Origin of the sequence: Microbacterium gilvum (assembly GCF_039543865.1) — a bacterium.
GTDB lineage: Bacteria > Actinomycetota > Actinomycetes > Actinomycetales > Microbacteriaceae > Microbacterium > Microbacterium gilvum.
This window is the reverse complement of record NZ_BAABKO010000001.1, coordinates 329,911-443,711: the sequence shown is the minus strand read 5'-3', so window position 1 is coordinate 443,711 and position 113,801 is coordinate 329,911. Positions and strand designations below refer to the sequence as shown.

At 72.8% G+C, this 113,801-nt stretch carries 109 protein-coding genes (1 of these 109 running past the window's edge); 28 read left to right on the top strand and 81 right to left on the bottom strand.

What is annotated here, in order from left to right:
- Positions 1-36: 36 nt before the first annotated feature.
- The 37 genes from lgt to ABD998_RS02085 all read right to left on the bottom strand — a co-directional run bounded on the left by lgt (position 37) and on the right by ABD998_RS02085 (position 38,513).
- Positions 37-1,032 (bottom strand): prolipoprotein diacylglyceryl transferase, encoded by a 996-nt coding sequence (lgt, locus tag ABD998_RS02265; RefSeq protein ID WP_345435514.1) that lies wholly within the window; start codon positions 1,030-1,032, stop codon positions 37-39.
- A 31-nt stretch (positions 1,033-1,063) separates the two neighbouring features.
- Positions 1,064-1,849, bottom strand: a complete 786-nt coding sequence (trpA, locus tag ABD998_RS02260; protein WP_345435512.1) for a tryptophan synthase subunit alpha — start codon at positions 1,847-1,849, stop codon at positions 1,064-1,066.
- Positions 1,846-3,054, bottom strand: coding sequence for a tryptophan synthase subunit beta (gene trpB, locus ABD998_RS02255; RefSeq protein WP_345435510.1), 1,209 nt, complete (start codon positions 3,052-3,054; stop codon positions 1,846-1,848). Before trpB ends, trpA begins: the two co-directional genes overlap by 4 nt.
- Positions 3,051-3,857 (bottom strand): indole-3-glycerol phosphate synthase TrpC, encoded by an 807-nt coding sequence (gene trpC, locus ABD998_RS02250; RefSeq protein ID WP_345435508.1) that lies wholly within the window; start codon positions 3,855-3,857, stop codon positions 3,051-3,053. Before trpC ends, trpB begins: the two co-directional genes overlap by 4 nt.
- On the bottom strand, positions 3,857-4,087 hold the full coding sequence (locus ABD998_RS02245) for a DUF6704 family protein (RefSeq protein ID WP_345435506.1): 231 nt from the start codon (positions 4,085-4,087) through the stop codon (positions 3,857-3,859). The genes trpC and ABD998_RS02245 overlap by 1 nt, the downstream gene beginning before the upstream one ends.
- Positions 4,088-4,165: 78 nt before the next feature.
- Complete coding sequence (locus ABD998_RS02240; protein WP_345435504.1) at positions 4,166-4,771, bottom strand: Trp biosynthesis-associated membrane protein; 606 nt, start codon at positions 4,769-4,771, stop codon at positions 4,166-4,168.
- Positions 4,768-5,157 (bottom strand): phosphoribosyl-AMP cyclohydrolase, encoded by a 390-nt coding sequence (gene hisI, locus ABD998_RS02235; protein WP_345435502.1) that lies wholly within the window; start codon positions 5,155-5,157, stop codon positions 4,768-4,770. The genes ABD998_RS02240 and hisI overlap by 4 nt, the downstream gene beginning before the upstream one ends.
- Entirely contained in the window at positions 5,154-5,915 is a 762-nt protein-coding gene (gene hisF / locus ABD998_RS02230) for an imidazole glycerol phosphate synthase subunit HisF (RefSeq protein WP_345435500.1), read from the bottom strand. The genes hisI and hisF overlap by 4 nt, the downstream gene beginning before the upstream one ends.
- Positions 5,915-6,754: an ATP phosphoribosyltransferase gene (gene hisG, locus ABD998_RS02225; RefSeq protein ID WP_345435498.1), complete on the bottom strand. Its 840-nt coding sequence runs from the start codon at positions 6,752-6,754 to the stop codon at positions 5,915-5,917. Before hisG ends, hisF begins: the two co-directional genes overlap by 1 nt.
- A gap of 44 nt (positions 6,755-6,798) precedes the next feature.
- Positions 6,799-7,062 carry a phosphoribosyl-ATP diphosphatase gene (locus tag ABD998_RS02220; RefSeq protein WP_345435496.1) on the bottom strand — a complete coding sequence of 88 codons (264 nt, stop codon included), beginning with the start codon at positions 7,060-7,062 and terminating at the stop codon, positions 6,799-6,801.
- Positions 7,063-7,071: 9 nt separating this feature from the next.
- Entirely contained in the window at positions 7,072-7,755 is a 684-nt protein-coding gene (gene rpe, locus ABD998_RS02215; RefSeq protein ID WP_345435494.1) for a ribulose-phosphate 3-epimerase, read from the bottom strand.
- Between the two features lie 28 nt (positions 7,756-7,783).
- Positions 7,784-9,175 carry an RsmB/NOP family class I SAM-dependent RNA methyltransferase gene (locus tag ABD998_RS02210; protein ID WP_345435492.1) on the bottom strand — a complete coding sequence of 464 codons (1,392 nt, stop codon included), beginning with the start codon at positions 9,173-9,175 and terminating at the stop codon, positions 7,784-7,786.
- Positions 9,172-10,107 carry a methionyl-tRNA formyltransferase gene (gene fmt, locus ABD998_RS02205; RefSeq protein ID WP_345435490.1) on the bottom strand — a complete coding sequence of 312 codons (936 nt, stop codon included), beginning with the start codon at positions 10,105-10,107 and terminating at the stop codon, positions 9,172-9,174. Before fmt ends, ABD998_RS02210 begins: the two co-directional genes overlap by 4 nt.
- Before the next feature lie 78 nt (positions 10,108-10,185).
- The gene (locus tag ABD998_RS02200; protein ID WP_345435488.1) at positions 10,186-12,162 is read right to left on the bottom strand and encodes a primosomal protein N' family DNA-binding protein; all 1,977 of its coding nucleotides are present in this window, start codon (positions 12,160-12,162) and stop codon (positions 10,186-10,188) included.
- A gap of 14 nt (positions 12,163-12,176) precedes the next feature.
- Positions 12,177-13,367, bottom strand: a complete 1,191-nt coding sequence (gene metK, locus ABD998_RS02195; protein WP_345435486.1) for a methionine adenosyltransferase — start codon at positions 13,365-13,367, stop codon at positions 12,177-12,179.
- A gap of 120 nt (positions 13,368-13,487) precedes the next feature.
- A complete protein-coding gene (gene rpoZ / locus ABD998_RS02190) occupies positions 13,488-13,742 on the bottom strand; it encodes a DNA-directed RNA polymerase subunit omega (protein ID WP_345435484.1) in 255 nt (84 codons plus the stop codon).
- A 62-nt stretch (positions 13,743-13,804) separates the two neighbouring features.
- Complete coding sequence (gene gmk / locus ABD998_RS02185; protein ID WP_345436895.1) at positions 13,805-14,713, bottom strand: guanylate kinase; 909 nt, start codon at positions 14,711-14,713, stop codon at positions 13,805-13,807.
- A gap of 7 nt (positions 14,714-14,720) precedes the next feature.
- Positions 14,721-15,572, bottom strand: a complete 852-nt coding sequence (pyrF, locus tag ABD998_RS02180) for an orotidine-5'-phosphate decarboxylase (protein WP_345435482.1) — start codon at positions 15,570-15,572, stop codon at positions 14,721-14,723.
- Positions 15,569-18,850, bottom strand: coding sequence for a carbamoyl-phosphate synthase large subunit (carB, locus tag ABD998_RS02175; RefSeq protein ID WP_345435480.1), 3,282 nt, complete (start codon positions 18,848-18,850; stop codon positions 15,569-15,571). The genes pyrF and carB overlap by 4 nt, the downstream gene beginning before the upstream one ends.
- Complete coding sequence (gene carA / locus ABD998_RS02170) at positions 18,843-20,003, bottom strand: glutamine-hydrolyzing carbamoyl-phosphate synthase small subunit (RefSeq protein WP_345435478.1); 1,161 nt, start codon at positions 20,001-20,003, stop codon at positions 18,843-18,845. The genes carB and carA overlap by 8 nt, the downstream gene beginning before the upstream one ends.
- Positions 20,000-20,509, bottom strand: coding sequence for a PH-like domain-containing protein (locus ABD998_RS02165; protein WP_345435476.1), 510 nt, complete (start codon positions 20,507-20,509; stop codon positions 20,000-20,002). Before ABD998_RS02165 ends, carA begins: the two co-directional genes overlap by 4 nt.
- Positions 20,506-21,810 (bottom strand): dihydroorotase, encoded by a 1,305-nt coding sequence (locus ABD998_RS02160; protein ID WP_345435474.1) that lies wholly within the window; start codon positions 21,808-21,810, stop codon positions 20,506-20,508. The genes ABD998_RS02165 and ABD998_RS02160 overlap by 4 nt, the downstream gene beginning before the upstream one ends.
- Positions 21,807-22,766, bottom strand: coding sequence for an aspartate carbamoyltransferase catalytic subunit (locus ABD998_RS02155; RefSeq protein ID WP_345435472.1), 960 nt, complete (start codon positions 22,764-22,766; stop codon positions 21,807-21,809). The genes ABD998_RS02160 and ABD998_RS02155 overlap by 4 nt, the downstream gene beginning before the upstream one ends.
- Positions 22,766-23,302 carry a bifunctional pyr operon transcriptional regulator/uracil phosphoribosyltransferase PyrR gene (gene pyrR, locus ABD998_RS02150; RefSeq protein WP_345435470.1) on the bottom strand — a complete coding sequence of 179 codons (537 nt, stop codon included), beginning with the start codon at positions 23,300-23,302 and terminating at the stop codon, positions 22,766-22,768. The genes ABD998_RS02155 and pyrR overlap by 1 nt, the downstream gene beginning before the upstream one ends.
- Before the next feature lie 74 nt (positions 23,303-23,376).
- Positions 23,377-26,664: a DEAD/DEAH box helicase gene (locus ABD998_RS02145; RefSeq protein WP_345435468.1), complete on the bottom strand. Its 3,288-nt coding sequence runs from the start codon at positions 26,662-26,664 to the stop codon at positions 23,377-23,379.
- 18 nt (positions 26,665-26,682) lie between these two features.
- Entirely contained in the window at positions 26,683-27,093 is a 411-nt protein-coding gene (gene nusB, locus ABD998_RS02140; RefSeq protein WP_345435466.1) for a transcription antitermination factor NusB, read from the bottom strand.
- Positions 27,094-27,102: 9 nt separating this feature from the next.
- Positions 27,103-27,666 carry an elongation factor P gene (gene efp / locus ABD998_RS02135; protein WP_345435464.1) on the bottom strand — a complete coding sequence of 188 codons (564 nt, stop codon included), beginning with the start codon at positions 27,664-27,666 and terminating at the stop codon, positions 27,103-27,105.
- Between the two features lie 74 nt (positions 27,667-27,740).
- Positions 27,741-28,859 carry a 3-dehydroquinate synthase gene (aroB, locus tag ABD998_RS02130; RefSeq protein WP_345435462.1) on the bottom strand — a complete coding sequence of 373 codons (1,119 nt, stop codon included), beginning with the start codon at positions 28,857-28,859 and terminating at the stop codon, positions 27,741-27,743.
- Positions 28,856-29,416: a shikimate kinase gene (locus tag ABD998_RS02125; RefSeq protein WP_345435460.1), complete on the bottom strand. Its 561-nt coding sequence runs from the start codon at positions 29,414-29,416 to the stop codon at positions 28,856-28,858. Before ABD998_RS02125 ends, aroB begins: the two co-directional genes overlap by 4 nt.
- Positions 29,400-30,617, bottom strand: a complete 1,218-nt coding sequence (aroC, locus tag ABD998_RS02120) for a chorismate synthase (RefSeq protein ID WP_345435458.1) — start codon at positions 30,615-30,617, stop codon at positions 29,400-29,402. Before aroC ends, ABD998_RS02125 begins: the two co-directional genes overlap by 17 nt.
- A 5-nt stretch (positions 30,618-30,622) precedes the next feature.
- Positions 30,623-31,486 carry a shikimate dehydrogenase family protein gene (locus tag ABD998_RS02115; protein ID WP_345435456.1) on the bottom strand — a complete coding sequence of 288 codons (864 nt, stop codon included), beginning with the start codon at positions 31,484-31,486 and terminating at the stop codon, positions 30,623-30,625.
- On the bottom strand, positions 31,479-32,852 hold the full coding sequence (mltG, locus tag ABD998_RS02110; RefSeq protein ID WP_345435455.1) for an endolytic transglycosylase MltG: 1,374 nt from the start codon (positions 32,850-32,852) through the stop codon (positions 31,479-31,481). Before mltG ends, ABD998_RS02115 begins: the two co-directional genes overlap by 8 nt.
- 7 nt (positions 32,853-32,859) lie before the next feature.
- Positions 32,860-33,327, bottom strand: a complete 468-nt coding sequence (gene ruvX, locus ABD998_RS02105; protein WP_345435453.1) for a Holliday junction resolvase RuvX — start codon at positions 33,325-33,327, stop codon at positions 32,860-32,862.
- A complete protein-coding gene (gene alaS / locus ABD998_RS02100; RefSeq protein WP_345435451.1) occupies positions 33,324-35,984 on the bottom strand; it encodes an alanine--tRNA ligase in 2,661 nt (886 codons plus the stop codon). Before alaS ends, ruvX begins: the two co-directional genes overlap by 4 nt.
- Before the next feature lie 90 nt (positions 35,985-36,074).
- Positions 36,075-36,269: a hypothetical protein gene (locus tag ABD998_RS02095; protein WP_345435449.1), complete on the bottom strand. Its 195-nt coding sequence runs from the start codon at positions 36,267-36,269 to the stop codon at positions 36,075-36,077.
- 134 nt (positions 36,270-36,403) lie between these two features.
- Positions 36,404-37,033 (bottom strand): 30S ribosomal protein S4, encoded by a 630-nt coding sequence (gene rpsD, locus ABD998_RS02090; protein ID WP_345435447.1) that lies wholly within the window; start codon positions 37,031-37,033, stop codon positions 36,404-36,406.
- 148 nt (positions 37,034-37,181) lie between these two features.
- Positions 37,182-38,513 carry a replication-associated recombination protein A gene (locus ABD998_RS02085; protein WP_345435444.1) on the bottom strand — a complete coding sequence of 444 codons (1,332 nt, stop codon included), beginning with the start codon at positions 38,511-38,513 and terminating at the stop codon, positions 37,182-37,184.
- Between the two features lie 124 nt (positions 38,514-38,637).
- Here ABD998_RS02085 and ABD998_RS02080 point away from each other — a divergent pair, with 124 nt between their 5' ends.
- From ABD998_RS02080 to ABD998_RS02070, 3 genes are all read left to right on the top strand, one after another.
- Complete coding sequence (locus ABD998_RS02080; RefSeq protein WP_345435442.1) at positions 38,638-38,961, top strand: dioxygenase; 324 nt, start codon at positions 38,638-38,640, stop codon at positions 38,959-38,961.
- Between the two features lie 83 nt (positions 38,962-39,044).
- Positions 39,045-40,706 carry a DUF349 domain-containing protein gene (locus tag ABD998_RS02075; RefSeq protein ID WP_345435438.1) on the top strand — a complete coding sequence of 554 codons (1,662 nt, stop codon included), beginning with the start codon at positions 39,045-39,047 and terminating at the stop codon, positions 40,704-40,706.
- A gap of 99 nt (positions 40,707-40,805) precedes the next feature.
- Complete coding sequence (locus tag ABD998_RS02070; RefSeq protein WP_345435436.1) at positions 40,806-41,369, top strand: SAM-dependent methyltransferase; 564 nt, start codon at positions 40,806-40,808, stop codon at positions 41,367-41,369.
- Here the strand turns inward: ABD998_RS02070 and ABD998_RS02065 are convergent.
- The 11 genes from ABD998_RS02065 to gatC all read right to left on the bottom strand — a co-directional run bounded on the left by ABD998_RS02065 (position 41,348) and on the right by gatC (position 53,451).
- On the bottom strand, positions 41,348-43,585 hold the full coding sequence (locus ABD998_RS02065; RefSeq protein WP_345435434.1) for a RelA/SpoT family protein: 2,238 nt from the start codon (positions 43,583-43,585) through the stop codon (positions 41,348-41,350). The two genes, ABD998_RS02070 and ABD998_RS02065, sit on opposite strands and share 22 nt — an antisense overlap.
- A 76-nt stretch (positions 43,586-43,661) precedes the next feature.
- Positions 43,662-44,633 carry a protein translocase subunit SecF gene (secF, locus tag ABD998_RS02060; RefSeq protein WP_345435432.1) on the bottom strand — a complete coding sequence of 324 codons (972 nt, stop codon included), beginning with the start codon at positions 44,631-44,633 and terminating at the stop codon, positions 43,662-43,664.
- Positions 44,633-46,330 carry a protein translocase subunit SecD gene (gene secD / locus ABD998_RS02055; protein ID WP_345435430.1) on the bottom strand — a complete coding sequence of 566 codons (1,698 nt, stop codon included), beginning with the start codon at positions 46,328-46,330 and terminating at the stop codon, positions 44,633-44,635. Before secD ends, secF begins: the two co-directional genes overlap by 1 nt.
- A gap of 47 nt (positions 46,331-46,377) precedes the next feature.
- Positions 46,378-46,812 (bottom strand): preprotein translocase subunit YajC, encoded by a 435-nt coding sequence (locus ABD998_RS02050; protein ID WP_345435428.1) that lies wholly within the window; start codon positions 46,810-46,812, stop codon positions 46,378-46,380.
- Positions 46,813-46,897: 85 nt separating this feature from the next.
- Positions 46,898-47,935 (bottom strand): Holliday junction branch migration DNA helicase RuvB, encoded by a 1,038-nt coding sequence (ruvB, locus tag ABD998_RS02045; RefSeq protein ID WP_345435426.1) that lies wholly within the window; start codon positions 47,933-47,935, stop codon positions 46,898-46,900.
- A complete protein-coding gene (ruvA, locus tag ABD998_RS02040; RefSeq protein WP_345435423.1) occupies positions 47,928-48,551 on the bottom strand; it encodes a Holliday junction branch migration protein RuvA in 624 nt (207 codons plus the stop codon). The genes ruvB and ruvA overlap by 8 nt, the downstream gene beginning before the upstream one ends.
- A 46-nt stretch (positions 48,552-48,597) precedes the next feature.
- A complete protein-coding gene (ruvC, locus tag ABD998_RS02035) occupies positions 48,598-49,161 on the bottom strand; it encodes a crossover junction endodeoxyribonuclease RuvC (RefSeq protein ID WP_345435421.1) in 564 nt (187 codons plus the stop codon).
- A gap of 237 nt (positions 49,162-49,398) precedes the next feature.
- Positions 49,399-49,809, bottom strand: coding sequence for a hypothetical protein (locus ABD998_RS02030; protein WP_345435419.1), 411 nt, complete (start codon positions 49,807-49,809; stop codon positions 49,399-49,401).
- Positions 49,810-50,126: 317 nt separating this feature from the next.
- Positions 50,127-51,641 (bottom strand): Asp-tRNA(Asn)/Glu-tRNA(Gln) amidotransferase subunit GatB, encoded by a 1,515-nt coding sequence (gene gatB, locus ABD998_RS02025; RefSeq protein WP_345435417.1) that lies wholly within the window; start codon positions 51,639-51,641, stop codon positions 50,127-50,129.
- A complete protein-coding gene (gene gatA, locus ABD998_RS02020) occupies positions 51,641-53,155 on the bottom strand; it encodes an Asp-tRNA(Asn)/Glu-tRNA(Gln) amidotransferase subunit GatA (RefSeq protein ID WP_345435415.1) in 1,515 nt (504 codons plus the stop codon). Before gatA ends, gatB begins: the two co-directional genes overlap by 1 nt.
- Positions 53,152-53,451 carry an Asp-tRNA(Asn)/Glu-tRNA(Gln) amidotransferase subunit GatC gene (gatC, locus tag ABD998_RS02015; protein WP_345435413.1) on the bottom strand — a complete coding sequence of 100 codons (300 nt, stop codon included), beginning with the start codon at positions 53,449-53,451 and terminating at the stop codon, positions 53,152-53,154. The genes gatA and gatC overlap by 4 nt, the downstream gene beginning before the upstream one ends.
- A 48-nt stretch (positions 53,452-53,499) precedes the next feature.
- Here gatC and ABD998_RS02010 point away from each other — a divergent pair, with 48 nt between their 5' ends.
- Complete coding sequence (locus tag ABD998_RS02010) at positions 53,500-55,206, top strand: long-chain-fatty-acid--CoA ligase (RefSeq protein ID WP_345435411.1); 1,707 nt, start codon at positions 53,500-53,502, stop codon at positions 55,204-55,206.
- A gap of 30 nt (positions 55,207-55,236) precedes the next feature.
- Here the strand turns inward: ABD998_RS02010 and ligA are convergent, their stop codons facing one another.
- The 5 genes from ligA to ABD998_RS01985 are packed head-to-tail and all read right to left on the bottom strand — an operon-like array spanning position 55,237 to position 62,723.
- Positions 55,237-57,600 (bottom strand): NAD-dependent DNA ligase LigA, encoded by a 2,364-nt coding sequence (gene ligA / locus ABD998_RS02005; RefSeq protein WP_425562927.1) that lies wholly within the window; start codon positions 57,598-57,600, stop codon positions 55,237-55,239.
- A 46-nt stretch (positions 57,601-57,646) separates the two neighbouring features.
- Positions 57,647-58,750 carry a tRNA 2-thiouridine(34) synthase MnmA gene (mnmA, locus tag ABD998_RS02000; RefSeq protein ID WP_345435407.1) on the bottom strand — a complete coding sequence of 368 codons (1,104 nt, stop codon included), beginning with the start codon at positions 58,748-58,750 and terminating at the stop codon, positions 57,647-57,649.
- A 41-nt stretch (positions 58,751-58,791) separates the two neighbouring features.
- Positions 58,792-59,958, bottom strand: coding sequence for a cysteine desulfurase family protein (locus ABD998_RS01995; RefSeq protein ID WP_345435405.1), 1,167 nt, complete (start codon positions 59,956-59,958; stop codon positions 58,792-58,794).
- A 5-nt stretch (positions 59,959-59,963) separates the two neighbouring features.
- Positions 59,964-60,908, bottom strand: a complete 945-nt coding sequence (locus ABD998_RS01990) for a tetratricopeptide repeat protein (RefSeq protein ID WP_345435403.1) — start codon at positions 60,906-60,908, stop codon at positions 59,964-59,966.
- A gap of 39 nt (positions 60,909-60,947) precedes the next feature.
- Entirely contained in the window at positions 60,948-62,723 is a 1,776-nt protein-coding gene (locus ABD998_RS01985; RefSeq protein ID WP_345435401.1) for a glycosyl transferase, read from the bottom strand.
- A gap of 180 nt (positions 62,724-62,903) precedes the next feature.
- On the opposite strand from ABD998_RS01985, the gene ABD998_RS01980 reads away from it, so the two are divergent.
- The gene (locus tag ABD998_RS01980; protein WP_345435399.1) at positions 62,904-63,953 is read left to right on the top strand and encodes an AI-2E family transporter; all 1,050 of its coding nucleotides are present in this window, start codon (positions 62,904-62,906) and stop codon (positions 63,951-63,953) included.
- Here ABD998_RS01980 and ABD998_RS01975 read toward each other — a convergent pair whose 3' ends face one another.
- The 9 genes from ABD998_RS01975 to rpsB form a co-directional block, all read right to left on the bottom strand.
- Positions 63,954-64,667, bottom strand: coding sequence for an alpha/beta hydrolase (locus tag ABD998_RS01975; protein ID WP_345435397.1), 714 nt, complete (start codon positions 64,665-64,667; stop codon positions 63,954-63,956).
- Positions 64,668-64,683: 16 nt separating this feature from the next.
- Complete coding sequence (locus ABD998_RS01970; RefSeq protein WP_345435395.1) at positions 64,684-64,968, bottom strand: hypothetical protein; 285 nt, start codon at positions 64,966-64,968, stop codon at positions 64,684-64,686.
- Between the two features lie 3 nt (positions 64,969-64,971).
- On the bottom strand, positions 64,972-65,709 hold the full coding sequence (locus ABD998_RS01965) for an aggregation-promoting factor C-terminal-like domain-containing protein (protein ID WP_345435393.1): 738 nt from the start codon (positions 65,707-65,709) through the stop codon (positions 64,972-64,974).
- A 59-nt stretch (positions 65,710-65,768) separates the two neighbouring features.
- Positions 65,769-66,326, bottom strand: a complete 558-nt coding sequence (locus tag ABD998_RS01960; protein WP_345435391.1) for a DivIVA domain-containing protein — start codon at positions 66,324-66,326, stop codon at positions 65,769-65,771.
- On the bottom strand, positions 66,323-67,318 hold the full coding sequence (locus ABD998_RS01955; protein ID WP_345435389.1) for a phosphatidate cytidylyltransferase: 996 nt from the start codon (positions 67,316-67,318) through the stop codon (positions 66,323-66,325). Before ABD998_RS01955 ends, ABD998_RS01960 begins: the two co-directional genes overlap by 4 nt.
- 7 nt (positions 67,319-67,325) lie before the next feature.
- Complete coding sequence (frr, locus tag ABD998_RS01950; RefSeq protein ID WP_345435387.1) at positions 67,326-67,880, bottom strand: ribosome recycling factor; 555 nt, start codon at positions 67,878-67,880, stop codon at positions 67,326-67,328.
- Positions 67,881-67,944: 64 nt separating this feature from the next.
- A complete protein-coding gene (pyrH, locus tag ABD998_RS01945; RefSeq protein ID WP_345435385.1) occupies positions 67,945-68,658 on the bottom strand; it encodes a UMP kinase in 714 nt (237 codons plus the stop codon).
- Positions 68,659-68,787: 129 nt separating this feature from the next.
- A complete protein-coding gene (tsf, locus tag ABD998_RS01940; RefSeq protein ID WP_345435383.1) occupies positions 68,788-69,615 on the bottom strand; it encodes a translation elongation factor Ts in 828 nt (275 codons plus the stop codon).
- Between the two features lie 84 nt (positions 69,616-69,699).
- Positions 69,700-70,539 (bottom strand): 30S ribosomal protein S2, encoded by an 840-nt coding sequence (gene rpsB, locus ABD998_RS01935; protein WP_345435381.1) that lies wholly within the window; start codon positions 70,537-70,539, stop codon positions 69,700-69,702.
- A gap of 301 nt (positions 70,540-70,840) precedes the next feature.
- Here rpsB and ABD998_RS01930 point away from each other — a divergent pair, with 301 nt between their 5' ends.
- Positions 70,841-71,365, top strand: a complete 525-nt coding sequence (locus ABD998_RS01930) for a murein hydrolase activator EnvC family protein (protein ID WP_345435379.1) — start codon at positions 70,841-70,843, stop codon at positions 71,363-71,365.
- 66 nt (positions 71,366-71,431) lie between these two features.
- On the opposite strand, the gene ABD998_RS01925 is transcribed toward ABD998_RS01930, so the two are convergent.
- From ABD998_RS01925 to rplS, 8 genes are all read right to left on the bottom strand, one after another.
- The gene (locus ABD998_RS01925; protein ID WP_345435377.1) at positions 71,432-72,385 is read right to left on the bottom strand and encodes a tyrosine recombinase XerC; all 954 of its coding nucleotides are present in this window, start codon (positions 72,383-72,385) and stop codon (positions 71,432-71,434) included.
- 160 nt (positions 72,386-72,545) lie between these two features.
- On the bottom strand, positions 72,546-73,718 hold the full coding sequence (dprA, locus tag ABD998_RS01920) for a DNA-processing protein DprA (RefSeq protein WP_345435375.1): 1,173 nt from the start codon (positions 73,716-73,718) through the stop codon (positions 72,546-72,548).
- The gene (locus tag ABD998_RS01915) at positions 73,715-75,235 is read right to left on the bottom strand and encodes a YifB family Mg chelatase-like AAA ATPase (RefSeq protein ID WP_345435373.1); all 1,521 of its coding nucleotides are present in this window, start codon (positions 75,233-75,235) and stop codon (positions 73,715-73,717) included. The genes dprA and ABD998_RS01915 overlap by 4 nt, the downstream gene beginning before the upstream one ends.
- Positions 75,232-75,594, bottom strand: coding sequence for a YraN family protein (locus ABD998_RS01910; RefSeq protein ID WP_345435371.1), 363 nt, complete (start codon positions 75,592-75,594; stop codon positions 75,232-75,234). The genes ABD998_RS01915 and ABD998_RS01910 overlap by 4 nt, the downstream gene beginning before the upstream one ends.
- 98 nt (positions 75,595-75,692) lie before the next feature.
- Positions 75,693-76,019 carry a DUF2469 family protein gene (locus ABD998_RS01905; protein ID WP_345435369.1) on the bottom strand — a complete coding sequence of 109 codons (327 nt, stop codon included), beginning with the start codon at positions 76,017-76,019 and terminating at the stop codon, positions 75,693-75,695.
- A gap of 43 nt (positions 76,020-76,062) precedes the next feature.
- Positions 76,063-76,719 carry a ribonuclease HII gene (locus ABD998_RS01900; protein WP_345435366.1) on the bottom strand — a complete coding sequence of 219 codons (657 nt, stop codon included), beginning with the start codon at positions 76,717-76,719 and terminating at the stop codon, positions 76,063-76,065.
- Positions 76,716-77,489 carry a signal peptidase I gene (gene lepB / locus ABD998_RS01895; protein ID WP_345435364.1) on the bottom strand — a complete coding sequence of 258 codons (774 nt, stop codon included), beginning with the start codon at positions 77,487-77,489 and terminating at the stop codon, positions 76,716-76,718. The genes ABD998_RS01900 and lepB overlap by 4 nt, the downstream gene beginning before the upstream one ends.
- A 111-nt stretch (positions 77,490-77,600) precedes the next feature.
- Positions 77,601-77,951: a 50S ribosomal protein L19 gene (gene rplS / locus ABD998_RS01890; protein ID WP_345435362.1), complete on the bottom strand. Its 351-nt coding sequence runs from the start codon at positions 77,949-77,951 to the stop codon at positions 77,601-77,603.
- 234 nt (positions 77,952-78,185) lie between these two features.
- Here rplS and map point away from each other — a divergent pair, with 234 nt between their 5' ends.
- The 8 genes from map to ABD998_RS01850 all read left to right on the top strand — a co-directional run bounded on the left by map (position 78,186) and on the right by ABD998_RS01850 (position 86,015).
- On the top strand, positions 78,186-78,962 hold the full coding sequence (gene map / locus ABD998_RS01885; protein WP_345435359.1) for a type I methionyl aminopeptidase: 777 nt from the start codon (positions 78,186-78,188) through the stop codon (positions 78,960-78,962).
- 139 nt (positions 78,963-79,101) lie between these two features.
- Entirely contained in the window at positions 79,102-81,681 is a 2,580-nt protein-coding gene (gene nirB / locus ABD998_RS01880; RefSeq protein ID WP_425562926.1) for a nitrite reductase large subunit NirB, read from the top strand.
- A complete protein-coding gene (nirD, locus tag ABD998_RS01875) occupies positions 81,678-82,091 on the top strand; it encodes a nitrite reductase small subunit NirD (RefSeq protein WP_345435356.1) in 414 nt (137 codons plus the stop codon). The genes nirB and nirD overlap by 4 nt, the downstream gene beginning before the upstream one ends.
- Before the next feature lie 5 nt (positions 82,092-82,096).
- Positions 82,097-83,323: a uroporphyrinogen-III C-methyltransferase gene (gene cobA, locus ABD998_RS01870; protein WP_345436891.1), complete on the top strand. Its 1,227-nt coding sequence runs from the start codon at positions 82,097-82,099 to the stop codon at positions 83,321-83,323.
- Positions 83,320-84,450: a uroporphyrinogen-III synthase gene (locus ABD998_RS01865; RefSeq protein ID WP_345435354.1), complete on the top strand. Its 1,131-nt coding sequence runs from the start codon at positions 83,320-83,322 to the stop codon at positions 84,448-84,450. Before cobA ends, ABD998_RS01865 begins: the two co-directional genes overlap by 4 nt.
- The gene (locus ABD998_RS01860; protein ID WP_345435352.1) at positions 84,447-85,151 is read left to right on the top strand and encodes a sirohydrochlorin chelatase; all 705 of its coding nucleotides are present in this window, start codon (positions 84,447-84,449) and stop codon (positions 85,149-85,151) included. Before ABD998_RS01865 ends, ABD998_RS01860 begins: the two co-directional genes overlap by 4 nt.
- The gene (gene mobA, locus ABD998_RS01855; protein WP_345435350.1) at positions 85,148-85,750 is read left to right on the top strand and encodes a molybdenum cofactor guanylyltransferase; all 603 of its coding nucleotides are present in this window, start codon (positions 85,148-85,150) and stop codon (positions 85,748-85,750) included. The genes ABD998_RS01860 and mobA overlap by 4 nt, the downstream gene beginning before the upstream one ends.
- The gene (locus tag ABD998_RS01850; protein WP_345435348.1) at positions 85,740-86,015 is read left to right on the top strand and encodes a DUF6457 domain-containing protein; all 276 of its coding nucleotides are present in this window, start codon (positions 85,740-85,742) and stop codon (positions 86,013-86,015) included. The genes mobA and ABD998_RS01850 overlap by 11 nt, the downstream gene beginning before the upstream one ends.
- On the opposite strand, the gene trmD is transcribed toward ABD998_RS01850, so the two are convergent.
- Positions 86,012-86,698: a tRNA (guanosine(37)-N1)-methyltransferase TrmD gene (gene trmD, locus ABD998_RS01845; protein ID WP_345435346.1), complete on the bottom strand. Its 687-nt coding sequence runs from the start codon at positions 86,696-86,698 to the stop codon at positions 86,012-86,014. The genes ABD998_RS01850 and trmD overlap by 4 nt on opposite strands.
- A gap of 174 nt (positions 86,699-86,872) precedes the next feature.
- Here trmD and ABD998_RS01840 point away from each other — a divergent pair, with 174 nt between their 5' ends.
- Positions 86,873-88,309: a nitrate/nitrite transporter gene (locus ABD998_RS01840; RefSeq protein ID WP_345435344.1), complete on the top strand. Its 1,437-nt coding sequence runs from the start codon at positions 86,873-86,875 to the stop codon at positions 88,307-88,309.
- A 114-nt stretch (positions 88,310-88,423) separates the two neighbouring features.
- On the opposite strand, the gene ABD998_RS01835 is transcribed toward ABD998_RS01840, so the two are convergent.
- The 4 genes from ABD998_RS01835 to rpsP all read right to left on the bottom strand — a co-directional run bounded on the left by ABD998_RS01835 (position 88,424) and on the right by rpsP (position 93,809).
- Entirely contained in the window at positions 88,424-92,464 is a 4,041-nt protein-coding gene (locus ABD998_RS01835; protein ID WP_345435342.1) for a bifunctional nitrate reductase/sulfite reductase flavoprotein subunit alpha, read from the bottom strand.
- Between the two features lie 99 nt (positions 92,465-92,563).
- Complete coding sequence (gene rimM, locus ABD998_RS01830; RefSeq protein ID WP_345435340.1) at positions 92,564-93,151, bottom strand: ribosome maturation factor RimM; 588 nt, start codon at positions 93,149-93,151, stop codon at positions 92,564-92,566.
- The gene (locus ABD998_RS01825) at positions 93,151-93,381 is read right to left on the bottom strand and encodes an RNA-binding protein (RefSeq protein ID WP_345435338.1); all 231 of its coding nucleotides are present in this window, start codon (positions 93,379-93,381) and stop codon (positions 93,151-93,153) included. The genes rimM and ABD998_RS01825 overlap by 1 nt, the downstream gene beginning before the upstream one ends.
- A 5-nt stretch (positions 93,382-93,386) precedes the next feature.
- A complete protein-coding gene (gene rpsP / locus ABD998_RS01820) occupies positions 93,387-93,809 on the bottom strand; it encodes a 30S ribosomal protein S16 (RefSeq protein WP_345435336.1) in 423 nt (140 codons plus the stop codon).
- A 191-nt stretch (positions 93,810-94,000) separates the two neighbouring features.
- Between rpsP and ABD998_RS01815 the strand changes: the two genes are divergently transcribed.
- The 6 genes from ABD998_RS01815 to ABD998_RS01790 all read left to right on the top strand — a co-directional run bounded on the left by ABD998_RS01815 (position 94,001) and on the right by ABD998_RS01790 (position 100,101).
- On the top strand, positions 94,001-95,140 hold the full coding sequence (locus ABD998_RS01815) for a glutamate--cysteine ligase (RefSeq protein ID WP_345435334.1): 1,140 nt from the start codon (positions 94,001-94,003) through the stop codon (positions 95,138-95,140).
- 91 nt (positions 95,141-95,231) lie between these two features.
- Positions 95,232-96,260, top strand: coding sequence for an iron-siderophore ABC transporter substrate-binding protein (locus ABD998_RS01810; RefSeq protein WP_345435332.1), 1,029 nt, complete (start codon positions 95,232-95,234; stop codon positions 96,258-96,260).
- A complete protein-coding gene (locus ABD998_RS01805; protein ID WP_345435330.1) occupies positions 96,257-97,309 on the top strand; it encodes a FecCD family ABC transporter permease in 1,053 nt (350 codons plus the stop codon). Before ABD998_RS01810 ends, ABD998_RS01805 begins: the two co-directional genes overlap by 4 nt.
- Positions 97,309-98,370, top strand: coding sequence for a FecCD family ABC transporter permease (locus ABD998_RS01800; RefSeq protein WP_345435328.1), 1,062 nt, complete (start codon positions 97,309-97,311; stop codon positions 98,368-98,370). Before ABD998_RS01805 ends, ABD998_RS01800 begins: the two co-directional genes overlap by 1 nt.
- The gene (locus ABD998_RS01795; RefSeq protein ID WP_345435327.1) at positions 98,367-99,200 is read left to right on the top strand and encodes an ABC transporter ATP-binding protein; all 834 of its coding nucleotides are present in this window, start codon (positions 98,367-98,369) and stop codon (positions 99,198-99,200) included. The genes ABD998_RS01800 and ABD998_RS01795 overlap by 4 nt, the downstream gene beginning before the upstream one ends.
- A gap of 1 nt (position 99,201) precedes the next feature.
- Positions 99,202-100,101, top strand: a complete 900-nt coding sequence (locus tag ABD998_RS01790; RefSeq protein WP_345435325.1) for a siderophore-interacting protein — start codon at positions 99,202-99,204, stop codon at positions 100,099-100,101.
- Between the two features lie 6 nt (positions 100,102-100,107).
- Here the strand turns inward: ABD998_RS01790 and ABD998_RS01785 are convergent, their stop codons facing one another.
- Entirely contained in the window at positions 100,108-101,082 is a 975-nt protein-coding gene (locus ABD998_RS01785; RefSeq protein WP_345435323.1) for a sugar-binding transcriptional regulator, read from the bottom strand.
- A gap of 104 nt (positions 101,083-101,186) precedes the next feature.
- On the opposite strand from ABD998_RS01785, the gene ABD998_RS01780 reads away from it, so the two are divergent.
- The 3 genes from ABD998_RS01780 (at position 101,187) to glpK (ending at position 105,307) form a co-directional block, all read left to right on the top strand.
- A complete protein-coding gene (locus ABD998_RS01780; protein WP_345435321.1) occupies positions 101,187-102,893 on the top strand; it encodes a glycerol-3-phosphate dehydrogenase/oxidase in 1,707 nt (568 codons plus the stop codon).
- A 110-nt stretch (positions 102,894-103,003) separates the two neighbouring features.
- On the top strand, positions 103,004-103,759 hold the full coding sequence (locus ABD998_RS01775) for an MIP/aquaporin family protein (protein ID WP_345435319.1): 756 nt from the start codon (positions 103,004-103,006) through the stop codon (positions 103,757-103,759).
- Between the two features lie 33 nt (positions 103,760-103,792).
- On the top strand, positions 103,793-105,307 hold the full coding sequence (glpK, locus tag ABD998_RS01770) for a glycerol kinase GlpK (RefSeq protein WP_345435317.1): 1,515 nt from the start codon (positions 103,793-103,795) through the stop codon (positions 105,305-105,307).
- Positions 105,308-105,361: 54 nt separating this feature from the next.
- Here glpK and ABD998_RS01765 read toward each other — a convergent pair whose 3' ends face one another.
- From ABD998_RS01765 to lipB, 5 genes are read right to left on the bottom strand one after another with little or no spacing between them, the layout of a single operon-like run.
- Entirely contained in the window at positions 105,362-105,775 is a 414-nt protein-coding gene (locus tag ABD998_RS01765; protein WP_345435315.1) for a VOC family protein, read from the bottom strand.
- A 20-nt stretch (positions 105,776-105,795) separates the two neighbouring features.
- A complete protein-coding gene (gene ffh, locus ABD998_RS01760) occupies positions 105,796-107,355 on the bottom strand; it encodes a signal recognition particle protein (protein ID WP_345435313.1) in 1,560 nt (519 codons plus the stop codon).
- 55 nt (positions 107,356-107,410) lie between these two features.
- Entirely contained in the window at positions 107,411-107,986 is a 576-nt protein-coding gene (locus ABD998_RS01755) for a TetR/AcrR family transcriptional regulator (RefSeq protein ID WP_345435311.1), read from the bottom strand.
- A 20-nt stretch (positions 107,987-108,006) separates the two neighbouring features.
- Positions 108,007-108,996 carry a lipoyl synthase gene (gene lipA / locus ABD998_RS01750; protein ID WP_345435309.1) on the bottom strand — a complete coding sequence of 330 codons (990 nt, stop codon included), beginning with the start codon at positions 108,994-108,996 and terminating at the stop codon, positions 108,007-108,009.
- Positions 108,993-109,631: a lipoyl(octanoyl) transferase LipB gene (gene lipB, locus ABD998_RS01745; RefSeq protein ID WP_345435307.1), complete on the bottom strand. Its 639-nt coding sequence runs from the start codon at positions 109,629-109,631 to the stop codon at positions 108,993-108,995. The genes lipA and lipB overlap by 4 nt, the downstream gene beginning before the upstream one ends.
- 116 nt (positions 109,632-109,747) lie before the next feature.
- Between lipB and ABD998_RS01740 the strand changes: the two genes are divergently transcribed.
- The 4 genes in view from ABD998_RS01740 to ABD998_RS01725 are tightly spaced (at most 6 nt apart) and all read left to right on the top strand, a layout consistent with a single transcriptional unit that may run on beyond the window.
- A complete protein-coding gene (locus ABD998_RS01740) occupies positions 109,748-111,376 on the top strand; it encodes an ABC transporter substrate-binding protein (RefSeq protein ID WP_345435305.1) in 1,629 nt (542 codons plus the stop codon).
- Positions 111,377-111,382: 6 nt separating this feature from the next.
- Entirely contained in the window at positions 111,383-112,369 is a 987-nt protein-coding gene (locus tag ABD998_RS01735) for an ABC transporter permease (protein ID WP_345435303.1), read from the top strand.
- Positions 112,366-113,169, top strand: a complete 804-nt coding sequence (locus ABD998_RS01730) for an ABC transporter permease (RefSeq protein WP_345435300.1) — start codon at positions 112,366-112,368, stop codon at positions 113,167-113,169. The genes ABD998_RS01735 and ABD998_RS01730 overlap by 4 nt, the downstream gene beginning before the upstream one ends.
- Positions 113,166-113,801: the 5' portion of an ABC transporter ATP-binding protein gene (locus ABD998_RS01725; RefSeq protein ID WP_345435298.1), read on the top strand. 873 nt of this gene lie beyond the right edge of the window; 636 of the gene's 1,509 nt are visible here — the first part of the coding sequence; the start codon lies at positions 113,166-113,168; its stop codon lies beyond the right edge, outside the window. The genes ABD998_RS01730 and ABD998_RS01725 overlap by 4 nt, the downstream gene beginning before the upstream one ends.

The window sequence follows — 113,801 nt, the reverse complement described above, 5'->3', positions numbered from 1 at the left end:
GCGAGGGACCGCGCCTCGATGTCCGGCGAAGCGGTCCTACTTCGCGGCTGCAGTGCTTGTGGCGGCGGCCTCAGGAACGTCTACCGACATCGTGGGTGCGCTGATGTCGACGTAGTCGTCCGGGGTTCCTTGCGATTGTAGCGCCTCGGCGTCCTTGCGCCCGCGTCCTGGGCGGTACGGCGACGGCTCGACGCCTGTGTGCCTGCCCTGCACCACGAGCACCACGACGCCCACGGCGATCGCGAGGATGGCGCCCCACACGTTGGTGCGGAGGCCGAGGATGATCTCGCTCGGGTCGATGCGGATGCTCTCCCAGACGACACGTCCCGCGCCGTACCAGATGAGGTAGACGGCGAACAGGCGCCCCCACTGGAAGAACTGCTTCCGTCCGAGGGCGAACAGCACCGCGACGCCGAGCAGGTTCCAGACGACCTCGTAGAGGAACGTCGGGTGGAAGAGCGTGCCCTCCGGGAGGCCGGGAGGGAAGGCCGCGTTGTCGGCGTCGATCTCGAGCCCCCACGGCAGGTCGGTCGGCCAGCCGTAGAGCTCCTGGTTGAACCAGTTGCCGAAGCGCCCGAGCGCCTGCGCGAGGAGCAGGCCGGGTGCGAGGGCGTCGGCGAACGTCAGGAAGCGGATGCCGGTCCACTTGCAGCCGAGCCAGGCGCCGAGCGCGCCGCCGAGGAGTGCGCCGAAGATGGCGATGCCGCCCTCCCAGATCGCCCACACCGATCCCGGCTGGGTCGGGTTCCACGGGTTGGAGCCCTCGCCGAAGTAGAAGCCCCAGTGCGTGAGCACGTGGTAGATCCTCGCCCCCACGATCGCCAGCGGCACGGCGAGCAGCGCGATGTCGATGACGACCCACGGCTCGCCCCCGCGCCGCGTGAGGCGGCGGTTCGTGAGGATCGTCGCGACGACGATGCCGGCGATGATGCACAGCGCGTAGAAGTGGATGCGCAGCGGGCCGATGTCCCAGTAGGACACGTCGGGGCTGGGGATGCTCGTGACGATGGGCGCCAGGGCGGAGGACAGCATGATCGTGAGTCTATTTCCTTCCGGGATGCGCTCAGGAGCGCCGGGTGCCGGCGGCGAGCTCGCGCGTCTTGGCCGCGAGGCCGTCCACGCCGCCGTCGCGAAGCGCCTTGACGAGCGCCGTGCCGACGATCGCGCCGTCGGCGTACTCGACGATGCTGGCGATGTGCGCGGCCGTGGACACGCCGATGCCGACGCACGCGCGGACGGCTCCCTGCGCGCGCAGTCGGCCGACGAGCGAGCGGGCGGCCGCGTCGAGCTCGGCGCGCTCCCCCGTGATGCCCATGGTGGAGACGGTGTAGACGAAGCCCGTGGAGGCGCCGACGATGAGCCCCAGCCGTGCGTCCGACGACGTCGGCGCGGCGAGGAAGACCCGGTCGAGGCCCGTGCGCTCGGATGCCGCGATCCAGTCGGCCGCGGCGTCGGGCGTGATGTCTGGCGTGATGAGGCCCGCGCCCCCCGCGGCGAGCACGTCGTCGGCATAGCGGTCGACGCCGTACTGCGCGACGGGGTTCCAGTACGTCATGACGACGACCGGGACGTCGGTGCGCGCGGTGATCTCCCGCAGCGCCGTGAACAGGTGCTCGGTGCGGTAGCCCGCCGCGAGGGCGGCCGTGGTCGCCTCCTGGATGACGGGGCCGTCCATGACGGGATCGCTGTAGGGCGGGCCGAGCTCGATGACGTCGACGCCGTTCTCGGCGAGGGCGACGGCCGCCTCGATGCTCGTGGCGAGATCGGGATAGCCGACCGGCAGGTACCCGACGAACGCGCCGCGCCCCTCGGCGTGCGCCTTCGCGATGGCGCTCTCGACCCGGCTCACGCGTCGGCTCCTTCGTCGTACAGCCCGAACCAGCGGGCGGCGGTGTCCATGTCCTTGTCGCCGCGGCCCGAGAGGCACACGGCGAGGACGGCGTCCGGACCGAGCTCCCGGCCGATGCGCAGCGCGCCCGCGAGGGCGTGCGCCGACTCGATGGCGGGGATGATCCCCTCCGTGCGGCTCAGCAGCCGCAGCGCCTCCATCGCCTCCGCGTCGGTCGCTGGGATGTACTCGGCGCGGCCGATCGACGCGAGCCAGGAGTGCTCCGGCCCGACGCCGGGGTAGTCGAGCCCGGCCGAGATCGAGTGCGACTCGACGGTCTGCCCGTCCTCGTCCTGCAGCACGTAGGTGCGTGCACCGTGCAGCACGCCCGGACGGCCGCGCTCGATCGACGCCGCGTGGCGCGGCGTGTCGACGCCGTCGCCGGCCGCCTCCACCCCGTACAGGCGCACGTCCTCGTCGTCGATGAACGCGTCGAACATGCCGATCGCGTTCGAGCCGCCTCCCACGCACGCCAGGACGGCGTCGGGCAGCCGCCCCGCGCGGTCGAGCAGCTGCGCGCGCGCCTCCTCCGAGATGATCTTCTGGAAGTCGCGCACCATGGCAGGGAACGGGTGCGGGCCGGCCGCCGTGCCGAAGATGTAGTTCGTCGTCTCGACGGTCGCCACCCATTCGCGGTACGCCTCGTTGATGGCGTCCTTGAGGGTCCGCGAGCCCGTCTTCACGGCGACGACCTCGGCGCCCAGCAGCCGCATGCGCGCCACGTTGAGAGCCTGCCGCTCGGTGTCGACCTCGCCCATGTAGATGCGGCACTCGAGGCCGAAGAGGGCGGCGGCCGTCGCGGTGGCGACGCCGTGCTGGCCAGCGCCGGTCTCCGCGATGACGCGCGTCTTGCCGAGACGCCGCGTGAGGAGCGCCTGGCCGAGCACGTTGTTGATCTTGTGGCTGCCCGTGTGATTCAGGTCCTCGCGCTTGAGGAAGATCCGCGCGCCGCCCGCGTGCTCGGCGAAGCGGGGCACCTCGGTCAGCGCCGAGGGGCGTCCGGCGTAGTCGACGAGGAGCCCCTGGAGCTCGGCCTGGAAGGCCGGATCGGCCATCGCCTGCGCGTGCGCGTCGGCGAGCTCGTCGATCGCGGCGATGAGGGACTCGGGCATGTAGCGCCCTCCGAACTCGCCGAAGAACGGTCCGGGCTGGTCGCGCAGGGTCATGCGGTCTCCTTCCGTGCCGGCGCGTCGCCCGCGGCGAGGAACGCGCCGAGCGTCGCGACGGGGTCGCCTGTGACGAGGGCCTCGCCGATGAGCACCGCGTCGGCACCCGCCGCACGGTAGTGCGCGACGTCGGCGGGCTCCAGCACAGCCGACTCCGCGATGCGCACGGCGCCGTCGGGGATGCCCTCGACGAGCCGGCCGAACAGGTCGCGGTCGAGCTCGAAGGTCGAGAGGTCGCGCGCGTTCACGCCGATGAGGCGCGCGCCGAGGCCAGCGGCCCGTGCGACCTCGTCGGCGGAGTGCGCCTCCACGAGCGGGGTCATCCCGAGCGAGACGGTGAGCGAGAAGAGCTCCTCGAGCACGTGCTGCTCGAGCGCCGCGACGATGAGGAGGACGATGTCGGCGCCGGCGGCGCGTGCCTCCACGACCTGGTAGGGCGTCGCGACGAAGTCCTTGCGGAGCACGGGGACGCCGACGCGGGCCTTGACGGCCGCGAGGTCGGCGAGACTGCCCTTGAAGCGGCGCTGCTCGGTGAGCACGGAGATCGCGGACGCTCCCCCCTGCTCGTACAGCGCCGCCTGGTGGGCGGGATCGGGGATCGCCGCGAGGTCGCCGCGCGAGGGGCTCGCCCGCTTCACCTCCGCGATGATCTTCACGCGGTCGGCGGGCCGGAGCGCCGCAAAGACGTCGAGCGCAGGCGCCTGGGCGGCGGCTGCGCTCTCGACCTCGGCGAGCGGGCGGAGCGCCCGCCGCGCCTCGGCGTCTTCGACGGCCCCGGCCGTGAGGTCGGCCAGGAGCGACATCAGTGGGCCCTGGGCGCGTACTTGGGTCCGCGGACGCCGTAGCCGGCCTTCGACACGATCCAGCCCGCGATGGGGCCGAGCACGAAGAGCACGGACGAGGCCACGAGCAGCCACGGGACCCACACGAACAGCGCGACGGTGGCGATCGAGAGCGCCACGAGCATGATGAGCACGCCGGTCCAGGCGGCGGGCGAGTGTCCGTGTCCGGGGTCACCGATCGGGTTGGTCATGACGTGTCATCCTCCAAGGCTGCTGGGAACGTCGAACAGTCTATCGGGGCGGTGCGGACGCCTCGTCCGCCGCCCCCGTCAGCGGGTGGGGTCGTCGCCGCGCGACAGGTCGTCCCACGAGTCGACGGCATCGAGCGGCGCGCCGTCGTCCGCGGCGGCCCGCCGGCCGCCGTTCTCGTAGCGGCGCCCTCCGCGTCGCCAGGCGTGCGCCGTGGCGAGGGTCCACGCACCGGCGGCCGCGACGAGCAGGCCCGCCGCCACGGTGATCGCGGGCCACGGCGTGAGCGCGAGGGCCGTGACGAGCTCGGAGACGGCCTCGGCCCCCGCGATGCCGGTGTGCTCGGTGACGGGGCCGGCGGCGGCGGTCGGCGACGGGTCGGCGACGAGCGCGAGGCTCAGCCACCCGATCGCCCCTCCCGCGACGAGCGCGACCGCTCCGAGCACGTAGCGCACAGCGCGGCCGGCGATCGACAGGACGAGCGACAGCGCGAGCGCCGCGAGGGCCAGCGGCTGCATGACGGACACCGCCTCCGCCCCCGTCACCGGGAGCGCGGCTCCCGCGACGGTCGCGACGAGCCAGGTCTGGGTCGAGCCGATGAGCGCCGCCGCGGCGCCGACGAGCGCCGCGAGGACCGCGATCGACCGCGCCCGCGCCATCCGCCCGCTGTGCTCGGACGCCGTCATCCGACCACCGGGTGCAGGCCGCGGTCGCCCACGTCGGCCCGGTCGAGGTCGGTGTCGAAGCATGTGCGCGTCTCGGTGTGGCAGGCGGGGCCGATCTGGTCGACGGAGACGAGGAGGACGTCGCCGTCGCAGTCGAGACGCACGTCCTTGACGATCTGCACGTGGCCGGACGTGTCGCCCTTGCGCCACAGCTCCCGGCGCGAGCGCGACCAGTAGACCGCACGACCCGATGTGAGGGTCTCGCGGAGCGCGTCGGCGTTCATCCACGCCAGCATGAGCACCTCGCGGGTGTCCCACTGCTGCGCGACGGCAGGCACGAGCCCGTGCGCGTCGAAGCGGACGCGCGCGATGCGCTCGTCCACGCTCGGGATGCTCTCCCCGGTCATCGCGTCTCGATCCCGTCTGCCGCGAGAGCGGCCTTCACATCGCCGATCGTCATCTGGCCGGAGTGGAACACGCTCGCCGCCAGCACGGCGTCGGCCCCCGCGCGCACGGCGGGCGCGAAGTGCGAGGGCTCCCCCGCCCCGCCCGAGGCGATGACCGGCACCGTCGAGAGCCCGCGCATGAGTGCGACGAGCTCGAGATCGAACCCGGCCTTCGTGCCGTCGGCGTCGATGGAGTTGACGAGGAGCTCTCCCGCCCCGCGCTCGATCGCCTCACGCGCCCAGGCGAGCGCGTCGAGGTCGGTCTCCTTCTTGCCGCCGTGCGTGGTCACGACGAACCCCGACGGCGTGCGCTGCGAGCGCTTCACGTCGAGGGAGAGCACGAGCGCCTGCGCGCCGAACCGGTCGGCGATCTCGTCGAGCAGGCCGGGACGCGCGATGGCGGCGGAGTTCACGCCGACCTTGTCGGCGCCGACGGCCTGCAGCCGCGAGACGTCGTCGACCGAGCGCACGCCGCCGCCGACCGTGAGCGGGATGAACACCTGCTCGGCCGTGCGCCGCACGACGTCGTAGGTCGTCGCGCGTTCATCGACCGTCGCCGTGACGTCCAGGAACGTCAGCTCGTCCGCGCCCTGGTCGAAGTACTGCCGCGCGAGCTCGACGGGATCGCCCATCTCGCGCAGGTTCTCGAAGTTCACGCCCTTGACGACGCGGCCGGCCGCGACGTCGAGACACGGGATGACGCGCGTGATGACGCCCATCAGAGACGCGCGTTGTGGATGGCCGACACGAGGATGGCGCGGGCGCCGATCGCGTACAGGTCGTCCATGACGCGGTTGACGCCCTTTCGCGGCACCATGACGCGCACGGCGACCCACTCGGGGTCGCGCAGCGGCGAGACGGTGGGCGACTCGATGCCCGAGGCGATCTCCACGGCGCGGTCGACGAGCGCGGCCGGCAGGTCGTAGTCGAGCAGCACGTACTGGCGAGCGACCATCACGCCGCGGAGGCGCCGCAGCAGGGTCTCGACGCCGGGGTGGTCGTTCGGACCCTGGATGAGCACGGCCTCCGACTCGAGGATGACCGGGCCGAAGATGTCCAGGCCCGCCTGCCGCAGGGTCGTGCCGGTCTCGACGACGTCGGCGATCGCGTCGGCGACGCCGAGCTCGACGGCCGACTCCACCGCGCCGTCGAGCGGCACCAGGTCGGCGGCCACGCCGTGCGAGTCGAGGAACGAGTCGACGAGACCGGGGTACGACGTCGCGATGCGCGCGCCATCCAGGTCGCCGACGCCCGCGAAGCGCCCGGGAGGGGCCGCGAAGCGGAAGGTGGACGTCGCGAAGCCGAGCGTCTCGATCTCCCGCGCGCGCATCCGCACGTCGAGGAGGAGGTCGCGTCCCGTGATGCCGACGTCGAGCGCGCCCGCGGAGACGTAGGTGGCGATGTCGCGGGGGCGCAGGTAGAAGAACTCGACGTCGTTGGCGGCGTCGATGAGGTGCAGGGACTTGGAGTCGCGGCGGCCGGCGTAGCCGGCCTCAGCGAGCATCTCGGCGGCGGTCTCGGACAGCGATCCCTTGTTGGGAACGGCGATGCGGAGCATGGGGGGGCTTTCGATCGGGGTGTCAGACGGAGGAGCGGAGCGGCTCACAGATGTCGGTACACGTCCTCGAGGGTGAGCCCCTTCGCGAGCATGAGCACCTGCAGGTGGTAGAGCAGCTGGGAGATCTCCTCGGCCGCCTCCGCGTCGGTCTCGTACTCCGCGGCCATCCAGACCTCGGCCGCCTCCTCGACGATCTTCTTGCCGATGAAGTGGATGCCCGCGTCGAGCTCCTTCACGGTGCCCGAGCCCTCGGGGCGCGTCACGGCCTTGTCGGCCAGCTCGGCGAACAGGTCGTCGAAGTTCTTCACCCTCCCAGGCTACCGGGTCGCGTGGACGTGCTCGGCGGCGAGGGCCCGCAGATCGGCGATCGCGACGTCGACATCGGGCGCGCCGAACACCGCGGAGCCCGCGACGAACGTGTCGGCGCCCGCCTCCGCCGCACGGGAGATCGTCGTCTCCGAGATCCCGCCGTCGACCTGGAACCAGACCGCCGCGCCGACACGCCGGGCCTCATCGGAGAGGGCGCGCAGCTTGGGCATCGTCTCGGGCATGAACGACTGCCCGCCGAAGCCGGGCTCGACCGTCATCACGAGGATCTGGTCGAATTCGTGCAGGTGCTCGTAGAGGCGCTCCGCGCCCGTCCCCGGCTTGAGCGCGACGCCGGCCCTCGCCCCGATCGCCCGCAGTCGGCGCGCGAGCCCGATGGGGTCGTGCGCCGCCTCCAGATGGAACGTGACGCTCGCGGCGCCCAGCTCCGCGTACCCCGGCGCCCAGCGGTCGGCATCCGAGATCATGAGGTGCACGTCGAGCGGGACAGGGCTCGTCTCCTGGATGCGCCGCACCATCTGCGGCCCGAACGTGAGGTTCGGCACGAAGTGGTTGTCCATGACGTCGACGTGCACGAAGTCCGCCGAGGCGATCCGCTCGAGGTCGGCCTGCATGTTGACGAAGTCGGCCGACAGGATGCTCGGATTGATGCGCGGGGCGGCGGGGAGGCTCACCCGTCCATTATCGCCGTCGCACCGACGCTCACGCCTCCCGGCGCAGGAGCGCGAGGAACATCGCGTCCGTGCCGTGCCGGTGCGGCCACAGCTGGGCATGCCCGCCGCCCGTGTGCGGCGCGGAGAGGTCGAGCGGCGTGCGGGCGACCGACTGCAGCGCCGCACGGGCGTCGAGCTCGGTCACCCGCCCGGCGTGCCGCGCGAGTGCCGCCCCGACGATGGCGGAGGTCTCGGCGAGGTGCGGCGAGCACGTCACGTAGGCGACGACCCCGCCGGGACGCAGCGCGCCGATCGCGGCGTCGAGCAGCTCCGCCTGCACGTCCGCGAGCTCCGCCACATCGGACGGCCGCTTCCGCCAGCGGGCCTCCGGACGGCGGCGGAGCGCGCCGAGCCCCGTGCACGGAGCGTCCACGAGGATCCGGTCGTAGACGCCGGCGCGGTCATGGGCGAGCGCGCGGCCGTCGCCCTCATGCACGTCGACGTCGAGCGGGACCGGCGCGATCGCCCGGCGGACGAGCCCCGCGCGCGCGGGCACGAGCTCGTTCGCGTCGAGGGCGGCGCCGCCCGCCAGCGCCTCCGCCGCGAGCAGCGCCGTCTTGCCGCCCGGCCCCGCGCAGAGGTCGAGCCACCGCTCCCCCTGCGCGATCGGCGCCATCCGGCTGAGTGCGAGGGCGACGAGCTGCGAGCCCTCGTCCTGCACGCGCACGCGGCCGCCTGATGCCCGCACGGCCGGCTCCGGATCGCCGCCGCCCAGTCGGAACCCGACGGGCGAGAACGGCGTGCGCTCGCGGTCCGGCTCGGCGAGGCCGGGGAGCGCCGCCATCGTGACCCCCGGAGCCGCGTTGTCGGCTGCGAGGAGCGCGTCGAGCTCGTCGGCGCGCCCCTCGGCGGCGAGGGCCCGGCGCAGCGCCCGGAGGACCCACACGGGATGCGAGGCGGTGAGCGCGAGGCGCTCGTCGTCGGACCGCGCCGCGTCGGCCAGTCGCGCCGTCCACGTGTCGGCGTCGTCCTGTGCCACGCGCCGCAGCACCGCGTTCGCGAACCCGCCCGCGCGCGGACCGGCGTCCTCACGTGCCAGCTGGACCGACTCGTTCACGGCCGCATGCGGCGCGACGCGTGTGGCCAGCAGCTGGTGCACGCCGAGCCGCAGCGCGTCGAGGACGGGAGGGTCGATCGTCTCCGTTTCGCGGTCGGCGGCCATGCGGATGATGGCGTCGTACGTGCCGAGCCGCCGCAGCGTTCCGTACGTCAGCTCGGTCGCGAGCGCGGCGTCCGCGCCGCCGATGCCCGCCCGCGCGATCTCGCGCGGGAGGAGCAGGTTGGCGTAGGCATCGGACTCGGAGACGGCGCGGAGCACGACGTAGGCGACCTGCCGCGCGAGCTGCACGGGGGCGCGGCGGGCGCCCTCGCGGCCGCTCATGCGCCGAACCTCACGTCGTCGCGCTGCCCGCGCAGCCAGTCGGCGGCGGCCATGGCGCCCTTCCCGGCGGGCTGGATGCGCGTGACGAGGAGCGGCGACGTCGCGGTGCCGACGAGGATGCCCCGTTTCGCCGCGCGCGTCGCCCCCGGGGCGAGGGCGTCCTCTCCGTCCGCGCGCTCCATCGCGAGCACCTTCACGCGCGCGCCCTCGAGAAGCGTGTGGGCGCCGGGCTCCGGTGTGACGCCGCGGTACCGCGCGTGCACCTCCGCCGCGGGCCGCGCCCAGTCGAGCAGGCCGTCGGCGAGGGCGAGCTTCGGCGCGGCGGTGGCTTCTCCCTCCTGCGGTACCGCCTCCGCGGTGCCGTCGGCGATCGCCCCGACGACGCGGACGAGCTGGGACGCGCCCGTCTCGGCGAGGAGGTCGAGCACCTCCCCCGCTGTCGCGCCGTCCGGCACGGCGACGACCTCCTGCGCGAAGACGTCGCCCGCGTCGAGCTCGGGCACGAGCCGGAACACGGCCGTGCCGAGCTGCGCGTCGCCCGCGATGAGGGCGTGCTGCACGGGCGCCGCGCCGCGCCACCGCGGGAGCAGGGAGAAGTGCAGGTTGATCCAGCCGTGCCGCGGGGTCGAGAGCAGCGGTTCGCGGACGAGCCCGCCGTAGGCGACGACCACCGCGAGGTCGGCGTCGAGCGCGCAGATCCGCTCCGTCGCCTCGGCATCGAGCCGCGCGGCCTTGACGACGGCGAGGCCCAGAGCCTCCGCCGCCGCGGCGACGGGCGACGGCGTGAGAACGCGCTTGCGGCCGAGCGGGGCGTCGGGACGCGTCACGACGGCCGCGATCTCGTGGCCGGCGGCGTGGAGGGCACGCAACGACGGGACGGCCGCCTCCGGGGTGCCGGCGAACACGAGGCGGAGCGGGGGCGAGGCGGTCATCCCCTCGAGTCTAGGCGGGCCGCACCGCAGGCGCCCTGTGCTCCGGCGGGCCGCGCCGGGGGTCGGGGATCCGGCGGGTCAGAGCTCGGGGTCGGGGATGTCCACGCGCACCGCGAGCGGGATCCGCGCGCTGCGACGGCGGTCCTTCCCGCCTCCCCGCCCGCGCGCGCTCATCGCGGCGGAGAGGACGGAGGCGCGCAGCGACCGGGTGACGGCGGCGCCCCGCGCGTAGTCGAAGCGCACGAGCGCACGGGCGCCCGGCGCGCCGTCGCGCTCGATCGGGACGGGTCCGAGCACGGCGTCGCCACCGAGGCCCGGCACGTCGTCGGCGAGCGAGCGCAGCGCGCGGTCGACCGCCGCGTGGTCCCCCTCGACCCTCGCGACCCGGGCCGCGGGCGGCATCCTCAGCGGGGCGCGCTCGGCGAGCTCGCCGCGCGCGTAGGTCGGCTGCGTCCAGCTCGCGAGCGCGCGCCCCACCGGGCCGGTCACTCCGACGAGGTGGACGGGCGCGCCCGGAGCGGCGAGGGCGGCGGCGTTGGACCACCACCTCAGGCACGCCTCGCCGATCCGGAGGTCGGGGGCCTGGAGCATGCGATCGCCGTCGAGCAGCAGCACCGCGCGGTACCCCGCCGGCGCGATCGGCTCCGCCCCGCGCGTCGCGATGACGAGCGCCGGGCGGTCGTCGACCTCGCGCACGGGATGGGCGCCGTCCGCCACGACGACGCGCGCCCCCGGGAACGCGCGGCCGAGCTCGTCGGCCGTCCGCTCGCTGCCAGAGGAGGACAGCCGCAGGCGCGTCGACGCGCAGTTCTGACACGTCCATGCGTGCGCCGACCGCCCGCACCAGCCGCAGACGGGCGTGGCTCCGCGGGCGTGCGCGTGCAGCGGGCCGCCGCAGTGCGCGCAGCGCGTCGGCGTGCGGCAGTCGGCGCACACGAGCGAGGGGGCGTAGCCCGGACGCGCCACCTGCACGAGGACGGGGCCGGTCTCGAGAGCGTCGCGGACGGCCCGGAAGCTCGCCGACGGGATGCGCGCCGATGTCTGCTCGTGCTCCTGCGCCGTCGCGAGCACGACGCGCGGGCTCGCGCGGCGCGCGGCGGGCGCCTCCCCGACGAAGCCGATCGAGACGAGGCGCTCGACGTCGGCCGTGCGCGTATGCGCGGCGAACAGCAGCGCGCATCCATCCAGGCTCTGGCGCACGAGCGCCACGTCCCGCGCGTGGGCGTATGGCGCGAGGGGCTCCTCCAGCAGCGTGTCCCCGTCGTCCCAGAGGGCGACGAGCCCCGCATCGACCACCGGCGCGTAGACGGCCGACCGATTGCCGATGACGACGCAGGGCGCGGCCTCGAGCGTGCGGAGGTACCCCGCGTAGCGTTCGGGGCCCGACTGGCCTGCGTCGTGGCGCACGAGCGCGGCATCCGGGACGAGGCGCAGAAGCTGCTCCTGCAGGAGATCGAGATCGCGGTGGTCGGGCACGGCGACGATCGCGGACCGCCCGCCCGCGAGCGTCGTCGCCGCCGCTGCGGCGAGCAGACGCGCCCACGCGGGTCGCCCCTCGTCGAGCCGCGGCGGCGCGTCCACGGCGAGCCGCTCCCCCGCTCGCAGCCTCTCCTCGAGGTCGGGGAACTCCGCGAGCACCGCGGACGCGGCCGCGCGCTCGGCGCTGAGGACGACGGGCGTCTCGGCGCCGTCGGACGCGAGCCACGCCTTCTCGGCCCGCACCATGCGCTTCGGCACGGCGAGCCGCAGCACGTCGGCCGCCGACCCCGCCGCACGGTCGGCGACGGCGCGCGCGAGCCGGTGCAGCCGCTCAGGCAGCACCGGGGCGGGCGAGACGACCTGGTCGATCTCCGAGAGCGGGCGGTCGGCGTCGTCCTCGGCGTCGACCTCGACGACGAAGCCCTCGACCATCCGGCCAGCCGAGCGCAGCGGGACCTTCACGCGCACACCCGGCGTCGTCGCGTCCGCGAGCTCGTCGGGGATGGCGTAGTCGAACAGCCGGTCGAGCTGCGGCAGCGGCGAGTCGAGCTGCACGCGCGCGATGCGGCGCGACATGCCCGACCCCTCGGTCAGAGGCCCGCGGCGCGGCGGAGCGCGTCGACGCGCGTCGTCTGCTCCCACGTGAACTCGGGGAGCTCGCGGCCGAAGTGGCCGTACGCCGCCGTGCGCGCGTAGATCGGCCGCAGCAGATCGAGGTCCTCGATGATCGCCGCCGGTCGCAGGTCGAACACCTCGCGGATGGCGGCCGTGATGACGTCGTCGGACGTCTTGCCCGTGCCGAACGTCTCGACGTAGAGCCCGACGGGGTTCGCCTTGCCGATGGCGTACGCGACCTGCACCTCGAGCCGGTCGGCGAGCCCCGCCGCGACGGCGTTCTTCGCGACCCAGCGCATGGCGTACGCCGCGGAGCGGTCGACCTTGGAGGGGTCCTTGCCGCTGAAGGCGCCGCCGCCGTGCCGTGAGGCGCCGCCGTACGTGTCGATGATGATCTTGCGGCCCGTGAGGCCCGCATCGCCCTTCGGGCCGCCGGTCACGAACGGGCCGGCGGGGTTGATGTAGAGCTTCACGCCGTCTGCATCGAGGCCCGTGCGCGCGAGGACGGGCGCGATGACCTTCTCGGCGATCTCCGCGTGCAGCTCCTCCTGCGTCATCTTGGGGTGGTGCTGCGTGGAGAGCACGACGGCGTCGACCGTCTTCGGCGTGAAGCCCTCGTAGCCGAGCGTCACCTGCGTCTTGCCGTCGGGGCGCAGGAACGGCAGGTCGCCGTTGCGACGGACCTCGGTGAGCCGCTCGGCGAGGCGGTGCGCCGTCCATGCCGCCATCGGCATGAGCTCGGGCGTCTCGTTCGTCGCGAAGCCGAACATGATTCCCTGGTCTCCGGCGCCGAGTGCGTCGAACCGGTCGGCCGACGAGCCGTCGCGGTGCTCGAGCGCCGTGTCGACGCCGTGCGCGATGTCGCTCGACTGCTCGCCCACCGACACGCTCACGCCGCACGAGTCGCCGTCGAAGCCCATCTCGCTCGAGGTGTAGCCGATGCGGTTGATGACGCTCCGCACGATGGCGGGGATCTCGACGTAGCCGTCCGTGCGGATCTCGCCCGCGACGTGCACGAGCCCCGTCGTGACGAGCGTCTCGACGGCCACGCGGCTCTCGCGGTCGACGGCGAGGAGGCCGTCGAGGATGCTGTCGGAGATCTGGTCGCAGATCTTGTCGGGATGGCCCTCGGTGACGGACTCGGACGTGAACAGGCGCAGGCTCATGGCGGCTCCAGACGATGCAGCGGGCGCGGGCTCTCGCCTCGCGCCCTCCAGTATGGCGAGGGCCCCCGACACGCGAGTGACGGAGGCCCTCGAGACGAGGATTCGGCTACGCGGCCGCGATCACTCCGCGGCGCGCAGGCGCAGCTTGTCCTGGTGGATCTCGTGCAGCGCGATCGTGAGCGGCTTGTCCTCCACCGACGAGTCGACGAGAGGGCCGACGTTGTCGAACAGGTTCCCCTCGTGCAGGTCGGTGTAGTAGTCGTTGATCTGGCGGGCGCGCTTCGCGCCGTAGATCACGAGCTGGTACTTCGAGTCGACGCGGTCGAGAAGCTCGTCGATCGGCGGGTCGATGATGCCCTTGTTCTCGCTGCTCATAGCAGTCCTCCTGTTCAGCGGCCCATGCCGCTCGGCGAATCCGTGGCGATGGCGCGCGACGATCAGCGCGCGGGCGCCTGGATCAAGTCTACGACCTGCTGCGCGGCTTCGGCGACGTCGGCGTTCACGACGCGGAAGTCGAACTCACCCTGAGCGGCCAGCTCGACCTTCGCGGTGCGCAGGCGCCGCGCGCGCTCCTCGGCGTCCTCCGTGCCCCGGCCGACGAGGCGCGCGGTGAGCTCGTCCCAGCTCGGCGGCAGGAGGAACACGAGCGTGGCCGACGGCTCCGCCTCGCGTACCTGGCGCGCGCCCTGCAGGTCGATCTCGAGCAGCACGGCCTTGCCGTCGGCGAGGGCGCGGTCGATGGGACCGCGCGGGGTGCCGTACCGGTGTCGGTTGTGGACCGTGGCCCACTCCAGCAGCTCGCCCTCCGCGATGAGGCGGTCGAACTCCGCGTCGTCGACGAAGAAGTAGTGCTCGCCGTCGACCTCGCCGGGGCGCGGGTCGCGCGTCGTCGCCGAGACCGAGAGGTGGAGCTCGGGATGGTGCGCGCGGATGTGGGCCGCGACGGTGCCCTTGCCCACCGCCGTGGGTCCGGCGAGCACGAGCAGCCGGCTGCGCGCGGGACGCGCCTGCGGCTCCGGCATGCGGCGGTCGAGCCACTCCTCCAGTGCACGTCGCTGGCGCGTGCCGAGGCCGCCGAGGCGCTTGACGGGCGAGATCGCGAGCTCCGCGAGGATGCGGTCGCGCTTGCCCTCCCCGATGGCGGGGAGCGCCGTGAGGAACTCGGGCACGCGCATCGTGCCCGCGGCCGACTGCGGGTCGGCCGTCGCACGGCGGAGCGCCTCCTGCGGCGTGACGACGCGCGTCGAGAGGTCGCGCTTGAGCGCGGCGCGCGCACGGCGTGCCGCGACCGCCTTGCGGGACGCCGCTGCGCGGTCGACCTCGGGCGGCGTGGGGCGGGGGGCGATGGCGTGCTCAGGCAACGGGTCCTCCGTTCTCGTCCCCCCGGTAGGCCGCCGCCGCGGCGGCGACGGCGGCGGCGATGCCCTCGGGGCCCGCCGCCAGGATGCTGCGCGACTCCGAGGCGATGACGCACGGCGCCATCCGCCCGAACACGGCGGCGAGGTCGCCCGCCTGCGCGCCCTGGTAGCCGAAGCCCGGCGCGAGGATGGGCGCGGGCGGCGCGAACGGCGCGAGGCCCGCCCCGTCCCAGTCGACGGTCGCTCCGATGACGAAGCCCGTGCTGCCCCACTCTCCGGGGGCGGCGACGCGCGCGTTGCGCGCCGACACCTCGGCGACGACGGCGGCGGCGATCGTCGCGTCCGCGCTGCGGCCGCGCTGGAGAGCGGCCGCCTCGGGGTTGCTCGTGGCGGCGAGGACGAAGACGCCCTTGCCGTGCGCGTCGGCGAGGGAGAACGCGCCGTCGAGAGCCCCGACCCCCAGGTAGGGGCTCGCCGTGAGCGCGTCGGCCTCGAGGGGCGAACCGGGCTCGAGCCAGGCCGCCGCATAGGCGTCCATGGTCGACCCGATGTCCCCGCGCTTGGCGTCCGCGATCACGAGGAGGCCTGCGGCGCGGGCGGCCGCGATGACCTCTTCGAGCGCCGCGAGCCCGCGTGAGCCGAAGCGCTCGAAGAACGACACCTGCGGCTTGACGATCCCGACGCGACCTGCTGCGGCGTCGACGACCCGCAGGCCGAACTCGCGCGCTCCGGCGGCCGAGGCCTCGAGGCCCCAGCTCCCGAGCAGCGGGAGGTGCGGGTCGATGCCCACGCAGAGCGGGCCGCGCTCGTCGAGGACGGCGCGCACCCGCTCTCCGAAGGTCGTCACGACGCGCGTTCCAGGGCGTACTCCTGCAGGCTCTTCACGCGGTAGCCGCCCGCCATGGAGTCCATCGCGCTCACGGCCGCGCCGAGCACGGAGATGGTCGTGAAGAGCGCCTTGTCGGCGCCGACAGCGGCCGCGCGGATCTCGTAGCCGTCGGCACGGGCCGACATGCCGCTCGGCGTGTTCACGATGATGTCGACGCGGCCCGAGTTGATGAGGTCGACGATGTTCTCCTCGCCGCTCTCCTGCGTCGCGCTGTACTTGTTGACCACGCCCACCTCGATGCCGTTGCGGCGCAGGATCTCGGCCGTGCCCTCCGTCGCGAGGATGTCGAAGCCCAGCTGCCGCAGACGATGCGCCGGGAGGATGACGTCGCGCTTGTCGCTGTCCGCGACGGAGATGAAGACGGTCCCGCTGAGCGGGATGCCGCCGTACGCGGCCGCCTGGCTCTTCGCGAAGGCGGTCGGGAAGTCGCGGTCGATGCCCATGACCTCGCCGGTGGAGCGCATCTCGGGACCGAGCACGGAATCGACCACGGCGCCCTCCTTCGTGCGGAAGCGCTTGAAGGGCAGCACGGCCTCCTTGACCGCGACCGGCGCGTCGAGGGCGACGCGCGATCCGTCGGCCTCGGGGAGCAGGCCCTCCGCCTTCAGCTCGGCGATCGTCGACCCCGCCATGACGCGGCTCGCCGCCTTCGCGAGCTGGATGCCGAGCGCCTTCGAGACGAACGGGACCGTGCGGCTCGCACGCGGGTTCGCCTCGATGACGTAGAGGACGCCGGCGCTGATGGCGAACTGGACGTTGAGGAGCCCGCGCACGCCGACGCCCTGGGCGATGGCGAGGGTCGCCTCCCGCACGCGGTCGATCTCGCTGCGGCCGAGCGACATGGGCGGGAGGGTGCAGCTGGAGTCGCCGGAGTGGATGCCGGCCTCCTCGAGGTGCTCCATGATGCCGCCGACGTACAGCTGCTCGCCGTCGTAGAGCGCGTCGACGTCGATCTCCACCGCGTCGTCGAGGAACCGGTCGACGAGGAGCGGCTGGCCGGGTCCGATGATCGCCTGGTCGGCGATGCGCACGAAGTAGTCGCGCAGGCTCGCCGTGTCGTACACGATCTCCATGCCGCGGCCGCCCAGCACGAAGCTGGGGCGCACGAGCACGGGGTAGCCGATCTCCTCCGCGATCGCGACGGCCCCGTCCACATCCGTGGCGGTGCCGTTGCGCGGTGCGACGAGCCCGGCACGGTCGAGGATGCCCGCGAACAGCCCGCGCTCCTCGGCGAGATCGATGGCCGCCGGGCTCGTGCCGAGGATGGTGTAGCCCGCTTCCTCGATGCCCTTCGCGAGCCCGAGCGGCGTCTGGCCGCCGAGCTGGCAGACGACGCCGAAGATCTCGCCCGACTGCGCCTCCGCGTGGAGCACCTCGAGCACGTCCTCGAGCGTGAGCGGCTCGAAGTACAGGCGGTCGGAGGTGTCGTAGTCGGTCGACACGGTCTCGGGGTTGCAGTTGACCATGACGGTCTCGAAGCCCGCGTCGCTCAGGGCGAACGAGGCGTGCACGCACGAGTAGTCGAACTCGACGCCCTGGCCGATGCGGTTGGGGCCCGACCCGATGATGACGACCTTGCGGCGCTCAGACGGCGTCACCTCGGTCTCGGCGTCGTAGCTGGAGTAGTGGTACGGCGTCGCGGCGGGGAACTCGCCCGCGCACGTGTCAACCGTCTTGAAGACGGGCCGGACACCGAGCGCGTGGCGCTGAGCACGCACCTCGGCCTCGGTGAGACCGCGCAGCTGCGCTATCTGCACGTCCGAGAAGCCGTGCTCCTTCGCGAGGCGGATGGCCCGCTCATCGAGCGCGGGAGCGGCCTGGATGGCGTCGGCGACCTCGTTGATGAGCACCATCTGGTCGATGAACCAGGGATCGATCTTCGTGGACTCGAACACCTGCTCGGCCGTCGCGCCCAGGCGCAGCGCCTGCTGCACGTCGACGATGCGGCCGTCGGTGGGCGTCCGGATGCTCTCGAGCAGCTCGTCGACGGAGCGGGTCTCGTCGCCCCAGTGGAAGCTCGAGCCGCGCTTCTCGACGGAGCGGAGGGCCTTCTGCAGGGCCGTCGTGTAGTTGCGGCCGATCGCCATGGCCTCGCCCACCGACTTCATGGTCGTCGTGAGGGTGGGGTCGGCGGCCGGGAACTTCTCGAACGCGAAGCGGGGCACCTTGACGACGACGTAGTCGAGCGTGGGCTCGAACGACGCGGGCGTGACGCGCGTGATGTCGTTGGGCACCTCGTCGAGGCGATAGCCGAGAGCGAGCTTGGCGGCGAGCTTCGCGATGGGGAAGCCCGTCGCCTTCGAGGCGAGCGCCGACGACCGCGAGACGCGCGGGTTCATCTCGATGACGATGATGCGGCCGTCTTCGGGGTTGATGGCGAACTGGATGTTGCAGCCGCCCGTGTCGACGCCCACCGCGCGGATGATGTCGATGCCGATGTCCCGGAGCCGCTGGTACTCGCGATCGGTCAGGGTGAGCGACGGCGCGACCGTGATCGAGTCGCCCGTGTGGACGCCGACCGGGTCGACGTTCTCGATGGAGCAGACCACGACGGTGTTGTCCGCCGTGTCGCGCATGAGCTCGAGCTCGTACTCCTTCCACCCGAGGATCGACTCCTCGAGCAGGACCTCGGTGGTGGTCGACTCGTGGAGGCCCGCGCCCGCGATGCGGCGCAGCTCCTCCTCGTTGTACGCGAAGCCGGACCCGAGGCCGCCCATCGTGAACGAGGGGCGCACGACGAGGGGGTAGCCGAGCTTCTCGGCGCCCGCGAGGACCTCCTCCATGGTGTGCGCGATGTGGCTGCGCGCCACCTCGGCGCCCGCCTCGATGACGAGCTCCTTGAAGATCTGACGGTCCTCGCCCTTGCGGATGGCGTCGGGCTTCGCCCCGATCAGCTCGACGTCGTACTTCTCGAGGATGCCGCGCTCGTGCAGGGCCATGGCCGCGTTGAGCGCCGTCTGCCCGCCCAGCGTCGGGAGGATCGCGTCCGGCTTCTCCGTGGCGATGATCGTCTCGATGACCTCGGGGGTGATCGGCTCGATGTACGTCGCGTCGGCGAAGTCGGGATCGGTCATGATCGTGGCCGGGTTCGAGTTCACGAGGATGACGCGCACGCCCTCCTCGCGGAGCACGCGGCACGCCTGGGTGCCCGAGTAGTCGAACTCGCACGCCTGGCCGATGACGATCGGTCCGGATCCGATGACGAGGACGGAGGTGATGTCGTCGCGCTTAGGCATTCGCGTCCTTCTTGCTGAGGGTGTCGGCGACCAGGTCGCGGAAGCGGTCGAAGAGGTAGTTGGCGTCGTGGGGTCCGCCTGCGGCCTCCGGGTGGTACTGCACCGAGAATGCGGGGATGTCGAGAGCGCGCAGTCCCTCGACGACGTCGTCGTTGAGGCCCACGTGGCTGACCTCGACGCGGCCGAATCCTGCCGGGCTCTCGAACACGCCCTCGATCGGTGCCTCGACGGCGAAGCCGTGGTTGTGCGCCGTGATCTCCACGCGGCCGGTCAGCTTGTCCTTGACCGGCTGGTTGATGCCGCGGTGTCCGAACGGCAGCTTGTACGTGCCGAGGCCGAGCGCGCGGCCCAGCAGCTGGTTGCCGAAGCAGATGCCGAAGAACGGCAGGCCGTCGCGCAGCACGTCCTGCAGCAGCTCGACGTGGGCGCCGCTCGCGGCGGGGTCTCCGGGGCCGTTGGAGTAGAAGACCGCGACGGGGTCGATCGCCTTCACCTCGGCGAAGGTCGCGCTCTGGGGCAGGACGTGCACCTCGAAGCCGCGGCGGGAGAGGTTCTCGACCGTCGCCTGCTTGATGCCGAGGTCGATGACGGCCACGTTCCCGATGCGCTCGCCCTGCGCGGGCGTGACGGCGGCGACGGAGACGGAGACCTCGCCCGAGAGGTTGCGGCCGGACATCTCCGGCGCCTCCACGACGATGCGCAGCTGCTCGTCCGGGTCGATGCCTGCGGCGTCCCCGGAGAAGACGCCGCCGCGCATCGAGCCCTCGGAGCGGATGCGGCGCGTCACGGCGCGCGTGTCGATGCCGCTGATGCCGACGATGCCGTCGCGCTCGAGCGCCGCGTCGAGGGGCTCGTCCGCACGCCAGTTCGACACCACGCGGCTGGGGTCGCGCACGATGTACCCGGCGACCCAGATGCGGCGGGACTCGGGGTCCTCCGCGTTGACGCCGGTGTTGCCGATGTGCGGCGCCGTCTGCAGGACGATCTGTCCGGCGTACGACGGGTCGGTGAGGGTCTCCTGGTAGCCGGTCATGCCGGTCGAGAAGACCACCTCGCCGAGCGTGGTGCCGCGGGCGCCGTACGCGTGGCCCGCGTACCGGGTGCCGTCTTCGAGGACGAGGACCGCGGGGTCGCGGTCGAGGAGAGAGGTCATCGGGTGGCTCCTGTGGGGGTGGATGGTGCGCGCAGGTCCTCGATCGCCGCCACGAGGGCGTCGGGATCGCCTCCCTGCAGGCGCACGTAGGAATCGCAGATCGTGCCGTCGGACGCGTGCCAGGCGATCACGACGAGGCCGTCCTTCTCGACGGCCCGGTCGATCGTCCAGGTCGCGCGCCCCGCGCCGGCGAGCTCGGCGGCGCGGAGGAAGACGGCGGGCTCGCCCGCGAGGGCGAGGGCCACGCCGGCGTCCGTCACGGTGACGGAGGCGCGGGCGCGGAAGGCCAGGGGGCGCAGGGCGAGACGCTCGAGCGGGTGGTCGTGCCGGGTCGTGGCGACGTACAGCACGTCGAACACGGCCGTCTCCCGCCCCTCAGAGGGGCGCATGGGGGCCGTCAGCGCCGCGTCCCTGCGCGTTCGTCGTCGCCATCCCCACGCCATCCCGCCGAGCGCGAGCACGGCGAGGCCGACGGCGACGAGCAGGCCGGGGAGGTAGGCGCTCATGCCCCGATCCCCTCGACCAGCGCGCCGTCCGCGAGGGTCGGCGCGCCCCGGTGGATGGTCCACAGCACGCGACCGGGCAGCTCCCGTCCGAGATAGGGCGAGTTGACGCTCCGGCCGCGCAGATCGTCGTGCGTGAAGGGCGCCGACGGGCGCGGGTCGTACAGCGTCAGCTCCGCGGGCTGCCCGGCCGCGACGGGCGTGCCGTGGCCGGCGAGGCGGCCGATGCGCGCCGGCGCGGCGGAGAGCACGCGCGCGACGTCGGACCATCCCAGCAGTCCCGTCCCGACCATGGCCTCGTGCACGACGCGCAGGGCGCTCTCGAGGCCGACCATCCCGTTGGCGGCCGCCGCCCACTCGCACGTCTTGTTCTCGGAGGGGTGCGGCGCGTGATCGGTCGCGACGATGTCGATCGTGCCGTCGGCCAGGCCCTCCCGCACGGCGAGGACGTCCTCCTCGCGGCGCAGCGGCGGGTTGACCTTGTAGCGGGCGTCGTACCCTCGCACGAGCTCGTCGGTGAGGAGCAGGTGGTGGGGGGTGACCTCGGCGGTGACGTCGATGCCGCGCTTCTTCGCCCACCGGATGATGTCGACCGATCCCGCCGTGGACAGGTGGCAGACGTGCAGGCGCGAGCCGACGTGCTCGGCGAGGAGCACGTCGCGCGCGATGATCGACTCCTCCGCGACCGCCGGCCATCCCGCGAGGCCGAGCTCGGCCGACACGACGCCCTCGTTCATCTGGGCGCCCTCCGTGAGCCGCGGATCCTGCGCGTGCTGCGCGACCACGCCGTCGAAGGCCTTCACGTACTCGAGCGCGCGACGCATGATGAGCGGATCCCACACGCAGAAGCCGTCGTCGCTGAATACGCGCACGCGCGCCCGGGAGTCCGCCATCGCGCCGAGCTCGGCGAGCCGCTCGCCCCTCTGGCCGACGGTGACGGCGCCGATCGGCTGCACCGTGGCATACCCGGCCGCCTCGCCGAGCGCGAGCTCCTGCTCGACGACGCCGGCGACATCCGCGACGGGCGAGGTGTTCGGCATCGCGAACACCGCCGTGAAGCCGCCTGCCGCTGCGGCACGCGTCCCCGTGAGGATGGTCTCGCTCGCCTCGTAGCCCGGCTCCCGCAGGTGCGTGTGCAGGTCGACCAGGCCCGGCAGGGCGATGAGCCCGTCGGCGTCGATCCGCCGGGCGCCCGCGCGGCTGAGGCCGGAGCCGACCTCCGCGATGCGGCCGTCCTCGACGAGGATGTCGGCTGTCGCGCCGCCCTCGATCGCGGCCCCCTGGATGAGGAGCACCTCGCTCATCGCTCCTCCTCGTTCGTCCGCTCCCCCGCGAGCAGCAGGTAGAGCACGGCCATCCGCACCGAGACGCCGGCCCTCACCTGCTCGAGCACGGTGGCCCGGGGGGAGTCGGCGGCGGCTGCGGAGATCTCCAGCCCCCGGTTCATGGGTCCGGGGTGCATGACAATCGTATCGTCGGGAAGCGCCGCGAGGCGCACGGGGTCGAGGCCCCAGCGGCGCGAATACTCCCGCTCCGACGGGAAATAGGCGGCGTTCATGCGCTCGAGCTGGATGCGGAGCATCATGAGCGCGTCGGGAGCGTCGGCGATCGCCGCATCGAGGTCGTAGCGCACCGAGACGGGCCATGCGGAGACGTCCTGCGGCAGCAGCGTGGGCGGCGCCACGAGAGTCACCTCGGCACCGAGCGTGTGGAGGAGCCACACGTTCGACCGGGCGACGCGCGAGTGCAGGATGTCGCCGACGATCGCGACGCGGTAGCCGGCGAGGTCGCGCCCGCGGCTGTCGTCGCCGTGCCGGCGCTTGCGCATCGTGAAGGCGTCGAGCAGCGCCTGCGTGGGGTGCTCGTGCGTGCCGTCTCCCGCGTTGACGACGCCCGCCGAGATCCATCCGCTCGTCGCGAGCGTGCGCGGAGCGCCCGACGCGCCGTGCCGGATGACGACGGCGTCCGCCCCCATGGCCTGCAGCGTCTGGGCGGTGTCCTGCAGGCTCTCGCCCTTCGAGACGCTGGAGCCCTTGGCGGAGAAGTTGATGACGTCGGCGGAGAGGCGCTTCGCCGCGGCCTCGAAGGAGATGCGGGTGCGCGTGGAGTCCTCGAAGAAGAGGTTGACGACGGTCTTGCCCCGCAGCGTCGGGAGCTTCTTGACCTCGCGCTCCTGCGTCCCTGCCATGTCCTCCGCGACGTCGAGGATCCGCAGCACGTCGGCGCGCGACAGCGTGCGGGTGTCGAGCAGGTGGCGCATCACTCCGTCCCCTCGATCGAGACGTGCTCGTCGCCGTCGATCTCGGCGAGGCGCACGTTGACGCGCTCGGAGCGCGCCGACGGCAGGTTCTTGCCGACGAAGTCGGGGCGGATCGGGAGCTCCCTGTGCCCGCGGTCGACGAGGATGGCCAGGCGCACGGCGGCCGGGCGGCCGATGTCGCCGAGCGCGTCGAGCGCGGCGCGGATGCTGCGACCGGAGAAGAGCACGTCGTCGACGAGCACGACGGTGCGCCCGTCGATGCCGCCCGCGGGGATGTCGGTGGGTCGCGGCGTGCGCGTGGGGTGCTGCGCGAGGTCGTCGCGGTACATCGTGACGTCGAGGGCGCCGACCGGAACGGGAGCGCCGCCGAAGCGCTCGACGAGCGCCGCGAGACGGCGGGCCAGGGTGACGCCCCTGGTCGGGATGCCGAGGAGCACGAGGCCGTCGGGCCCCTTGTTCGACTCGAGGATCTCGTGCGCGATGCGCGTCAGCGCACGCGCGATGTCAGCGTCGTGAAGCACGGTTCTCGTGCTCATGCGCCGCTCCCTTCTCCGCCTCACGGGACGGGGTTAAAGGTGCCGGTGCTGCCAGTCTAGCCGAGGCCCGGCGCTCAGTCCTCGAGCAGCCCGCGGATGTCGTCGGCCGTGAGCGCCTGCGAGAACAGCGCGTCGTCGTCCATGACGGCCTTGAACAGGCGGGCCTTGCGCTCCTGCAGCGCCATGACCTTCTCCTCGATGGTGTCGGCGGCGATCATGCGGTACACCATGACGGTCTTCGTCTGCCCGATCCTGTGCGCGCGGTCGACGGCCTGGGCTTCGGCCGCGGGGTTCCACCACGGGTCGAGGAGGTAGACGTAGTCGGCCTCCGTGAGCGTGAGGCCGAACCCGCCCGCCTTGAGGCTGATGAGGAAGACGGGGGCGTCTCCGGTGCGGAAGTCGGCGACGACGCCCGCGCGGTCGCGCGTCGACCCGTCGAGGTGCGCATGCGCGATCCCCTCGCGCGTGAGCCGCTCCGACACGAGGTCGAGATACGACGTGAACTGGCTGAAGACGAGCGTGCGGTGTCCCTCGGCCGTCACCTCGGCGAGCTGCTCGACGAGCGCGTCGAGCTTGCTCGACGCGATGTGCGCGTGCGCGGGGTCGACCAGCTCCGGCGCGAGGCTCAGCAGCCGCAGCAGCGTCAGCGAGCGGAACACGATGAAGCGATTCCGGTCGAGGTCGTGGAGGAGTCCGAGCACCTTCTGGCGCTCGCGCTGCAGCACGGTGTCGTAGACGGCGCGGTGCTCCGGGCTGAGCTCGACATGGAGACGCTGCTCCTGCTTGGGCGGCAGATCGGCCGCGACGAGCTCCTTCGTGCGGCGGAGCATGAGGGGGCGGATGCGCCGGCGCAGGCGCGCGAGGCGGCGCTCGCGATAGTCGGAGCCCTCCTGGTCCTCCGGGACCTTCCCCTTCTCGATGGGGCCGACGTACTCCTCGCGGAACCGCCGGGCAGAGGGGAAGAGGCCGGGCGCGGCGAGGGAGAGGAGCGCCCACAGCTCGGACAGGCCGTTCTCCAACGGCGTCCCGGTGACGGCGAAGGTGACGTCGGCGCGCAGCTCGCGCGCGGCGCGGTGCACATTCGTCTGCGGGTTCTTCGCGAACTGCGCCTCGTCGAGGATGAGCCCCGCCCATTCCACGGACGCGTACTCGTCGTCGTCGAGGCGCAGGAGCGCGTACGAGGTCACGACGACGTCGGCGTCGGCCGCCACGTCGGCGAGCGAGCCGGAGCGCTTCGTGCGCGTCGCATCGATGCGTCGCACGCGCAGCGACGGGGCGAAGCGCGCCGCCTCGTCCGCCCAGGTCGCGGTGACGGACGTCGGCGCGACGACGAGGAAGGGGCGGTCCTCGCCCTGCTCGCGCGTGTGCAGCATGAGCGCGAGCATCTGGACCGTCTTGCCGAGGCCCATGTCGTCGGCGAGGATCCCCCCGAGCCGGTGCCGCCACAGGAAGGCGAGCCAGTCGAGTCCGGTCTGCTGGTAGGGCCGCAGCTCGGCGCGGAGGCCGGCGGGGGCCGGCGTCGGCTCGATGCGGTCGATGTCGCGCAGACCCTCGGCCGTGGTGCGCCAGCTGACGGCGGGGACCGCCTCGTCGGCGAGGTCCTCGAAATCGGCCCACAGCGCCGTCTGGTACCGGCTGATGCGCGGTCCCGACTCCCATTCCGAGAGCGTCGCCGCCTCGTCCACGAGCTCGCGCAGCCGCTGGAGCGCGGGATGGTCGAGCGAGAAGTACCCGCCGTCGGCGAGCAGCATCTTCTTGCGGCGCTGGCTGATCGCCGTGAAGAGCGGAGCGAACGGGATGCTGCGGCCGTCGATCGAGACGACGACGCCGAGGTCGAACCAGTCGGCGTCGGTGCTCTCGACCGTCGAGACGGAGATCTCGGGTGCGCCCTCCAGCTCGCGGTAGCGCCGCCTCTCCCCCGTCGTCTCCACGACGACTCCCGCCGCTTCGAGGGCGGGCAGGACGGCGAACGAGAACTCGGCGGCGTCGACGTCGCGCAGCTCGCCCGACGGCGCATAGGGCAGATCTCCTGCGGCGTCCCATGCGCGCGCCACGGCCTCCGCCTGCGCGGCCTCGGTCGTCTCGTCGCGATCCGGATCGGCCGCGGCCGCACCGGGGGTCCCGTCGAAGCGATGCCGTCCGAGGCCGGGGTAGTCCCATGACAGCACGTACGTCGTGCGGTCACCCGGATGGAACGACACCGCGATGTGCGCACGGGGCTCCGGCGTCTCCGGCAGCTCGATCCCCGCCGAGGCGCGGACGCCCGCGCGGCGGGCGATGACCGGCACGGCCTCCGCGACGAATTCGTCCGCCTCGTGCGCGGGCACGGCGATCTCCCCGCCCGCGGACAGGAGCGCGTGGACGGGCTCTCCCAGCGCGACAGGCGCGAGATCGAGCGTGATGCGGCCGTACTCGAGGCCCACGGCGTACACGCCCGTCCGGGCGACCGGCCGCACCGTGCGGGGGTCGACGGGCGCGCCGGCGATCTCGACCTCCGCGCGCACGCGCAGCCCGCCGTCCTCCCGGCGGTCGATGCCGACGCGGGCCTCGGCGTGCGGGGCGAGGCGCACGTCGAGGAGCTTCTGCGTCGGGACGAGGGGGATGCCGAGCGCGTCGGCGGCGCGCAGATGCGGCCAGAGGAGCGCCGACGAGACGGTGTCGAGCGTGAGCCACTCCGCACCGTCGCCGTAGGCGTCCATCCGGAACACGTCGCGGGCGATGCTGTAGAGCTCGGCGAACCACCTCGTCTGCGACCGCGGGAAGCGGCTGCCGGGCCGACGTACCGCGTCCCACGTGACGTCGCCCTTGATCCAGGCGTCGGAGCGGTCGCTGCGCAGGAGCGGCCGGAGGCCCACGAAGAGCTCCGCCGTGTCGCCCGTGGCGATCTGCCGCGGTGTCGCGGCCGACGCCTTGCGCGGCTGCCACGCGCTCTGCCCGCGGGCGGCGCGCTGCCGGAGCTCGACGCCGAGCGCGAGCGGCGCCGTCCCCGTCGCGAGGGGCGCCTCCGGCACCGCGAGGAGCGCGCGCCACGACGACGCGGCGACCGCCGCATGGCCGTCGGCCTCGGCGTTGCGGTGCTGCGCGTTCGCGGCGAGGAGCGCCGCGACGACGTGCTTACACCGGCTGCCGACGGGGCACGAGCACTGGCTCGCGATGACGCTCGCGCCGCGGGGATCGACGCGGATCCGCTGGCTGTACGCGCGCGCGGCGGACCCCGCCACGCGCGCGTTGAGCGTCACGCCGTCGGTCATCCAGCGGGCGTGCTCGACGGCGCCCTCCTGGAAGTACGCCACGCCGCGCTCGTACGATGCGCCCTCCGCCATCCGTCGGATGGCGTCGGGGTCGACGTACGGCGCGGCCACGCGGAGGGTGCCCCGGCCTCAGTTCGAGCGTGCGATGCGGGCGAGGACGCCGTGGACGAACGCGCCGGAGTCCTCCGTGGAGAGCTCCTTGGCGAGTTCGACGGCCTCGTCGATCGCGACGGCGGTAGGGACGTCGTCGTTGTAGAGGATCTCCCACGTCCCGATGCGGAGGAGCGCACGGTCGACCGCGGGCATCCTGTCGATCTTCCAGTCGCGGCTGTGCGTCGTGATCTGCTCGTCGATCTCGTCCCTGTGGTCGATGACGCCGTCGACGATGTCGCGCGCGTACAGCCACGACGCCTCGCGCGCGGGCTCGGCGGCGGCCCGCCGCGCCTCGGCGCCGAGGGTCGTCTCGATGGCGTCGCCTCGCACGTCGGAGGCGAAGAGGATGTCGAGGGCGCGCTTGCGCGCCTTGGTGCGTGCGCTCACTCGCGGGCTTCAGTCGTTGACGCGGCCGAGGTAGTCGCCCGTGCGGGTGTCGACCTTGACCTTCGTGCCGGTCTCGAGGAAGAGGGGCACCTGGATCTCGTAGCCGGTCTGCACCGTCGCGGGCTTGGTGCCGGCCGACGAGCGGTCGCCCTGGAGGCCCGGCTCGGTGTAGGTGATCTCGAGGACGACCGATGCGGGCATGTCGATGTAGAGCGGAAGGCCGTCGTGCAGCGCGATCGTCACGAGCTGGTTCTCGAGGAGGTAGTTGGCGGCGTCGCCGACGACGGCCTCCGACACGTTGATCTGGTCGTAGTCGGTCGCGTCCATGAACACGAAGGACTCGCCGTCGTTGTAGAGGTACGTGAAGTCGCGTCGGTCGACGTTCTGGATGTCGACCTTCGCGCCCGCGTTGAAGGTGCGGTCGACGGTCTTGCCCGAGACGACGTTCTTCAGCTTGGTGCGCACGAACGCGCCGCCCTTGCCGGGCTTCACGTGCTGGAACTCCACCACGCTCCAGAGCTGTCCGTCGATGGAGAGAACAACGCCGTTCTTGATGTCTGCCGTGGAAGCCATATGCCTGTTCGGTCCGTTCGTGAGGATCGTTCGTATGAAGGTTCGGATGGCCCGCGCAGGGCCGAGAGAATATCCTACCGGCCCCCGCCTGTGGACACGATCCGGCCGGCGCTCTCCTCGGCGATCTCCTGGTACGCGGCGAAGAGGAGCGACTCGTCGGGGGCCTGCGTGACGGTGGGCTTCCCGATGTCGTCGAGGAGGACGAAGCGGAGCATCCCCGCCCTGGCCTTCTTGTCGCGCTGCATGGTGGCGAGGAGCTGCTGCCAGGCGCCGGCCCGGTACGTGGTGGGGAGCCCGAGCGACTCGAGGATGGCGCGGTGGCGGTCGACGGCGGCGTCGGAGAGCCGGCCCGCGAGGCGGGACAGCTCGGCGGCGTACATCATGCCGATCGACACCGCTGCGCCGTGGCGCCAGCGGTAGCGCTCGGCGTGCTCGACGGCGTGCCCGAGGGTGTGGCCGTAGTTGAGGGTCTCGCGCACGCCCGACTCCCGGAAGTCCGCGCCGACGACGTCGGCCTTCATGCGGATGGCGAGCTCGATGCACCGGCGGAACTCGGGGGTCGCGGGGTCGACGGCGCGGGCGGGGTCGGCCTCGACGATGTCGAGGATCTCGGGGTAGCGGATGAACCCTGCCTTGACGACCTCGGCGAACCCGGCCACCGCCTCGTTCCCGGGCAGCGTCGCGAGCAGCTCGAGGTCGCACAGCACCGCGCGCGGCGCCCAGAACGCGCCCACGAGGTTCTTCCCCTCGGCGGTGTTGATGCCGGTCTTGCCCCCGACGGCGGCGTCGACCATGCCGAGCACGGTCGTCGGGACCTGGACGACGTCGACGCCGCGCAGCCACGTCGCCGCGACGAAGCCCGCGAGGTCGGTGACGGCGCCGCCGCCGAGTCCGACGACGGCGTCGGAGCGCGTGAAGTCGGCCTGCCCCATGATCTGCCAGCAGAAGGCGGCCACCTCGACGCGCTTGGCCGACTCCGCGTCCGGCACCTCGGCGAGGAGCACCTCGCGCGCGCCGTCGGACATCAGGGACGAGCGCAGCGCATCGGCGCGCGCGCCGAGCGAGGGCTGGTGGACCACGAGGACCTTCGTCGCGGCGGGCGGCAGCGCATCGGCGAGACGCCCGAGCACGCCGTGCCCGACGACGACGTCGTAGCCCGGCTGCCCCTCCACGCGGATCACGGTGTCGCTCATCGGTCCTCCTCCTGCGCCGCCTCCGGGCGCGCGTCCTCGTCGCCCCGCAGCCAGGCGACGATCCGGTCGACGGTGGCCTGCGTGGGGCCCTTCGACGTGTCGAATGCGCGGTCGGCGACCTCGTCGTAGAGAGCGGCGCGGGCATCGCGGATGCGGACCCACTCGGCGACGGGGTCGTCGCCCGCGTTCAGCAGGGGGCGCTTCTGGCCCCGGATGCGCGCCGCGATCGTCTTCTCGTCGACCGTGAGCAGCACGACGCGGTGGTCGCGCAGCAGCGCGCGCGTCTCCGCCGCGAGCACCGCTCCCCCGCCGAGCGCCACGACGCCGCCGTCGGCGAGGGCCCGGGCGACCGCATCGCGCTCGAGGGCGCGGAAGCGCTCCTCCCCCTCGCGCACGAAGATCTCGGCGATCGGACCGTGCGTGCGCACGATCTCGGAGTCGGTGTCGGTGAACGGCAGGCCGAGCGCGCGTGCCACACGGCGCCCGAGGCTCGACTTGCCGGCGCCCATGGGGCCGACGAAGACGACGGCGCCCGCCGGTTCAGAGGTCGGCGTCATGCGCGAGCGCGTCGGCGGCCGTCCGCTGCGTGTCGGGGATGGCCTCGAGGTAGCCCTCCAGGTTGCGGCGGGTCTCGGCGACCGAGTCGCCGCCGAACTTCTCCAGCACGACCTCGGCGAGCACGATCGCCGTCATCGCCTCGGCGACGACCCCCGCAGCCGGGACGGCGCAGACGTCGGAGCGCTGGTGATGGGCCGAGGCCGTCTCGCCCGTGGCGACGTCGATCGTGCGCAGCGCATGGGGGACGGTGGCGATCGGCTTCATGCCCGCGCGCACGCGCAGCAGCGTGCCCGTGGACATGCCGCCCTCCGTGCCGCCCGCCTTGTCGGTGCCGCGCGCGATGCCGCCGTCCGTGGCGAACAGCTCGTCGTGCGCCTGCGATCCGCGGCGGCGCGTCGTCTCGAAGCCGTCGCCGACCTCGACGCCCTTGATCGCCTGGATGCTCATGAGAGCCTGGGCGAGCTTCGCATCAAGGCGGCGGTCCCACTGCACATGGGATCCCAGTCCCGGCGGCAGCCCGTAGGCGAGCACCTCGACGATGCCGCCGAGCGTGTCGCCGTCCTTCTTCGCGTCGTCGACCTCTGCGACCATCCGCTCGCTCGTCGCGGCGTCGAAGCACCGCAGCGGGTCGGCGTCGAGCAGCGCGACGTCGTCGGGGCCAGGCAGCGGCGCGTCGTCCGGCACGCGGACGGGGCCGATGGACAGCGTGTGGCTGACGAGGCGGATGCCGAGCTCGCCGAGGAAGGCGCGCGCCACGGCGCCCAGGGCGACGCGCGCCGCGGTCTCGCGGGCACTCGCTCGCTCGAGGATGGGACGCGACTCGTCGAAGCCGTACTTCTGCATGCCCACGAGATCGGCGTGCCCCGGCCGCGGGCGCGTCAGCGCCGCGCCGCGCCCGCGCGACTTCTCCGTCAGTTCGACGGGCTCGGGACTCATGACCTCGGTCCACTTCGGCCACTCGGTGTTGCCGATGCGCAGAGCGACGGGGCTCCCCATGGTGAGCCCGTGGCGGACGCCGCCGGAGAGCGACAGCTCGTCCTGCTCGAACTTCATGCGCGACCCACGGCCGTAACCGAGCTTCCGTCGCTGCAGATCGGCCTGGATGGCGGAGGCCGTGACGGGGACGCCGGCCGGGAGTCCCTCCATGATGGCGATGAGTTCGGGGCCGTGCGATTCGCCGGCGGTGAGCACGCGGAGCATGATGTCTAGTCTCCCATGAGCGCGGAGCGCATCGCGGCCACGACCGCCTCCTCGCCGGGGAGGGGCTCGTCGAGGCCTCCCGTCGTGAAGATGCGCACCTGCAGCACCGCCTGGTGCAGCAGCATGCCGAGTCCCGAGTGCGCGGCGCCGGGCCGCCATCGCGTCGCGAGGGCGGAGGGCCACGGCGCGTACGCCACGTCGAAGAGCGCCCCGCCGGCATCCGCCAGACGGTCCGCCGTGTCGTCGGGCAGGGCGGCGCCGCCCGGGAGGGTCGCGATCGTCAGGTCGACGGCGGCGTGGGCGGCGTCGAACGACGACACGCGGACGTCGACGCCCGCCCGCCCGCCGATGGCCACGAGGGGCTCGGCGCGCTCGGGGGTGCGCGCGACGACGTCGACACGGCGGGCGCCGAGCTCCGAGAGCGCGACGAGCGCGGATGCCGCCGTCGCCCCCGCGCCCGCGATGCGGGCGTGCTCCAGCTCGTCGATGCCGAGCTCGCCGAGCGCGCGCACGATGCCGCCGACATCCGTGTTGAAGCCGACGGGCGACGCGCCGTCCCACTCGGCGATGCCGGGGAGATCGCGCGACGGCGCCCCGAAGAACAGCGTGTTGACGGCGCCCGTGAGCTCTGCGCGGCGTCCGTGCCATCCGGCTGCGCGGAACGCGCGCTCCTTGAGCGGCATCGTCACCGCGAGACCGCGTACGCGCCCGAGGGCGCCAGCCAGCGTCTCGTCGAAGACCTCGCCGGGGACGCGGCGGCGCGCGAACTCCCAGTCCAGGCCCAGCAGCCGGTAGGCGGCGCCGTGCAGGTCGGGCGAGCGGCTGTGCGAGATGGGGTCGCCCCACACCTCGAGGAGCGCGTCACTCACAGTAGACCGCGTTCTCCTCGCTCGCTCGGCACCACTCCTGCAGCTGGGCCACGGCCGCCTCGTGTTCGGCGAGGGTGTCGGAGAACACCGTCTCGCCCGTGGCGAGGTTGATCGGCACGAAGTAGAGCCACGAGCCTTCCGCCGGCGAGATGGCGGCCTCGATCGCCGCCTCGCCGGGCAGCCCGATCGGTCCCACCGGCAAGCCCTCGTGCACGTACGTGTTGTAGGGGTTCGATGCGTCGGCGCGCTGCTCGTCCGTCGTCCACACCGTGTGCGTGCTGTCGGCGCCGTAGGCGACGGTGGCGTCGGACTGCAGGAGCATGCCCTGCTCGACGCGGTTGGAGAACACGCGGGCGATCCGCGCCATGTCGTCCTCGCCTCCGGACTCCCGCTGCACGAGCGCGGCCATCGTGAGGATCTCGAAGCGGTCCCCCTCCGCGACGCCGAGCGCATCGAGGCGCTCGAACATCTCGTCGACGAGGGTGCGGATCACGTCGTCAGCTGTCGCCTCCGGCTCGAACGTGTAGGTGGCGGGGAAGAGGTACCCCTCGATGCTCGGAGCCTCCGCCGGGACCCCGAAGCGGGAGTAGTCCGCCGCCGCGGCCTGCAGCTCCTCGAGCGGGATGTCGGTGACCTCCGCAATGCTCACGAGCGCGTCGGCGGCGAAGCTCCCCTCCGTGATGAGGACGGTGTTCTCGAGCCGGTTGGCGTCGTCGCCCAGCGCCGCCAGCGCCGCCTCGGACGTCATGCGCTGCTGCAGCTGGAACACCCCGGGGAAGAACGTCCCGTCGTCGCCCGTCTCGATGAGGTAGCGGTAGAACGAATCCGGCTCCAGCGTGACGCCGGCGTCGTAGAGGCTCTGCGAGATCGTCTCCCCGGTGTCGCCGTCGGAGATCGTGACGAGGGCCTCGCCCGTCGCCTCGCCCTCCTCGTAGTCGTGCGGCCCGTCCCATCCGAGGAAGGCGGAGATGCGCTCGCCGTACGTGCTCCACACGTAGGCGCCGCCCGCGACGACCCCGCCCACGAGGGCGAGCACGATGACGAGGGAGATGAGGCAGCCGAGCTTCGATCCACGGCGCTTCGCCGGCCGCGCGTCGACATGATCGGGCGCGAAGAGGTCGTCGAGTCCGGGGGCGGCCCGCGTCCCGCGGGGAGCGGAGGCGGCGGCATCCCGCTGCGCGGCGCCGTGCGCGTCGTGCGCGGCGGCATCGTGCCCTGCGGCGTCGAGCCCGGTGGCCTCGTGCGCCGCGGCATCGTGGACGTCGCGCGCCGCAGCGCTCGGGAGCGTCCGGCGGGCCTGCTCGGCCAGCTCGCGCTCGCGCAGCTCGCGACGCGTCAGGCCTCGGGGATCGGGGGTCTCGGGCATGCGGGGGCTACTCCAAACCGGTGCCGAGGGGGATCCCGGGTGCGATCCCCGTCTGCTTCTCCGTGTCGACCGCGTGCTGCAGCAGCACCACGGCGGCGACCTGGTCGACAATGCTACGCGACCCCTTCTGGCGCCGCCCCGACTGCCGGAGCGCGGCGTGCGCGGTCACGGTGCTGAGGCGCTCGTCCACGAGCCGCACGGGCGCGGGCTGCGCGTCCGCGAGCTCGGCCGCGAACATCCGCGCGTCCGTCGTCGACGGCGTGTCCTCGCCGCGCATGTTGACGGGCAGGCCGACGACGATCTCGATCGGGTCGTGCTCGGCCGCGAGGGCCGCGAGCCGCGCGATCGACGCGTCGTCGCGCGGCACCGTCTCCACGGGGACGGCGAGCATGCCGTCGGCATCGCAGCGCGCGACGCCGACGCGGGCCCTGCCCACGTCGACGCCGAGCCTGACTCCGCGCCGGAAGCCCGTCACGCAGCGCTCACGACGGCGCGCACGGCCTCGAGCGCGGCAGGGATGGCCGTGACGTCGGCGCCGCCGCCCTGCGCCATGTCGTCGCGTCCGCCGCCGCCTCCTCCAAGCGCCGCGGCGGCCGCCTTCGCGAGCGCGCCCGCCTTGACGCCTGCGCCGCGCGCCGCCTCGTTCGTGGCGGCGATGACGACGGGGCGCCCGCCGATCTCGGCGGCGAGGGCCACGACGGCGGCCTCGCTGCCGAGGCGCTCGCGCACCGACGCGACGAGGGAGCGGACGTCGTCCTGCGATCCGACGACACCCACGGCCTGCACCACCAGGCGCACGGCGCCCGCCCGCTCGGCCGTCTCGGCGAGGGAGGGCACGCGCTCCGCGAGCGCCTTGGCCTCGAACTGGGCGATGCGCTTCTCCGCCGCCTTGAGGCCGGCCGCGAGCTCGGACACGCGCGCTGCCAGCTGGTCCTTGGGGGTCTTGAGCGCCGCCGTCAGCTCGCTCACGAGCGCGCGCTCGGCCGTCAGCTCCCGGAAGGCGTCGAGGCCGACGAGCGCCTCCACACGGCGGTTCGAGGCACCCACCGACGACTCCCCCGTGATCGAGATGAGCCCGATCTCCGCCGAGGTCGCGACGTGCGTGCCGCCGCAGAGCTCGCGCGACCACGGACCGCCGATGTCGACCATCCGCACCGTCTCGCCGTACTTCTCGCCGAAGAGCGCCATCGCGCCGGCCGCCTTCGCGTCGTCGAGCGACAGCACGCGCGTGGACACCTCGAGGTTGTCGCGCACCGCGTTGTTGGCGATCTCCTCGATCTCGCTGCGCGTGGCGGCGCTCAGCGCCTGGCTCCAGGTGAAGTCGAAGCGCAGGTAGCCGGCCCGGTTGAGCGAGCCCGCCTGCGTCGCGCCAGAGCCGAGCGTGTCGCGCAGGGCGGCGTGGACGAGGTGCGTGGCGGAGTGCGCCTGCGTGGCGGACCGGCGGTTCGCGGCGTCGACGATCGTCGTCGCGGGCTGGTCGACCGCCACCTCGCCGCGCACGACCTCGACGGTGTGGCTGATGAGCCCCGGCACGGGGCGCTGCACGTCGAGCACCTCGAGCTCGTAGCCGGGGCCGACGATGGTGCCCTTGTCGGCCACCTGGCCGCCCGACTCGGCGTACAGTGACGTCTCCGCGAGGATCACCTCGGCGATCTGCCCCTCGGAGGCGCGGCCGGCGGAGATCCCGTCGACGAGCACGCCGAGGACGCGCGACGGCGTCTCGAGATCGGTGTAGCCCGTGAAGACCGTCTCCCCGAGCGCGCGGAAGTCGCGGTAGACGCCGACATCGGCGATCGCGCGCTTGCGGGAGCGGGCGTCGGCCTTGGCGCGGAGACGCTGCTCCTGCATGAGCGTGTCGAACGCGTCGCGGTCGACGCCGATGCCCGCCTCCTCGGCGATCTCGAGCGTGAGGTCGATGGGGAACCCGTACGTGTCGTGGAGGAGGAACGCCTCGGAGCCCTGGAGCGTGGTCCCGCCCTCGGTCCGCGTCCTCTCCACGGCCGTGTCGAGGATCGTCGACCCCGCCGTGAGCGTGCGCAGGAAGGTCTCCTCCTCCGCGAACGCGTACGACGAGATGCGCTGCCAGTCGCGCTCCACCTCCGGGTAGCCCGCCTTCATGGCATCGCGGGAGGCCTCGAAGAGGGCGGGGAACGTCGCCTCGTCGACGCCGAGCAGGCGCATCGAGCGGACGGTGCGACGCATGAGACGGCGCAGGATGTACCCGCGCCCCTCGTTCGACGGCGTGACGCCGTCGGAGAGGAGCATGAGAGACGAGCGCACGTGGTCGGCGATCACGCGGAAGCGCACGTCGTCCTCGTGCACGGCGCCGTAGCGGCGGCCCGACAGCTCGACCGCGCGGTCGAGCACCGGGCGCACCTGGTCGGTCTCGTACATGTTCTCGACGCCCTGCTTGATGAAGGCGACGCGCTCGAGGCCCATGCCGGTGTCGATGTTCTTCTTCGGCAGCTCTCCGACGATGTCGAACTCGGTCTTCGACCGCACGTTCGTGATCGCGTTCTGCATGAACACGAGGTTCCAGATCTCGAGGAAGCGGCTGTCGTCGACGGCGGGGCCACCGTCGGGGCCGTACGCCGGGCCGCGGTCGAAGTAGATCTCGGAGCAGGGGCCGGCGGGCCCGGGCTGACCGGTCGTCCAGAAGTTGTCGGCCCTGCCCATCCGCTGGATGCGCGAGGCGGGGAGACCGGCGACCTTCTGCCACAGGCCGGCGGCCTCGTCGTCGTCCTCGTACACGGTCACCCACAGGTCGCGCTCCGCGAACCCGAGGCCGCCGTCGGACTCGCTCGACGTGAGCAGCTCCCATGCGTAGGCGATGGCGCCTTCCTTGAAGTAGTCGCCGAACGACCAGTTCCCGAGCATCTGGAAGAACGTGCCGTGACGCGCGGTCTTCCCGACCTCCTCGATGTCGTTCGTGCGGATGCACTTCTGCACGTCGGCCGCGCGCGGGAAGGGCGCCGGGACCACCCCGGTGAGGTACGGGATGAACGGCACCATCCCGGCGATCGTGAACATGATCGAGGGGTCGTCGCTCACGAGCGACGCCGAGGGGACGATGGTGTGGTCGTTCTTCTCGAAGTAGTCGAGGTAGCGCTGCGCGATCTCCGCGGTCTTCATGAGGTGGGGGTTCGTCCTTGCTGGTGCGTGCGGGAGCTGCCGCCATCCGGCGGCGTCCCCGCGTACGAAGGGGTCTCGGGGCCTGTCGGCTCAGGCGGCCTCGGTGTCGGAGGGGCCGCGGCGGGCGTCCTCCTCGTGGTACGCGTCGGTCATGCGGTCGGCGAACTCCTCGATGCGCGCGTCGATCGACGCGAGCAGCTCGTGGCCGCGCGGATCCTTGTTCAGGAAGTGCGCGGCGACGAATCCGCCCACGATGCCGAGCAGGAACCACAGCAGCTTCTTCATGTCCATCCGTCCTCGCGCCGAACGCCCGGGGCCGCGCGGAGGCACGGCGTCCGTCCATCCTAGTCGCCGCACCGCGGGGGGTACGCGAGAGGGCGCCGGGGCCGAAGCCCCGACGCCCTCCGGACACGGCTGGATCAGCGCGCGGCGTAGTACTCGACGACGAGCTGCACGTCGCAGGTGACGGGCACCTCGACGCGCTTCGGGCGACGCACGAGCTTCGCCTGGAGCTTGTCGAGCTCGACCTCGAGGTAGCCGGGAACGGGCGGCAGGACCTCGGCGTGACCGCCGGCGGCTGCGACCTGGAAGGGCTCGAGGCCCTCGCTCTTGGCCTTGATCTCGATGGTCTGACCCGGCTTCACGCGGAACGACGGGCGGTCGACGATCTTGCCGTCGACGAGGATGTGGCGGTGCACCACGAACTGGCGGGCCTGCGCCGTCGTGCGGGCGAAGCCCGAACGCAGCACGAGCGCGTCGAGACGCATCTCGAGCAGCTCGACGAGGTTCTCACCGGTGAGGCCGTCCTGACGACGGGCCTCGTTGAACGCGATGCGCAGCTGCTTCTCGCGGATGCCGTACTGCTCGCGCAGACGCTGCTTCTCACGCAGACGGACGGCGTAGTCGCTGTCGGCCTTGCGCTTGGTGCGGCCGTGCTGGCCGGGGCCGTAGGGGCGCTTCTCGAGGTAGCGCGCGGCCTTCGGGGTGAGCGCGACGCCGAGCGCGCGCGAGAGGCGGACCTTGCGACGGTCCTGCGACTTGGTGACCATGGTTTCCTTTCGACGTGGCCGCGACGATCGCGGACACACGGACGTACATCGACCTTCTCCCGCTGGAGGGGCGTACGCCGAACTGCCCGGGGGAACTGCGAAGGGGGATGTGCTCGGATTTCGAGCCGGTCCATCCTATCAGTTCCGGTCAGCCCTCGAGGATGCGTCGGATGCGCTCGAGGCGCGCGGCCACCTCGCGCTCGCCGCCGTGCGTCGTGGGCGTGTAGTAGCGGCGTCCCGTGAGCTCGTCGGGGAGGTACTGCTGCGGGACGACGCCGACGTCGCTGTCGTGCGGGTAGAGGTAGCCCTTGCCGTGCCCGAGGCGCTTGGCGCCCGCGTAGTGCGCGTCGCGCAGATGCTTCGGGACGGGGCCCATGCGTCCGGCCTTCACGTCCGCGATGGCCGCGTCGATCGCGGCGTAGGCGGCGTTCGACTTGGGGGCCGTCGCGAGGTACAGGGTCGCCTCGGCGAGCGGGATGCGCCCCTCCGGCATCCCGATGAAGGCGACGGCGTCGGCCGCCGCCACCGCGATCTGGAGGGCGCGCGGGTCGGCGAGGCCGATGTCCTCCGCGGCGTGGACGACGAGGCGCCGGGCGATGAAACGCGCGTCCTCCCCCGCCTCGATCATGCGCGCAAGATAGTGCACGGCGGCGTCGGGATCGGAGCCGCGGATCGACTTGATGAAGGCGCTGATGACGTCGTAGTGCTCGTCGCCCTGCCGGTCGTAGCGGAGGAGGGCGCGGTCGACGGCCTGCGCGACGTGCTCGGCGGTCACGACGGGAGCGTCGTCGCCGTCGCCCGTCTCCGACGCCGCCACGCCCGCACTCGCCTCGAGCGCCGTGAGCGCCCGGCGCGCATCGCCCGACGCGAGCTGGATGAGCGCGGCGCGCGCCTCGGGAGAAAGCGCGACGGCGTCGCCGAGTCCGCGGACGTCGGACACCGCCCGGTCGACGAGAGCGCCCAGGTCGCCGTCGGTGAGCGGCTGCAGGGTGAGGAGGAGGGAGCGCGACAGCAGCGGCGAGATGATCGAGAACGACGGGTTCTCCGTCGTGGCGGCGATGAGGATGACCCACCCGTTCTCGACACCGGGGAGCAGGGCGTCCTGCTGCGCCTTCGTGAAACGGTGGATCTCGTCGAGGAAGAGGATGGTCGAGGTGCCGTAGAGATCGCGCTGGTCGAGCGCCTCCTTCATCACCTCGCGGACGTCCTTCACTCCCGCCGTGATGGCCGAGAGCTCGACGAAGCGCCGCCCCGAGGAGCGCGCGATCGCCTGCGCGAGCGTCGTCTTCCCCGTCCCGGGCGGGCCCCACAGGATGACCGACACCGTGCCGGGCTTCGCACCGTTCGGGTCCGCGAGCGCCACGATGGGAGACCCGGGGCGGAGCAGGTGGCCCTGGCCCGCGACCTCGTCGAGAGAGGTCGGCCGCATCCGCACGGCGAGCGGCGTCTGCCCCTGGAAGAGGGCGGAAGGCGAGGTCATCCCTCCAGGCTAACGGCGGCGGCCGACACCCGACCGCGCACGGGCGCAGCGCGGCGGATTGGGCGTCCGGCGCATCGCGGCGTAGTCTCGGGGGCGGCTCAGACCCTGGAGCGAAGGAGAGTCCGTGGCCACCGGCAAGAACCGCGCCGAGCGCGAGGCGCGCGAGCGCGCACGCGTCTACGAGGCCCGCACCCGGCTGCACGAAGCCCGGATCGCCCGCCGCCGACGCGACAACGTCGTCGGAGTGTCGATCGCCGTGGCCGTGATCGCGCTCGCGATCGCGGGTCAGGCGCTCTTCTACTCTGTCGGGCCCGGCGTGCCGGAGCCCACGGTCACCCCCACGCCCACGGAGTCGTCGGCGCCTGCGCCGCTGCTGCCGTCGGAGGACCCGGCGGAGACTCCGGTCCCCACGGAGTCGCCGGTCCCGACGGAGACGCCGGAGGGCTGACGCGGCGACCCGGCGCGTGCGAGCCGTACTAGGCTGGGCGCGTCCTGTCCCCCTCCCGCGGTCGCCCGCGCAAGGAGATTCCCGTGTCGATTCCCGAGCACACCCCCGAGACCGACTCCGCCGCATCCGCCGATGCCGTGACGGAGAAGACCATCGCCGACAGCGCCGTCGTCGAGGACGGCCAGGTGGCCGCGCCGCAGACCGCGAACTCCGCCGCGGAGGCGGTCGCGCCGGACGCCGATGAGGCGACTCCGGCCGGGGAGACGACCCCCGCCGAGGACACCGCTCCCGCCGAGGAGACGACCCCGGCCGAGGACAGCGCCCCCGCCGAGGACAGCGCCCCGGCCTCGGAGACGACCCCGGCCGAGGAGGCCGCTCCCGCCGAGGAGGCGACCCCCGCCGAGGAGACGAGTCGGACCGAGGAGGCCGCTCCGGCTGAGCAGTCCGCTCCCGCCGAGGAGACGACCCCCGCCGAGGACACCGCTCCGGCCGCTCCCGTCGAGCCCGGCGCCGTCGTCATCGAGCACGAGTGGGCACAGGTCACCGAGAACGGCGTCGTGTCGGTGCGCGAGGGCGAGACGTGGCGCGTGGTGGGCGACTACCCCGACGGCACGCCGCAGGAGGCGCTGGAGTACTTCGCCCGCAAGTTCGCCGACCTCGAGTTCAAGGTCGCCACGCTCGAGCAGCGCCGCACGCGCGGCGGCGCATCCGCCAGCGACCTCCGCGGTCAGGCCGGGCGCCTCCAGAAGGATGTCGCGGGCGCCGCCGCCGTCGGCGACCTGGCGGCGCTCGAGCAGCGCCTCACGGCGCTCGTGGAGGCGCTCGCCGAGGCCACCGCCGAGGAGGCCGCGGCCGCACGCGCCGCTGTCGACGCCGCCATCGTCGAGCGGACCGCGATCGTCGAGAAGGCCGAGGCTCTCGCAGCCCGCGACCCCCAGCAGGTGCAGTGGAAGCAGGCCACGGCCGAGCTGTCCGAGCTCTTCGCGGCATGGCAGACGCATCAGCAGACCGGCCCCCGCCTCCCGAAGGCGCAGGCGCAGGCGCTCTGGAAGCGCTTCCGCGACGCCCGCTCGACGGTCGAGCGCCACCGTCGTGCGTTCTTCGCCGAGCTCGACGAGGTCCACAAGGCCGCGCGCGACGTGAAGAACCGCCTCATCGAGCGCGCGGAGGCCCTCGCCCCGAAGGGCGAGGACGGGATCCCCTCCTACCGCGCCCTCCTCGACGAGTGGAAGCGAGCCGGACGCGCCGGGCGCAAGGCCGACGACGCGCTGTGGGCCCGATTCAAGGCCGCCGGCGATGCCCTCTACCAGGCGCGCACGGAGCGCGACGCGGCCGAGCAGGCCGAGTCGGCGCCGCGCATCGAGGCGCGCAAGGCGCTCCTCGAGGAGGCCGCCGTCGTTCCGGACACGAAGGACCTCACGGAGGCGCGCCGACTGCTCACGGGCATCCAGCGTCGCTGGGACGAGGTCGGCCGCATCTTCCCGCGCGACGTGGAGCGCGGTCTCGACGACCAGCTGCGCCGCATCGAGCAGGAGCTCAAGCAGCGCGAGGACGCCGACTGGAAGCGCAACAACCCCGAGACGAAGGCGCGCGCCAACGACCTCGGCGGCCAGCTTCGCGACGCCATCGAGAAGCTGCAGGACGAGCTCGCCGCGGCAGAGGCGAAGGGCGACAAGCGCGCCATCGCCGACGCCAAGGAGGCGCTGGACGCCCGTCAGGCCTGGCTGCGCGCCATCGGCGGCTGACCGTCTGCGGACGGCACGAGGCGGGGCCCCAGGGCGCCCCGCCTCGTGCCGTCTCCACAGGCATCCCCGCCACCTCGACACGGCTGCCACACTGGCGGCATGCCGGCCATCCCCGTCTACCATCCCGGCGAGCGCCTGTCGCTCGCCGAGCTGACCGCGGCGCGTATCGACGGCGAGGTGGTGCCCCTCGGGGCGTCCTTCCTGCCCGCCGACGCCGCGGCGCCACCCGCCACACGTGCCGCGAGCATCGCGCCCCTCATCGGGCCGAGCTATGCGTTCGTGCGCCGCACGGCGGCGTGGATCCACGGCGCCTGCGAGCAGCTCGACGAGCCGATCGACGTGCAGCGCGCCGTGCCCGCCATGACGACGAGGATCGTCGACCGCGCCGTGAGGTACCACGACCAGGAGCTGCCGTCCGCGGACGCCGTCCTGCTCGGCGGATGCCGGGTCTCGTCACCCGCTCGGACGCTCGCCGATGTCGCGCGCCTCGCCGTGCAGCCCGGCGCCGATCCGTCCGGCACGGCGCGCGACGCCGCGGCTCGGCTCGCCCGCGACGAGCGCACGCGAGCCGCCGCGATCGCGTGGTTCGCCGACCACCGACGGCGCCCGCACTCCGTCGCGGCGCTCGCGCTGCTGCGTCGTCAGGACGACGTCACACGGTAGACGTCGTACACGCCGTCGATGCGGCGCACCGCGTTGAGCACGCGGTCGAGGTGCACCGTGTCGCCCATCTCGAACACGTACCGCGAGATCGCGAGGCGCTCGCGCGTCGTCGAGACGTTCGCCGAGAGGATGTTGACGTGGTGCTCGCTCAGCACGCGCGTGATGTCGGAGAGCAGGCCGCCGCGGTCGAGCGCCTCGACCTGGATCTGCACGAGGAACACGCTCTTCGTCGTCGGCGCCCATTCGACCTCGATCATGCGGTCGGGGTTCTGCGTGAGCGACGCGACGTTCGTGCAGTCCGCGCGGTGCACCGACACGCCCTGACCGCGCGTGATGAAGCCGATGATCGGGTCGCCCGGCACGGGCGTGCAGCACTTCGCGAGCTTGACGAGGATGTCGTCGGCGCCTCGCACGAGCACGCCGGAGTCTCCGCCGCGGATCTTGCGCTGGGATGCCGTCGGCGGGAGGTCGAGGGGCCCGGTCGCGGGCTCCGCCGTGTGGTGGAGCGCCTGCACCTTCTCGAGCACGGACTGCGTCGACACATGGCCCTCGCCCACAGCGGCGTAGAGCCCGGACACGTCGTCGAGGCGCAGCTGGTGCGCGACCTCGGCGAGCGAGTCCTTGAGGTTCTGCAGCGGCATGTTCTGGCGGCGCATCGCTCGTGCGATGGCCTCCTTGCCCTGCTCGATGGCCTCCTCGCGGCGCTCCTTCGTGAACCATCCGCGGATCTTGTTGCGGGCGCGGGAGCTCTGCACGAACCCGAGCCAGTCCTGGCTGGGGCCCGCGTCGGGGTTCTTCGACGTGAACACCTCGACGACGTCGCCGGAGTTGAGCTGCGAGTCGAGCGGGACGAGGCGTCCGTTCACCTTCGCACCCATCGTGCGATGGCCGATCTCGGTGTGCACGGCGTAGGCGAAGTCGACGGGCGTCGCCCCCGCCGGCAGGCCGATCACACGGCCCTTGGGCGTGAAGACGTAGACCTCCTTCGCACCGATCTCGAAGCGCAGCGAGTCGAGGAACTCCCCAGGGTCCTTCGTCTCGGCCTGCCAGTCGCTCAGGCGCGCGACCCAGGCCATGTCGGTGTCGGACAGGCGCTCGTCGACCTGGCCGGCGGCCATCCGCTCCTTGTACTTCCAGTGCGCCGCGACGCCGTACTCGGCCTGCTGGTGCATCTCCTGGGTGCGGATCTGGATCTCGACCGTGCGGCCGCCGGGGCCGATCACCGTCGTGTGCAGAGAGCGGTAGAGGTTGAACTTGGGCGTCGCGATGTAGTCCTTGAAGCGACCGGGGAGCGGCGTCCACCGCGCGTGGATGGCTCCCAGCACGGCGTAGCAGTCGCGCACGCTCGCGACGATGACGCGGATGCCGATGAGGTCGTAGATGTCGTCGAACTCGCGCCCGCGCACGACCATCTTCTGGTACACGGAGTACAGCTGCTTGGGGCGACCGGACACGCTGCCGCGGATGCGCAGCTCGTGCAGATCGAGCATGACGTCGTCGATGACGCGCTGCACGTACTGCTCGCGCTGCGGTGTCCGCTGCTTCACGAGCGAGTCGATCTCGTTGTAGATCTTGGGGTACAGCACCGCGAACGAGAGGTCCTCGAGCTCCGACTTGATCGCCTGGATGCCCAGTCGGTGGGCGAGCGGCGCGTAGATCTCGAGGGTCTCGGTGGCCTTCTTCTTCGCCTTCTCCGGGGGGACGAATCCCCAGGTCCGGGCGTTGTGCAGGCGGTCGGCCAGCTTGATGACGAGCACGCGGATGTCCTTCGACATCGCGACGATCATCTTGCGGACGGTCTCGGCCTGCGCGCTCTCGCCGTACTTGACCTTGTCGAGCTTCGTCACGCCGTCGACGAGCAGGGCGACCTCGTCCCCAAACTCGGCGCGCAGATCCTCGAGCGGATAGCCCGTGTCCTCCACGGTGTCGTGGAGGAGCGCCGCGGCGATCGCCTTGGGACCGAGACCGAGATCGGCGAGGATCTCCGCGACGGCGAGGGGGTGGGTGATGTACGGCTCGCCGCTCTGCCGCTTCTGACCCCGGTGCTTCTCCTCGGCGACCTGGTAGGCGCGCTCGATGATCGCGATGTCCCCTCGCGGGTGGTTCGCACGCACGGACGAGAGGAGCTTCGACAGATCGGCGTAGCGAGGCGCTCGGGAGAAGATCCGGGGCACGAGCCTGCGCAGGCTCGTCGGGCTCGCCACGCTGTCCGCCATCGGTCTCCTCCCCCGCCCGCCGGGCGTGGACATCATCCTACGCCCGCCGGGCAGGAGCGCCGCGCGGCGGCCGCCGTCACCCCCGTGCCTCGATGACGCGGGCGTCGCGCTGCGCGATCGCCGGCTCCTTCTCGCGCATGAGGGCATAGAGCGGCGCCGACACGAACAGCGTCGAGTACGTCGCGACCAGGATGCCCACGAAGATCGACAGCGAGATGTCGGAGAGGGTCTCCGCACCCAGCCAGAACACGCCGATGAAGAGGATGGCCGCCACGGGCAGGGCCGCGACGATCGACGTGTTGATCGAGCGGATGAGCGTCTGGTTGACGCCGAGGTTGACGGACTCCCCGAACGTCCGACCCGTGATCTCGCCGTCCTCCGCGGTGTTCTCGCGGATCTTGTCGAACACGACCGTGGTGTCGTACAGCGAGTACCCGAGGATCGTCAGGAAGCCGATGACGGCCGCGGGCGAGATCTCGAAGCCGGCGAGCGAGTAGATGCCCACCGTGATGACGAGCACGTCGAGGAGGCCGACGATCGCCGCGACCGACATCTTCCAGGTGCGGAAGTAGATCGCGAGGATCACGAACGTGAGCACGAGGAAGACCCCGAGGCCCCACAGCGACTGGCGCGTGACGTCGGCGCCCCAGGTGGGCCCGATGAAGGAGTCGGTCACCTCGCTCGCGTCGACGCCGTACGCCTCGGCGAGGGCGGCCGACACCTGGCGCGTCTCATCCTCCGACATCTGCGAGGTCTGGACCCGGATGTCGGTTCCCCCCACGACCGTGACCTTCGCCTCGGCGTCGCCGTCCACCGTGTGGACGGCATCGGTCGCGATCCCCTGGTCGGTCGAGGACGGCGCCGAGACCGTGAACTGCGAACCGCCCGTGAACTCGATCGAGAGCTCGACGCCGCGCACGAAGGGCGCGAGCACCGAGACCGCCACCAGGGCGATCGCGATGAGGAACCACAGCTTGCGGCGGGCGACGAACGGGACCGACGCCTTGCCCGTGTAGAGGTCGTTGCCCCACTGAGCCATCGAGCGCATCAGACGTTCTCCTCCTTGCCGGACCGCTCGCTGGCTGCGCGCTCGGCTTCCTTCCGTTCCGCGATGGTCTGGCGGCGCTCCGCCTCGCCGCGGGCGCGCGTCGCCTTCGCTCCCGCTGCCACCGGCTGGCGGAACTGCGCACGGCCCCGGTACACCGCGCCGAGCGCCTCGGGATCGAGACCGGAGAGCGGATGGCCGCCGCCGAAGAAGCGGGTGCGCGCGAGCAGCTGCATGACGGGGTGGGTGAAGATCACGAAGATCAGGACGTCGAGCACCGTCGTGAGGCCGAGCGTGAACGCGAAGCCCTTCACGGTCGCGTCGGCGAGGATGTACAGCACCACGGCCGCGAGGATGTTGATCGACTTCGAGATGTAGATGGTGCGCTTCGCGCGCGCCCAGCCGTCCTCGACCGCCCCCGTGATCGTCTTGCCGTCGCGCAGCTCGTCGCGGATGCGCTCGAAGTACACGATGAACGAGTCGGCGGTGAAGCCGATCGTCACGATGAGGCCTGCGACGCCGGCGAGGGAGAGCCGGTAGCCGAGTCGCCACGACAGGATGCACAGCAGGATGTAGGTGAGAACGGCCATCACCGCGAGCGACGCGATGATGACGAAGCCCAACGCGCGATAGCTGATGAGCACGACGTAGAGCGCGACGAGCCCGAGGCCGATGAGGCCGGCGACGAGGCCGATCTGCAGCTGCTGGGATCCGAGCGTCGCCGAGATCGTGTCGGACGACACGACCTCGAAGCTGATGGGCAGGGCGCCGAACTTCAGCTGGTCGGCGAGCGTCTGCGCCGTGTCCTGCGTGATGCCGGTGCCCGAGATGCTCGGGCGGCCGTCAGTGATGACGGCATCCATGGTGGGAGCCGACACGACGTCGCCGTCGAGGACGAATGCGAACATGTTGTACGGCTCGGTCTGGCCGTAGAGCTCCTGGCTGACCGACGCGAACTCGTCCGTGCCCTCGCCGTCGAACCGCAGCTGCACGGCCCACTGGCCGTTCTGCTGGTCGACGACCGCCTGCGCATCGGAGATCGACGAGCCGTCCATCTCGACCGGGCCGAGCAGGTACTTCGCCGTGCCGGAGGCGTCGCACGCGATGAGGGGCTCGCTCGCCGGCACGTCCGACTGGTCGGTCGGGTTCGCGCAGTCGTACGCGAGGAACTCGGCGGACAGCGCCTCGGTGATCCAGTTCGGGTCGTTTCCGGCCGTGGGCTCGATCGTCGGGGTCGCGTTGAGCGACGGGTCGGGGCTCGGGTACGGCGTCGTCTCGCCGTCCTCGCCGACGAAGGTGTTCGCCGCCTGGCTCGCGTAGAGGACCTTGCGCAGCTGCAGCTGGGCCGTCGACTGGATGCGCTCGCGCGTCTGCTCGTCCGCCTCGCCAGGGATCTGCACGACGATGTTGTCGGAGCCCTGCGTCGTCACCTCCGCCTCGGCGACGCCGGACGCGTCGACGCGCTCGCGGATGATCGCGATCGCCTGCTGCATCTGCTCGGCAGACGGCGCGGCGCCGTCGGTCTGCGCCTCCAGCACGATCTGGGTGCCGCCCTGCAGGTCGAGGGCGAGCTCGGGCACCCACGAGCTGCCCTTGGTGGCGTAGACGCCGATGGCGTTGATGCCGAACAGGACGGCCGCGATGGCCAGGAGTCCGATGAGGGCGCGCGAGGCTCTGCGCACAGGGGAGGATGTCGCCACGTGACGTCAGCTTTCGAGACGGCCGGCCGGCCAGCGGTGGGAGGGTGTCAGTTCTTGGGCTTGTCGTCGCCGGGGAGCTCGTCCACGTCGGCCCCGTTGAGCGTGTAGCCGCGCGGGCCCTCGTCGGTCGTCGGTCGCTCCACGTCGGGGCCCTCGAGCGCGGCGTCGTCCTCGATCGTCTCCTCGACGGGCTCGTCATCGGACTCCGTGTCGGCGACCTCGGGAGCGAGGTCGAGCGCCTGCGCGTGCACCTCGATGACGACGCCGGGGGCGATCTCCAGCTCGGCGGGCTTCGTGAGGTCGTCGGCGTCGAAGGCCACGATGGTGCCGAACAGGCCGCTGCGCGTCATGACGCGCGCGCCGGGGACCATGAGCAGGTTGCGGCGCTCCTGCTCCTCCTTCATCTTCTTGGTGCGGCGACGGGAGCTGATGAACATGAACACCAGCAGCGCGGCCAGGACGACGAGGAGGAGGATATCCATGGAGGGGGCGCCTTTCGGACGTGCACGAGCCGTCATCGGCCCTTCGGGATGCGCGCCGGAGAGCCCGACGCGAAGTCTTCAGCGATTATAGGTCATCGAGTTTCAGCGGCGTCTGCCCGTGCGCGCCGTGGGCGACCCCGAGATGCGCATAGGCCTCCGGCATGGCGATGCGGCCGCGGGGCGTGCGGCCCATGAACCCGATGCGCACGAGATACGGCTCCACGACGCTCTCGACGGTGTCCGCCTCCTCGCCGACCGACACCGCGAGCGTGCCGAGCCCCACGGGCCCGCCCCGGAACCGTCGGACGAGGGCGTCGAGGACGGCGCGGTCGAGACGGTCCAGGCCGATCGCGTCGACGTCGTACAGCTCGAGCGCGGCGCGCACGTCCGCCATCCCCGGCGCGGCGCCGCCGGCGTGGACGAGCGCGTAGTCGCGCACGCGGCGCAGCAGCCGGTTCGCGATGCGCGGCGTGCCGCGTGAGCGCCGCGCGATCTCCTCCCGCTGCGGTCCCGCGAGGTCCATCCCGATGACGCGCGCGGACCGGGCGATGACCTGCTCGAGCTCCTCGGCGTCGTAGTACTCCAGATGCGCGGTGAAGCCGAAGCGGTCGCGGAGCGGGTTCGGCAGGAGGCCGGACCTCGTCGTGGCGCCGACGAGGGTAAACGGCGCGAGGTCGAGCGGGATGCTCGTGGCGCCGGCGCCCTTCCCGACCATGATGTCGATGCGGAAGTCCTCCATCGCGAGGTACAGCATCTCCTCGGCGGTGCGGGCCATCCTGTGGATCTCGTCGATGAAGAGCACCTCGCCCGGCATGAGGCTCGACAGCAGGGCCGCGAGGTCGCCTGCGTGCTGGATGGCCGGGCCGCTCGACATGCGCAGGGGCCGGCCGCTCTCGTGCGCGACGATCATCGCGAGTGTCGTCTTGCCGAGACCGGGAGGACCCGCGAGGAGGATGTGGTCGGCCGGGCGCTCCTGGATGCGGGCTGCCTCGAGGAGGAGCTGCAGCTGACCGCGCACCTTGTGCTGGCCGACGAACTCGTCGAGGCTCGACGGGCGCAGCGCCCCCTCGATCGCGAGCTCGGTGTCGTCGGCCGGCTGGGGCGCCACCTCCCGGTCAGACACGCGCGCCTCCGCCGAGTGCAGGGCCGAGCGCGGCGAGCGTGAGCCTCAGCAGCCCCTGCACGGACGACCGGTCGGCATCGGACGCGTTCTCGGCGGCCGCGGCGACCGCCTCCGCGGCCACGCGCTCCGGCCATCCGAGGCCCGCCACCGCCTGCGCGACCTGGGCGACGACATCGGGCGCGGCGCCCGGCACGGCGCGTGCCGCCGACGGGGCAGGCGGCGCGAGCCTGCCCTGCAGCTGCACGGCGATGAGCTTCGCGGTCTTGGGACCGATCCCGGACACCTTCCGGAACGGCTTGTCGTCCTCGTCGGCGACCGCCTGCGCGATCTGGTCGATCGTCAGCGACGACAGGACTCCGAGCGCCGACTTGGGGCCGACGCCCGAGACGCCGAGCAGCACGCCGAAGACGTCGAGCTCGTCGCGGGACGCGAACCCGAAGAGCGACAGCGCGTCCTCACGCACGACGAGATGCGTGTGGAGGAGCAGCTCCTCCCCCGCTCGGGCGGTGCGGGCGACGTCGACGGGCACGGCCACCGAGAAGCCGACGCCGCCGACCTCCAGGATGACGCTGTCGGAGCCGGCATGCAGGACGACGCCGCGCAGGGAGGAGATCATGCCCCCAGCCTACGGGAGCGATCGTACCTATGTTCGACCGACACGCTCAGCGCGCGGGCGCGCGGCGTCCGCGCTTCTCCGCCTCCGCCCACGCGCGCTGCGCCGGGGTGAGGGCGCCTCCCGCCGACGCCGGTGCGGGAGCCCCTCGCCAGGCGTGGCAGAGGGCGAGCGCGAGGGCGTCCGCGGCATCCGCCGGCTTGGGGAGGGCATCGAGGCGTAGGACGCGCGCGACCATGGTCTGCACCTGCAGCTTGTCCGCCGAGCCGTAGCCGGTGATGGCCGCCTTCACCTCGCTCGGCGTGTGGGTGGCGGTCTCGAGCCCGGCCTCCGCCGCGAGCATGAGCGCGACGCCCGAGGCCTGCGCCGTGCCCATGACGGTCGACAGGTTCTGCTGCGCGAAGACCCGCTCGACCGCCACCACCTCGGGTGCATGCTCCGTGATGACCGCGCGGATGCCGCGCGCGATCGTCGCCAGCCGCTCCGCGACGGGCGCGTCCACGGGCGAGCGGATGACGCCCACGTGCACGAGCGACGCCGAGCGGTCGCGGCGCACGTCGACGACCCCCACGCCGCAGCGGGTGAGACCGGGATCGATGCCGAGGACGCGCATGTCCTCCACGCTACGCGGAGCGCCGCCGACGCCGCGGAGGCGCGACGGTCGGCGGGCTGCGGCACCTGGCAGGCTCGGGACCCGGCTCACAGCGGTACAGGCTGTGCATGGCGGTGCATCCTGTGCACGGCGGTGCGTGTCCCACACGCACCGCCGTGCAGCACCTGCATCGCCGCGCAGAGCACGCACCGGGGCAAGCGGGCGGCTCGGACTCACGGCCGCGGGCGCGCGCGGCCGCTATCGCCGGCGGCCGAGCACCGTGCGGACACCCGCCAGCAGTGCGTCGCGCGGGGCGGACCGCCGCACGACGCCCGCGGCGCTGAGCGTGCGCATGAGCTTCTGCGGTTCGGCGACCTCCGCCCATCCCCACCGCGCCATGCTCGCGAGCTCGCGAAGCTGTCGCTCGCGCTTCTTCTCGGCGCGGATGGCCTCCACAGGGTCGCCGAACTCCCCCCGGTACTTGATCACGCGCCCGCGCGCGCGGGTGCGCGCCGCGTTCACGTCGAGGAGCGCCTGCGCGCCCCGCGGATCGACGTCGCGCAGGTAGGCGTCGCAGGCGGCGACACCGGCGAGGGGATGACGGAGGCGGGCGATGTCGACCACCGTGTCGATCGGCGCCACGACGCGGACGCCGGCGACCTCGATCACCTCTCGCCGATCGGCGCATCGGTGCGTGTGCGGGGCGGGCGACCACGCGCATGTGGACACGGCGCGCCGGCGAGCGCGCCCTGTGCACATGCGGATGGCGGCAGGCGGCTCCACGGGACGACATCGTGTCGAGGCGGGCGCCACCGGTGCACGCCACGCATGCGCACCCGCGGTGCACGCCACGCATGCCGGTGCCGAGCGCGCACACACACCGCAATGCACGGCACTCACTCCCGCACCCGCCCGAAGCCCCGCACGGCGAGGGCCCCGGAGCGCGTCGTCCGACGCGCTCCGGGGCCCTCGCCGACTCCCGGCCGCTACTGCTGCGCGCGTTCGAGCACGAGCTCGCGCACGCGCGCGGCGTCGGCCTGCCCCTTCATCGCCTTCATGACGGCGCCGATGATGGCGCCCGCCGCCTGCACCTTGCCGTCCTGGATCTTCGCGAGGACATCGGGCTGCGCCGCGAGCGCCTCGTCGATGGCCGCGATGAGCGCGCCGTCGTCGGAGACGACCGCGAGACCGCGGGCGTCGACGACCTGCTGCGGGTCGCCCTCCCCCGCGATGACGCCCTCGAGCACCTGGCGTGCGAGCTTGTCGGTGAGCGTGCCGGCCTCGACGAGCGCCTGCAGCTGCGCGACCTGCGCGGCGGTGACGAGGTCGGCGGGCTCGCGGCCCTCGGCGTTCGCGATGCGCGTGATCTCGCCCGTCCACCACTTCCGGGCCGCCGCGGGCGCTGCTCCGGCCGCGACCGTCGACTCGACCTCTGCCAGCAGTCCGCCGTTGGCGACGTCCTGGAACTCGAGGTCGGTGAAGCCCCAGTCGGCCTTGAGCCGCCGGCGGCGCGCCGCCGGCGGCTCGGGCAGCGCGGCGCGCAGCTCCTCGATCAGCTCGGCGGAGGGCTCGACGGGGAGCAGGTCGGGCTCCGGGAAGTACCGGTAGTCGTCGGCGTCCGACTTCGGCCGCCCCGGCGACGTCGTGCCGGTGTCCTCGTGCCAGTGGCGCGTCTCCTGCGTGATCGTGCCGCCCGCCTCGAGGATGGCCGCCTGCCGCTGGATCTCGTAGCGCACGGCGCGCTCCACGGACCGCATCGAGTTGACGTTCTTCGTCTCGGTGCGCGTCCCGAGCTTCTCGGCGCCGCGCGGACGCAGCGACACGTTCGCATCGCAGCGGATGTTGCCGCGCTCCATGCGCGCCTCCGAGATGCCGAGCCCCCGCGCGATCTCGCGGATGGTCGCGAGGTACGCCTTGGCGAGCTCCGGCGCGCGGTGCTCGGCTCCGAAGATCGGCTTGGTGACGATCTCGACGAGCGGCACGCCTGCGCGGTTGTAGTCGACGAGGGAGTACTCGGCGCCCTGGATGCGGCCCGTCGATCCGCCCACGTGCGTGAGCTTCCCGGCGTCCTCCTCCATGTGCGCGCGCTCGATCGGGATGCGGAAGACCTCCCCGCCCTCGAGCTCGACCTCGATCTCGCCCTCGTACGCGATGGGCTCGTCGTACTGGCTGATCTGGTAGTTCTTGCCGAGGTCGGGGTAGAAGTAGTTCTTCCGCGCGAAGCGGCTCGATGCGGCGATCGAGCAGCCGAGCGCGAGCCCGAGGCTGATCGACGAGCGGATGGCCTCGGCGTTGACGGTCGGCATGGAGCCCGGGAGGCCCATGTCGACGGGGGCGACGAGCGTGTTCGGCTCCGCCGCGTGGAACTCCTCGTTGGCGGGGTTGCCCGCGCCGGAGAACATCTTGGTCCGGGTGTTGAGCTCGACGTGCACCTCGAGTCCGATGACGGGCTCGAAGAGCTCGAGAGCGCGGTCGAAGTCCATGAGCTTCGCGGCGGCCATCAGCGTGTCCCTCCCTCGAGAGCCGGGGCTCGGTCGAGCAGCGGCCCGCCCCACTCGTCGACGAGCAGCGCCTCGAGCGCGGCGCCGACGCGGTAGAGGCGGGCGTCCTCGCGCGCGGGTGCGAGGAACTGGATACCCACGGGCAGCCCGTCCTCGGCGGCGAGCCCCGACGGGAGCGAGATGCCCGGCACGCCGGCGAGGTTCGCGGGGATCGTCGTCAGGTCGTTGAGGTACATCGACAGCGGGTCGTCGATCTTCTCGCCCAGGCGGAACGCCGTCGTGGGCGCCGTCGGCGTCGCGATGACGTCGACGCGGCCGAACGCCGTCGCGAAGTCCTGCTGGATGAGCGTGCGCACCTTCTGCGCGCTGCCGTAGTACGCGTCGTAGTAGCCAGCGGAGAGGGCGTAGGTGCCGAGGATGATGCGGCGCTTCACCTCGGGGCCGAACCCCGCGTCGCGCGTGGCGGACATGACGTCCTCGACGGTCCCGCCCGGCACGTCGACGCGCAGGCCGAATCGGACGGAGTCGAACTTCGCGAGGTTGCTCGACGCCTCCGCGGGGAGGATGAGGTAGTACGCCGCGACGGCGTACTCGAAGTGCGGGGCGCTGATCTCGACGATCTCCGCGCCCTGCGCCTCGAGCATCGCGAGCGACGCGCGGAACGAGGCCGCCACGCCGGGCTGGAAGCCGCTGTCGGGCAGCTCGGTCACGACGCCGACCCGCAGACCGTCGAGGACGTCGCCGCGCGCACCCTCGCGGGCCGCGTCCGCGAACGACGGCCAGGCGTCGGCGAGCGAGGTGGCATCGAGCGGGTCGTGCCCGGCGATGACGTCATGCAGGAGCGCCGAGTCGAGCACCGTGCGCGAGACGGGGCCGACCTGGTCGAGCGAGGATGCGAGAGCGATCGCGCCGTAGCGGCTCACGCCGCCGTACGTGGGCTTCAGCCCGACGGTTCCGGTCACGTGCGCGGGCTGCCGGATGGAGCCGCCCGTGTCGGACCCGAGCGCGAGGGGGGCTTCGAAGGCCGCGACGGCCGCGGCCGAGCCGCCGCCCGATCCGCCGGGGATCCGCTCGAGGTCCCACGGGTTGCGCGTCGGGCCGTATGCGGAGTGCTCCGTCGAGGACCCCATGGCGAACTCGTCCATGTTCGTCTTGCCGAGCGGCACGAGGCCCGCCGCGCGCGACCGGGCCACGACGGTCGCGTCGTAGGGCGACATGTAGCCCTCGAGGATCTTCGACCCCGACGTCGAGGGCATGTCGGTCGTGACGAGCACGTCCTTGACGGCGAGGGGCACGCCGGCGAGCCCGCCGAGCGCCTCGCCCGCGGCGCGGCGGCGGTCGATGTCGGCCGCGACCTCGAGCGCGTGGTCGCTCACATGCAGATAGGCGCGGACATCGCCGTCGACGACGGCGATGCGGTCGAGGTGCGCCTGCGTCGCCTCGACGCTCGAGACCTCGCCCGACGCGAGGCGGCCCGCGAGCTCGGCCGCGGTCATCCGGATGATGTCGCTCACTGCTCCTCCCCCAGGATCGCCGTGACGCGGAACCGGCTGCCGTCGGCGTCCGGCGCGTTCTGCAGGACCTCGTCGAGGGACAGCATGCCGCCGACCTCGTCGGGTCGGAAGACGTTCTGCAGCGGGATCGGATGGCTCGTGGCCGCGACGTCGGAGGTCGCGACCTCGCCGACCTTCGCGATGTTGTCGACGATGGCGTCGAGCTCTCCCGTGAGGCGGGTCACCTCCTCCTCGTCCAGCTGGATCCGGGCGAGCACACCGAGATGGCGCACGAGATCGGGGGTGATTTCAGACACCCCCCAAGTCTAGGCGGTGCGCCCGTCGCCGCCGCCTACGCTGGACGCGTGAGCTTCGACCCGCCCCGGCCCTGGACCGCCTCGTACGCCCCCGGCGTCCCCGACGACCTCGCTCCCGTGTCGGGATCGCTGCTCGACCTCGTCGACGCGTCGGCGCGCGACTTCCCCGACGCGCCAGCCCTGCAGTTCTTCGGACGAGTCACCGACTACCGCACGCTGCGCGCTCAGATCGACCGCGCGGCCGCCGGCCTCCTCGCACTCGGCGTGCGCCGCGGGGACCCCGTCGCGATCATCCTGCCGAACTGCCCGCAGCACATCGTCGCGTTCTACGCCGTGCTGCGCATCGGGGCGGTCGTCGTGGAGCACAACCCGCTCTACACGCCGCGTGAGCTGCGCAAGCAGTTCGAGGATCACGGCGCGAAGCACGCCATCGTGTGGAGCAAGGTCGCCCGGACGGTGCAGGAGTTCCCCGCCGACCTCGCCCTCTCCTCGCTCGTCTCCGTCGACGTCGTCGGGGGCATGCCCGGATGGATGCGCGCGGCGCTGCGCCTGCCCGTCCCGCGTCTGCGCGCGCAGCGCGCGCAGCTCACCGAGCGCGTGCGCGGCGCCGTCCGGTGGGAGTCCGTCGTGTCGCACCCGCCGCTCCCCGCCGCGCACCCGCGGCCCGCGACCGACGACCTCGCGATCATCCAGTACACGAGCGGGACGACGGGCGACCCGAAGGGCGCCGCCCTCACGCACGCGAACCTGCTCGCCAACGCGGCGCAGGCGAACGCGTGGACGCCCGACGTGCAGCGCGGGGAGGGCGCCGTCGTCTACGCGGTGCTGCCGATGTTCCACGCCTACGGCCTCACCCTGTGCCTCACGTTCGCGATGTCGCTCGGCGCGCGGCTCGTGCTGTTCCCGAAGTTCGATCCCGACCTCGTGCTGGCCGTGACGCGGAAGCACCCCGCGTCGGTGCTCCCGCTCGTCCCGCCGATCGCGGCGCGCCTGCTGGCCCGGGCGAAGGAGAAGGGCGTGTCGCTCGCCGGGACGCGCATCGGCGTCTCGGGTGCGATGGCGCTCGACGAGACTCTCGTCGTGCCGTGGGAGGAGGAGACGGGCGGCTACCTCGTCGAGGGGTACGGTCTCTCGGAGTGCTCGCCGGTGCTCATCGTGAACCCCGTCTCCGACGACCGGAAGGCGGGCGCCATCGGCCTGCCGTTGCCGGGCACGGAGGTGCGCGTCGCCGATCCCGACGATCCGTCGCGCGACGCCGGCGTCGGCGAGCCCGGCGAGCTGCTCGTGCGCGGGCCCCAGGTGTTCGGCGGCTACTACGGCCGTCCCGAGGCGACGGCGGCGGTCTTCCACGAGGACTGGTTCCGCACCGGCGACATCGTGACGATGGACGCGGACGGCTTCCTCTCCGTCGTCGACCGGATCAAGGAGCTCATCATCACGGGAGGCTTCAACGTCTCCCCGACCGAGGTCGAGATCGCGCTGCGGCAGCATCCGGCGGTCGCCGACGCCGCCGTGGTCGGGATCGCCGACTCCCGCAGCGGCGAGGAGGTCGTCGCGGCCGTCGTCGTCGACGACGGAGCCGAGCTCGACGTCGAGGAGCTGCGCGCCTTCGCGCGCGGCATCCTCACCCCGTACAAGGTTCCGCGACGCGTGTTCATCGTGGACGAGCTGCCGAAGTCGATGATCGGCAAGGTGCTCCGCCGCCAGGTGCGCGAACGCGTCCAGGCGCTCGTCGCGGGCGGCGGCGCCGGCTGACTCCGTGCCCTCGCCGCCCGCCGAGCGCCGCTAGTCCGCGTCGGCGACCGGCGGGAGGGCGTCGGGTCCCTCCGTCACCAGCAGGTGGAACTGCGCCGCGTCGATGACGCGGACGCCGAGGGCCTCGGCCTTCGCGAGCTTCGAGCCCGCACCGGGGCCGGCGGCGACGAAGTCGGTCTTCTTGCTCACGCTCGACGCGGCCTTGCCGCCCGCCTGCATGATGGCCTCCTGCGCTCCCTCGCGCGTGTAGCCGTCGAGGCTCCCCGTCGCCACGATGGTGAGCCCGGAGAGCACGCCGCCCGCTGCCTGCGCGGCACCGGGGCCGGGGTGCCCGGGGGTCGACCACTGCACGCCCGCTGCCGCCCAGCGCTCCACGATCTCGCGGTGCCAGTCGACCTCGAACCAGTCGAGCAGCGAGTCGGCGATGATGCCCCCGACGCCGTCCACGGCCGCGAGCTCCTCCCTCGTGGCAGAGCGGATGGCATCGAGCGACCCGAACCAGGCGGCCAGCGCGCGTGCCGCGACGGGGCCGACATGACGGATGTTGAGCGCGACGAGCAGGCGCCACAGGTCCTTCGTCTTCGCCTTCTCGAGCTCGTCCACGAGCTTCTCCGCCTGGGCGGAGGGGCGCGGCGCGTTGTCGCCGTCCTTCCGCTCGGCGGCCGTCGCGTTGCGGCGGAACGGCGCACGGCGGATGAACTCGCCCGTCGCCTCGTCGATGCGGCGCTCGCCCGTCTCGCCGTCGCGCACGATGACCTCGATGGGGACGAGCTGGTCGATCGTCAGGTCGAACAGCCCGGCCTCCGTCCGCAGCGGCGGGTCGGCGGGCACCTCCGGCTGCGTGAGCGCGGCCGCCGTGACCTCCCCGAGCGCCTCGATGTCGAGCGCGCCGCGCGAGCCGATGTGCTCGACGCGCCCGCGCACCTGCGCGGGGCAGTCCTTCGCATTGGGACAGCGGAGGTCGATGTCGCCCTCCTTCATGGGGCGCAGCGTCGTCCCGCATTCGGGGCACGCGTCCGGCATCACGAAGGCCCGCTCCGAGCCGTCGCGGAGGTCGGCGACGGGGCCGAGCACCTCGGGGATGACGTCTCCCGCCTTCCGCAGGACGACGGTGTCTCCGATGAGGACGCCCTTCGCCTGCACGACGTCCTTATTGTGCAGCGTCGCCTGCCGCACGACGCTGCCCGCCACGAGCACGGGCGCCATCTGCGCATACGGAGTCGCCCGCCCCGTGCGCCCCACCGACACGACGATGTCGAGGAGCTTCGTGTGCACCTCCTCCGGCGGGTACTTGTACGCGATCGCCCACCGCGGTGCGCGGCTCGTCGCCCCCAGCTCATCGTGCAGCGCGAGCTCGTCCACCTTGACGACGATCCCGTCGAGCTCGTGCTCGACCGAGTGCCGGTGCTCGCCGTAGTGCTCGACGAACGCCACGACCCCGTCGACGTCGGCGGAGGTGCGCAGGTACGGGCTGACGGGGAGCCCCCACTCGGCGAGCAGGCCGTACACCTCACTCTGCGCCGCGACGGGCGGGTCGGGCCAGGCGCCGATGCCGTGCACGTAGAGCCGCAGGGCGTCGATGCGCGCGAGACCCGCCTCCAGCTCCCGGCCGTCCTTCTTGTCGAGCTGCTGACGCAGGCCCCCGGCCGCGGCGTTGCGCGGGTTGGCGAACGAGGGGAACCGGCGCTCGGCCGAGCGGAGTGCCTTCTCCGCGTCGTAGCCCGGCCGCGCCTGCGCGTCGGAGACGACGCTCTCGCGCAGACGCGCCTGCAGGGCGTTCAGCTCCTCGAATGCGGCGACGGGGATGAACACCTCGCCGCGGACCTCGACGAGCGCCGGATGGCCCGCGCCCGCGAGTCGCTCGGGGATGCCCGCGACCCGCAGGGCGTTGACCGTGACGTCCTCGCCCACGCGCCCGTCGCCGCGCGTCGCCGCCGACACCAGCACGCCGTCCTCGTAGCGCAGCGCGATGGCGAGCCCGTCGATCTTCAGCTCCGTGAGCCACCTCACGGCGCGACCGGCCGAGTCGGAGGTCTTGGCGCACCACTCGCGGAGCTCGTCGACGGAGAAGACGTTGTCGAGGCTGAGCATGCGCTCGGCGTGCGCGATGGGCGCGAGGGCCGTCGAGCCGGCACCGCCTACGGTGAGGGTGGGCGAATCCTGACCCTGCAGCTCCGGATAGCGCCGTTCGAGGGACTCCAGTCGCCGCACCCAAGCGTCGTAGGTCGCATCGTCGACCACGACGGCACCGCCGTCTCCGTAATAGGCGTCTCGTGCTTCGAGGATGCGCTCGGTGAGCGCCCGCGTCTCGGTGCGCGCCTCGTCGAGGGTCAGGTCGGGGAGGGAGTCTTCACCGTCGGTCACGTCGGCAAGTCTAGGAAGCCCCGCCGACATCCGCGGGCGCGTCGCGCCACGGCGTGCCAGCCGGTAGGGTTCGCGGTCAGGCGGGGACGGGGGCCGCGCTCACGGTGCGGTCGATCGTGCACTGCCCGACGACGCGCGACCCCGTGTAGACGACGGCGGTCTGGCCGGGCGCGACGCCGTCGAGCGGGGCATCCGGGGTGACGACGAGCTCGCCGCCGCGGACGACGGCGACGGCGGGCACGGGATCGGCGTGCGCGCGGATCTGCACCTCGCACGGGAACGGGCGCTCCGGATGCGCGGGAGCGGCTCCGGCCCAGGTGAAGCGGGAGCCCGCGATCTCGACGGTCGCGAGCGCCTCCTTCGGGCCGACGACGACGGTGTTCGTGACGGGGCGCACCTCGAGCACGAACCGCGGCTTCCCGTCGGCCGCCGGCACGCCCAGGCGCAGCCCCTTGCGCTGCCCGACCGTGAAGGCGTGGGCGCCCTCGTGGCGCCCGACGACGGCGCCCGCCCGGTCGACGATGTCGCCGGGCTCCGCGCCGACGCGCTCGGCGAGGTACCCCCTGGTGTCGCCGTCGGGGATGAAGCAGATGTCGTAGCTGTCGGGCTTGGCGGCGACCGCGAGGCCGCGGGCCTCCGCCTCCGCGCGCACGAGGGCCTTCGACGGCGTCTCGCCGAGCGGGAAGTACGTGCGCGCGAGCTGCTCGGCCGTGAGCACGCCGAGCACGTAGGACTGGTCCTTCGCCTCCTCGCTCGACCGGTGCAGCTCGATGCCGTGCTCGCCCTCGCGCACGATCGCGTAGTGGCCTGTGCAGACCGCGTCGAAGCCCAGCTCGACGGCGCGCTCGAGGAGGGCCGCGAACTTGATGCGCTCGTTGCACCGCATGCACGGGTTGGGGGTCCGTCCGGCGCGGTACTCCGACAGGAAGTCGTCGATGACGTCGTCGCGGAATCGCTCGGAGAAGTCCCACACGTAGAACGGGATGCCGAGCCGGTCGGCGACGCGGCGCGCGTCCATGGCGTCCTCGATGGTGCAGCATCCCCGGCTGCCGGTGCGGAGCGTCCCGCCGGCGCGCGACAGGGCGAGGTGGACGCCGACGACGTCGTGACCGGCCTCGACCGCCCTCGCGGCCGCGACGGCCGAGTCGACGCCGCCGCTCATCGCCGCCAGGATCCTCATGCCGCCAGTCTAGGAGCCGCAGGTTGGGCGCGGGCCGGGTGTCAGCGCCGCGTGAGGCGGCGGTACGCCTCGGGGACGGCGGTGAGCATCGCCTCGACGTCGTCGGGTGTCGTCGTGCGCCCGAGTGTGATCCGCAGCACCTGGCGCGCCTCCCGTTCGGACCGCCCGGTCGCGAGCACGACGTGGGACGGCTCGCTGACGCCCGCCTGGCACGCCGACCCCGTGGAGACCGAGATCCCCGCCTGATCGAGGAGGAACAGCAGCGATTCGCCGTCGGCTCCCGGCAGGAGGAGCTGGATGGTGCCCGGCAGCACGCGCTCGGGGTCGCCGAGCACGACGGCCTCCGGCACGGCCGCCGCGAGGCCCCGGACGGCGTGCGTGCGCAGCGCCGACAGCCGCGCCGCCTCCGCGTCGCGCTCGGCGATCGCCGCGGTCGCGGCGGCGGCCAGCGCGGCGGCGCCCTCGAGGTCCTGCGTGCCGGCGCGCAGCCCGCGCTGCTGCCCTCCGCCGTGCAGGAGCGCATCGGGAGCGGCGGCGCGCGACACCACGAGCGCCCCCGTTCCGACCGGCGCGCCGATCTTGTGGCCCGACACGCTCAGCGCGACGAGGCCCGCCGAGCCCCGCGCGTCGCCGCGCGTCGCCGCGAAGTCCACCGGGATCCTCCCCCATGCGGCGACGGCGTCGACGTGCAGCGGCACGCCCGCCGCGGCGGCGGCGGCCGACAGGGCGGCGACGTCCTGGATGGTCCCGCTCTCGTTCCCCGCCGCGATCGCCGTCGCGAGCGCCGCGCGCGGATCGGCTGCCGCGTCCGCGAACGCCGCCTCGTCGATGCGGGCACGGGCGTCGAGCGGGACCGCGCAGACGCGCGCGTCCTCCCTGCGGACGAGCCACGCCGCCGCATCGAGGACGGCGTGGTGCTCGCCGTCGGGGAGCACGATCGCGTCGCGGCCTGCGCCCCTGGCCCACCACAGGCCCTTGAGGGCGAGGTTCGCCGACTCCGTGCCGCCCGACGTGAGCACCACCTCGATGGGCTCGCAGCCGAGCGAGGCCGCGATGCGATCGCGCGCGTCCTCGAGCAGACGTCGTGCGCGCTGCCCTGCGCCGTGGATCGACGACGCATTGCCGGTCTCCGCATGCGCGGCGAGCCACGCCTCCGCGGCCTCCGGCCGCAGGGGCGTCGTCGCGGCGTGGTCGAGGTAGACCGGCACGACGCTCAGAAGAGGAGCGACGTGAGCCGTGCCCGCGCGGCGGAGACGCGCGGGTCGGTCTGCCCGACGACGCCGAAGAGCTCGACGAGGCGCTCCTGGACGGGCCCGCGCGCATCCGACGGGAGCTCGGCGAAGAGCACGAGCAGACGGTCGAAGGCGTCATCGACGTGCCCTCCGACGACGTCCAGGTCGGCCACCGCGAGCTGCGCCGCGACGTCGGTCGGCGCGGCGGCCGCCACCGCTCGCGCCTGCTGCAGGTCGAGCGGCTGCACGCGCTGCAGCAGCCGCACCTGGCCGAGCCCGCCACGCGCCTCGTCGTCGCGGGGGTTCTCCTTGAGCGCCTGCTCGTAGGCCGTCACGGCCCGCGCGTAGTCGCCCGCCTCGATCGCGTCGAACGCCTCCTGGTGGAGCGGCGGGAGCGCGGGCTCCGCCGGCTCCTCGGGCGCCTCGGCGCCCTCGGCCACGGGAACGGTGCCCGTGACGCCGTTCTGCGCCGCGAGCTGGAGCAGCTGGGCGAACACCTGGCGGACCTGCTCCTCGGGGACGGCGCCCGTGAACAGCGGAACGGGCTGACCCGCGACGAGCGCGACGACCATGGGGATCGACTGCGCGCGGAACGCCTGCGACAGCTGCGGGTTGGCATCGACGTCGACCTTCGCGAGCACGAGGCGGCCGGCCATCTCGACGACGACCTTCTCGAGCACGGGGCTGAGCTGCGTGCAGGGACCGCACCATTCCGCCCACAGGTCGACGACGACCGGCACGCGCTGCGACAGCTCGAGCACCTCGCCGAACGTCGCATCGGTGACGTCGAACACGAGAGGCACGGCCGGCGCGCCCTGCTCGCCGCCCGCCGGAGCGGGGGGAGCCGCGGGCGCGGCAGGACGATTGCGCAGGCTGGAGAGGTCGACGGCGCCGCGCAGAACGGCACCGGGGGCGACGTCACTCATGGTTCACCTTCCGGAGGAGTGGGATCGTGCGAGACGAGCCTATTCGCCCTCGGAGTCCTCGGGCTCCGGCAGCAGCTCCGCCGACAGGATCGAGGTCGTGTAGCCGAGCAGGCGGATCCGCTCGTCCGACCCCTGAGCGGGGACGAAGAAGAAGAGCTGATCGGTGTAGGTCGTGGTGACGCCCGTCGCCGACTCCGTCTCCCCCGTGAGGAGCGAGATGGCGGGATCGTCCTCGAACCTGATGACCGCGTCCTCGTTCGTCGGGGTCACGGTCTCGGTCTCGTCGACGCCGACGGCGACGATCGCGCCGCTGTCGAGGGTCGCGAGCGCGACGGGCGCTGCATCGTTCGCGCCCTGCGCGAACTCGATCGTCGCCGTCTCTGCGCCCGTCTCGTTGAGGCCGTCGATCGTCGCCTGGCGCTTCTCCGCGACCGCGGAGAGGAACCCGTCCGACTCGAGATCGAACAGCGCCGCGTGCTCGCTCGCGTCGCCGTTTCCGATGACGTCGGCGTAGGCGGCCGCGAGCTCATCCGGCGCGAGCGCCAGGAAGGGCGAGTCGGGCGCGACGAGCGCGGCGCCGAGCCACGCGGGGGCGAGCTGGGGAGTCTGCGCGGAGGCTTCGAGGTTCGCGACGTATCCGGCTCGGTAGGGCGACCACGGGTCGTCCTGCGTCATCGACAGCACGGTCGGAGCGATCGTCGCATCCTCCGCGTCGGAGACGATGAGGAGCGCCGTGCGGGGCCATCCCTCGACGGCCTGCGGCAGGACGATGTCGGCGGGTCCCGACGGGATGGCCGTGGGCGCGGGGTACTCCGCGATCCCGGCGCGCAGCGTGTAGTTCACCTCTCGGTTGCGGAGCGCGAGCCCCGTCAGGCGCTCCGCCGCCGCGTCGGCGTCGAGCGCCTCGTCGGCAGCAGCCACGGACTCCGCGATCTCCGCGACGATGCGATCGGCCTGGGCCTCGGTGAGGGAGGAGGGTGCCTGGTCCGGCGCCGCGGTGGCGGTCGCTGTGGGCGTCGGCGTGGCGGTCTCCGGGGCCCCGATCTCGGGCCAGGAGTCGGCCGTGCATCCCGCCAGGAGCGCCGTCGACAGCCCGATCGCCGGCACCGCGAGGAGCGCGCGACGGCCCGAGCGCCGTCCGCCGAGGCGTCGACGTCCGCCGTCCTCGCCGGGCGGGAGCGCCGGACCCTTCCGGAGCGGGCCGCGGCGCCGGCGCGTGTGGCGCACGGCGAGGACGTAGAGCACGATCCCCGCGGCCAGCAGCACGCCGCCGAGCACCATGAGCGGTCCGAACCATGGCGTCTTCTGGTCGAGCGGCCACACGATCGACACGGTCGACGGCGCGGGAGCCGACCCGTCCGACGCGACGAGCATGCTCATCCCCTCGGGGAGCTGCTCCTGGCGCACGAGCTGGGCGTCGGCGGTCTGCTCCTCGATCCAGAGGTCGCTTCCCGCGGGGTTCCGGCCGGCTGTGCCGTCGTTCGCCTCCGCCGTCGGCGCGACCTCGGTCGTCACGAGGGTGTCACCCTCGCCTGCGCTCACGCGGTTGTAGGACTGATCCGACAGCCAGGCCTCGATGTCGGCCGTGCGCCCGATCGCCGTGTAGATCTGCCCCTCCCCCGACACGGTCAGCGTCTGCGTCCCCGGCATGAGGGCGAACGCGTCGGCGTCGATCACGAGGTAGCTGTGCTCCTCCGCGACCGAGACCGAGGCCTCCGCGCTCTCGGGTCCCAGGAACACGGTGCGCTGCGCGAGACCGGCGCCGAACGCCGCCGCCGCGAGCACGAAAGCCAGCACAGCCCAGACGAAACGCACGAAATGACTCCTCGCCGACCCGCGCCAGGGCGCGACGGGTCTCGACAACACGACGGCCCCACGTTAGCGAATCGACCTGGAAACCGCCCGCCAGCAGGTCGTGGCCGGCACGTCACGGCGTTCGTCCTATCCTGTCGGGAGGTCGCGCGAGGCAGATCCGCGCGGATGAGAAGGGGCTGCATGAAGATCCACAACCCGTTCCGGCTCGCCCTCGTGGCGACGCTGGGCGTCGGCCTGGGCATCATGCTCATCCAGGGCCTGCAGTCGCTGTCGACCATCCTGCTGTACGTCGGCACGGCGCTGTTCATCTCGCTCGGCCTGGATCCCGTCGTGTCATGGCTGGAGCGCCGCGGGCTGGCGCGCTGGCTCGCCGTGACGATCGCGATCCTCGCCGTGCTCGGCCTCGTCACGGGCATCGTGCTCATCATCGTTCCCGTGCTCGTCGAGCAGATCGGCCAGCTCGTCCGGCAGATCACCTACATCGTCAACCGCGGGACGTTCATCGACGACATCCGGGAGTGGTCGCTCGCGACATTCCCCACGCTGCAGATCGACGACGTGCTGGACTTCGTCAACGGATGGCTGACGGACAACATCGACACCATCAGCGAGGGCGTCGTCGGCCTGACCCTGAGCGTGGCGCAGGGCCTGTTCGGGGCCTTCATCGTGCTCGTGCTCACGATCTACCTCACCGCGTCCACCCCGTCGCTCAAGTCGGCGCTGTACCGCGTCGTGCCCGCGTCCAAGCGCACCGGCTTCACGAACATCGCCGAGCAGATCACGGACTCGGTCGGCTACTACGTCATGGGGCAGATCACCCTCGCCGCGATCAACGGCGTGCTGAGCGCCGTGTTCCTGACGATCATCGACGCCCCCTACCCCGCGGTCCTCGCCGTCGTCGCCTTCCTGGGCTCCATGATCCCGCTCGTCGGCACCATCTCGGGCTCGACCGTGATCGCGCTGACATGCCTCATCCCGGGGCTCGGGTCGCCTACGACGGCGATCATCGCGGCCGTCTACTACCTCGTCTACATGCAGATCGAGGCGTACGTGCTGTCGCCGCGCATCATGAGCCGTGCGGTCTCGGTGCCGGGCGGCGTCGTCGTCGTCGCCGCGCTCGCGGGCGGAGCGCTCCTCGGCCTGCTCGGCGCGCTCATCGCGATCCCGGTCGCGGCGAGCATCCTCATCATCTACCGGCAGGTGCTCATCCCGCGGATGAACGCCCGCTGATCAGGCGGGCGGCCACTCGGTCGGGAGCGGGAGCGCCGAGGGGTTCACGGCGGCGACGATCTCGGAGAGGACGCGGGCGGTCTGCTTCTCCCCCACCCACAGGTGCTTTCCGCCCTCGACGTCGACGAGGCGGATGTGAGGGACGGACGCGAACCGCTCGGCGGCCTCCGCCGGCCGCAGATAGTCGTCGAACTCGGGGATGAGCGCCACGAGGGGCCGCTCGTCGCCCCGCCAGGCCCGCAGGTCGTCGTCGCCCGCACGGTGCAGGGGCGGCGAGAGGAGGATGAACCCCTCCGCGCCATGCGCCCGACCGTGCTTCAGGATGAGCTCGGTCCCGAAGGACCATCCCACGAGCCACGGACGAGGCAGCCCGCGTTGCGCGACGAGGTCCATCGCGGCCGCCACGTCGGCGGCCTCCGCGATGCCGTCGCCGAACGCCCCCTCGCTCGTGCCCCGCGGCGAGCTCGTCCCGCGCGTGTTGAAGCGGAGGACCGCGAGATCGGCGAGCGCTGGCAGCCGCGCCGCGGCCTTCCGGATGATGTGGGAGTCCATGAACCCGCCGGCTGTCGGCAGCGGGTGCAGCGTCACGAGCGTCGCGACGGGAGGGCGCGCCTCCGGGAGGGCGAGCTCGCCGACGAGCGTCAGCCCATCGGACGTGGTGAGCTCGACGTCCTCGCGTCGGGCGGGGAGCAGGGCGGCTCCGCGGATCTCCATGGGTCTCCTCGTCGGGTCAGGACAGCTGCCAGCAGCGCGTGTGCCAGTGCCGGCGGTCGGCGAGATCGGAGCGCGCACCGAGCACGCCGTCCTCGCGCCAGACGACGACGTGCGCGACGCCAGTCGCGATCACGCCGCCGCAGCCGGGGCACGTGTAGGTCTTCTCCGAGCGCCCCGACGGCATGGGCTGCACCGACCATTCGCGGCCACGCCGCGTCTCGGTGCGGCGCCATCCGGCGATGAGGCGCTCGATCGATGCGTCGGGCCCGTCGTCGCGGCGCCGGCGGTTCGACCGCGGCACGGGTCAGTACCAGCCGACCGACTCGGAGTGCCCCCATGCGCCGCACGGCGTGCCGTAGCGCCCGCTGATGTAGTCGAGCCCCCACGCGATCTGCGTGGCCGGGTTCGTCTGCCAGTCCGCGCCGTTGGCGGCCATCTTGTCGCCGGGGAGGGCCTGAGGGATCCCGTACGCGCCGCTGGAGGGGTTGTACGCGCTCGCGTTCCAGCCCGACTCCCGGTTCCAGAGCGCGACCAGGCAGGCGAACTCGTTGTCGTCCCATCCGCGCGCGACGACGGCGTCGTAGGCGATCGCCTGCGCCGTGCCGGGGTCGGGGGCGACGAACGGCGCCGTCCAGCCCGTGTCGCCCGAATCGGACCCGCCGGAGTCGCCCGAACCCGCCTCCGCCACCTGCGGCGTGGGGGTCGGAGTCGGGGTCGGCTTCACGTAGACGGCGTAGCTCCCGAAGTCGAGGCTGCCGGCGTGGGCGAGGTCGGCGGCCGCGATGAAGGTCTGCGCCTCGTCGGCCGCGGAGGCGAAGGCGGAGACGGGAGCCTCCTGCTCGGCCTGCGCCATCGACGCTCCCGTGGTCACGAGCGTTCCGCCGAGGAGGCCGAAGGCGCAGAGCGCCGCGAACAGCGACATGGCCCTGCGGCGTCTCGTGGGCTTCGGCGTCGCCGTCTGCAGCAGCGCGGCGTGCTGGCTCGCGATCGCGCGCGCCTCGCGGCGCGTGAGGGCTCGGGTCTGCTCGGGTCCGGAAGTCACAGTGCTCTCATCGTAGCGCGTGTTATGCGAATGTGACATGCGCCCGCGCCCCGACGGCGTCACCGCACGGCGAGCATGACCCCCACGACGGCATCGAGCACGGCGTCCACCTGCTCCTCCCGGTAGCCGTTGCGCGCCATCCGGAAGGCGGTCTGACGCACCTGCTCGGGCGTGAGCGCCGCGCCGTCGGCGAGGTACGCGGCGATGCGGTCGGCGACGAGGTCGACCTCCGCACGCGCGTACCCGAACCGGAGGAGCCCGACGCGGTCGAATCGCTCGCCCTCCGGCCTGCGCAGCCGGTCGAGGACGTCCTGCGCGTCGCGCCGCGCCGCATCCACCCACGCGGCCGCACCCTGTTCGCGGATGGCGCGCTCTCGTTCGCGCGCCGCGAAGGCGTCCTCGATGCGCGCGAGCGCGGCATCCACCGGCATCACGGCGTATCCCCCGCGGACGAGGGGGAACGCCGCCGCCCTGACGACCTCGGCGTCGACGTGCTCCGCTCCCTGCTCGAAGGCCTCGCGGGCCGCAGCGAGGAACGCGTCCACGGCAGAGCGCTCGTACCCCTTCTGCCGTCCGGTCACGAGCGGGAACGGGGTGGGTGCGGAGGAGTCGGTCACAGTACCGCCAGGGGTGAGAGGAGGAAGTGCAGGGCGAGCGCCGCGACGGCCGACGGCAGCATGCTGTCGAGCCGGTCGAGCACTCCCCCGTGGCCAGGGAGGGCCGATGACATGTCCTTGATGCCGAGGTCGCGCTTGATGAGCGACTCGCCGAGGTCGCCCGCGGTCGCGGTGAGGAGGATGACCGCGCCGAAGACGAGCCCCGCCCACCACGGGATGCCCAGCATGAACGTCCCGAGCAGCGCGCCGGCGAGGAGGGCGCCCGCCGCGGCGCCCGCGAAGCCCTCCCAGGTCTTCTTCGGGCTCACGCGCGGCGCCATCGGATGGCGTCCGAACGCGAGGCCCGCGGCGTACGCGGCCGTGTCCGAGACGACGACGACCACGAGGAACGCGAGGATCCACCATTCGCCCCTCTCCTCGCGGAGCAGGACGAGCGCGAGGCTCGCGAGGAACGGCACGTACAGCGGGATGAACGCGCCCACGAGCCCGTCGGCGACGATCTCGCGCGGGGCACGGCCATCCTGCGCGGCCATCTGGGCGAGCATGCGCCAGACGACGATGAACGCCATCGAGGCGAACAGGGCGACCCAGTGCAGCCACAGGTCGGCCGCGACGCCCGACGCCAGCAGCAGTGCGACGGCGACGAGCTGCGGTGCGAGATCGACGCGGCGTCCCGCCGCCCGGAACGCCCGCCACAGCTCGTGCACGCCGAGCACCGAGACGAGCAGCGCCACGCCCGTGAACAGCCACTTCGCGACGAGAAGCGACACGAGCACCACGGCACCGGCCGCGACACCCACGAGGATGGCCGACAGCAGGTCGCGGCCCGTGCGCTCCTTGATGCGCTCGTTGCGCTCCTCGAACTGCTCGCGCGCATGCGCGACCTGGTTCTCGAACTCGTCGCGCGCGGCGTTCACGCGCTCCTGGAATGACCCCTGCTCGTGCCGGGGTCCGCCCGCGGGCGCGTCCTCCGATCCCGGATCGTCCGTCATCCTGGACTCAGACCTCGAGGAGCTCGGCCTCTTTGTGCTTGAGCGCCTCGTCGATCTTGTCGACGTGCGCCTTGGTCAGCGCGTCCAGCTCCTTCTCGCCGCGGACGATGTCGTCCTCGCCGACCTCGTCGCGGAGAGCGTCGAGGTCGTCCTTGATCTGGCGCCGGATGCCGCGGAGGCGGACCTTCGCGTCCTCGCCCTTCGTGCGGACGAGCTTGACGAACTCCTTGCGGCGCTCCTGCGTCAGCTCGGGCATCGTGATGCGCACGAGCGTGCCGTCGTTCGTGGGGTTCGCTCCGAGGTTCGGCATCTCGCGGATGGCGTCCTCGATCGCCTTGAGCGCCGACTTGTCGTAGGGCGTCACGATGAGCGTGCGCGCCTCGGGGTTCGCGAGCGACGCGAGCTGCTGGAGGGGCGTGGGCGTGCCGTAGTAGTCGACGAGGAGCCGCTGGAACAGCTGGGGGTTGGCCCGGCCCGTGCGCACGGTGGCGAAGTCCTCCTTCGCCGCCTCCACGGCCCTGTCCATCCGGGTGGTGGCATCGGCAAGAACGTCCGCGATCACGGTGACTCCATTCGTCGGTGGTGCTGCATCAAGTCTACGGGGAGGGGCGCGGCGCCCCGGTGCGTCACGCCGTGACGAGCGTGCCGATGGCGTCGCCGCGCAGCGCCGCCGTGACGTTGCCGCCCGGCTCCATGCCGAACACGCGCATGTTCATGCCGTTGTCCATGCAGAGGCTGAAGGCCGTCGCGTCCACGACCTTGAGCCCGCGCACGAGGGCGTCGGAGTACGTCACGTGCTCGAGCTTCGTCGCCGTGGCGTCGAGGCGGGGGTCGGCCGTGTAGACGCCGTCGACGCCGTTCTTGGCGACGAGCACCTCGGTGGCGCCGACCTCGAGCGCGCGCTGCGCGGCGACGGTGTCGGTGGAGAAGTAGGGCAGCCCGGCGCCGGCGCCGAAGATGACGACGCGGCCCTTCTCGAGGTGGCGCTCTGCGCGACGCGGGATGTAGGGCTCGGCGACCTGGCGCATCTCGATGGCCGACTGCACGCGCGTCGCTGCACCGGCCTGCTCGAGGAAGTCCTGCAGCGCGAGGGCGTTCATGACCGTGCCGAGCATGCCCATGTAGTCGGCGCGTGCGCGGTCCATCCCGCTCTTGGAGAGCTCGGCGCCGCGGAAGAAGTTGCCCCCTCCGACGACGACGGCGATCTCCACGTCCTGCGACGCCTCGGCGATCTCCTTCGCGATCTGGCTGACGACGTCGGGGTTGACCCCGAGCTGCCCTCCGCCGAAGGCCTCGCCCGACAGCTTCAGCAGCACGCGCCGCTTCGTCGTTTCGCTCACACTCGTTCCTCTCGTCGCCGATACACGCTACCGGTTCCAGGCGGCAGCCCCCTGTGCGCCTCGCGCATCGCGCCGTGGCGCGACGAGGGGGCTCGGATCCGCGGATCCGAGCCCCCTCGTGTCACGTCGTTACGCGCCGACCTTGAAGCGGGCGAAGCCCGTCACGGTGATGCCGGCGTCCTGAGCGACCTTGGCGACGGACAGCTTGTTGTCCTTCGCGTAGTCCTGGTCGAGCAGTGCGACCTGCTTGAAGAACGCGTTCACGCGGCCCTCGACGATCTTGGGCAGCGCCGCCTCCGGCTTGCCCTCGTTGCGGGAGATCTCCGTGACGATCTCGCGCTCCTTCTCGACGTCCTCGGCCGGGACCTCGTCGCGCGTGAGGTACGACGGGTTCGCGAACGAGATGTGCTGAGCGATGCTGCGAGCCGTCTCCGCGTCGTCGCCCGAGTACGCCACGACGACGCCGACCTGCGGGGGCAGGTCCTTGCTCGTGCGGTGCAGGTACACCTGGAACGCGTCGCCCGAGAGGGTGCGCACGCGGCGGAGCTCGACCTTCTCGCCGATGATGGCGGCCTCGTCCGAGATGAGCTGCTCGACGGTCTGGTCGCCTGCGGGGGCGGCCAGGGCCGCCTCGACCGAGTCGGCGCCGACGGCGGCTGCGGCGTCCGCCACCTTGTCGGCGAGCGCGATGAAGCGGTCGTTCTTCGCGACGAAGTCGGTCTCGCACGCGAGCTCGAGGAGCGTGGCGGAGCCGCCCTGCTCGCGGGCGACGACGAGGCCCTCGCTGGTCGCACGGTCGGCGCGCTTCGCGTTGCCCTTGGCGCCCTTGAGGCGCAGGATCTCGACGGCCTTCTCGACGTCGCCGTCGGCCTCCTCGAGCGCCTTCTTGGTGTCGACCATGCCCGTGCCGAGCTGCTCGCGCAGCGCCTTGATGTCGGCGATGGTGAAGTTGGCCATGAGTGCTGGCTCTCCTTGTTCGTGGTGGAACGGGGTGGATCAGAGCGGAGGCGGGCCCCTGATGGGGGCCCGCCTCCGGGAGCGTTACTCCGCTGCGGCCTCGGCCGGAGCCTCGGCTGCCGGTGCCTCGTCGGCGGCGGGCGCCTCGGCGGCCGGAGCCTCGGTCTCCTCGGCCGGCGTCTCGAGCAGCTCGCGCTCCCACTCGGCGAGCGGCTCGGCGTCGCCCTCGGGGTTGTGCTTCTGCTGCAGGCCCTCGGCGGCGGCGTCGGCGATGATGCGCGTCAGCAGCGAGACCGAGCGGATCGCGTCGTCGTTGCCCGGGATCGGGAACTGGAGGTCGTCGGGGTCGACGTTGGTGTCGAGGATGCCGATGACGGGGATGCCGAGCTTCTTGGCCTCGTCGATCGCGAGGTGCTCGCGCTTGGCGTCGACGACCCAGAGGGCCGAGGGCGTCTTCGTGAGGTTGCGGATGCCGCCCAGCGACTTGTGGAGCTTGTCGAGCTCGCGGCGCTTGAGGAGGAGCTCCTTCTTGGTGAAGCCCGTGCCGGCGGGGTCGGTGAAGTCGAGCTCCTCGAGCTCCTTCATGCGCGCGAGACGCTTCGACACCGTCGAGAAGTTGGTGAGGAGGCCGCCGAGCCAGCGCTCGTTGACGTAGGGCTGGCCGACGCGCGTCGCCTGCTCGGCGAGCACCTCCTGAGCCTGCTTCTTCGTGCCGACGAAGAGGATGGTGCCGCCGCGGGCGACCGTCTCCTTGACGAAGTCGTAGGCCTTGTCGATGTAGCCGAGCGACTGCTGGAGGTCGATGATGTGGATGCCGCTGCGCTCCGTGAGGATGAAGCGCTTGACCTTCGGGTTCCACCGGCGGGTCTGGTGGCCGAAGTGGACGCCGCTGTCGAGCAGCTGGCGGATGGTGACGACTGCCATGGTCGTGTCTCCTGGTTCTGGGCGCGTGCGCGCCGTGCGGTTGATTCCGCCGACCGGCTGATCGGCGAGCCTGGCGCCCGGCGCACTCCCGCCCTCGCGAGAGGGACCGTGGGGAGATGCGCCGCGGTTCGTCGGAGACGATCCGCTCTGGGCGCGCGTAGTCATCCCGATTCGGGATGCAGGCTCAGCATACCAGCCGCCGCCGGGTCGAGCCGTGCACAGACCGCGAGGGACGGCGCGTCCTCTCCACAGCGACGGCGGAACGCCCCGGCGACGCCGGGCTCGGCGGGAGCCTGGCCCCATGAGAAGACTCGCCGCGATCCTCGCCCTCGGCCTGCTCGCGCTCGCCTGCGTGGCGGCCGGCTCTCCCGGCGCCGCGCCTGCGCGTGCTGCGGAGCCCGTCGCGATCGACACGGCCGAGCAGTGGTCGTGGCCCGTGTCGCAGGACGTGCGCATCGTGGCGCCCTTCGAGGCGCCGCCGCATCGCTACGGACCCGGTCACCGCGGCGTCGATCTCGCGGCCGATGCGGGGCCGATCCTCGCTCCCGCCTCGGGCGTCGTCGCGTTCGCGGGATCGGTCGCCGGACGCCCGCTGCTGACGATCGACCACGGCGACGGCCTCGTGACGACGCTCGAGCCCGTGGAGCCCCTGGTCTCCGCGGGCGACCCCGTCGCCCGCGGAGACCAGGTGGGCACCCTCGCGACGGGCGGGCACACGCCGGCAGGTGCCGTGCACTTCGGCGTGCGTCTGCACGGCGAGTACATCAACCCGCTCCTCCTTCTCGACGGCGTCCCGCGCGCCGTGCTGCTGCCGTGCTGCGGGTGACGCGCCCTCCCCCGATCCCGGGTACCGCACAGCCGCATCGTGTCGGGGACAGGCGTCAGTGGCAGGTCACGCGCGAGGGTGCGCGAGACGGTAGGCCGCGGCGAGCCGCTCGGAGGACACGTGCGTGTAGATCTGCGTCGTGCCGAGGCTCGCGTGCCCGAGGATCTCCTGGACGGCGCGCAGATCGGCGCCCCCGTCGAGGAGGTGCGTCGCGGCGGAGTGCCGCAGCGCGTGCGGTCCCGCGGTCTCCGCCCCGATCAGCGGAGCGACCTCCCGCGCCACGAGGGCGTACACCGAGCGGACCCCCCACCGCGCGCCGCGCACACCGAGGAGCAGCGCGGCGGTCGCCGCATCCGCACGCGCGGCCAGGGCAGGACGGCCGCGGACGAGGTACGCCGCGACGGCATCGCGGGCGGGCGCACCGATCGGCACGACGCGCTCCTTGGAGCCCTTGCCGAGCACGCGCACCGTTCCGCGATCGCGGTCGATATCGTCGACGTCCATTCCGCACAGCTCGGAGACGCGGATGCCCGCGCCGTAGAGCAGCTCGAGAGCGGCATGATCTCGAAGGGCGACCGGATCCCCGTCCGCCGCGGCCACGGCCATCCGCTCGAGCAGACCCGAGAGCGCGTCCGCCGTGGCGACACGCGGCAGCGGCCTCATGCGCTTGGGGGTCGCCAGCCGGAGCGACGGGTCCGCCGCCACGAGTCCGTGCTCGAGCGCCCACCGGAAGAGCGCGCGAGCCGACGACGTGCGACGCGCGATCGTGGCGCGCGCGTCACCGCGCTGACGGGCCCGCCAGAGCCAGTCGCGGAGCGCTTCGAGGTCGACGTCGGCGATGTCGACGCCGGAACGCTCGAGATCGGGACGCTCGAGATCGGGATGCTCGACGTCGGGATGGGCAATCGACGCCGCGAGATCGGCGAGGTCGGCGCGGTAGGCGCGCACCGTGGCGGGCGACAGGCGGCGCACCGACGAGAGATGCCGGGCGAAGGCATCGATCGCATGCACGAGCTCCATGCCTCGATCATGGCGCGCGCTGTGCCCTCCCTCCCCGCGCCGCGCCGCGCCGACGACGAGCGCGCGACCGCGGTCGACGTCGAGGATGCGCGTCGCAATGCGGTCACGCGCGCAGCGCCGATGCGGCCGACCGGCCGTCGGCGGGCGGTCCCTGGAGGCGTCACGCGAGGAGCCAGCCGCCCTCCGCACGTCGCACCGTTCCGGCCAGCTCGAGGAGGCCGAGAGCCGCCTGGGCGTCGCGCGGAGCGAGACCGCTGCGGCGGACGATCTCGTCGAGGGCGCGTGCACCGCGCGATGCGAGCGCGTCGCGCACGCGCACCTCCTCGGGTGAGGGATCGGCCGGTCGAGTGACCGTCCGCGGCCCCGCACCGAGCATCTCGAGCACATCGCCCGCGCCCGTGATGCACTGCGCGTCGAACTCGCGCAGCAGACGGTGGCACCCCGACGAGGTCGTGCTCGTGATGGGTCCCGGCACCGCGCCGAGCGGGCGGCCGAGCGACGCGGCATGCCCCGCGGTGTTGAGGGTGCCGCTGCGCGCGCCCGCCTCCACGACGACGGTCGCTCCCCCGAGAGCGGCGATGAGCCTGTTCCTCGCCAGGAACCGCCATTTCGTGGGCGTCGTGCCGGGCGGCGTCTCACTGACCACGGCGCCCGCCCGCGCGATCTCGGCGAACAGACGCGCGTGACCGGCGGGGTAGACGAGGTCGGCGCCGCCCGCGACGACGGCGACCGTGAGCCCGCCCGCGCCCAGGGCGGCGCGGTGCGCCGCACCGTCGATGCCGTACGCCGCCCCCGAGACGATCGCGACTCCCTCCGCCGACAGCTCGGCGGCGAGCTCGGCGGCGACGTGCTCCCCGTAGGGCGTCGCCGCCCGCGCGCCGACGATCGCCGCCGACCACGTGCGATCGGCATCGAGCAGGCCCAGCGCGTCCGGCTCCCCGCGCACCCACAGGGCGAGCGGAGCGTGGGGCCCGAGATCGTCGAGCTGCGACGGCCAGTCGTCGTCACCCGGCGTGCGCAGGACGAGTCCCGCCTTCGCCGCTCGCACTGCCGCCGCGGTCGCGAGCGCGCCGTCGAGGCGCGGCTCCCAGCGGGCCCGTGCGGCGGCGATCGAGCGGCCGTCGAGTCCGGCTCGCACCACGGCGGGGTCTGCGAGTCCCTCCTCCGCGAGCCGCAGCGCCTCCTCCGCGCCGAAGGCCGCGACGAGGGCACCCGCGACGCCGTCGCCCGGCTCGACGACGACCGACCAGATGAGCCGCGCGAGCTGCTCGTCGCCGGTCGCGCCCTGCACCCGCGCCGCGGCGCTCCGCACGCGGCGCTCCGAAAGGATCATGCCGCCATCCCCTTCCGGAGGAACAGCGCGCGCCCCACATCGGCCTCGTCGGGGCGATCCGCGCCCGCCAGGTCGGCGAGCGTCCACGCGAGCCGCAGCACGCGATCGTAGCCGCGGAGAGTCAGCAGACCGCGCTGCAGCGCGGCGTCGAGCGCCCGGACGGAACCCGGTTCGGGCGCGCCGGGACCGCGGCGCAGCCAGGAGCCGGGCACTTCCGCGTTGATGCGCCACGGCGTGCCCGCGAGCCGCCGCGCGGAGCGCTCGCGCGCGGCCGACACCGCCGCACGGGCGGCGGCAGATGTCGTCGCGCCCTCCGCCGCGCTCGCCGATGCGACGCGTTCGAGGCGCAGATCGATGTCGATCCGGTCGAGCAGCGGGCCGGAGAGCCGTTGCGCGTACCGGCGGATGACGCTGGGCGCGCAGGCGCACGCTCCGCCGCGCACCCCGTACTCGCCGCAGGGGCACGGGTTCATCGCGAGCACGAGCTGGAACCGCGCGGGGAAGCGCGCGAGGAAGCCGGCGCGGTGGATCTCGACGCGCCCCTCCTCGAGCGGCTGCCGCAGCGCGTCGAGCATCGACGACGACGCCTCGGTCGCCTCGTCGAGGAAGAGCACGCCGCGGCTCGCCCGTGCGACCGCCCCCGGCCGTACCGTGCGCGACCCGCCGCCCACGAGCGCCGCCGTCGACGCGGAGTGGTGGGGTGCCTCAAACGGCGGTCTGCGGTCGAGCGACATGACGGGTTCGCCCGCGAGGGAGCGGAGGGAGGCGACCTCGAGGGCCGCCTCGTCGTCGAGCAGGGGGAGGATGCCCGCGAGGCGCCGCGCCAGCATCGTCTTGCCCGCGCCCGGCGGCCCCGACATCAGCACATGGTGCCCTCCCGCCGCGGCGACGACGAGGGCGTCGACGGCGCCCTGCTGGCCCACGACGTCGGCGAGATCGCCGTCGTCCGCCTCGGTCGGCGTGGCGACCGAGGCCGCGACGGGGGTCACCTCGGCCACGTCGATCTCGGCGCCGTGCCACCGTGCGACCTCCGCGAGAGAGACCGCTGCACGCACCTCCGCCCCGGCGACGAGCTCGGCCTCCACGCGATTCGCCCAGGGCACGACCACGCGCGACCGCCCGCGCGCCACGGCGGCGCGGACTGCGGGCAGGACACCGGGGACGGGCCGCACGCGCCCGTCGAGTCCCAGCTCGCCGAGGTGCACGACCCCGCGCACGCTCGCCGCATCGAGGCGGCCGTCGGCCGCGAGCGCCGCGACCGCGACGGCGAGGTCGAACCCGGTCCCCTGCTTGGGCAGTCCCGCGGGAGAGAGGTTCACCGTCAGGCGGCGGTACGGCAGCGCCAGGCCGCTGTTCTCGCACGCGTTCGCGACGCGCCGGACCGCCTCGCCGAGCGCCTTGTCGGGCAGCCCGATGATACGGAACTCCGGCTGGTGCTCCGTGACGTCGGCCTCGACCTCGACGACCTCGCCCGCGAGGCCCGTGAGCGCGACGGCCCACGTGCGCGCGACGGTCATCGCAGGTCCTCGAGGTGCTCGAGCGCGCCCGTCGCGGGGTCGGGCCCCACGATCCCGACGGCGTCGATGCGCAGGTCGCACCCCGATGCCAGCTCGGGGTGCGCGCGCATCCAGGCGACCGCCAGCACCCACAGCCGACGCAGCTTGCGAGCGTCGACGGCCTCGAACGGATGGCCGTGGGCCGTGCGCGTGCGCGTCTTCACCTCGACGACCGCGAGGCGCGCGCCGCGACGCGCGACGATGTCGATCTCGCCCGCACGGCAGCGCCAGTTCCTGTCGAGCACCTCGTAGCCGATGGCCGCGAGGTGCTGCGCCGCGCGCTCCTCGCCCGCGCGCCCGAGGTCGTCCTTCCGTGCCATGCCGCCAGCTTGGCCGCCCGCGCAGCGCCGGGGAGCGGCCCGCGGCGGGCCGGTGGAGAGGACGCGCCGTCATCCGCCCCTGGGGACGGGAGGACGGGCTACTTCCCGTCGAGCGTGAGGTCCTCGGGGATGGAGAAGTCGCTGCGCGAGAGCTCCTCGATGTTGACGTCCTTGAACGTCAGCACGCGCACCGACTTCACGAAGCGGTCGGAGCGGTAGATGTCCCACACCCAGACGTCCTTCATCGACAGCTCGAAGTAGAAGTCGGTGTCGGTGTCGTGTCGGACGACGTCGACCTCGTTGGCGAGGTAGAACCGGCGCTCGGTCTCGATCACGAACTGGAACTGCGAGACCACGTCGCGGTACTCGCGGAACAGCGCCAGTTCCAGCTCTCGGTCGTAGTCCTCGAAGACATCGTCATCCATGGTGCCTCCATCCTAGGCGCTCGCCCGCACCCGCCGAGCCGCGTCAGAACAGGGCGGGCGCGTCGGCGATCGCCCACGAGCGCCGGTGGTGCGCGGTGAGGCCGTGGGCGCGGATGGCCGCGCGGTGCTCGACGCTCGCATACCCCTTGTTGCTGGCCCATGCGTAGGCGGGGTGCTCGTCGTGCAGCTCGGCCATGAGGCCGTCTCGCGCGACCTTCGCGATGACGGATGCCGCGGCGAGGCTCGCGCAGTCGCGGTCGCCCTTCACGACCGTGCGCACGTCGAGCGCACCCGCGACGGGGCTGATGTAGTCGTGGTTGCCGTCGAGCAGCACGACGCCCTCACCCGCCGCCCAGCCCGCCTCGGCGACGGCCGCGAGGGCGCGGGATGCGGCGAGTCCGAGTGCGCGCATGATGCCCAGCTCGTCCACCTCCCCCGCCGTGGCCCATCCGACCGCGTTCGCCCGCACCCATGCCCCCGCCCGCAGTGCCACGTCGGGCCGGCGCCGCTCCGCGACGAGCTTGGAGTCGCGCAGCCCGTCCGGCACGTCCGTCGCGAGGACGTCGGCGTCGACGACAGCCGCCCCCAGGGCGACGGGCCCCGCGAGGGCGCCGCGTCCGACCTCGTCGAGCGCGACGACGTACGGCGCGCCGTCGAGCAGCGCCAGCTCGCGCGCGACAGTGGGGAGCGCGACGGTCATCCGGCCGCGCCCGTGACGGCGGTCGCGCTCGCCGCGCCGTCCTCCGGATCGGGGATGCCGCGGAAGACGTCGTGGCGCTCGTCGACGAGGCCGAAGCGGTCGAACGGCCAGGTCAGGAGGAACACTCGCCCGACGACGTTGTCGATCGGCACGAAGCCGTCTCCGGGCTGGTCGGTGTTGAACCGCGAGTCCATCGAGTTGTCGCGGTTGTCGCCCATGACCCACAGCGAGTCCTCGGGGACGACGACGTCGAACGGCTCGTTGGACGCCGCCGTGTCCCCCTCCGGCAGCTTCAGGTAGCCGAGCTCGTCGACGGGGGCCCCGTTGATCGTGATCTGTCCGATCGCGTTGCAGCACACGACGTGGTCGCCCGGGAGTCCGATGATGCGCTTGACGAGATGGTCGTCTGAGTCGCCGGCCGAGAGGCCGACGAGCGTGAGCACGCCGTCGACGGTCTCCATGAACGGCGACTGCGGCGCCTCCTGCGGCTGCGTGCGCAGCCATCCGCCCGGGTCCTGGAACACGACGATGTCGCCGCGCTCGTAGCCCGTCCACAGCGGTGTGAGCTCGTCCACGAGGATGCGGTCCTGGATCTGGAGGGTGTCCTCCATCGATCCCGACGGGATGTAGAACGACCGCACGAGGAACGTCTTGATGAGGAAGGAGACGACGAGCGCGACGACGACGATCACCGCGACGTCGCGGAGGAAGACCAGGAGCCCCCGTCGTCGGGTCGCGGGCTGCTCGGCCGTGGGGGTGTCGCTCGTCATGGGGTCCTTCGCGTCCGCGCCGTCGGCGATCCGACGTCGTCCCAGGTTCTCATACGGACGCAGACACCCCGTGCCGATCGGCACGGGGTGTCTGCGGGGTCGCGCGGAGACTCAGGCCTTCTCGCGCTTCTCCTTGATCTTCGCCTTCTTGCCGCGCAGCTCGCGCAGGTAGTACAGCTTCGCGCGGCGGACGTCGCCGCGCGTGACGACCTCGATGTGGTCGATCACGGGCGAGTGCACGGGGAACGTGCGCTCGACGCCCACCTGGAAGCTGATCTTGCGGACCGTGAAGGTCTCGCGGACACCCGCGCCCTGGCGGCGGATGACGACGCCCTGGAACACCTGGATACGGGAGCGGCTGCCCTCGATGATGTTCACGTGGACCTTGACGGTGTCGCCGGGGCCGAACGCGGGGACGTCCGAGCGCAGCGATGCCGCGTCGACGGCGTCGAGAATGTTCATGACGGATCTCTTCCTGCGACCGCCGCAGGCCGACCGCCTCTGAAAATAGGGGTATCGCCCGTGCGGTGAGGTCCGGATGCGGACCTTCGGCTCCCCTGCGGCAGAGCGCGAAACGGGCGGCGCCGACGGGCGCGCCCACCACGGCACAGCTGACCATTCTGCCACGGCCGACCGCGTTCGACGAACCGGCGCCCGCCGTCGGGGAGAATAGGAGGTCGAGCGAGAGGACACTCCATGATCGAACTGCGCACACCGGCCGAGATCGACCAGATGCGCGCGGCGGGCGCCTTCGTCGCCGAGACGCTCCATTCACTGCGCCACGACACGCGCGTCGGCACGAACCTGCTGGCGATCGACCGCCGGGCGCACGAGCTCATCCGCCGCGCCGGGGCCGAGTCCTGCTACATCGACTACCACCCGTCGTTCGGCGCCAGCCCGTTCGGCAAGGTCATCTGCACGTCGATCAACGACGCCGTGCTGCACGGCCTGCCCTTCGACTACGACCTGCGCGACGGCGACCTCGTCACGCTCGACTTCGCCGTCTCCGTCGACGGCTGGGTCGCCGACTCCGCCGTCTCGTTCGTCGTGGGCACGCCGCGCGATGAGGACCTCGCCCTCATCGACACCACCGAGCGCGCCCTCGATGCGGCCATCCGGGCGGCCGTCGTGGGCAATCGCATCGGCGACATCTCGGCCGCGATCGGCGACGTGGCGCGTGCCGACGGCCTCGGCATCAACACGGACTTCGGCGGCCACGGGGTGGGGCGCATCATGCACGGCGACCCGCACGTGCCGAACGACGGCCGCGCCGGACGCGGCTTCCCGCTGAAGCCGGGCCTCGTCATCGCCATCGAGCCGTGGTTCCTACAGTCGACCGACGAGCTCGTGACGGACCCCGACGGATGGACGCTCCGCAGCGTCGACGGCTCGCGCGGGGCGCACAGCGAGCACACGGTCGCCATCACCGCCGACGGCCCGGTCGTCCTCACCGATCGGTCCCACCTGTCCTGACGCCGTCCCTCACATCGCGGACCGCGCGATGTGAGGGAGATGTTCGCTCGGGGTAACGGAACCCCGAGACGCCCGGTAACACCGCGCTCCTACGTTCGTGACACGACATCCGCCGTGATCGCCGAACCGAGGAGCACCCGTGACCGATGCACAGAACACCGCGCAGCGTCTCGTCGTCGTGGGAGCGGGGATGGTCGCCCACCGCTTCGTCGAGAGCCTGCTCACACGGACAGGGGACCCGTGGCGCGTCACGGTCGTCGGCGAGGAGAACCGGCTCCCCTACGACCGGGTGGGACTCACCTCGTTCTTCTCCGGTGTCACGCCCGACGAGCTGACCCTCGACCGCTCCGTCCTCGCCGACGAGCGCGTCGAGTTCGTCGCGGCCGATCCCGTCATCCGCATCGACCGGGGCGCGCGCACCGTCACGACGCGCAGCCGCCGGACGCTCCCGTACGACACGCTCGTGCTCGCGACCGGCTCCTACGCGGCGAAGGTGGCCGTCGACGGCGCGGGGCTCCCCGGCTGCTTCGTCTACCGCACGATCGACGACGTCGAGCGCATGCGCGCGTTCGTCGCCGCACGGTCGGCTCAGCTCGGCCGTCCGCTCGTCGGCAAGGTGATCGGCGGCGGCCTCCTCGGACTCGAGGCGGCCGGCGCCCTGCAGGGCCTGGACGTGTCGTGCACCGTGGTGCAGTCGTCCGACCGGCTCATGTCCGCGCAGCTCGACCTCGCGGGCGGCAACGCCCTCCGGCGGCTCATCGAGTCGAAGGGGATCGAGGTGCTGACGGAGTCTCGGACGACGCGCCTGGACCCCGACCGCACCGGCCATGTCGCGGGCCTCGAGTTCCAGGACGGCTCCTACGTGGCCGCCGACGTCGTCGTGTTCACGGTCGGAGTGCGCCCACGCGACGAGCTCGCCCGCGAGGCCGGGATCTCGTCTCACCCGCGCGGCGGGGTCGTCATCGACGACCGCTGCCGCACGTCCGATCCCGCCGTCCTTGCGATCGGCGAGGTCGCGAGCTTCGACGGCCAGTGCATCGGTCTCGTCGCCCCCGGCTACGCCATGGCCGAGGTGGCGGCGACGCGCCTCCTCGGGGGCGACGCGACGTTCCCCGGGTTCGACGACTCCACCAAGCTCAAGCTGTCCGGCGTCGACGTCGCGAGCTTCGGAGACGCCTTCGCCCGCACGCCTGGCGCCCTCGACGTGAGCTACGCCGACCCCGTCGCAGGGGTCTACAAGAAGCTCGTCATGTCGGACGACGCCAAGACGCTCCTCGGCGGCATCCTCGTCGGCGACGCCTCCGCGTACGGCTCGCTCCGTCCGCTCCTCGGCCGGGAGCTCGGCGCGGATCCCGTGGCCTTCCTCCTTCCGGAGGGCGGCGTCGAGGCTCCGGGCGGGGCGCTTCCCGACGAGGCGATCATCTGCTCGTGCTCGAGCATCACCGCCGGCCGCATCCGCTCGGCCGTGCACGATGACGGCTGCACGGACGCCGGCGAGGTGAAGGCGTGCACGAAGGCGGGCGCGACCTGCGGGTCCTGCCTCACCACGGTGAAGAAGATCGTCGGCCAGGAGCTCGCCAAGATGGGCCAGACGGTGTCGAACGCGCTGTGCGAGCACTTCGACCTGTCGCGGCGCCAGCTGTTCGACGCCGTGCGCGTCTCGGGGCTGACCACCTTCAGCGCCGTCATCGGCCGCTTCGGCCGGGGACGCGGCTGCGACATCTGCAAGCCCGCTCTCGCCAGCATCCTCTCGGTCCTCGTGGGCGCCCACGTGCTCGACGGCGAGAACGCGACGCTGCAGGACACCAACGACCACGTCATGGCCAACATGCAGAAGGACGGCACGTACTCCGTCGTGCCGCGCATGGCCGGGGGCGAGGTCACCCCCGAGGGGCTCATCGCCGTGGGCGAGATCGCCCGCGACTACGGCCTCTACACGAAGATCACGGGCGGCCAGCGGATCGACATGTTCGGGGCGCGGCTCGAGCAGCTGCCGGATATCTGGGGCCGCCTCATCGACGCCGGCTTCGAATCCGGTCACGCGTACGGCAAGTCCCTGCGCACCGTGAAGTCGTGCGTCGGGTCGACCTGGTGCCGGTACGGCGTGCTCGACTCGGTCGGGATGGCCGTCGCGCTCGAGCTGCGCTACCGGGGGCTGCGCGCCCCGCACAAGCTGAAGCTCGGCGTCTCCGGCTGCGCACGGGAGTGCGCGGAGGCGCGAGGCAAGGACGTCGGCGTCATCGCGACCGAGTCGGGCTGGAACATGTACGTCGGAGGCAACGGCGGATTCACCCCGCGTCACGCCGAGCTCCTCGCGGAGGGCCTCGACGACGACGAGCTCATCACCGCCATCGACCGGTTCTTCATGTACTACATCCGCACGGCGGATCGCCTGCAGCGCACGGCGCCCTGGTTCGCGGAGCTGGAGGGCGGCATCGAGGGACTGCGCGAGGTGATCTTCGACGACGCCCTCGGCATCTGCGCCGATCTCGACGCGGCGATGGCGGCCCACGTGGAGAACTACGAGGACGAGTGGGCGGCCACGCTCGCCGACCCCGAGAAGCTGCGCCGCTTCCAGTCGTTCGTGAACGCCCCCACCACCCCCGATCCGTCTCTCGCCTTCGTGCCGGAGCGCGGGCAGATCCGCCCCGCGAGCAGGGAGGAGCGCGAGAGCGGCTCCGTCCTCATCGCCGGCACGACGCTGGAGGTCCGTCGATGACTCTCGCAGAAGCCGCACCGGCCGCCGCGGCGCGCACGTGGGTGCGCGTCTGCGCCGTCGCCGATCTGGAGGTGGAGCGCGGGCGCGCCGCCCTCCTCGGCAGCACGCAGATCGCGCTCTTCCTGCTGCCGACGGGCACCGTCCACGCCGTGTCGAACTACGACCCGTACGGCGACGCGAACGTCATCTCACGCGGTATCGTCGGCACCAGGCGATTCGTCGAGACCGGACAGGACCCCGAGCAGGGTCAGGACGCCCCCACCGTCGCGTCGCCCCTGTACAAGCAGGTGTTCGATCTCCGCACGGGCGCCTGCCTCGACACGCAGGGCAAGGACCCGAAGAGCCTGCGCGTCTGGCCCGTGGCCGTCAGCGACGGCGACGTCTTCATCCGATGGGAGGGCGAGCTGTGACGACGATGCTCGGCGTCTCCCTCGAGGGTCGCGACGTGCTGCTCGTCGGCGGCGGTGCCGTGACCGCTCGGCGCCTGCGCCGTCTCCTCGACGACGGCGCCCGCCCCCGCGTGGTCGCGCCCGAGGTCTCCGACGAGGTCGGCGCACTCATCGCCGCCCACGGCGTCGCCTGGCTCCCCCGGACCTTCCGGCTTGCAGACGTCGAGGGCGCCTGGCTCGTGCACACCGCGACGGGCGACCCCCGCGTCGACCTCGAGGTCGCAGCGGCGTGCGAGCGCTCGCGCACCCTCTGCGTGAACGCCTCGGATGGCGCCCACGGCACGGCGAGGCTCACGGCGGACACGCGGTTCGGCGACGTCGTCGTCGGCGTCGTGTCGGATGCCGGGGTCGACCCGCGTCGGACGGCGCGCGTGCGCGATGCCATCGGGCTCCAGCTCGCCTCCGGGCGCCTCCCGCTCCGCCGCGGACGCGAGACGGCAGGAGGACGGGTGGACCTCGTCGGCGGCGGGCCCGGCCCCGTCGACCTCATGACCGTGCGCGCCAGGCGCCTGCTCGCCGAGGCCGACGTCGTCATCGCCGACCGCCTGGGCCCCGCGCGAGCGCTCCTCCCCGAGCTCGACCCCGACGTCCTCGTCGTCGACGTCGGCAAGGCCCCTGGACACCACCCCGTGCCGCAGGAGGAGATCAACCGCCTGCTCGTCGAGCACGCGCTCGCCGGGCGGCGCGTCGTGCGCCTCAAGGGCGGAGACCCGTTCGTCCTCGGCCGGGGCGGGGAGGAGGTCGCGGCGTGCCTCGCCGCCGGCGTCCCGGTCGAGGTCGTCCCCGGTCCCTCCAGCGCCATCTCGGTGCCGCAGGCCGCCGGCATCCCCGTCACCCACCGGGGGGTCGCCGCGGCGCTCCACATCGTGAACGGCCAGGGGCCCGTCACCGAGGCCACCCTCGCCGCACTCGCCGACGACGGCTCCACGACGGTGTTCCTCATGGGCGTGGCGGCGCTCGAGCGCATCATGAGCGCCGCGCTCGCGCACGGCGTGCCGTCCGACCGTCCCGTCGCCATCGTCGAGAGCGGCCACACGCCGCAGCAGCGGACCACGCGCACGACGCTCGGGCGAGCGGTCGCCGACGCCCGCGCGGCCGGCGTCTCGAACCCCGCCGTCATCGTCGTGGGCGACGTCGCCCGCGCGGGACTCCTCCTCCCCGACCCCGAGCTGGCAGGTGACACGACCACGTGACCGCACGACCTCCCCTCTCCGCCGCACTCGACGGCTGCACCATCGTCATCGCCGTCGACCGGCGGGCGGGCGAGCTCGCCGCCGCACTCGAGCGCCACGGCGCGCAGGTGCGCAAGGCGCCGGCTGTCACGATCGAGTCCCATATCGACGACCTCGCGCTCATCGCGCGCACGCGCGAGCTCATCGCCGACCCGCCCGACATCGTCGTCGCGACGACCGGAGTCGGCTTCCGCGGCTGGATGGAAGCGGCGTTCGAGGCCGACCTCTCCGACGAGCTGACGGCAGCCCTCGCGGGCGCGCAGCTCGTCGCGAGAGGACCCAAGGCGCGCGGGGCCATCCAGCAGGCGGGGTTCGTCGCCGACTGGGTGGCCGAGTCGGAGACCTCGGCCGAGCTCGGCGAGTACCTCGTCACCCAGGGGGTCGCCGGCAAGCGCATCGCCGTGCAGCACCACGGTTCGGGGGCCGACGGCCTGGACGAGCTGTTCGGAGGCCACGGCGCCGACGTCGTGAGCCTCACGGTGTACCGATGGGGCCCGCCGCCCGACCCGCAGGTCGTCGAGCGCTCCGTGCTCCAGGCGGGAGACGGCGAGATCGACGCCGTGCTCTTCACCTCCGCGCCGGGCGCCGCCGAATGGGTCGCCGCCGCGGCACGCGCCGACGCACTCGACGACATCCGGTCCCGCGCGGCCGCGGGGCGTCTCCTCCTCGCCGCGGTCGGTCCGATCACGGCCGGCCCGCTCACCGAGGCGGGTCTGCCCGCGCTCATCGCCGAGCGCGGGCGCCTCGGCTCCCTCGTGCGGTCGGTCGTGGCGTACTTCGGGGCGGGCGGAGCGCCGCACGCCGACACCTCTGCGGGCCGCTTCGAGCTGCGATCGGGCGGCGCCGTCATCGACGGCCGCTTCGTGCCGCTCTCGCGCACCGGCATCGAGGTGCTCGACATGCTGTTCCGCGCGCGCGGCGGCGTCGTCTCCCGCGCGCAGCTGCAGGATGCGCTCCCACGCTCCAGCCAGAGCTCGCACGCCGTCGAGATGGCCGTCGCGCGTCTGCGCGAGGCGCTCGGGGTGCCCGATGCCATCAAGACGGTCGTCAAGCGCGGCTACCGTCTCGATGTGGAGGACCCGGAATGACGACGCTCGTGGCCTGCTCGCACGGCACCCGCTTCGACGAGGGACGTGCCGTCGTGCGCGACCTCGTCGACGCCATCCGCGCCCAGCTGCCCGGCGTGCGCGTCGAGCAGGCGTTCGTCGACGTCGAGGAGCCGACCGTCGCGGATGTCGTCGCCTCCGTCGCCGAGGACGGTCCGGCGGTCGTCGTGCCCCTGCTGCTGTCGACGGGCTTCCACACCGATGTCGACGTCGCGGACGCCGTCGCACCGTATCCGCATGTCGTCCGCACCCGCGCGCTCGGCCCGCACGATCTGCTCGCGCTCGTGCTCGAATCGCGGCTCGACGAGGCGCCGGCCGTCGACGCGGGGCGCCGCCCCGGCGACCACGTCGTCCTCGCCGCGGCGGGGTCCACCAACCCTGCCGCCGTCGCCGACGTCGAGGGCGTGGCCGACCGGCTCCGCCGCCTTCTCCCCTGCCCCGTCACGGTCGCCTACGCGGCGGGTGCCGAGCCGCGCATCCCCGCCGCCGTCGCGCAGGCGCGCGCCGACGGCGCGCACCGGGTGATCGCGGCGAGCTACGTGCTCGCTCCGGGGTACTTCGCGAATCTCGTCGCCGGCGCGGGCGCCGATGTCGTCTCGCGCCCGCTCGGCGCCGACCCGCGGGTGGCGGCGGTCGCCGTGGCGCGCTACCGCGACGCCCTCGCTCAGCCGCCGGCGTCGTGACGGCCGCGATCGTCCTCGCGGGAGGGCGGGCGACACGCGTCGGCGGGGCCGACAAGGCCCTCTTCGAGGTCGGGGGCCGCGCGCTCCTCGCACACGCGCTCGCCGCCGCGGCGTGGTGCCGGCCGCTCGTCGTGGTGGGGCCAGAACGCGGGGGTGCAGACGCCGCCGCGACGTGGGTGCGCGAGCATCCTCCGCACGGGGGTCCCGTGGCGGCGCTGGCCGCCGGGCTCGCGGCGGTCCCGGACGACAGCGTCCTCGTGCTCGCCGCCGACCTGCCGCGGGCCGAGGAGGCCGTCGCCGCCCTCCGCGGGATCGCCGCCCTCCATCCCCCGGTCGACGGCGTGTGCCTCGCGGACGACGCGGGCAGGCCCCAGTGGCTCCTCGGCCTCTACGACGCGGCGGCGCTCCGCCGTCGCGTCGCGTCGCTCCCGGACGACGGAGCGGGCGCCCGGTTCCGCGATGTCGTCGACGGCCTCGACATCGCGGTCGTCCGGCCCCGTGAGGCGGGGCTGGTGGACGACGTCGACACCTGGGAGGATCTCGAGCGGGCCCGCGGCGCCGCGGACCGACCGGCGGAGGAGGACGACGATGGCCGATGACACCCCGCGGACGCTTCCGCCCGAGGCGCTCGAAGCCTGGACGGAGGCCGTGTGCGCGGAGCTCTCCCTCCCCAGGGAGGACGTCTCCGTCGCACTCATCCTGGATCTCGCGCGCGACGTGGCGCACGGCGTCGCCCGGCCGGCCGCACCTCTCAGCGCCTTCCTCGCGGGGCTCGCGGCCGGCCGGCGCGGGGGGTCGTTCGAGGAGGTCGAGGCGGCCGTCGACCGCGTGTCGCGCCTCGCGCGGTCCTGGCCGGGCTCCTAGAGCCCCTCTGGCAGGAGGTCGGGGCGCACGCGGCGCGTCCGCTCGATGCTCTGCTCGCGACGCCACGCGTCGACCGCTCCGTGATTGCCGCTCAGCAGCACGGGCGGCACCTCGAGGCCGCGCCACACGGCCGGCTTCGTGTAGATGGGGTACTCGAGCATCCCTAGCTCGTGCGACTCCTCGACGAGGCTCTCCGGGTTGCCGACGACGCCGGGGATGAGCCGCGTCACGGCCTCGACGACGGCCATCGCCGCGACCTCGCCGCCGTTCAGGACGTAGTCCCCCAGGCTGACGAGGCGCACTCGCCCGCGTGCGGCGTAGTGGTCGACGACGCGCTGGTCGATCCCCTCGTACCGCCCGCACGCGAAGACGAGCTGGCTCTCCTCGGCGAGCTCCCTGGCCATCCGCTGCGTGAAGCGCTCGCCGGCGGGCGACGGGACGAGGAGGACGGCGTCGTCGCCGAGCACGGTGTCGAGGGTCTCGCCCCAGGGCTCGGGCTTCATGACCATCCCCGCGCCGCCGCCGTACGGCGTGTCGTCGACCGTGCGGTGCCGGTCGTGCGCCGCGTCGCGCAGATCGTGCACGCGGATGTCGACGAGGCCGCGCTCGCGCGCCTTCCCGATGAGCGAGACGTCGAGCACATCGAAGAACGCCGGGAAGATCGTGACGATGTCGATGCGCATCCTCCCAGTCTACGAGCGGACGACGTGTTTCGCGGATGTGACGGCGGCGTCATCCGGGCGTCCGCACCCGGGTGAGCGGACGGTGATCGAGACGTCATCGCGCGGGAGAGGGAGGGGAAACATCCGCTCCGTAGCCTCGGAGGCGAACCCCGCCCCACTCTCATCGGAGCAGCCATGGCCACGCCCACGAGCACCACCCCCGAGAGCACCACCCAGGACATCACCACCCCCGAGAGCAGCGCCGCCCCCGCCGCCGCCACGACCGTCCTCACCCACCGGCCCGGCCGGTGGGTCGACGGCTGGAACGCGGAGGACACCCGCTTCTGGGAGTCCACGGGTCGCGCCATCGCGCGCCGCAACCTCGGATGGTCGATCTTCGCCGAGTTCCTCGGCTTCATCGTCTGGCAGCTGTGGAGCATCGTCGTCGTCATGCTGCCGGCCGCGGGCTTCACCCTCTCGAGCGGCGAGCAGTTCTGGCTGATCTCGCTTCCGAGCCTCGTGGGAGCCACGCTGCGCTTCCCGTACACCTTCGCCGTGGCGCGCTTCGGCGGCCGCAACTGGACCATCGTCTCGGCGGCGCTCCTCCTCGTCCCCACCGTCCTCCTCGGCTTCGTCGTGCAGAACCCCGAGACGCCCTTCGCAGCGCTCCTCCTCGTCGCGGCGCTCGGCGGCTTCGGCGGCGGGAACTTCGCGAGCTCCATGGCCAACATCACCTACTTCTTCCCGCAGCGCGAGAAGGGCTGGGCCCTCGGCCTGAACGCCGCCGGCGGCAACATCGGCACCTCGATCGCGCAGCTGCTCGTCCCCGTCGTCGTGACGCTGGGCGCCGTCGGGACGCTCAACATCCAGCTCGCGGGGTGGATGTGGGTGCCGCTCATCCTCGTCGCCATCTGGGGCGCATGGCGCTACATGGACAACCTGTCGACGGCGAAGGCGGACTTCGCGGGAGCGGCGGCGGCGCTCCGGGAGCCGCACCTCTGGCTCATGGCGCTGCTCTACATCGGCACGTTCGGCTCCTTCATCGGCTTCGCGAGCGTGTTCCCGAAGCTCATCGCGGATCAGTTCCCGGCGTTCTCGACCTTCCAGATCGGCGCGACCTCGCTCACGCTCGCGTTCCTCGGCGCGCTCGTCGGATCGGTCGCGCGTCCGTACGGCGGCAGGCTCGCCGACCGGCTGGGCGGCGCGCGGATGACCATCGCCGCGTTCTCGCTCATGATCGTCGCGACGCTCGCACTCATCCTCACGCTCCCGCTCGGCAGCTTCTGGGTGTTCCTCGGGTGCTTCCTGCTGCTGTTCCTCGCGACGGGCGTCGGCAACGGCGCGACCTACCGGATGATCCCCAGCATCTTCGCCGCCCGCGGCGCCGCGACGGCGGGCGAGGCGCACTCGATCGGCACGCAGCGCAAGGCCGCCGCCGCGCTCGGGCTCATCTCGGCCATCGGCGCATACGGCGGGTTCCTCATCCCGCAGGTCCTGAACGCGTCGCAGGCCGCCACCGGCGGCTACACGGCGGCGTTCTGGGGCTTCATCGCGCTGTACGCGGCCCTCCTCACCGTGACGGCGCTCGTCTACGCCGTGCCGCGCGCGTCGCTCGCCCGCCACCGCATCTGACGGAGCGCGGCAAGCCCGGTCATGCGCAGAGCCTCGGTCCTCGGACCGGGGCTCTGCGCATGACCGCACGCGGGTCGGCGGCGGATGGCCCCGCCGCTCTGCGCCGCCCGAGCGTCAGTAGACGTCGCGTGCGTAGCGGCGGTCGGCCGTGAGCTGCTTCTTGAACTCCTGCGCGGCATCGTCCGACAGGCCGCCGTGCACGCGCGCGATCTCGAGCAGTGCCGCATCGACGTCCTTCGCCATCCGCTCGGCATCGCCGCACACGAAGACGCTCGCGCCGTCCTGGATCCAGCGCCACAGCTCGGCGCCGTGCTCGCGCATCCGGTCCTGCACGTACACCTTCTGCCGCTGATCGCGCGAGAACGCCGTGTCGAGGCGCGTGAGGAACCCGTCGTCGTGCATGCCGACCAGCTCGTCGCGGTAGTAGAAGTCCGTCGCCTCGTGCTGCTCCCCGAAGAAGAGCCAGTTGCGGCCGGTGTGGCCGTCAGCGCGGCGATCGTGCAGGAAGCCGCGGAACGGCGCGACGCCCGTCCCGGGCCCGATCATGATCATCCCGGCCGTCGGGTCGGCCGGGGGCCGGAAGTGGGCGGAACGCTGCAGGTACACCGGCACGGGCTGCTCGTGCGCGCGGTCGGCGAGGAACGTCGAGCACACGCCGCCCCGCGCACGGTCGTCGTCGGTGCGGAATCGCACGACCGACACCGTCAGCTCCACGAGTCCGCTGCCCTCCTTCGGGCTCGAGGAGATCGAGTACTGCCGCGGCGCGAGCCGGCCGAGCACCCCTGTCCACTCCCCGGGGTCGGCGGTCACGGGGAACTCGCGCAGCAGGTCGGCGGCGTGCATGCCCCACAGGTGCTGCTCCAGTCGCGCCCTGCCGTCGCGACGCAGCAGCGCCGCGAGCGCCTGGTCGCGGTTGCGCTCGGCGATGAAGGCCAGCAGGTCGGGCCCGATGCGCGTGATGTCGAACCGCGTCCGCAGCACGTGCTCGAAGAGCTGGTCCTGGCCGTCGACGTGCACGACGGCGGCGGGGTCGAGCCCCGCCGCGTCGAGCCAGTCGGCGACGACGTCGGGGGCGTTGACGCACACGACCCCGAGCGCGTCGCCGGCCTCGTACGAGACGCCGGCGTCGCCCAGGTCGAAGCCGATCCGGCGGACCTCCTTCTGCGAGCCGGAGCCGCTCAGCAGCGCGTTGACGGCGAGCGCGACGGGCAGCGGGTTGCGGCGTGTGAACGGCGCGGCGGGCGCCGGGACGGGCGCGGCTGCCGCGGTCGCGACGTCGACCGGTCCCGCCGGCGCCTCCGAGATCGCCCCTCCCGTGATCGTGTCGAGCGCGCGCTGCAGCCACTGCGCGGCGGGCACCTCGTCGAACGGCTCGCAGTCGACGCGGTCGACGAGGGCGACGGCGCCGAGCTCGCGCAGCCGACGGTCGATCCCGCGCCCGTGCGCGCAGAAGTCGTCGTAGCTGGAGTCGCCCATCGCGAGCACCGCGTACGGGAGGCCGTCCAGCGCCGGCGCGGCGTCGGAGCGCAGCTCATCCCAGAACGCCGAGCCGTTGTCGGGCGGTCCTCCCGTCCCGAACGTCGACGTGACGACGAGCAGCGTCTCGACGTGCGCGAGGTCGGCGACGCGGGCCTCCGCCATCCCGACCAGGCGCGCGCGCAGCCCGCGTTCCGCTGCGGCGGCGACGCACGCGTGCGCGAAGTCCTCGGCGTTGCCGGTCTGCGAGGCCCACAGCACCGTGATCTCGGGGCCGGCCGGCGCGGCGAGGGCCGCGACGCGCGAGTACGTCCCGGCGAGGAGGCCGTCGAACCACGCGCGCACCTCGTCGCGCAGGGCGGCCGTGGACGGCAGGATCGGCACGATGCCGCTCGGCGGCGGCGTCGCGGCGAGTCCTGACAGGAACCCGGCGAGGTACAGCTGCTCGGAAGGCGTCGGCTCGGGAGGCGTCACCGCGAACGCCGGGAGCCCCGCGGGCTCGGCGGCCGGGGTCGCCGCGGCCGGGCCGATGCGGCGCACCGACACGGCGGCGATCTTGAACTCCGGCTGGCGCGAGGCCTCGTCCACGGCATCGCTCGTGACGGCGTTGACCGTGAGATGCGCGCCGTGCTCGTCGTTCCAGTGGAACGGCGCGAAGAGCCCGCCCGGCCGCACGCGGTCGGTGACGACGGCGGGCGAGCGGAACACACCGCGCCGCGAGGCCACCTCGACCTCGTCGCCCTCCGCGATCCCCCGCTCCTCCGCATCGCGCGGGTGGATCTCGAGGAACGGCCCGGGGGTGAGCCTGCCGAGCTTCGCGACGCGGCCCGTCTTCGTCATGGTGTGCCACTGGTGCTGCAGGCGCCCCGTGTTGAGCACGAGCGGGTACTCGTCGTCCGGCATCTCCGACGGGTCGATGTGCGGACGGGGCAGGAACTGCGCGCGCCGCGACGGCGTCGCGAACGCGAGGCGGGGCCGGGTGCCGTCCGGCTCGACGTGCAGGTGCTGGCTGACCCCGTCGTTGAGGTAGCGCAGCGGATGGCGGTCGTCGCCGTCCGACGGCGGGGCGGGCCACTGCACGGGGCCGCGGCGGAGGCGCGCGTAGTCGACGCCGCGGACATCCCATCCCGTCTGCGGGTTCCAGAACCGGCGGATCTCGTCGAACACCTCCTCGGCTGACGCGAACGAGAAGCCCTCGTCGTAGCCCATCGCCTGCGCGACGTCGCAGATGGTCTGCCAGTCGGGGCGCGCGTCGCCCGGCGCGTCCGCGATGCCGGGGACGAGCGTGAGAGTGCGGTCGGAGTTCACCGTGACGCCCTCCGACTCCACCCACAGGGTCGCCGGGAGCAGGATGTCGGCATAGGCGGCCGTGGCCGTCTGCGTGTAGACGTCCTGGACGATGACGAGCTCGGCCGCCTGCAGCGCGCGGATGACCGTGTCGCGGTTCGCGACGGACGCGACCGGGTTGGTGCAGATGATCCACGCCGCCCTGATGCGCCCGTCCGCCATGTCCCGGTACATGTCGATCGTTCCCGTGCCGGACTCCGCGCGGATCGCACCGCGCTCGATGCCCCACACGTCCTCGACGAGGGCCCTGTCCTCGGCGCTGAAGACGGCGCGCTGGCCGGGGAGCCCGGGGCCCATGTACCCCATCTCGCGACCCCCCATGGCGTTCGGCTGGCCGGTCAGCGAGAAGGGGCCGCTCCCGGTCCGGCAGATCGCGCCGGTCGCGAGGTGGAGGTTGCAGATCGCGTTCGTGTTCCACGTCCCGTGCGTGGACTGGTTGAGTCCCATCGTCCACAGCGTCATCCACTCGCCGGCGTCGGCGATCCAGCGCGCCGCCGTGCGGATGTCGTCCTCGGCGAGCCCCGTGATCCGCGCGACGACGGCGGGCGGGTAGTCGGCGAGCAGGGGCGCCATGGACTCCCAGCCCTCCGTGTGCGCGGCGATGAAGTCGTCGTCGACCGCGCCGTCCGCGACGAGGAGGTGGAGCAGGCCATTGAGGAGCGCGAGGTCGGTGCCCGGCGCGATCTGCAGGAAGAGGTCCGCGCGGTCGGCCGTCGCCGTGCGGCGCGGGTCGACGACGATGAGGCGGGCACCCGCCTTCAGCCTGTCGGCCATCCGGAGGAACAGGATCGGATGGCAGTCGGCCGTGTTCGAGCCGATGACGAGGAAGAGGTCGGCGGCGTCGATGTCCTCGTACGAGCCGGGTGGGCCGTCGGCCCCCAGGGACTGCTTGTAGCCCGTGCCCGCCGACGCCATGCACAGCCGCGAGTTCGACTCGATGTGGATGCCGCGGATCCATCCCTTCACGAGCTTGTTCGCGAGGTACTGCGCCTCCATCGTCATCTGCCCCGACACGTACAGCGCGACGGCGTCGGGGCCGTGCTCGTCGACGATCGCGCGCAGCCGCCGGCCGGCGTCCGCGACGGCGACGTCGCGCGGCACGGCAACCCGCTCGGCCTCGCGGGACGCGCGCACGTGCGCCGTCGTCATCCGCCCGGGAGCCGCCATGAGCTCGGCGTGCGTGGCGCCCTTCGTGCAGAGCCGGCCGTGGTTCGTCGGATGGCCGCGGTCGCCGGAGACCCGGTCGACGCGCGCACCGGCCTCGCCGACGGCCGTCTCGACGACGATCCCGCAGCCGACGCCGCAGTAGGAGCACACGGATCGAGTCGGCATGATCCGATGATCGCGGGGCGACGTTCCGCGCCCTTTCCCACCGGGTTTCGCGACCGTGACGATCACCTCACGCGCGGCGGCGGGCGGAAGTGAGAGCGGTCAGCCCTCTGCGGGCACCCCGGCGGGCTCGTCTGCCGCGTCGTCGAGGTCCTCGAACAGGCCCTGCGGCGGGGTGACGACGACACGTCCTCCCGCGACATCGACCTCGGGCACGATGGCGGACACGAACGGCACCATGATCTCGCGGTCGCCGGCCGCGACGATGAGGAGGTCCTGCGCGGGAAGGTGCTCGACGCGGGCCACACGGCCCACGGAGACGCCGTCGCGGACGACGTCGAGGCCGACGAGGCGATGGTCGTACCACGCGTCGGGCTCGTCGTCCGCCGCCTCGTCCTCGTCGATCCAGAGGATGGCGCGCACGAGGCTCTCGGCCTGCGTGCGGTCGTCGACTCCCTCGAAGAAGGCGACGGGTGCCGCGTTCATCCAGCGGAACTCGCGCACCGTCAGTGTCTTCCCGTGCCAGGGCGACTCCTCCGGAACCTGGAGGGTGAACGAGGCACCTGGCGCGAAGCGGCGGTCGGGGTCGTCGGTGTACAGCTCGAGCTTGAGGGCGCCCTTGAGCCCGTGCGCCTTGAGGAGGCGCCCGACCCGGAGCTGGCTCCCGGCGGCGCCGACGTCGGCGGGCATCAGTCGTCCGCCACGTCGACGCGCACGCGGCGGCCGTCGGCGAGTGCGGTCACGACCGTGCGCAGCGCCTTCGCGGTGCGGCCGCCGCGCCCGATCACGCGTCCGCGGTCGTCGGAGTGGACGTGCACTTCCAGCACATCCCCCCGCGACGACGAGGAGGCGACGATCCGCACGTCGTCCGGGTGATCGACGATCCCCTTGACGACGTGCTCGAGCGCGGCGGACAACACGGCGATTACTCCGCGGACTCGGCGTCGGCGGCGGCCTCGTCGGCGGCGGGAGCCTCGGCGGGCTCCTCCGCCTTCTTCTCGGCCTTGGGGCGGACGACCGACTTCTTGGTGGTGTCGGCCTCGTAGCCCGCCTTGTCGTCAGCGGTCTTCAGGGTGCTCTGAGCGTCCTTGTCGCCCTTGAAGCGGCCCCAGTCGCCCGTGATCTTGAGGATGGCGAGCACCTGCTCGGTGGGCTGGGCGCCGACCGACAGCCAGTGCTGGGCGCGCTCCGAGTCGACCTCGATGAACGAGGGCTCCTCGGTGGGGTGGTACTTGCCGATCTCCTCGATCACGCGACCGTCGCGCTTGGTGCGCGAGTCGGCGACGACGATGCGGTAGTAGGGCGCACGGATCTTTCCGAGGCGCTTGAGACGGATCTTGACAGCCACGATTCTCCTGATGTGGTGAAGGCGAGTGAACCAGTCGCCCGGCGCGTGGGGTGCACTCCGGCGGAAGCTCTGAGGGTGGATCGACCGCTGGATAGAGGGTCGAGCAGGTGATCCGACCCTCCATTCTGCCAGATGACGCCGCGCGGCGCGAACCGCGTCGACCCGCGAGTCGCCTGTGCCAGGCTGTGCCCATGACCCTCGCGTTCGCCCCCTCCGCCCGCTCCTCCGTGGGCGTGGAGTGGGAGCTCATGCTGGCGGACCGTGCGAGCGGCCAGCTCGTCGGCGCCGGCCCCGAGATCGTCGCGGCGCTCGCCGACGAGACGGCCGGGGAGCGGTTCACCGTGACGGGCGAGCTGCTGACGAACACCGTGGAGGTGACGAGCGGGGTCGGCGGGAGCGTGGCCGAGGCGATGCGCGACATCGCGGACGCGGTCGACCTCGTCCGTGGGCACGCCGATCCGCTCGGCGTCGACCTGCTGTCCGCGGGCAGCCATCCGTTCGCGCAGTGGTTCGACCAGCGGGTGACCGACAAGACCCGCTACCACACCCTCATCGAGCGCACCCAGTGGTGGGGGCGCAACATGATGATCTGGGGCGTGCATGTGCACGTCGGCGTCGAGGACGTCGCGAAGGTGATGCCCATCCTCGGCGCGCTCACGGCCTATCTGCCGCACTTCCAGGCGCTGTCGGCGTCGAGCCCGTTCTGGGCAGGCGAGCGCACCGGCTACGCGTCGAACCGCGCGCTCGTGTTCCAGCAGCTGCCCACGGCCGGCCTCCCCTGGCCGCTCGGCACCTGGTCCGAGTTCGAACGCTACGTGGACGAGATGGCGCGCGCCGACGTGCTCGCCGACGAGACCGAGGTGCGCTGGGACATCCGACCGGCGCCCCGCTGGGGCACGATCGAGATCCGCGTGTGCGACGGCATGTCGACGGCAGCGGAGCTCGCGGCGATCGCCGCGCTCGCGCAGACGCTCGTGGAGTCCTTCTCGCGCGCCCTCGACGCCGGCCGTCCGCTTCCGACGCTCCCGCCCTGGTACGCACGGGAGAACAAGTGGCGCGCGGCACGGTACGGGCTCGACGCCCGGATCATCGTCGACGCCGACGGGCGCCAGCGCCCCGTGGCCGAGCATCTCGCCGAGGAGCTGGAGCGCCTCTCCCCCGTCGCGGCCGACCTCGGCTGCGCCGGCGAGCTCGCGGGCGTGGGAGCCATCCTGCGCGGAGGAGCGGGGTATGCGCGCCAGCTCGCGGTCGCCGACGCCGCAGACGGCGACCTGCGCGCCGTCGTGGCGCACCTCGTCGACGAGTTCGCCCTGGGTCGCGCCTCCGCCTGAGCACGTGGTCGGGTCGGGATGCAGCTTTAGGGTAGCCTAAGCTCAATACCCCGCCCGTGAGGCTCCGCGCCTCAGGAAGAAAGGCCCTCCCGTGCACACCACGCGTGCGCTCGCGTTCGCCGCGACCATCGCCGCAGCCGCCGCCCTCACGGCCTGCGCCACCCCAGCCGACGAGACCTCCGAGAGCGCGGCCCCCGCCGACTCGGCCGCATCCGGCACCTTCCCCGTCACGGTCGAGCACGCGCTCGGCGAGACGACCGTCGAGAGCGCTCCCGAGCGCGTCGCGACGATCGGCTGGGGAAACCACGACGTCGCGCTCGCGCTCGGCATCGCCCCCGTCGGCGTCGACGACCAGACCTGGTCGATGGACGGCAGCGACGGCCTCGGACTCTACGACTGGTCGCTCGAGGCGTACGAGGAGCTCGGCGCCGAGGAGCCCGTCATCTTCTCCACGTCCGACGGCACCGACTTCGAGGCCATCGCCGACACGGCTCCCGACCTCGTGCTCGCCGGCTACTCGGGGCTCGACGACAGCTCGTACGCGACCCTCTCGGAGATCGCACCCACGATCGCGTACCCCGACGCGGCGTGGCTGACGCCGTGGCGCGACGTCATCCGCATCGACTCCGAGGGCCTCGGCCTCGCGGAGGAGGGCGAGGAGCTCGTCGCATCGCTCGACCAGCAGATCGCCGACGCGACGGCCGACGCGTCGTTCGAGGGCAAGACCGCTGCATTCTTCTACATGAGCGCGGCCGACCTCTCGACGATCTCCGTCTACGGCGAGGGCGACTCGCGCACGGCGTTCCTCGGCGACCTCGGCTTCGACCTTCCCGAGGTGGCGCAGGGCACGACGAACTTCTACGCCGACATCAGCGCGGAGAACGCCGACGAGCTCGCCGACGTCGACGTGATCGTCACGTACGGCGGCGACGAGCTGCTTCCCGCCCTCCAGGCCGACGAACTGTGGAGCACGCTCCCCGCCGTCCAGAACGGCGCCGTCGTGACGGTCGGCTCCGGCGACGCGTTCAGCGGCGCCGTGACGCCCACCGCTCTCTCCATCCCGTGGATGCTCGAGGACTACGTCGCCCTCCTGGACGACGCCGTCGCCCAGGCAGAGTGACACTCGCCGACACCGGCCAGCGCCGCGCGTCCGCCCCGGCGGACGCGCGGCGCCGCGTCGTGCTCGTGGTCGCGAGCACCGCGGCCGTGCTCCTCGTGCTGCTGGCCTCGCTCGCATTCGGCTCACGCGCCGTCAGCCTCGGCGAGATCCTCGACGGCCTCGGATCGTGGTTCCGGGGGATCGTGCCGGAGGACATCGGCGCCATCGCGGTCCAGCAGCGCATCCCGCGCACCGTGCTCGCGCTCGTCGCGGGAGCCGCGCTCGCCCTCTCCGGCGCGCTCATGCAGGCGATCACGCGCAACCCCATCGCCGACCCCGGCATCCTCGGCGTGAACACGGGAGCGGCCCTCTTCGTCGTCTGCGGCATCGCCTTCCTCGGCATCACCTCCGTCTTCCAGTTCCTCGGGCTCGCACTCGCCGGGGCGGCCCTCACGGCCGTTTTCGTCTACGTCGTCGGGTCGGTCGGCGCGGGCGGCGCGACGCCCATCAAGCTCGCCCTCGCCGGGGCCGCCACGACCGCGGCGCTCTCGTCGCTCGTGAGCGCCGTCCTCCTGCCCCGAGTCGCCGCCATGAACGAGTTCCGCTTCTGGCAGGTCGGGGGCGTCGGCGGGGCGACGTGGGAGACGATGGCGATCATCGTGCCGCTGCTCGCCATCGCGGCTCTCGCGGCCTTCCTCGCGGCGCCGGCGCTCAACGCGCTCGCCCTGGGCGACGACGTGGCCGTCGGCCTCGGAATCCGCGTGGGCCCCACGCGCGCCCTGGCCGCCGCGGCCGGTGTGGTCCTCTGCGCCGCCGTCACGGCGGTCGCCGGGCCGATCGCCTTCGTCGGCCTCATGGTGCCGCATGTCGTCCGCCTCCTCACGGGGCCCGACCAGCGCTGGATCCTCCCCTTCTCCGCCGTCGGCGGCGCCGTGCTGCTCACGGCGGCCGACACCCTGGGGCGCGTCATCGGCTCGCCGGGCGAGGTCGAGGCCGGGATCGTCACGGCGTTCCTCGGCGCCCCCGTCCTCGTCGTCATCGCCCGCCGCACGCGCATGAGAGCCCTCTGATGTCCGCCGTCCTCACCCCCGCGCCCGTCCCCGCGGCGCCCCTCGACGCCATCCGAGCGGGCCGGCGCCGCCGCGGTCTCCGACGCGCCGTCGCGACGGCCGCGCTCGCCGTCCTCCTGGTCGCCCTGATGGCCGCCATGCTCCTGCTGGGACGGACCATCTACCCGGTGTCCGACGTCGTCGCGGTCGTGCTCGGCGCCGACATCCCCGGCGCCTCCTTCACGGTCGGCGGGCTGCGCATCCCGCGCGCCCTCACCGGCGCCCTCGCCGGGATCGCCTTCGGCGTGGCGGGCACCACCTTCCAGACGATGCTCCGCAACCCCCTCGCGAGCCCCGACGTCATCGGCATCACCTCGGGTGCCAGCGCGGCCGCCGTCGTCGCGCTCATCGTCCTGCACTGGTCGTCGGGCGCGACGATCGTCCTCGCGCTCGTCGCCGGCATCGGCACCGCCGCCGTGATCTACGCCGCCGCCCGCGGCGGGGAGTCGACAGGCGGGCGCCTCATCCTCATCGGCATCGGCGTGGGCGCGATGCTCGACGCCGTCGTGTCCTTCGTCATCTCGCGCGCCGCCGAGTGGGACGTCCCCGTCGCGATGCGGTGGCTCACGGGCAGCCTCAACGGCGCCGCGATGTCCGACCTGCCGCCCCTCGCGATCGCCGTCGCGGTGCTCGTCCCCCTCGTCCTCGTCCTCTCCCGCGATCTGAGGGCGCTCGAGCTCGGCGACGCGTCGGCCACCGCCCTCGGCGTGCGCGTCGACCGGTCGCGGATCCTCCTCATCCTCGCGGCCGTCGCGCTCGCGTGCTTCGCGACCGCGACGACGGGGCCGATCGCGTTCGTCGCGTTCCTCGCCGGCCCCATCGCGGCGCGCATCGTCGGCCCCGGCGGATCGCTCGTCCTCCCGGCCGGGCTGTTCGGCGCCTGCCTCGTGCTCGGCGCCGACCTCATCGGGCAGTTCGCGTTCGACACGAAGTTCCCCGTGGGGGTCGTGACGGGCATCCTCGGCGCCCCCTACCTGCTCTACCTGCTCATCCGCACGAGCCGACTCGGAGGTTCCTCGTGACCGTGCAGCACACCCTCGAAACACGCGGCCTCGTGGCCGGCTACGGCGCCAGGACGATCGTCGACGGCGTCGACCTCGTCGTGCCGGCCGGGCGCATCAGCGTCATCGTCGGCGCGAACGCCTGCGGCAAGTCGACGCTGCTGAAGACGATCTCCCGACTCATCCCCGCGAAGGAGGGCGGCGTCGTGCTCGATGGGCGGCGCATCGACGAGCTCCCCACGAAGGAGCTCGCGCGCACCCTGGGCCTCCTCCCCCAGCAGCCGGTCGCGCCGGAGGGCATCGCGGTCGCCGACCTCGTCGGGCGCGGCCGCCATCCGCATCAGAGGCTCTTCCGCTCCTGGACCCGCGACGACGAGCGCGCCGTCGCAGCCGCGCTCGAGGCGACGGGCGTCGCCGAGCTCGCCGACCGGTCGGTCGACGAGCTGTCGGGAGGTCAGCGCCAGCGCGTCTGGATCGCGATGGCCCTCGCCCAGGAGACCGGGATCCTCCTCCTCGACGAGCCGACGACGTTCCTCGACGTCACCCACCAGGTCGAGGTGCTCGACCTCCTCACCGACCTCAACCGCCGCGAGGGCACGACGATCGTCATGGTCCTGCACGACATCAATCTCGCGGCGCGGTACGCCGACCACCTCTTCGCCCTCCGCGCAGGACGTCTCGTCGCGCACGGCGCCCCCGCCGACATCGTCACGAGCGAGCTCATCGGCGAGGTCTTCGACCTCGATGCGCTCGTCATCCCCGATCCGGTGTCGGGCACGCCGCTCGTGCTCCCGCGCGGGCGGCACCATGTGATCGACGCGCCCTCCGCCCGTTCCACGACAGGAGCCTGACATGGCCGACATGGAGTTCTTCCGCGCGCGCGTCGCGCGCATCGCCGACCTGACGCCCAGCTTCCGGCGGTTCACCTTCACGGGCGACGGCCTCGACCGCTACGGGGACCCGGGGTTCGACCAGCGCATCAAGGTCGTCTTCCCCGCTCCCGGCCTGACGTTCGACGACATGCCGACGGGGGACGACTGGTACACGGCGTGGCGCGCGCTGCCGCCCGAGTCGCGCCTGCCGTTCCGCACCTACACGACGCGTGCAGTCCGCAACGCCGAGCGGGAGGTCGACGTCGACATGGTCGCGCACGATGTGTCCGGTCCCGCGTCGGCGTGGATCGACAGGGCTCAGGTGGGCGACGAGGTGCTCCTCCTCGCCCCCACCGTCGATCGCACGGGCGTCAGCTACGGGGTCGACTTCGTGCCTCCCGCCGAGGTCGAGCAGATCCTCCTCGCGGGCGACGAGACGGCGGCGCCGGCGATCGCGGCGATCCTCGAGCAGCTGCCCCGCGACGCCAGGGGCGTCGTCGTGCTCGAGGTGCCCGACGCCAGGGATGCCGCCTACCTCCCTTCCCACCCGGGCTTCGACGTCCACGTCTCAGGTCGCGAGGGCGCGGAGCGTCACGCGCATCTCGTCCGCACCGTCACGGCCGTCGCCCCCGTCCTCTGCGCACCGGGTCGCGGGGCGGAGGTGGAGGAGATCGACGTCGACCACGACATCCTCTGGGAGGTGCCGCGAGCCAAGAAGGGCGGGGCAGCGCTGCGCAGCGCTCCGCTCTACGCGTGGCTCGCCGGGGAGTCCTCCGCCATCAAGACGCTGCGGCGCCACCTCGTCGCCGAGCACGGCGTCGACCGCCGCGCCGTGGCGTTCATGGGGTACTGGCGGCTGGGGCGCGCGGAAGGCGAGTAGCCCCGATCAGGCCGACTCGACCAGCAGGCGCGCCAGGGTCTCGTCGAGCACGACGTCGGTGACGAGCCCCGCGGCGACGGCGGCGCGCAGGCTCGCGAGCTTGTGCGCACCCGCGACGACGCAGACGCGCCGCGGCACCCGTCGGATCCGATCGAGCGTCGGGCCCGTCGCGCGGGCGTTGAGGCGGATGTCCCGCCACGAGCCGTCCGCGCGGAAGAAGACCGTCGCCAGATCGCCGATGACGCGGTCCTCCCCCAGGCTGCGGTAGTCGGCCTTGTCGAGGTAGCCGCCGACGTAGACGCGGCTCGGCACCTCCGCGGACGGCGACCCCAGGCTGAACAGCGCGAGATCCATTCGCGCCTGCAGCTCGAGCACGCGCCGGGTGCTCCGCTCCCGCCACATCGCCTCGCGCGTCGCCGGGTCGTCGAAGAACGCCGGGACCGGGAACTGCTGCACGCGCGCGCCGAATGCCGCGCCGAACCGCTGCAGGATCTCGCTGGAGTACTCGACGCCCGTCGTCTGCGTGTTGCCCGCGCCGTTGAGCTGGACGACGGTCGTGTTGTGGGTCTCCTTCTGCGGCAGGTTGCGGCTCACGGCGCTGAGCGTCGAGCCCCACGCCACGCCCACGACCATGTGCGAGTCGACGAACTGCGCGAGCAGCCGCGCCGCCGTGAGCGCGACGCGTTCGAGCCTGTCGACGTCGCTCACGCTCTCCGGCAGCGGGACGACGTGCGCGGCGACATGGAAGCGGTCCGCGATCCTGCGCTCGAGCTCTCCCCCGCGTTCGAGGGGCGAGGTGATGCGGATCTCCACGAGCCCCGTCTCGCGCGCATGGCTGAGCAGCCGCGACACGGAGGAGCGCGAGGTGCCGAGCTCCTGCGCGATCGACTCCATGGTGCGGTCCTGCAGGTAGTAGAGCTGCGCCGCCTTGAGCGCCTGCAGCATCTTGCCGTCGCGCATCCGCGCACCGTCCTCGACCATCCGACCCTCCTCCGACGGCGCGCCGTGCACATATGTGCAGTCGAGTTGCGCGCATGTGTCCGCCGACTGAGGCTATACCCGAACGAGCGAGAGGGAGGTCGACGATGATCGACACGCACAACGCACAGGAGCGGCCGGCGGTCGCCTCGGTCCGAGCCGCAGGACGCACGACGGTCGTCGTCATCGGCGGAGGCATCAACGGGATCTCGACGTTCCGCGACCTCGCCCTGCAGGGCGTCGACGTCGTGCTCGTGGAGCGGTCGGACTTCGCCTCCGGCGCATCGGCCGCCTCCAGCCACATGATCCACGGCGGCATCCGATATCTCGAGAACGGCGAGTTCCGCCTCGTCAGGGAGTCCGTCCAGGAGCGCAACGGGCTGCTCCGGATCGCACCGCACTTCGTCAAGCCGCTGCGCACGACCATCCCGATCTACTCGACGTTCTCCGGCATCCTCTCGGCCCCGCTCCGATTCCTCACGCACCGTTCGGGCAAGCCGCAGGAGCGGGGCGCCGCGCTCATCAAGATCGGGCTCGTCCTCTACGACACGTTCTCGCGCGACGGCGGCTCGGTCCCGCGCCACCGCTTCCTCGGACGGAAGAAGTCGCTGTCCGAGCTCCCCGCGCTCGACCCCGCGGTGAAGTACACCGCGACCTACTACGACGCCTCGATGCACGATCCCGAGCGTCTCGCCCTCGACGTGCTCCAGGACGGCCTCGCCGCGCACGAGGGGGCGCACGCCCTCAACTACGTGGAGGCCGTCGCACGCACGGCCGACGGCGTGGAGGTGCTCGATCTGGAGACCGGCACGCGCTTCGAGATCGCCGCCGACGTCGTCGTGAACGCCTCTGGCCCGTGGACGGACCTCACGAACGAGGCGCTCGGCACCTCCACCCGCTTCATGGGCGGCACCAAGGGCTCACACATCGTGCTCGACCACCCCGAGCTCCTCGCGGCGACCCAGGGCAGGGAGATCTTCTTCGAGCACTCCGACGGGCGCATCGTGCTCATCTACCCCCTGAAGGGACGCGTGCTCGTCGGGACGACCGACATCGACGCCGACCCGCGCGAGCCCGCACGCTGCACCGAGGAGGAGGTCGACTACTTCTTCGACCTCGTCCATCACGTGTTCCCCTCGATCGCCGTGGACCGGTCGCAGATCGTCTACCGCTTCGCCGGCATCCGCCCGCTCCCCCGGCACGAGGACACCGCGCCCGGCTTCGTCTCCCGCGACTACCGCGTCGAGGTCGACCGTTCGGCCCGCGTCCCGCTCGTCAGCCTCGTCGGCGGCAAGTGGACGACCTTCCGCGCGCTCGGCGAGTCGCTCTCCGACATCGTCCTCGGTCTCGTCGGCCGCACGCGCTCCGTCTCCACCTCCGGCCTGCCCATCGGCGGAGGCAAGGACTTCCCGCGCACCGATCCCGATCGCCGTGCCTGGATCGGCGCCCACCTGCCGGGGGCCGGCGCGCGCGGAGAGGCGCTCCTCACGCGGTACGGCACGCGCGCGGCCGCGGTCTGGGAGGACGTCGAGCAGGGTCACGACGAACCTCTCGCCGGCGGCGCGCTGTCCACGCGCGAGCTCGCCTGGATGGTCCGCAACGAGCACGTCGTCCACCTCGCGGACGTGCTCCTGCGGCGCACCAGCATCGCCTTCACGGGCGACGTCGACGCCGACGTGCTCGACGAGGTCGCCGATGCGCTCGCTCCTCTCCTCGAGTGGGACCGCGAGCGTCGCGATGCCGAGGTGCAGGAGGCGCGCACGCTCCTCAACGACGCCCACGGGCTCACGATCCCCGATCGCACCCGCCACTGAGGCGGGGCGATCGCCCGGGCCTCCTCCGACAGGGCCCGCACGGGAGATCCTCTCCCACCCGCAGCGCGGCGGCAGGGGGGCCGCCGCGCCCCTGAAAGGTCGAAGAAGACATGAATGAAGTGAATCTCGGGCTGTACTTCCTGTCCGAGTTCGTCGGGACCGCGCTGCTGATCCTGCTGGGCTGCGGCGTCGTCGCCAACGTCGTCCTCGCGAAGACGAAGGGCCTCGGCGGCGGAACCCTGATGGTCAACTGGGGATGGGGCCTCGCCGTGTTCGTGGGCGTGCTCGCCTCCGCGTACTCGGGCGCCATCCTCAACCCGGCCGTGGGCATCGGCCTCCTCATCGCGGGGACCATCTCGTTCCCGATGTTCCTCGTCGCCATCGCGGCCGAGCTCCTCGGCGCGATCGTCGGCGCCGTGCTGTGCTGGGCGGCCTACCGTCAGCACTTCGACGCGGAGGAGGAGCCGGCGAACAAGCTCGGAGTCTTCTCGACGGGCCCGGCCATCCGCTCGTACGGGCACAACCTCGTCACGGAGATCATCGCGACGTTCGTGCTCGTGTTCGCCGTCTTCGCGTTCGCCGACTACGGCGACATCGAGGTCGGCGTCCCCGGCGGGCTCGGTCCGCTCTCGGCGCTTCCGGTCGCCCTCGTCGTGGTCGGCATCGGCGCCTCGCTCGGCGGCCCGACCGGCTACGCCATCAACCCGGCACGCGACCTCGGTCCCCGCATCGCGCACGCCCTGCTGCCCATCAAGGGCAAGGGGTCGAGCGACTGGTCCTACGCCTGGGTGCCCGTCGTCGGCCCCCTCCTCGGCGGCGCGCTGGCCGCGCTCGCCGCTCCCGCCCTCCTCGGGCTCGCCGCCTGATCCGACCCCCGTTTCGAAGGAGAACAGAACATCATGGCCGACTACATCATCGCCATCGACCAGGGCACGACCTCGAGCCGTGCGATCATCTTCGACCGCGCCGGCAGCATCGTCGCCACCGGCCAGAAGGAGCACGAGCAGATCCTGCCGCACCCGGGCTGGGTCGAGCACGACGCGCGCGAGATCTGGCGCAACGTGCAGGAGGTCATCGGCCTCGCGTTGAGCCGTGCCGACCTCACGCGGCACGACATCGCGGCCATCGGCATCACGAACCAGCGCGAGACGGCCGTCGTGTGGGATCGCACGACGGGCGAGCCCGTCTACAACGCCATCGTGTGGCAGGACACGCGCACGCAGGCGATCGTCGACCGGCTGGCGGCCGACGGCGGGGTCGAGCGCTTCAAGCCGATCGTGGGCCTGCCGCTCGCGACCTACTTCTCGGGCACGAAGATCGCGTGGATCCTCGAGAACGTCGACGGCGCGCGGGAGAAGGCCGAGGCGGGGCAGCTCGCCTTCGGGACGACGGACTCGTGGGTGCTCTGGAACCTCACGGGCGGCGTCGACGGCGGCGTGCACGTCACGGACGTCACGAACGCGTCGCGCACGCTGTTCATGGACCTCGAGACGCTCGAGTGGCGCGACGACATCCTGGAGGCGTTCGGAGTCCCGCGCTCGATGCTGCCCGAGATCCGGTCGTCCTCCGAGGTCTACGGCGCCGCGGAGGACTCCTCCCTTCTGCGCGAGACGCCCATCGCTGGCATCCTCGGCGACCAGCAGGCGGCGACGTTCGGACAGGCGGCGTTCACCGCGGGCGAGAGCAAGAACACGTACGGCACCGGCAACTTCCTCATCTTCCAGACGGGCGAGGAGATCGTCCGCTCGCAGAACGGGCTGCTCACGACGGTGGGCTACAAGCTCGGCGACCAGCCGACGCACTACGCGCTCGAGGGGTCGATCGCCGTCACCGGGTCGCTCATCCAGTGGCTGCGCGACCAGCTCGGCATCATCTCCTCCGCGCCGGAGGTGGAGACGCTCGCCGCCGGCGTGGAGGACAACGGCGGCGTGTACGTCGTCCCGGCGTTCTCCGGCCTGTTCGCCCCGTACTGGAGGCCCGACGCGCGCGGCGCGATCGTCGGTCTCACGCGGTACGCGAACAAGGGTCACATCGCACGCGCCGCGCTGGAGGCCGTCGCCTTCCAGACCCGCGACGTGCTCGACGCGGTGAACGCCGACGCGGGGGTGGATCTCGCCGAGCTCAAGGTCGACGGCGGCATGGTCGCCAACGACACGCTCATGCAGTTCCAGGCCGACGTCCTGGGCGTGCCGGTCGTGCGCCCGGTCGTCGCGGAGACGACGGCGCTCGGAGCGGCCTACGCGGCCGGTCTCGCGGTCGGGTTCTGGAACGGGCTCGACGATCTGTCCGCGAACTGGCAGGAGGACCGTCGCTGGGAGCCCTCCATGGACGACGCAGAGCGCGACCGCCTGCTGCGCCAGTGGCGGAAGGCCGTCACGAAGTCGATGGACTGGGTCGACGACGACGTGAGCTGACCTGTCGGGACGAGAGGACGAGGGCCGGGGAGCGATCCCCGGCCCTCGTGCCGTTCACGGCAGGAGCGACTCCCCGAGCGGCGACGGGTTGACCGCGATCTCCCAACGGAATCCGTCGGGGTCGGCGAAGTACCCCGAGTAGCCGCCCCATTCCCGGTGCACGGCGTCGGAGACCGTCACGGCGCCCGCCGTCCGCGCGAGCGCGAGCCCGTCGTCGACCTCGCGCTCCGTGCGCAGGTTGTGCGCGAGCGTGATCGGCGGCGTGCCGCCCGAGGCGACCATGCCGATCTCGCGCTGTGCGTGCGCGCGATCCCACAGCGACAGCAGGAGCCGCTCGCCGACGCGGATCATGAGCACCTCGCCCGGCGCCTCGAGCTCCGCCGTCCACCCGAGCCCGTCGATGTAGAAGGCCCGGGATGCCGCGATGTCGTCGACGACGAGCGTGATGAGGCTGACGCGCTGATCCATGCCGCCAGTCTCACATGGGCTCAGCCCTTGCCGAAGAGCTTCTGGATCTCGGCGAGGTCCGCCTCGCTCGGCTGCGCCGGGGAGCCGCCGAGCCCGAAGCCCGACCCCGTGGGCGCCGCCGCTGCGGGAGCCCCGGAGTTCTCTGCCGCGCGCTTGGCCGGGTTCCCCGACCGCGATCCCTGCGGCTTCCGGCCCTTCTTCGCGCCGCGCTTCGCCGAGGCGCCCGGCTTGCCCATGCCGGGCATCGCCCCCATCCCCGGGATCTGCGGCGTGCCGCCGCGGGCGACGGTCTTCATCATCTTGGCCGCCTGCTCGAACCGGTTCACGAGCTGGTTCACATCGGTCACCGTCATGCCGGAGCCCTTCGCGATGCGCAGGCGACGCGATCCGTTGAGGACCTTCGTGTTCTGCCGCTCCGCGGGCGTCATCGAGCGGATGATCGCCTCCGTGCGATCGATCTCGCGCTCGTCGAAGTCGTCGAGCTGCTGCTTCATGGCCCCCATGCCCGGGAGCATCCCGAGCATCTTCTTCATGGAGCCCATCTTCTTGAGCTGCTGCATCTGCTGGAGGAAGTCCTCGAGCGTGAACTGCTCCGTGGCGAGCTTCTCGGCGACCTTCGCCGCCTCCTCCTCGTCGAACGCCTGCTGCGCCTGCTCGATGAGCGTCAGGACGTCGCCGAGGTCGAGGATGCGGCTCGCCATGCGGTCGGGATGGAAGTCCTCGAGGTCGTCGAGTCCCTCTCCCGTCGAGGCGAAGATGATGGGACGGCCCGTCACGGACGCGACCGACAGCGCGGCGCCGCCTCGCGCGTCGCCGTCGAGCTTCGACAGCACGACGCCCGTGAAGTCGACGCCCTCCTGGAACGCCTTCGCGGTGTTGACGGCGTCCTGGCCGATCATGGCGTCGATGACGAAGAGCACCTCGTCGGGCTGGGTCGCCCGGCGGATGTCCGACGCCTGCTTCATGAGGTCGGCGTCGACGCCCAGTCGGCCGGCGGTGTCGATGATGACGACGTCGTGCTGCTGCCGGCGCGCGTGCTCGACGCCGTCGCGGGAGACCCGCACGGGGTCGCCGACGCCGTTGCCCGGCTCGGGCGCGTAGATCGCCGCGCCTGCGCGCTCCGCGACCACCTGGAGCTGGTTCACGGCGTTGGGGCGCTGGAGGTCGGCGGCGATGAGGAGCGGCGTGTGGCCCTCCTTCTCCAGCTTGCGGGCGAGCTTCCCGGCGAACGTCGTCTTGCCCGAGCCCTGCAGGCCGGCGAGCATGATGACGGTCGGCGCCGTCTTCGCGAACTGCAGGCGACGCTGCTCGCCGCCGAGGATGCCGACGAGCTCCTCGTTGACGATCTGGACGACCTGCTGCGCGGGGTTGAGCGCCTTGTTGACATCGTCGCCGAGCGCGCGCTCGCGCACCTTCGCGGCGAACTCCTTTACGACGGGCAGCGCGACATCCGCGTCGAGCAGCGCGCGGCGGATCTCCCGCACCGTCCCGTCGACGTCCGCGGGCGAGAGCTTGCCCTTGGTCCGGAGGTTGCGGAAGGTGTCGGTGAGGCGCTCCGAGAGCGTGCCGAAGGTAGCCATGATGCGTCGATTTTACCCGCTGCCGCCGACCGGCCGACCCACGGCGCCCGCCGGGTCAGCTGACGGCGCCCGGCAGCGCGTCGAGCGCATCGGCGAGGACGTCCCGGAGGGCGCGTGTGCCCGGCCCCGCGAGCGCCCAGTGCCGCAGCGCGCTCATGACGGCACCCGCGTACGCGGCGCCCGCGATGTCGGCGGACAGCCCGTCGCGGCCGCCCCTGCGCGCTCCCGTCGCGATGGTCGACGCGATCCGCGCCATCCGCACCGCCGACTCCCGCTCCAGGTCGGCGGCCATCCCCATCGCGTCGGCGTTCGCGATGGCGAGCGCCAGGGCGTCGGGGCGGAGACCCTCCGCGAACGTCAGCACAGCGCTCCGGAGCACCGCGTCGAGCGGATGGCCGGGGGCATCCAGCAGGTCGGCGAGCACCGCGGAGCGCTCGTCGAAGGGCGCCCAGAGGAGCCCCGCCTTCGACGTCGCGTAGTTGAAGAAGCTCGAGCGGCTGACCCCGGCCCTCCGCGCGATGTCGGCGATCGACGTGGCCTCGAAGCCCTGCTCGAGGAACAGCTCGCAGGCCGCCTCCGCGAGCACATCGCGCGAGGATGCCCTCGGCCGCCCTGCTCGCACTCCCGCCATCCTGCCAGGCTAGCCGCCGCTCACACGGCCTGCGCGAAGCCGAGGTCGGCGGAGGCCGCGATGTGCGCGAGGTGCGCGGGGATCTCCCTGCCCTTCGACGCCATCGACTGCGCCCAGAGGCGCCCGGCGCGGTACGACGAGCGCACGAGCGGGCCCGCGAGCACGCCGAGGAACCCGATCTCCTCCGCGATGCCCTTGAACGCGACGAACTCCTCCGGCTTGACCCAGCGGTCGACGGGATGATGGCGGGGCGTCGGGCGCAGGTACTGCGTGATCGTGATGATGTCGCAGCCGGCGTCGTGCAGATCGTGCAGCGCCTCGACGACCTCGTCGGAGGTCTCGCCCATCCCGAGGATGAGGTTCGACTTCGTGATGAGACCCGCGTCGTGCGCCTGCGTGAGCACGTCGAGCGACCGCTCGTAGCGGAACGCCGGACGGATGCGCTTGAAGATGCGCGGCACGGTCTCGACGTTGTGCGCGAACACCTCGGGCCGCGCGTCGAAGATCTCCCCGAGGAAGGAGGGGTCGGCGTTGTGCTCGTTGGCGAGCAGCTCGACGCCGGTGTTCGGGTTGAGCGCGTGGATGCGGCGGACGGTCTCGGCGTTGAGCCACGCCCCCGTGTCGGGGAGGTCGTCGCGCGCCACGCTCGTCACGGTGGCGTAGCGCAGGCCCATCCGCTGCACGCTCTCCGCGACGCGACGGGGCTCGTCGGTGTCGTAGTCGGCGGGCTTGCCCGTGTCGATCTGGCAGAAGTCGCAGCGGCGGGTGCACTGCGATCCGCCGATGAGGAACGTCGCCTCCTTGTCCTCCCAGCATTCGAAGATGTTCGGGCACCCCGCCTCCTGGCACACGGTGTGCAGGTCCTCCGACTTCACGAGCGCGTGCAGCGCCTGGTACTCCGGCCCGAGCTTCGCGGTCGTCTTGATCCACGGCGGCTTGCGCTCGATGGGCGTCTCGGCGTTGCGCACCTCGAGGCGCAGCAGACGGCGCCCGTCGGGCCCCGCGCTCACGCGGCGATCCCGGCGTACTCGGCGCGGAACGCGGACACGACCGTGTCGACGACGTCGGAGGGCCGGATGATGCGGCCCGCGTGCGAGCTCATGGTCGTCACGCCCGCATCGGAGATGCCGCACGGGATGATGCCGCCGAACCCGTCGAGGGTGTTGTCGCAGTTGATCGCGAAGCCGTGCATCGCGACGCCCTGCGCGACGCGGACGCCGATCGCCGCGACCTTCTCCTCTCGGAGCACGCCGCGGACCCAGACGCCGCTGCGCCCCTTCACCTGGTAGCCGTCGACGCCGTGCTCGGCGAGCACCGCGATGAGCACGCGCTCGAGCCGGCGCACGTGGTCGACGACGGCGAAGGGCGCTGGCAGGCGCACGATCGGGTAGCCGACGAGCTGGCCGGGCCCGTGCCACGTGATCTTCCCTCCGCGGTCGACGTCGACGACGGGCGTGCCGTCCTGGGGCCGCTCGTGCGGCTCGGTGCGCTTGCCTGCGGTGTAGACGGCCTCGTGCTCGAGCAGCACGAGCGTGTCGTCGCGCTCCCCCGCGACGACCTCAGCGTGGAGCCGCCGCTGCAGCTCCCACCCCTCGAGGTAGGGGACGTAGTCGGGCGCGAGGCCCGCGAGCAGGACGTCGGTCACGTCGATCTCCTTCGCGATCTTTTTTGGATCGCGTCCAACAATAGCCTCCCGCGCGTCCGCCCCGTCGCTGCGCCGGTAATGTTGGACACCGTCCACTTTCCTCTCCGAAAGCCGCCATGCCCTCTCCTCGACTCACCGCCGCCGCGGCCGCCCTCTCCCCCCTCCTGCTCCTCGCCGCATGCTCCGCCCCGGAGGCCCCGGCTTCCGACGACGTCCTCGAGGGCGGCACGCTCGTCTACGCGACGGGCGATGCGGAGCCGACCTGCCTGGACCCCCACGTGGGCGGCAACTACCCGCAGGCGCTCCTCAGCTCGCAGTACCTCGAGCCGCTCTTCGGCCGCGACGCGGACGGCGCCATCCAGCCCTGGCTCGCGTCGGGGTGGGAGGTGTCGGAGGACGGCCTCACGTGGGACATCGCCCTGCGCGACGACGTCGTCTTCACCGACGGCACGCCGTTCGACGCGGAGGCCGTGGTGGTCAACATCGAGCACCTGCAGGACCCCAACACCGCGTCCTCGACCGGCTACCTCGCCGTCGAGCAGATCGACGAGGTCGAGATCGTCGACGATCACGCGGTGCGGCTGCACCTGTCCGCCCCCAAGTCGGCGCTCCTCGAGGCGCTGAGCCAGCCGTGGACGGCCATGGAGTCGCCCGCCGGCCTCGCCCGCGGCCAGGAGGAGAACTGCCTCGCCCCCGTCGGCACGGGGCCCTTCGTCGTGGACGAGTGGGTGCCGCAGCAGCGTGTGACGCTCGTGCGCAACGACGACTACGTGTCGACGAACCCGACCGCCGACCACGACGGGCCCGCGTACCTCGACGGCATCGAGTGGCGGTTCATCCCGGACGCCGCGACGCGGCAGGCGGCACTCGCGTCGGGCGAGGTCGACGTCGTCGACAACCCGCTCCCCTCGGACATCGTCGCGGCGGAGGGACTCGGCCTCACGCACATCGACGCCCCGCGCCCCGCCTCCTCCAACCGCATCGAGCTCAACACGGCGCAGGCGCCGTTCGACGATGTGCGCGTCCGCGAGGCGTTCATCCGCGCCGCCGACCCGACCCCGGGCATCGACACGCTCTTCCTCGGGACGGCGGAGCGCTCGTTCTCCCCGCTGTCGAGCGTCGAGCCGCTCGCCTACTCGGACGAGTCCCTGTTCGCCACCGATCCTGACGCCGCCGATGCGCTCCTCGACGAGGCGGGCTGGACCGAGCGCGACGACGACGGCGTTCGGATGAAGGACGGCGCGCGCCTCACGGTGCGCTTCCCCGTCTCCACGAACCAGTCGACGGCGGCCGAGCAGTCGCTCTTCCAGCAGATCCAGGCGAACACGGCCGCGGTCGGCTTCGACGTCGTGCTGTCGCCCGTGGACCTCTCGACGTGGTACGGAGCGCTCGGCGCGCACGAGTACGAGGCCGTCAGCGCTCCGTACACGATCGTCGGCCCCGATGTCCTGCGCATCCTCTACCACTCGTCCGGCACGGTGCCTGCGCCGTCGGGATACTTCGCCAACCACGCCATGCTGCAGGTGCCGGAGCTCGACGCCGCGCTCGACGCGGCAGCCTCCGCCCTCGACCCGGCCGACCGCGCAGCGCAGTACACCGAGGCGCAGCGCATCGTGCTGGAGAGCTTCGCCATCCTGCCGCTCTACGACCAGCAGAACCACTTCCTCGTGGGCGGCGCGACCGGTGTCGAGACGCTCGGCACCGTCGCCACCCCGTCGTTCGTCGACGCCCGTCTGACGGACTGAGACCGGATGGCGGCGCTGCGCTGGATCGCGGAGCGGGTCGGACGGGCGATCCTCGTCGTGGGCATCACGGCCACGGTCGTGTTCTTCGCACTGCGGGCGACGGGCGACCCGCTCGAGGCGATCCTCGGCGGGCCGGGCTCCCAGGCGGGTCCCGACGCCGTCGCAGCGGCGGAGCGCGCGTACGGACTGGACCAGCCGCTCGTCGTGCAGTACGCGCTGCAGCTGTGGCGCGTCGCGACGCTGCAGCTGGGCGACTCGTACGCACGGCACCAGCCCGTCGCCGAGCTGATCGGCCGGCAGCTGCCGTCGACGCTGCTGCTCGCCCTGCTCGCCCTCGCCCTCGCGTGGGCGCTCGCGGTCGTCGGCGCGGTCGTCGCGACGACATCGCGCGGCATCGCGGGCCGTGCCGTCGACGCCGTGCTGCGGGCCGTCGAGGTCACCGCGACCGTCGTGCCGCAGTTCTGGCTCGGGGCCGTGCTCATCCTCGTGTTCGCCACGACGCTCGGGGTGCTCCCCGCCACGAGCACGGGCAGCGGCCCCGCATCGCTCGTCCTCCCGGTCGTGACGCTCGCCGTGCCGATCGCGGGCTTCCTGGCGCAGGTGTCGCGCGACGCTCTGCACGAGGCGGAGGAGTCTCCGTTCGCGACGTCGGCGCGCTCGCGCGGCGCGTCCGACATCCGCGTGCTCCTGCGGCACACCCTGCGGCATGCGAGCCTTCCGGCGCTGGCGCTGTCGGGCTGGGCCTTCGGCAATCTCCTCAGCGGCGCGGTCGTCGTCGAGGTGCTCTTCGCACGCCAGGGACTCGGACGCCTGCTGCAGGAGGCCGCACTCGCCCGCGACGTGCCGGTCGTCGTGGGCGCCGTGTCGGTCGTCGCCCTCCTCTATGTCGCCGTGATCGTGATCGCCGACGCCGCGGAGCTCCTCGTCGACCCGCGACTGCGCGGTGCGCGCCCCCGCGCCGTCCGCGCGCCCGACGTGGCGGTCGGCTCGTGAGCGCGCTCGGCCGGCTGGGATGGCCCGGCGCGGCCGCCGCGGCGGCACTCGCCGTGCTCGGCGCGGCGGTCACGTCGCCCTGGCTGCTGGCGCCGGGCGACCCGCTCGCGATCGACCCCGCCTCCGCGTTCACCTCGCCGTCGGCGGCGCACCCGCTCGGCACCGACGAGTCGGGGCGCGACGTGCTCACGCGCATCGTGCACGGCGCGGCCGCCTCCGCCGGCATCGGCCTGGCGGCGACGGCCGTGGGGATCGGGCTCGGCCTCGTCATCGGCTTCACGGCGGGTCTCGGCCCGCGCTGGCTCGAGGCGGCTCTCGGGCGCGTCATCGAGGTCCTCTTCGCCCTGCCGACGCTCGTCCTCGCCCTGCTCCTCGTCGCGGTCCTCGGTCCCGGGACGGAGAGCTCGGTGCTCGCCATCGGCCTCGCGACCGCTCCCGGCTACGCGCGGATCCTCCGCAGCCGCGTGCGCTCCGTGGCCCGCAGCGATTACGTCGCCTACGCGCGGTCGGAGGGCGTGGGCGGCGCGGCGCTGTTCGCCCGCCACATCGCGCCCAACACGCTGTGGCCGCTCGTCGCCACGGCGACGCTCGGCATCGGCCAGGCGATCGTCTGGGTGTCGGCGCTCAGCTTCCTCGGGCTCGGCACGCCACCGCCGTCGCCGGAGTGGGGCGCCATGCTCGACGCCGGGCGCGTCTACATCTCCTACGCGTGGTGGCTCACGGTCTTCCCCGGCCTCGCGATCGTCGGGACCGCCGTCGTGCTCACCGTGCTCGGCCGTCGCATCGGTGCCGTCCGATGAGCCGCCTCGAGGTCGCGGGGCTCCGCGTCTCCCTGCCGCGCACAGGCGAGGTGCTGCACGGCGTAGACCTGTCCCTGGCCGCCGGCGAGGTGCTCGCGGTCGTCGGCGGATCGGGCGCCGGCAAGTCCGTCCTCGCCCGCACGCTCCTGGGCCTCGCACAGGACGACCCGCTGGCGCGTGTGTCCGCCGACGCGCTCTCGCTCGACGGCGTCGACATGCGACGGGCCGGTCGCCGAGGATGGCGCGCACGGCGCGGCGTCGACGTCGCACTCGTGCTCCAGGACGCGCTGCAGTCGCTCGACCCGCTCCGCACGCTCGAGGCGGAGGTGGGAGAGACGCTCGCCGTCCGTCGCGTGCCGCGCCCCGAACGGCGGCGCCGCGTGATCTCGGCACTCGAGCAGGCGGGGCTGACGGACGCCGAGGCGCGCCTGCGGCAGCGTTCGGGGGAGCTCTCGGGCGGGATGCGCCAGCGCGCGCTCATCGCCTCGGCGATCGTCGCGGGCGCACCCGTCCTCGTCGCGGACGAGCCGACCACGGCCCTCGACGCCACCACGGCCGTCCGCGTCCTCGACCTGCTCGGGCGGCTGCGCGACGATGGCGCGGCCATCCTGCTCGTCACCCACGACCTCGGC

Coding starts and splice junctions, on each gene's coding strand:
- ABD998_RS02070 (WP_345435436.1), top strand. CDS start 40,806: ATGCCGGCCATCCCCGTCTACCATCCCGGCGAGCGCCTGTCGCTCGCC.
- ABD998_RS02245 (WP_345435506.1), bottom strand. CDS start 4,087: ATGACCAACCCGATCGGTGACCCCGGACACGGACACTCGCCCGCCGCC.
- glpK (WP_345435317.1), top strand. CDS start 103,793: ATGGCCGACTACATCATCGCCATCGACCAGGGCACGACCTCGAGCCGT.
- lepB (WP_345435364.1), bottom strand. CDS start 77,489: ATGACGAGCGACACCCCCACGGCCGAGCAGCCCGCGACCCGACGACGG.
- metK (WP_345435486.1), bottom strand. CDS start 13,367: ATGAGCCTGCGCCTGTTCACGTCCGAGTCCGTCACCGAGGGCCATCCC.
- ABD998_RS01775 (WP_345435319.1), top strand. CDS start 103,004: ATGAATGAAGTGAATCTCGGGCTGTACTTCCTGTCCGAGTTCGTCGGG.
- ABD998_RS01815 (WP_345435334.1), top strand. CDS start 94,001: ATGACCCTCGCGTTCGCCCCCTCCGCCCGCTCCTCCGTGGGCGTGGAG.
- ABD998_RS01765 (WP_345435315.1), bottom strand. CDS start 105,775: ATGGATCAGCGCGTCAGCCTCATCACGCTCGTCGTCGACGACATCGCG.
- ABD998_RS02065 (WP_345435434.1), bottom strand. CDS start 43,585: ATGGCGGACAGCGTGGCGAGCCCGACGAGCCTGCGCAGGCTCGTGCCC.
- ABD998_RS01925 (WP_345435377.1), bottom strand. CDS start 72,385: ATGGAGCTCGTGCATGCGATCGATGCCTTCGCCCGGCATCTCTCGTCG.
- ABD998_RS01980 (WP_345435399.1), top strand. CDS start 62,904: ATGAAGATCCACAACCCGTTCCGGCTCGCCCTCGTGGCGACGCTGGGC.
- map (WP_345435359.1), top strand. CDS start 78,186: ATGATCGAACTGCGCACACCGGCCGAGATCGACCAGATGCGCGCGGCG.
- rplS (WP_345435362.1), bottom strand. CDS start 77,951: ATGAACATTCTCGACGCCGTCGACGCGGCATCGCTGCGCTCGGACGTC.
- dprA (WP_345435375.1), bottom strand. CDS start 73,718: ATGATCCTTTCGGAGCGCCGCGTGCGGAGCGCCGCGGCGCGGGTGCAG.
- ABD998_RS02085 (WP_345435444.1), bottom strand. CDS start 38,513: ATGACCTCGCCTTCCGCCCTCTTCCAGGGGCAGACGCCGCTCGCCGTG.
- ABD998_RS02050 (WP_345435428.1), bottom strand. CDS start 46,812: ATGGATATCCTCCTCCTCGTCGTCCTGGCCGCGCTGCTGGTGTTCATG.
- ABD998_RS01990 (WP_345435403.1), bottom strand. CDS start 60,908: ATGAGTGACGTCGCCCCCGGTGCCGTTCTGCGCGGCGCCGTCGACCTC.
- ABD998_RS01905 (WP_345435369.1), bottom strand. CDS start 76,019: ATGGATGACGATGTCTTCGAGGACTACGACCGAGAGCTGGAACTGGCG.
- pyrR (WP_345435470.1), bottom strand. CDS start 23,302: ATGAGCACGAGAACCGTGCTTCACGACGCTGACATCGCGCGTGCGCTG.
- lgt (WP_345435514.1), bottom strand. CDS start 1,032: ATGCTGTCCTCCGCCCTGGCGCCCATCGTCACGAGCATCCCCAGCCCC.
- ffh (WP_345435313.1), bottom strand. CDS start 107,355: ATGGCTACCTTCGGCACGCTCTCGGAGCGCCTCACCGACACCTTCCGC.
- ABD998_RS01840 (WP_345435344.1), top strand. CDS start 86,873: ATGGCCACGCCCACGAGCACCACCCCCGAGAGCACCACCCAGGACATC.
- ABD998_RS01740 (WP_345435305.1), top strand. CDS start 109,748: ATGCCCTCTCCTCGACTCACCGCCGCCGCGGCCGCCCTCTCCCCCCTC.
- trpC (WP_345435508.1), bottom strand. CDS start 3,857: ATGTCGCTCCTGGCCGACCTCACGGCCGGGGCCGTCGAAGACGCCGAG.
- aroB (WP_345435462.1), bottom strand. CDS start 28,859: ATGAGCGACACCGTGATCCGCGTGGAGGGGCAGCCGGGCTACGACGTC.
- hisG (WP_345435498.1), bottom strand. CDS start 6,754: ATGCTCCGCATCGCCGTTCCCAACAAGGGATCGCTGTCCGAGACCGCC.
- ABD998_RS02155 (WP_345435472.1), bottom strand. CDS start 22,766: ATGCGCCACCTGCTCGACACCCGCACGCTGTCGCGCGCCGACGTGCTG.
- ABD998_RS02240 (WP_345435504.1), bottom strand. CDS start 4,771: ATGACGGCGTCCGAGCACAGCGGGCGGATGGCGCGGGCGCGGTCGATC.
- ABD998_RS01910 (WP_345435371.1), bottom strand. CDS start 75,594: ATGGCACGGAAGGACGACCTCGGGCGCGCGGGCGAGGAGCGCGCGGCG.
- ligA (WP_425562927.1), bottom strand. CDS start 57,600: ATGTCGGCGGGGCTTCCTAGACTTGCCGACGTGACCGACGGTGAAGAC.
- cobA (WP_345436891.1), top strand. CDS start 82,097: ATGCTCGGCGTCTCCCTCGAGGGTCGCGACGTGCTGCTCGTCGGCGGC.
- hisI (WP_345435502.1), bottom strand. CDS start 5,157: ATGACCGGGGAGAGCATCCCGAGCGTGGACGAGCGCATCGCGCGCGTC.
- ABD998_RS01860 (WP_345435352.1), top strand. CDS start 84,447: ATGACGACGCTCGTGGCCTGCTCGCACGGCACCCGCTTCGACGAGGGA.
- ABD998_RS02125 (WP_345435460.1), bottom strand. CDS start 29,416: ATGACGCCGACCTCTGAACCGGCGGGCGCCGTCGTCTTCGTCGGCCCC.
- rpsD (WP_345435447.1), bottom strand. CDS start 37,033: ATGGTCACCAAGTCGCAGGACCGTCGCAAGGTCCGCCTCTCGCGCGCG.
- nirD (WP_345435356.1), top strand. CDS start 81,678: ATGACTCTCGCAGAAGCCGCACCGGCCGCCGCGGCGCGCACGTGGGTG.
- ABD998_RS02165 (WP_345435476.1), bottom strand. CDS start 20,509: ATGAGCGCCTACCTCCCCGGCCTGCTCGTCGCCGTCGGCCTCGCCGTG.
- aroC (WP_345435458.1), bottom strand. CDS start 30,617: ATGCTCCGCGTGCTCACCGCCGGCGAATCGCACGGCCCCGAACTCATC.
- ABD998_RS01755 (WP_345435311.1), bottom strand. CDS start 107,986: ATGGCGGGAGTGCGAGCAGGGCGGCCGAGGGCATCCTCGCGCGATGTG.
- ABD998_RS01735 (WP_345435303.1), top strand. CDS start 111,383: ATGGCGGCGCTGCGCTGGATCGCGGAGCGGGTCGGACGGGCGATCCTC.
- rimM (WP_345435340.1), bottom strand. CDS start 93,151: ATGCCCGCCGACGTCGGCGCCGCCGGGAGCCAGCTCCGGGTCGGGCGC.
- ABD998_RS01835 (WP_345435342.1), bottom strand. CDS start 92,464: ATGCCGACTCGATCCGTGTGCTCCTACTGCGGCGTCGGCTGCGGGATC.
- trpB (WP_345435510.1), bottom strand. CDS start 3,054: ATGACCCTGCGCGACCAGCCCGGACCGTTCTTCGGCGAGTTCGGAGGG.
- rpoZ (WP_345435484.1), bottom strand. CDS start 13,742: ATGAGCAGCGAGAACAAGGGCATCATCGACCCGCCGATCGACGAGCTT.
- ABD998_RS01930 (WP_345435379.1), top strand. CDS start 70,841: ATGAGAAGACTCGCCGCGATCCTCGCCCTCGGCCTGCTCGCGCTCGCC.
- ABD998_RS02210 (WP_345435492.1), bottom strand. CDS start 9,175: ATGAGCGGCCGCGAGGGCGCCCGCCGCGCCCCCGTGCAGCTCGCGCGG.
- gatB (WP_345435417.1), bottom strand. CDS start 51,641: ATGGCCGCCGCGAAGCTCATGGACTTCGACCGCGCTCTCGAGCTCTTC.
- carB (WP_345435480.1), bottom strand. CDS start 18,850: ATGCCTAAGCGCGACGACATCACCTCCGTCCTCGTCATCGGATCCGGA.
- tsf (WP_345435383.1), bottom strand. CDS start 69,615: ATGGCCAACTTCACCATCGCCGACATCAAGGCGCTGCGCGAGCAGCTC.
- ABD998_RS01975 (WP_345435397.1), bottom strand. CDS start 64,667: ATGGAGATCCGCGGAGCCGCCCTGCTCCCCGCCCGACGCGAGGACGTC.
- ABD998_RS01800 (WP_345435328.1), top strand. CDS start 97,309: ATGTCCGCCGTCCTCACCCCCGCGCCCGTCCCCGCGGCGCCCCTCGAC.
- ruvA (WP_345435423.1), bottom strand. CDS start 48,551: ATGATCTCCTCCCTGCGCGGCGTCGTCCTGCATGCCGGCTCCGACAGC.
- ABD998_RS02160 (WP_345435474.1), bottom strand. CDS start 21,810: ATGAGCGAGGTGCTCCTCATCCAGGGGGCCGCGATCGAGGGCGGCGCG.
- mltG (WP_345435455.1), bottom strand. CDS start 32,852: ATGCCCGAGACCCCCGATCCCCGAGGCCTGACGCGTCGCGAGCTGCGC.
- ABD998_RS01780 (WP_345435321.1), top strand. CDS start 101,187: ATGATCGACACGCACAACGCACAGGAGCGGCCGGCGGTCGCCTCGGTC.
- carA (WP_345435478.1), bottom strand. CDS start 20,003: ATGACCTCTCTCCTCGACCGCGACCCCGCGGTCCTCGTCCTCGAAGAC.
- ABD998_RS01850 (WP_345435348.1), top strand. CDS start 85,740: ATGGCCGATGACACCCCGCGGACGCTTCCGCCCGAGGCGCTCGAAGCC.
- ABD998_RS01915 (WP_345435373.1), bottom strand. CDS start 75,235: ATGACCGTCGCGCGCACGTGGGCCGTCGCGCTCACGGGCCTCGCGGGC.
- ABD998_RS01790 (WP_345435325.1), top strand. CDS start 99,202: ATGGCCGACATGGAGTTCTTCCGCGCGCGCGTCGCGCGCATCGCCGAC.
- secF (WP_345435432.1), bottom strand. CDS start 44,633: ATGCGCTCGATGGCTCAGTGGGGCAACGACCTCTACACGGGCAAGGCG.
- ABD998_RS02095 (WP_345435449.1), bottom strand. CDS start 36,269: ATGAAGAAGCTGCTGTGGTTCCTGCTCGGCATCGTGGGCGGATTCGTC.
- ABD998_RS01955 (WP_345435389.1), bottom strand. CDS start 67,318: ATGACGGACGATCCGGGATCGGAGGACGCGCCCGCGGGCGGACCCCGG.
- hisF (WP_345435500.1), bottom strand. CDS start 5,915: ATGGGCGTCATCACGCGCGTCATCCCGTGTCTCGACGTCGCGGCCGGC.
- rpsB (WP_345435381.1), bottom strand. CDS start 70,539: ATGGCAGTCGTCACCATCCGCCAGCTGCTCGACAGCGGCGTCCACTTC.
- ABD998_RS01900 (WP_345435366.1), bottom strand. CDS start 76,719: ATGACCGTCGCGCTCCCCACTGTCGCGCGCGAGCTGGCGCTGCTCGAC.
- ABD998_RS01785 (WP_345435323.1), bottom strand. CDS start 101,082: ATGGTCGAGGACGGTGCGCGGATGCGCGACGGCAAGATGCTGCAGGCG.
- efp (WP_345435464.1), bottom strand. CDS start 27,666: ATGGCTTCCACGGCAGACATCAAGAACGGCGTTGTTCTCTCCATCGAC.
- ABD998_RS02200 (WP_345435488.1), bottom strand. CDS start 12,162: ATGTCGCGCCGCATCGCGCGCGTGCAGCTCGACTCGCCGCTGCCGCAG.
- mnmA (WP_345435407.1), bottom strand. CDS start 58,750: ATGAGGATCCTGGCGGCGATGAGCGGCGGCGTCGACTCGGCCGTCGCG.
- alaS (WP_345435451.1), bottom strand. CDS start 35,984: ATGAAGACCGCGGAGATCGCGCAGCGCTACCTCGACTACTTCGAGAAG.
- fmt (WP_345435490.1), bottom strand. CDS start 10,107: ATGACCGCCTCGCCCCCGCTCCGCCTCGTGTTCGCCGGCACCCCGGAG.
- ruvC (WP_345435421.1), bottom strand. CDS start 49,161: ATGCGCGTCCTCGGCATCGATCCCGGTCTCACCCGCTGCGGCGTGGGG.
- trmD (WP_345435346.1), bottom strand. CDS start 86,698: ATGCGCATCGACATCGTCACGATCTTCCCGGCGTTCTTCGATGTGCTC.